Source organism: Paraglaciecola arctica (assembly GCF_018861065.1).
GTDB classification, from domain to species: Bacteria; Pseudomonadota; Gammaproteobacteria; order Enterobacterales; family Alteromonadaceae; genus Paraglaciecola; species Paraglaciecola arctica_B.
In genome coordinates this window covers 1-115343 of record NZ_JAHKQO010000016.1, presented here as the reverse complement: position 1 = coordinate 115343, position 115343 = coordinate 1, and the positions used below count along the sequence as shown (strand labels likewise).

106 protein-coding genes, 1 tRNA gene and 1 pseudogene (1 of these 108 running past the window's edge) are annotated in these 115343 nt (G+C 40.5%); 62 read left to right on the top strand and 46 right to left on the bottom strand.

Annotated elements, in window-relative coordinates:
• Positions 1-836 carry the 3' portion of a prephenate dehydratase gene (pheA, locus tag KO534_RS06525; protein WP_215928640.1) on the top strand. It extends 346 nt beyond the left edge of the window, so 836 of the gene's 1182 nt are visible here — the last part of the coding sequence; its start codon lies beyond the left edge, outside the window; its stop codon occupies positions 834-836.
• Between the two features lie 193 nt (positions 837-1029).
• Here the strand turns inward: pheA and tyrA are convergent, their stop codons facing one another.
• The 5 genes from tyrA to KO534_RS06500 all read right to left on the bottom strand — a co-directional run bounded on the left by tyrA (position 1030) and on the right by KO534_RS06500 (position 7013).
• Complete coding sequence (gene tyrA, locus KO534_RS06520; protein ID WP_215928638.1) at positions 1030-2172, bottom strand: bifunctional chorismate mutase/prephenate dehydrogenase; 1143 nt, start codon at positions 2170-2172, stop codon at positions 1030-1032.
• Between the two features lie 8 nt (positions 2173-2180).
• A complete protein-coding gene (locus KO534_RS06515; RefSeq protein ID WP_215928636.1) occupies positions 2181-3275 on the bottom strand; it encodes a 3-deoxy-7-phosphoheptulonate synthase in 1095 nt (364 codons plus the stop codon).
• A 610-nt stretch (positions 3276-3885) separates the two neighbouring features.
• A complete protein-coding gene (locus KO534_RS06510) occupies positions 3886-4449 on the bottom strand; it encodes a sugar O-acetyltransferase (RefSeq protein WP_215928634.1) in 564 nt (187 codons plus the stop codon).
• Between the two features lie 26 nt (positions 4450-4475).
• Complete coding sequence (gene rlmF, locus KO534_RS06505) at positions 4476-5387, bottom strand: 23S rRNA (adenine(1618)-N(6))-methyltransferase RlmF (protein ID WP_215928632.1); 912 nt, start codon at positions 5385-5387, stop codon at positions 4476-4478.
• A 9-nt stretch (positions 5388-5396) separates the two neighbouring features.
• A complete protein-coding gene (locus tag KO534_RS06500) occupies positions 5397-7013 on the bottom strand; it encodes an NAD(P)/FAD-dependent oxidoreductase (RefSeq protein ID WP_215928630.1) in 1617 nt (538 codons plus the stop codon).
• Positions 7014-7213: 200 nt separating this feature from the next.
• Between KO534_RS06500 and fdxA the strand changes: the two genes are divergently transcribed.
• Both fdxA and KO534_RS06490 read left to right on the top strand, forming a co-directional pair.
• Entirely contained in the window at positions 7214-7537 is a 324-nt protein-coding gene (fdxA, locus tag KO534_RS06495; protein WP_215928628.1) for a ferredoxin FdxA, read from the top strand.
• A gap of 109 nt (positions 7538-7646) precedes the next feature.
• On the top strand, positions 7647-8024 hold the full coding sequence (locus KO534_RS06490) for a VOC family protein (protein WP_215928626.1): 378 nt from the start codon (positions 7647-7649) through the stop codon (positions 8022-8024).
• Between the two features lie 56 nt (positions 8025-8080).
• Here the strand turns inward: KO534_RS06490 and KO534_RS06485 are convergent, their stop codons facing one another.
• Entirely contained in the window at positions 8081-8800 is a 720-nt protein-coding gene (locus tag KO534_RS06485; RefSeq protein ID WP_215928624.1) for a sterol desaturase family protein, read from the bottom strand.
• Between the two features lie 360 nt (positions 8801-9160).
• Between KO534_RS06485 and KO534_RS06480 the strand changes: the two genes are divergently transcribed.
• Positions 9161-10057: a DUF2279 domain-containing protein gene (locus tag KO534_RS06480; RefSeq protein WP_215928622.1), complete on the top strand. Its 897-nt coding sequence runs from the start codon at positions 9161-9163 to the stop codon at positions 10055-10057.
• A 135-nt stretch (positions 10058-10192) separates the two neighbouring features.
• On the opposite strand, the gene apbC is transcribed toward KO534_RS06480, so the two are convergent.
• Positions 10193-11248, bottom strand: a complete 1056-nt coding sequence (gene apbC, locus KO534_RS06475; protein WP_215928620.1) for an iron-sulfur cluster carrier protein ApbC — start codon at positions 11246-11248, stop codon at positions 10193-10195.
• Positions 11249-11537: 289 nt separating this feature from the next.
• Here apbC and KO534_RS06470 point away from each other — a divergent pair, with 289 nt between their 5' ends.
• The 9 genes from KO534_RS06470 to hydA all read left to right on the top strand — a co-directional run bounded on the left by KO534_RS06470 (position 11538) and on the right by hydA (position 24769).
• Positions 11538-12458, top strand: a complete 921-nt coding sequence (locus tag KO534_RS06470) for a LysR family transcriptional regulator (RefSeq protein WP_215928618.1) — start codon at positions 11538-11540, stop codon at positions 12456-12458.
• A gap of 354 nt (positions 12459-12812) precedes the next feature.
• Positions 12813-15143, top strand: a complete 2331-nt coding sequence (locus KO534_RS06465; protein ID WP_215928617.1) for a TonB-dependent receptor — start codon at positions 12813-12815, stop codon at positions 15141-15143.
• A 106-nt stretch (positions 15144-15249) separates the two neighbouring features.
• Positions 15250-16584, top strand: a complete 1335-nt coding sequence (locus KO534_RS06460) for an NAD(P)-dependent oxidoreductase (RefSeq protein WP_215928616.1) — start codon at positions 15250-15252, stop codon at positions 16582-16584.
• A 1-nt stretch (position 16585) separates the two neighbouring features.
• Positions 16586-17905, top strand: a complete 1320-nt coding sequence (gene preA / locus KO534_RS06455; protein ID WP_215928615.1) for an NAD-dependent dihydropyrimidine dehydrogenase subunit PreA — start codon at positions 16586-16588, stop codon at positions 17903-17905.
• On the top strand, positions 17898-19226 hold the full coding sequence (locus KO534_RS06450) for an aspartate aminotransferase family protein (RefSeq protein WP_215928614.1): 1329 nt from the start codon (positions 17898-17900) through the stop codon (positions 19224-19226). The genes preA and KO534_RS06450 overlap by 8 nt, the downstream gene beginning before the upstream one ends.
• Before the next feature lie 9 nt (positions 19227-19235).
• The gene (locus tag KO534_RS06445; RefSeq protein ID WP_215928613.1) at positions 19236-20729 is read left to right on the top strand and encodes a CoA-acylating methylmalonate-semialdehyde dehydrogenase; all 1494 of its coding nucleotides are present in this window, start codon (positions 19236-19238) and stop codon (positions 20727-20729) included.
• A gap of 29 nt (positions 20730-20758) precedes the next feature.
• Positions 20759-21640 (top strand): nitrilase-related carbon-nitrogen hydrolase, encoded by an 882-nt coding sequence (locus tag KO534_RS06440; protein ID WP_215928612.1) that lies wholly within the window; start codon positions 20759-20761, stop codon positions 21638-21640.
• A 215-nt stretch (positions 21641-21855) separates the two neighbouring features.
• The gene (locus tag KO534_RS06435; RefSeq protein WP_215928610.1) at positions 21856-23322 is read left to right on the top strand and encodes an NCS1 family nucleobase:cation symporter-1; all 1467 of its coding nucleotides are present in this window, start codon (positions 21856-21858) and stop codon (positions 23320-23322) included.
• A gap of 1 nt (position 23323) precedes the next feature.
• The gene (hydA, locus tag KO534_RS06430; protein ID WP_215928608.1) at positions 23324-24769 is read left to right on the top strand and encodes a dihydropyrimidinase; all 1446 of its coding nucleotides are present in this window, start codon (positions 23324-23326) and stop codon (positions 24767-24769) included.
• Positions 24770-24873: 104 nt separating this feature from the next.
• Here hydA and rplS read toward each other — a convergent pair whose 3' ends face one another.
• The 5 genes from rplS to KO534_RS06405 all read right to left on the bottom strand — a co-directional run bounded on the left by rplS (position 24874) and on the right by KO534_RS06405 (position 27451).
• The gene (gene rplS / locus KO534_RS06425) at positions 24874-25233 is read right to left on the bottom strand and encodes a 50S ribosomal protein L19 (protein ID WP_215928779.1); all 360 of its coding nucleotides are present in this window, start codon (positions 25231-25233) and stop codon (positions 24874-24876) included.
• Between the two features lie 19 nt (positions 25234-25252).
• Positions 25253-26044 (bottom strand): tRNA (guanosine(37)-N1)-methyltransferase TrmD, encoded by a 792-nt coding sequence (trmD, locus tag KO534_RS06420; protein WP_215928606.1) that lies wholly within the window; start codon positions 26042-26044, stop codon positions 25253-25255.
• Entirely contained in the window at positions 26044-26574 is a 531-nt protein-coding gene (rimM, locus tag KO534_RS06415) for a ribosome maturation factor RimM (RefSeq protein ID WP_215928604.1), read from the bottom strand. Before rimM ends, trmD begins: the two co-directional genes overlap by 1 nt.
• A 35-nt stretch (positions 26575-26609) precedes the next feature.
• On the bottom strand, positions 26610-26861 hold the full coding sequence (rpsP, locus tag KO534_RS06410) for a 30S ribosomal protein S16 (protein WP_215928597.1): 252 nt from the start codon (positions 26859-26861) through the stop codon (positions 26610-26612).
• Between the two features lie 227 nt (positions 26862-27088).
• Positions 27089-27451: a hypothetical protein gene (locus KO534_RS06405; protein ID WP_215928596.1), complete on the bottom strand. Its 363-nt coding sequence runs from the start codon at positions 27449-27451 to the stop codon at positions 27089-27091.
• A gap of 300 nt (positions 27452-27751) precedes the next feature.
• On the opposite strand from KO534_RS06405, the gene KO534_RS06400 reads away from it, so the two are divergent.
• The 3 genes from KO534_RS06400 to KO534_RS06390 all read left to right on the top strand — a co-directional run bounded on the left by KO534_RS06400 (position 27752) and on the right by KO534_RS06390 (position 30143).
• Entirely contained in the window at positions 27752-28204 is a 453-nt protein-coding gene (locus KO534_RS06400) for a hypothetical protein (RefSeq protein ID WP_215928595.1), read from the top strand.
• A gap of 11 nt (positions 28205-28215) precedes the next feature.
• On the top strand, positions 28216-28545 hold the full coding sequence (locus tag KO534_RS06395; protein WP_215928594.1) for a hypothetical protein: 330 nt from the start codon (positions 28216-28218) through the stop codon (positions 28543-28545).
• 377 nt (positions 28546-28922) lie between these two features.
• Entirely contained in the window at positions 28923-30143 is a 1221-nt protein-coding gene (locus tag KO534_RS06390) for an MFS transporter (protein ID WP_215928592.1), read from the top strand.
• 500 nt (positions 30144-30643) lie between these two features.
• Here KO534_RS06390 and KO534_RS06385 read toward each other — a convergent pair whose 3' ends face one another.
• The 8 genes from KO534_RS06385 to KO534_RS06350 form a co-directional block, all read right to left on the bottom strand.
• Complete coding sequence (locus tag KO534_RS06385) at positions 30644-32086, bottom strand: aldehyde dehydrogenase family protein (RefSeq protein WP_215928590.1); 1443 nt, start codon at positions 32084-32086, stop codon at positions 30644-30646.
• The gene (locus KO534_RS06380) at positions 32087-33112 is read right to left on the bottom strand and encodes an amidohydrolase family protein (RefSeq protein WP_215928588.1); all 1026 of its coding nucleotides are present in this window, start codon (positions 33110-33112) and stop codon (positions 32087-32089) included.
• Between the two features lie 100 nt (positions 33113-33212).
• The gene (locus KO534_RS06375) at positions 33213-33935 is read right to left on the bottom strand and encodes a sulfite exporter TauE/SafE family protein (RefSeq protein WP_215928586.1); all 723 of its coding nucleotides are present in this window, start codon (positions 33933-33935) and stop codon (positions 33213-33215) included.
• A 382-nt stretch (positions 33936-34317) separates the two neighbouring features.
• Positions 34318-35022, bottom strand: a complete 705-nt coding sequence (locus tag KO534_RS06370) for a 4-carboxy-4-hydroxy-2-oxoadipate aldolase/oxaloacetate decarboxylase (protein ID WP_215928584.1) — start codon at positions 35020-35022, stop codon at positions 34318-34320.
• A 9-nt stretch (positions 35023-35031) separates the two neighbouring features.
• Entirely contained in the window at positions 35032-36114 is a 1083-nt protein-coding gene (locus KO534_RS06365) for a 4-oxalomesaconate tautomerase (protein ID WP_354667910.1), read from the bottom strand.
• A 248-nt stretch (positions 36115-36362) separates the two neighbouring features.
• Positions 36363-38669: a TonB-dependent receptor gene (locus KO534_RS06360; protein WP_215928582.1), complete on the bottom strand. Its 2307-nt coding sequence runs from the start codon at positions 38667-38669 to the stop codon at positions 36363-36365.
• Positions 38670-39132: 463 nt separating this feature from the next.
• Positions 39133-40092 (bottom strand): LysR family transcriptional regulator, encoded by a 960-nt coding sequence (locus tag KO534_RS06355; RefSeq protein WP_215928580.1) that lies wholly within the window; start codon positions 40090-40092, stop codon positions 39133-39135.
• 300 nt (positions 40093-40392) lie between these two features.
• Positions 40393-41151, bottom strand: coding sequence for a glutathione S-transferase family protein (locus KO534_RS06350; protein ID WP_215928578.1), 759 nt, complete (start codon positions 41149-41151; stop codon positions 40393-40395).
• A gap of 448 nt (positions 41152-41599) precedes the next feature.
• Here KO534_RS06350 and KO534_RS06345 point away from each other — a divergent pair, with 448 nt between their 5' ends.
• On the top strand, positions 41600-42847 hold the full coding sequence (locus tag KO534_RS06345; RefSeq protein ID WP_215928576.1) for a LysR family transcriptional regulator: 1248 nt from the start codon (positions 41600-41602) through the stop codon (positions 42845-42847).
• A 38-nt stretch (positions 42848-42885) separates the two neighbouring features.
• Here KO534_RS06345 and KO534_RS06340 read toward each other — a convergent pair whose 3' ends face one another.
• A complete protein-coding gene (locus KO534_RS06340; RefSeq protein WP_215928574.1) occupies positions 42886-43551 on the bottom strand; it encodes a dienelactone hydrolase family protein in 666 nt (221 codons plus the stop codon).
• A gap of 157 nt (positions 43552-43708) precedes the next feature.
• On the opposite strand from KO534_RS06340, the gene ligA reads away from it, so the two are divergent.
• Genes ligA through nrtS form a run of 5 tightly spaced genes read left to right on the top strand, consistent with a single transcriptional unit; the run spans position 43709 to position 47020 of the window.
• Positions 43709-44104, top strand: a complete 396-nt coding sequence (gene ligA, locus KO534_RS06335; RefSeq protein ID WP_215928571.1) for a protocatechuate 4,5-dioxygenase subunit alpha — start codon at positions 43709-43711, stop codon at positions 44102-44104.
• Positions 44105-44941 (top strand): class III extradiol dioxygenase subunit beta, encoded by an 837-nt coding sequence (locus tag KO534_RS06330; RefSeq protein ID WP_215928568.1) that lies wholly within the window; start codon positions 44105-44107, stop codon positions 44939-44941.
• On the top strand, positions 44938-45849 hold the full coding sequence (locus KO534_RS06325) for an amidohydrolase family protein (protein ID WP_215928566.1): 912 nt from the start codon (positions 44938-44940) through the stop codon (positions 45847-45849). Before KO534_RS06330 ends, KO534_RS06325 begins: the two co-directional genes overlap by 4 nt.
• Positions 45846-46790, top strand: coding sequence for a Gfo/Idh/MocA family oxidoreductase (locus tag KO534_RS06320; protein WP_215928563.1), 945 nt, complete (start codon positions 45846-45848; stop codon positions 46788-46790). Before KO534_RS06325 ends, KO534_RS06320 begins: the two co-directional genes overlap by 4 nt.
• Entirely contained in the window at positions 46781-47020 is a 240-nt protein-coding gene (nrtS, locus tag KO534_RS23595) for a nitrate/nitrite transporter NrtS (RefSeq protein WP_215928561.1), read from the top strand. Before KO534_RS06320 ends, nrtS begins: the two co-directional genes overlap by 10 nt.
• Positions 47021-47157: 137 nt before the next feature.
• Here the strand turns inward: nrtS and KO534_RS06310 are convergent, their stop codons facing one another.
• Complete coding sequence (locus KO534_RS06310; RefSeq protein WP_215928559.1) at positions 47158-47934, bottom strand: coniferyl-alcohol dehydrogenase; 777 nt, start codon at positions 47932-47934, stop codon at positions 47158-47160.
• A 429-nt stretch (positions 47935-48363) separates the two neighbouring features.
• Between KO534_RS06310 and KO534_RS06305 the strand changes: the two genes are divergently transcribed.
• The 4 genes from KO534_RS06305 (at position 48364) to KO534_RS06290 (ending at position 52010) form a co-directional block, all read left to right on the top strand.
• Positions 48364-49125 (top strand): SDR family NAD(P)-dependent oxidoreductase, encoded by a 762-nt coding sequence (locus KO534_RS06305; RefSeq protein ID WP_215928558.1) that lies wholly within the window; start codon positions 48364-48366, stop codon positions 49123-49125.
• A gap of 515 nt (positions 49126-49640) precedes the next feature.
• Positions 49641-50078, top strand: a complete 438-nt coding sequence (locus KO534_RS06300; RefSeq protein WP_215928556.1) for a cupin domain-containing protein — start codon at positions 49641-49643, stop codon at positions 50076-50078.
• Between the two features lie 79 nt (positions 50079-50157).
• Positions 50158-50478 carry a 2Fe-2S iron-sulfur cluster-binding protein gene (locus KO534_RS06295; RefSeq protein WP_215928554.1) on the top strand — a complete coding sequence of 107 codons (321 nt, stop codon included), beginning with the start codon at positions 50158-50160 and terminating at the stop codon, positions 50476-50478.
• A 305-nt stretch (positions 50479-50783) separates the two neighbouring features.
• Positions 50784-52010, top strand: a complete 1227-nt coding sequence (locus KO534_RS06290) for an NAD(P)/FAD-dependent oxidoreductase (RefSeq protein WP_215928551.1) — start codon at positions 50784-50786, stop codon at positions 52008-52010.
• A 307-nt stretch (positions 52011-52317) separates the two neighbouring features.
• Here KO534_RS06290 and KO534_RS06285 read toward each other — a convergent pair whose 3' ends face one another.
• A complete protein-coding gene (locus KO534_RS06285; RefSeq protein WP_215928549.1) occupies positions 52318-52947 on the bottom strand; it encodes a tetratricopeptide repeat protein in 630 nt (209 codons plus the stop codon).
• 956 nt (positions 52948-53903) lie between these two features.
• Here KO534_RS06285 and KO534_RS06280 point away from each other — a divergent pair.
• Together KO534_RS06280 and KO534_RS06275 are read left to right on the top strand one after the other, a co-directional pair.
• Positions 53904-54404, top strand: coding sequence for a hypothetical protein (locus KO534_RS06280; protein ID WP_215928547.1), 501 nt, complete (start codon positions 53904-53906; stop codon positions 54402-54404).
• Between the two features lie 84 nt (positions 54405-54488).
• Positions 54489-54733: pseudogene (locus KO534_RS06275) on the top strand (transposase); the annotation flags it as partial.
• Between the two features lie 109 nt (positions 54734-54842).
• Here the strand turns inward: KO534_RS06275 and KO534_RS06270 are convergent.
• The 8 genes from KO534_RS06270 to rlmE form a co-directional block, all read right to left on the bottom strand.
• Positions 54843-55364 carry a hypothetical protein gene (locus KO534_RS06270; protein ID WP_215928545.1) on the bottom strand — a complete coding sequence of 174 codons (522 nt, stop codon included), beginning with the start codon at positions 55362-55364 and terminating at the stop codon, positions 54843-54845.
• A gap of 797 nt (positions 55365-56161) precedes the next feature.
• Positions 56162-56246, bottom strand: a tRNA-Leu gene (locus KO534_RS06265).
• A gap of 9 nt (positions 56247-56255) precedes the next feature.
• Entirely contained in the window at positions 56256-56651 is a 396-nt protein-coding gene (secG, locus tag KO534_RS06260) for a preprotein translocase subunit SecG (RefSeq protein WP_215928543.1), read from the bottom strand.
• Positions 56652-56660: 9 nt separating this feature from the next.
• Positions 56661-57407 carry a triose-phosphate isomerase gene (gene tpiA / locus KO534_RS06255; RefSeq protein ID WP_215928541.1) on the bottom strand — a complete coding sequence of 249 codons (747 nt, stop codon included), beginning with the start codon at positions 57405-57407 and terminating at the stop codon, positions 56661-56663.
• A 100-nt stretch (positions 57408-57507) separates the two neighbouring features.
• Entirely contained in the window at positions 57508-58848 is a 1341-nt protein-coding gene (glmM, locus tag KO534_RS06250) for a phosphoglucosamine mutase (RefSeq protein WP_215928539.1), read from the bottom strand.
• A gap of 75 nt (positions 58849-58923) precedes the next feature.
• Positions 58924-59763: a dihydropteroate synthase gene (gene folP, locus KO534_RS06245; protein ID WP_215928537.1), complete on the bottom strand. Its 840-nt coding sequence runs from the start codon at positions 59761-59763 to the stop codon at positions 58924-58926.
• Positions 59764-59858: 95 nt separating this feature from the next.
• The gene (ftsH, locus tag KO534_RS06240) at positions 59859-61805 is read right to left on the bottom strand and encodes an ATP-dependent zinc metalloprotease FtsH (RefSeq protein WP_289848758.1); all 1947 of its coding nucleotides are present in this window, start codon (positions 61803-61805) and stop codon (positions 59859-59861) included.
• 84 nt (positions 61806-61889) lie between these two features.
• Positions 61890-62519: a 23S rRNA (uridine(2552)-2'-O)-methyltransferase RlmE gene (gene rlmE, locus KO534_RS06235; RefSeq protein ID WP_215928532.1), complete on the bottom strand. Its 630-nt coding sequence runs from the start codon at positions 62517-62519 to the stop codon at positions 61890-61892.
• A 107-nt stretch (positions 62520-62626) separates the two neighbouring features.
• Between rlmE and yhbY the strand changes: the two genes are divergently transcribed.
• The 4 genes from yhbY (at position 62627) to KO534_RS06215 (ending at position 65824) form a co-directional block, all read left to right on the top strand.
• Entirely contained in the window at positions 62627-62923 is a 297-nt protein-coding gene (yhbY, locus tag KO534_RS06230) for a ribosome assembly RNA-binding protein YhbY (protein ID WP_215928529.1), read from the top strand.
• 107 nt (positions 62924-63030) lie between these two features.
• Complete coding sequence (locus tag KO534_RS06225; protein ID WP_215928527.1) at positions 63031-63828, top strand: SAM-dependent methyltransferase; 798 nt, start codon at positions 63031-63033, stop codon at positions 63826-63828.
• A gap of 15 nt (positions 63829-63843) precedes the next feature.
• Positions 63844-64050 (top strand): hypothetical protein, encoded by a 207-nt coding sequence (locus KO534_RS06220; RefSeq protein ID WP_215928525.1) that lies wholly within the window; start codon positions 63844-63846, stop codon positions 64048-64050.
• Between the two features lie 25 nt (positions 64051-64075).
• A complete protein-coding gene (locus KO534_RS06215; RefSeq protein WP_215928523.1) occupies positions 64076-65824 on the top strand; it encodes a tetratricopeptide repeat-containing diguanylate cyclase in 1749 nt (582 codons plus the stop codon).
• A 23-nt stretch (positions 65825-65847) separates the two neighbouring features.
• Here the strand turns inward: KO534_RS06215 and KO534_RS06210 are convergent, their stop codons facing one another.
• Both KO534_RS06210 and KO534_RS06205 read right to left on the bottom strand, forming a co-directional pair.
• The gene (locus KO534_RS06210) at positions 65848-66339 is read right to left on the bottom strand and encodes an FKBP-type peptidyl-prolyl cis-trans isomerase (RefSeq protein ID WP_215928521.1); all 492 of its coding nucleotides are present in this window, start codon (positions 66337-66339) and stop codon (positions 65848-65850) included.
• A 241-nt stretch (positions 66340-66580) separates the two neighbouring features.
• The gene (locus KO534_RS06205) at positions 66581-68968 is read right to left on the bottom strand and encodes a Lon protease family protein (protein WP_215928519.1); all 2388 of its coding nucleotides are present in this window, start codon (positions 68966-68968) and stop codon (positions 66581-66583) included.
• Positions 68969-69358: 390 nt separating this feature from the next.
• On the opposite strand from KO534_RS06205, the gene leuS reads away from it, so the two are divergent.
• From leuS to lipA, 14 genes are all read left to right on the top strand, one after another.
• Positions 69359-71962, top strand: a complete 2604-nt coding sequence (gene leuS, locus KO534_RS06200) for a leucine--tRNA ligase (protein ID WP_215928517.1) — start codon at positions 69359-69361, stop codon at positions 71960-71962.
• Positions 71963-72008: 46 nt separating this feature from the next.
• A complete protein-coding gene (gene lptE, locus KO534_RS06195; RefSeq protein WP_252731988.1) occupies positions 72009-72503 on the top strand; it encodes an LPS assembly lipoprotein LptE in 495 nt (164 codons plus the stop codon).
• Positions 72503-73540, top strand: coding sequence for a DNA polymerase III subunit delta (holA, locus tag KO534_RS06190; RefSeq protein ID WP_215928513.1), 1038 nt, complete (start codon positions 72503-72505; stop codon positions 73538-73540). Before lptE ends, holA begins: the two co-directional genes overlap by 1 nt.
• A 7-nt stretch (positions 73541-73547) precedes the next feature.
• Positions 73548-74219 carry a nicotinate-nucleotide adenylyltransferase gene (gene nadD / locus KO534_RS06185; protein ID WP_215928511.1) on the top strand — a complete coding sequence of 224 codons (672 nt, stop codon included), beginning with the start codon at positions 73548-73550 and terminating at the stop codon, positions 74217-74219.
• 47 nt (positions 74220-74266) lie between these two features.
• Positions 74267-74584, top strand: a complete 318-nt coding sequence (gene rsfS, locus KO534_RS06180; RefSeq protein ID WP_215928509.1) for a ribosome silencing factor — start codon at positions 74267-74269, stop codon at positions 74582-74584.
• A 4-nt stretch (positions 74585-74588) separates the two neighbouring features.
• Positions 74589-75059 carry a 23S rRNA (pseudouridine(1915)-N(3))-methyltransferase RlmH gene (rlmH, locus tag KO534_RS06175; RefSeq protein ID WP_215928507.1) on the top strand — a complete coding sequence of 157 codons (471 nt, stop codon included), beginning with the start codon at positions 74589-74591 and terminating at the stop codon, positions 75057-75059.
• A gap of 2 nt (positions 75060-75061) precedes the next feature.
• Entirely contained in the window at positions 75062-76990 is a 1929-nt protein-coding gene (gene mrdA, locus KO534_RS06170) for a penicillin-binding protein 2 (RefSeq protein WP_215928505.1), read from the top strand.
• Entirely contained in the window at positions 76990-78108 is a 1119-nt protein-coding gene (rodA, locus tag KO534_RS06165; RefSeq protein ID WP_215928503.1) for a rod shape-determining protein RodA, read from the top strand. The genes mrdA and rodA overlap by 1 nt, the downstream gene beginning before the upstream one ends.
• Positions 78109-78170: 62 nt before the next feature.
• Positions 78171-79169: a lytic murein transglycosylase B gene (mltB, locus tag KO534_RS06160; protein ID WP_215928501.1), complete on the top strand. Its 999-nt coding sequence runs from the start codon at positions 78171-78173 to the stop codon at positions 79167-79169.
• A gap of 7 nt (positions 79170-79176) precedes the next feature.
• Positions 79177-79983: a septal ring lytic transglycosylase RlpA family protein gene (locus KO534_RS06155; RefSeq protein WP_215928499.1), complete on the top strand. Its 807-nt coding sequence runs from the start codon at positions 79177-79179 to the stop codon at positions 79981-79983.
• Positions 79984-80202: 219 nt separating this feature from the next.
• Entirely contained in the window at positions 80203-81375 is a 1173-nt protein-coding gene (locus KO534_RS06150; protein WP_215928497.1) for a serine hydrolase, read from the top strand.
• Positions 81376-81408: 33 nt separating this feature from the next.
• Positions 81409-81672 carry a DUF493 family protein YbeD gene (ybeD, locus tag KO534_RS06145; protein ID WP_215928495.1) on the top strand — a complete coding sequence of 88 codons (264 nt, stop codon included), beginning with the start codon at positions 81409-81411 and terminating at the stop codon, positions 81670-81672.
• Between the two features lie 19 nt (positions 81673-81691).
• Positions 81692-82339, top strand: coding sequence for a lipoyl(octanoyl) transferase LipB (gene lipB, locus KO534_RS06140; RefSeq protein WP_215928493.1), 648 nt, complete (start codon positions 81692-81694; stop codon positions 82337-82339).
• On the top strand, positions 82332-83294 hold the full coding sequence (gene lipA, locus KO534_RS06135; protein WP_215928491.1) for a lipoyl synthase: 963 nt from the start codon (positions 82332-82334) through the stop codon (positions 83292-83294). Before lipB ends, lipA begins: the two co-directional genes overlap by 8 nt.
• A gap of 69 nt (positions 83295-83363) precedes the next feature.
• On the opposite strand, the gene KO534_RS06130 is transcribed toward lipA, so the two are convergent.
• Positions 83364-84809, bottom strand: a complete 1446-nt coding sequence (locus KO534_RS06130) for a phosphomannomutase CpsG (RefSeq protein ID WP_215928489.1) — start codon at positions 84807-84809, stop codon at positions 83364-83366.
• 35 nt (positions 84810-84844) lie between these two features.
• A complete protein-coding gene (locus tag KO534_RS06125) occupies positions 84845-86266 on the bottom strand; it encodes a mannose-1-phosphate guanylyltransferase/mannose-6-phosphate isomerase (protein ID WP_215928487.1) in 1422 nt (473 codons plus the stop codon).
• A 230-nt stretch (positions 86267-86496) separates the two neighbouring features.
• Here KO534_RS06125 and tcdA point away from each other — a divergent pair, with 230 nt between their 5' ends.
• Positions 86497-87300: a tRNA cyclic N6-threonylcarbamoyladenosine(37) synthase TcdA gene (gene tcdA / locus KO534_RS06120; protein WP_215928484.1), complete on the top strand. Its 804-nt coding sequence runs from the start codon at positions 86497-86499 to the stop codon at positions 87298-87300.
• Here the strand turns inward: tcdA and KO534_RS06115 are convergent.
• Entirely contained in the window at positions 87290-87934 is a 645-nt protein-coding gene (locus tag KO534_RS06115) for a hypothetical protein (RefSeq protein ID WP_215928482.1), read from the bottom strand. The genes tcdA and KO534_RS06115 overlap by 11 nt on opposite strands.
• Before the next feature lie 180 nt (positions 87935-88114).
• Here KO534_RS06115 and KO534_RS06110 point away from each other — a divergent pair, with 180 nt between their 5' ends.
• Positions 88115-88528, top strand: coding sequence for a hypothetical protein (locus tag KO534_RS06110; RefSeq protein ID WP_215928480.1), 414 nt, complete (start codon positions 88115-88117; stop codon positions 88526-88528).
• A gap of 14 nt (positions 88529-88542) precedes the next feature.
• Here KO534_RS06110 and KO534_RS06105 read toward each other — a convergent pair whose 3' ends face one another.
• The 6 genes from KO534_RS06105 to KO534_RS06080 form a co-directional block, all read right to left on the bottom strand.
• Entirely contained in the window at positions 88543-89043 is a 501-nt protein-coding gene (locus tag KO534_RS06105; protein WP_215928475.1) for a DUF2919 domain-containing protein, read from the bottom strand.
• Positions 89044-89087: 44 nt separating this feature from the next.
• Positions 89088-90881 carry a tetratricopeptide repeat-containing diguanylate cyclase gene (locus KO534_RS06100; RefSeq protein WP_252731987.1) on the bottom strand — a complete coding sequence of 598 codons (1794 nt, stop codon included), beginning with the start codon at positions 90879-90881 and terminating at the stop codon, positions 89088-89090.
• 100 nt (positions 90882-90981) lie between these two features.
• Complete coding sequence (locus KO534_RS06095) at positions 90982-91185, bottom strand: hypothetical protein (protein ID WP_215928473.1); 204 nt, start codon at positions 91183-91185, stop codon at positions 90982-90984.
• Between the two features lie 208 nt (positions 91186-91393).
• Entirely contained in the window at positions 91394-93100 is a 1707-nt protein-coding gene (ggt, locus tag KO534_RS06090) for a gamma-glutamyltransferase (RefSeq protein ID WP_215928471.1), read from the bottom strand.
• A gap of 19 nt (positions 93101-93119) precedes the next feature.
• A complete protein-coding gene (locus tag KO534_RS06085) occupies positions 93120-94493 on the bottom strand; it encodes a Na+/H+ antiporter NhaC family protein (protein WP_215928469.1) in 1374 nt (457 codons plus the stop codon).
• 64 nt (positions 94494-94557) lie between these two features.
• Positions 94558-95007 (bottom strand): Lrp/AsnC family transcriptional regulator, encoded by a 450-nt coding sequence (locus KO534_RS06080; protein ID WP_215928460.1) that lies wholly within the window; start codon positions 95005-95007, stop codon positions 94558-94560.
• Positions 95008-95144: 137 nt separating this feature from the next.
• Between KO534_RS06080 and cysK the strand changes: the two genes are divergently transcribed.
• Positions 95145-96149 (top strand): cysteine synthase A, encoded by a 1005-nt coding sequence (cysK, locus tag KO534_RS06075; protein WP_215928458.1) that lies wholly within the window; start codon positions 95145-95147, stop codon positions 96147-96149.
• A gap of 37 nt (positions 96150-96186) precedes the next feature.
• On the opposite strand, the gene KO534_RS06070 is transcribed toward cysK, so the two are convergent.
• Positions 96187-96723 (bottom strand): DUF6817 domain-containing protein, encoded by a 537-nt coding sequence (locus tag KO534_RS06070; RefSeq protein WP_215928455.1) that lies wholly within the window; start codon positions 96721-96723, stop codon positions 96187-96189.
• Between the two features lie 318 nt (positions 96724-97041).
• Between KO534_RS06070 and KO534_RS06065 the strand changes: the two genes are divergently transcribed.
• Complete coding sequence (locus KO534_RS06065) at positions 97042-98556, top strand: AMP-binding protein (RefSeq protein WP_215928452.1); 1515 nt, start codon at positions 97042-97044, stop codon at positions 98554-98556.
• Between the two features lie 8 nt (positions 98557-98564).
• Here KO534_RS06065 and KO534_RS06060 read toward each other — a convergent pair whose 3' ends face one another.
• A complete protein-coding gene (locus KO534_RS06060; RefSeq protein WP_215928450.1) occupies positions 98565-98909 on the bottom strand; it encodes a 5-carboxymethyl-2-hydroxymuconate Delta-isomerase in 345 nt (114 codons plus the stop codon).
• 29 nt (positions 98910-98938) lie between these two features.
• Between KO534_RS06060 and KO534_RS06055 the strand changes: the two genes are divergently transcribed.
• Complete coding sequence (locus KO534_RS06055) at positions 98939-99433, top strand: GNAT family N-acetyltransferase (protein WP_215928448.1); 495 nt, start codon at positions 98939-98941, stop codon at positions 99431-99433.
• Here KO534_RS06055 and KO534_RS06050 read toward each other — a convergent pair whose 3' ends face one another.
• Entirely contained in the window at positions 99434-99832 is a 399-nt protein-coding gene (locus tag KO534_RS06050) for a hypothetical protein (protein ID WP_252731986.1), read from the bottom strand.
• A gap of 292 nt (positions 99833-100124) precedes the next feature.
• Here KO534_RS06050 and asnS point away from each other — a divergent pair, with 292 nt between their 5' ends.
• Both asnS and KO534_RS06040 read left to right on the top strand, forming a co-directional pair.
• Complete coding sequence (gene asnS, locus KO534_RS06045; protein ID WP_215928446.1) at positions 100125-101522, top strand: asparagine--tRNA ligase; 1398 nt, start codon at positions 100125-100127, stop codon at positions 101520-101522.
• A 356-nt stretch (positions 101523-101878) separates the two neighbouring features.
• The gene (locus KO534_RS06040) at positions 101879-103000 is read left to right on the top strand and encodes a zinc-binding dehydrogenase (RefSeq protein WP_215928444.1); all 1122 of its coding nucleotides are present in this window, start codon (positions 101879-101881) and stop codon (positions 102998-103000) included.
• Between the two features lie 59 nt (positions 103001-103059).
• On the opposite strand, the gene KO534_RS06035 is transcribed toward KO534_RS06040, so the two are convergent.
• Entirely contained in the window at positions 103060-105132 is a 2073-nt protein-coding gene (locus KO534_RS06035; protein WP_215928442.1) for a M13 family metallopeptidase, read from the bottom strand.
• 249 nt (positions 105133-105381) lie between these two features.
• On the opposite strand from KO534_RS06035, the gene KO534_RS06030 reads away from it, so the two are divergent.
• The 9 genes from KO534_RS06030 to KO534_RS05990 all read left to right on the top strand — a co-directional run.
• Complete coding sequence (locus KO534_RS06030) at positions 105382-106782, top strand: pyridoxal phosphate-dependent decarboxylase family protein (protein WP_215928440.1); 1401 nt, start codon at positions 105382-105384, stop codon at positions 106780-106782.
• A 133-nt stretch (positions 106783-106915) separates the two neighbouring features.
• Entirely contained in the window at positions 106916-108061 is a 1146-nt protein-coding gene (locus KO534_RS06025; RefSeq protein WP_215928438.1) for a paraquat-inducible protein A, read from the top strand.
• Positions 108058-109740 (top strand): intermembrane transport protein PqiB, encoded by a 1683-nt coding sequence (pqiB, locus tag KO534_RS06020; RefSeq protein ID WP_215928436.1) that lies wholly within the window; start codon positions 108058-108060, stop codon positions 109738-109740. Before KO534_RS06025 ends, pqiB begins: the two co-directional genes overlap by 4 nt.
• Before the next feature lies 1 nt (position 109741).
• Positions 109742-110341, top strand: coding sequence for a PqiC family protein (locus KO534_RS06015; RefSeq protein WP_215928434.1), 600 nt, complete (start codon positions 109742-109744; stop codon positions 110339-110341).
• A gap of 9 nt (positions 110342-110350) precedes the next feature.
• The gene (locus KO534_RS06010; protein WP_215928431.1) at positions 110351-111439 is read left to right on the top strand and encodes a GGDEF domain-containing protein; all 1089 of its coding nucleotides are present in this window, start codon (positions 110351-110353) and stop codon (positions 111437-111439) included.
• Positions 111440-111497: 58 nt separating this feature from the next.
• A complete protein-coding gene (locus tag KO534_RS06005; protein WP_215928427.1) occupies positions 111498-113303 on the top strand; it encodes an ABCB family ABC transporter ATP-binding protein/permease in 1806 nt (601 codons plus the stop codon).
• The gene (locus KO534_RS06000) at positions 113296-113511 is read left to right on the top strand and encodes a DUF3820 family protein (protein ID WP_215928424.1); all 216 of its coding nucleotides are present in this window, start codon (positions 113296-113298) and stop codon (positions 113509-113511) included. Before KO534_RS06005 ends, KO534_RS06000 begins: the two co-directional genes overlap by 8 nt.
• Positions 113511-113885 carry a hypothetical protein gene (locus KO534_RS05995; protein ID WP_215928422.1) on the top strand — a complete coding sequence of 125 codons (375 nt, stop codon included), beginning with the start codon at positions 113511-113513 and terminating at the stop codon, positions 113883-113885. Before KO534_RS06000 ends, KO534_RS05995 begins: the two co-directional genes overlap by 1 nt.
• A 193-nt stretch (positions 113886-114078) precedes the next feature.
• Positions 114079-115343: ligand-binding sensor domain-containing protein (locus KO534_RS05990; protein ID WP_289848756.1), on the top strand; the 1265-nt coding region annotated here is incomplete at its 3' end.

The window sequence follows — 115343 nt, the reverse complement described above, 5'->3', positions numbered from 1 at the left end:
GTTATTTAGCTACGCAAAAGTATTTTTCACGGCGCCCAGGTGAATTACTTGAAATTGGTTGCCAGAGCTTTTTTGAAATAATTAAAAAAGTAGAAACTAACGAAGCAGACTACGCCGTACTTCCGATTGAAAACACCTCTTCAGGTAGCATCAATGAAGTTTACGACCAATTGCAACACACTCACCTTTCTATCATTGGTGAACTGACTTATCCTATCAAACATGCGTTGCTAGTGACTCAAGACACCGACGTTAGCAAAATAAAAACGCTTTATGCCCATCCTCAAGTATTCGCACAATGTAGTCACTTTCTAGCGGAGTTAGGAAATGTAGAGGTTAAACCTTGTGATAGTACTTCTGCTGCCATGTTAAAAGTGGCGGAATTAAACACAGATGATGTGGCAGCTATGGGTAGTGAAAGTGGTGGAAGTTTGTACGGGCTGCACGCTATTAAGTCAAATTTGGCCAATCAAAAAGAAAATCACAGTCGCTTTTTTGTTGTTGCTCGTAAACCTGTCAACGTACCACTTCAAGTACCCGCCAAAACAACTTTGGTCATGTCGACTGTGCAAAAACCCGGAGCCTTAGTAGAAGCACTGATGGTATTGCGTGACAATAAGATTAATATGACCAAACTAGAATCTAGGCCCATAACCGGTAACCCATGGGAAGAAATGTTTTATCTTGATGTAGAAGGTAACGTGCAAGATGGGCCTATGCAGCAAACGCTAGAAGAATTACAAGCCATGACCCGCTACTTTAAAGTATTAGGTTGTTATCCAAATGAAGAAATCAACCCAACAAAAGTTGCGGCGGTAAGCGCTTTAGCTGAGTAGTGACCTAAACTACTTTTTTGGGTAACATTTTTTGTTAAATAAAATTTTGTAAACACACAAAAAAAACGGGGCAATTAAAATGACCCCGTTTTTTCTATTTTCTATTTTCTATTTTCTATTTTCTATTTTCTATTTTCTATTTTCTATTTTCTATTTTCTATTTTTAGTGATTAAAGTCGTAACATTTCTGAACTCAACAATCTTCACTTAAAGATCGGTCGTCATCTGCTTTGAGTAGTAACTTTCTACTATCCACTAAACACTGCTTGGCATAATCGCCAAACCACGAACCAATATTTAGGAACTGCTTAACAAACTCACCTTTGTTGTTGCTTTCTACTAAGGCCAAAGCCTGATTAAATTTGGCACTAAACTCAGTTAATATCGCAACACTATCCTTGTTATCAAAAATGATATCAGCATATAACACCGGATCCTGTGCAAAGAGCCGACCTACCATTGCTAATTCTAAACGATAAATAGGTGAACTTAACGAAATTAACTGTTGTAAATCTGGGTTTTCGCCAGACAAATGGGAGCCAAAAACAAAACTACAAAAATGTCGCATAACCTGTATAAACACCATAGCGTCATCGTGCTCTTTGGCGGTAGTTTGCTGTAATATCCCACCCCAAATACGAATTTGCTGCAATAGCCATTCGTATTGTTCACCATCACGTCCATGACATACCACTACAACCTGTTTCACCATACTAGCGACATCTGGACCAAACATAGGGTGCAACCCTAAAACCGGCCCTTTATGAGCAGCCATCATAGCGGCTAAAGGTTTTTGTTTAGTACTAGTAATATCAACTAGAACGCAGTCTTGGGGTAAGTTAGTTAGCTTTGAAATAACACTTTCAGTCAACTTAATAGGCACGGCCACCAGCACTAAACCGGCATCTCTTAGAATAGAATCAGCATTTTCCCAATCGTCTTTCTCTAGCAGTTGCACTGGATAGCCGCTGCGTTTAAACATATCTACAAACACTCTGCCTAAGGCACCCGCACCACCTATCACCACTATTTTTTGGATGTTTGGATTAGTACATAAATAGTCAACATTTTGGGTATGATAAGACTCACGCATGATCCTACGCAGTAAATCTTCTACTAGAACCGGGGAAACATTCAGTTGTTCTGCCTCTTTTCTTCTCTTGGCAATCAACTCTGCTTCACGTTCAGGCACATAAATAGGCAAACCAACTTTACTTTTATATTTACCTACTCGGGCTGTCACCTTCGCCCGTTTCGCCAATAACTCAACTAACTGGTTATCAATATCATCTATTTGCTGCCGCAGTTGACTAAGTTCATTTGGGGATACGGGCATTACTTTTCCTAGTTTTCAGCGTTAATAAACTTATTTAACCGCATAGGTAACACGGTTATCAACTTATCTCGCATATGGTTAATTAAATCTTCTGTGGTTTGCCAATTAATGCAACCATCTGTAATAGACACGCCATATTCTAATTCACTAGGCGTTTTTCCTGAACTACTTTGATTACCATGATTTAAATGACTTTCTAACATGATCCCAATAACAGACTGGTTACCTTCGAGAATTTGGTTTACGACATTTTTGGCGACCAAAGGCTGTCTACGGAAGTCTTTGCTAGAATTTGCATGGCTACAGTCAATCACTAAACCAGCACTCAGTTTCGCATTTTCTAATTCAACTTCACAATCGGCAACACAAACCGAATCATAATTGGGCTGTTTACCGCCACGCAAAATAATATGTCCATCGGGATTACCTTGAGTAGTAATTACACTCACTTGCCCTTCACCATTGATGCCCATAAAACTATGACCAGATGCGGCTGATTGCAGTGCATTGATGGCAATACCTAAACTCCCGTCGGTGCCATTCTTAAAACCAACAGGCATAGATAAGCCGCTAGCCATTTCTCTGTGGGTTTGCGATTCAGAAGTTCTTGCACCAATCGCTGACCAGCTAAATAACTCTGCCAAATATTGTGGGCTAATAGGATCCAACGCTTCGGTAGCAACTGGCAATTCTAGCTCAGCTAACCAAATCAATAATTCTCTGGCTTTACGCAATCCGGTTTCAATATCAAAAGTATCGTTAATATGTGGATCATTAATCAAACCTTTCCAACCCACTGTGGTGCGAGGCTTTTCAAAATAAACTCGCATCACTATGTATAAGGTATCTTTACAGCTTTCATGCAACTCTTTTAATTTAAGAGCATATTCTTTGGCTGCATCAATATCATGGATGGAACAAGGACCACATATCAGCAAAAATCTGTGGTCTTTACGATGTAAAATATCACTAATGACTTGCCTAGAAGTTTGCACAACCTGCAAAACAGAATCACTCACTGGCAATTCAGATTTTAGGGCCTGGGGGGTGACTAATACTTTCTCAGAAGAAATATTAATATTGTTATTGCTGTCACGTAACATGATTTGACTCTTTTAAAATAAGCTGAAAATTGGCATCGGATCCATCAATTAAGAGACCTTTTGCGCCTAATTATTTAATAACACTCATAAGGTGTAACGATTAATTTACAACAAGAAATTTATTATTTTTAATTTTGGATTGACTTTTTACCAGCTATTAAAATTAACAACAAGTTTTAATTACTTTTATTGCAACAGTTGGTTAGTTTTAAGGCGATACATTGACAAAAGGCAGTAAGTTGCCGTTACAGAAAAGCCATGTGTGTATATACCTCAGAGAAAAAAATGTATGGAAATCGAGAAAAACGAGCTATTCCCCGGACATTTATTTTTGTTATCGATTTGAAATACAATCATTTGATTACCCTTTATATTCTGATTAACAAAAACGGAGAGTTGCTGGAAATTATCGCTGCTTTGACCGTGTCTCCAAGACGCCAGATAATTGGAGGCCAGCATCTGCTATCAAACAATTAACGTTAAGGGTTGGGAGCAAAAACTCGGCGACTGACAATATTATGTAGACTAAGATTACAAACTGCCAGCCCATCAAGCTGGTGCGCATTAGCAACAAATCCAACTCTCTAAACTTACCTAATCTGAGCTTAGGTTAATTTGATATCGTTTTGATTACTTGCGCCGGTACACCTGCAACGACTGTATTGGGCGCCACGTTTTTGTTTACTACCGCACCTGCAGCAATAACCGCATTGTCACCAATAGTTACACCGTCTAATATTTTAGCGCCCATACCTATCCAAACACTGTTTCCGATAGTAATGGAATTAGCTGTTTCTATGCCTTTGTTACGTCTGTGCGGATCTAGAGGATGAGTGGCGGTAGAAATCAATACACCAGGAGCTATCATAACATTGTCTCCGAAAGTGACTGGTGCAGCATCCAGTATGACTAAGCCGTGATTAGCGTAGAAGTTTTTCCCTGTTGAAATGTTATAACCGTAGTCGCAGTAAAAATTAGGCTCTATCCAAGCCCCTTCGCAATGACCGAATAGTGACTTGAGAATTTTTCGACTGCCCTTTCTATTGTCGATATCAAACTGATTAAACTGTTGGCAAAGTCTCTTAGCATTCGCTCTATCTTGTTGTAACGATTTATCGCTTGGAAAATACTCAAGCCCCTGCAACATTTTTTGTTTTTCGGTTAATTGACTCATTTTACTTCAACCCTTTTTTATTAACGTCAAAAGCGCCATGCCACAAAACGGCTAATTTTTTGTCCTTGCGCCATGTCCACAGTTTTCAGATCCCTAACCCCTTGCTCCCGCAAACTTTTATAAATCAGGGGTAAGTTATCTTTCTTTGAAACCAAGCTGCTAAACCAGGTAATTTGCTGTGCAAACTCCTGACTTTCGGCGATCATCCGCTGAATAAACCGCAATTCAACGCCTTCACACCAGAGTTCATTTGCTTGGCCTGCAAAGTTCAAGTTGGTTTTAGTTGGATTACGGTCAGGGTTTACGCCACGTTTAAACTTATTCTTCGCAAGGTTTTTTACTTTACGCTGCGAACCTGCATTAGCTTGCTCAGCCGATTGATGAAAAGGCGGGTTACACATACAAAAAGCAAAGTGTTCGTTTGCTTTGACAACACCAGCAAAAATCGATTGGGGCTGCTTTTGTCGTCTTACTTTAACATGATCCGTTAATACCTTATTGGCAGCAATAATCGTATTTGCGGATTTAATTGAAACTGGATCAATATCTGTTCCTACCATTTGCCAGCCATAGGATCTTGAGGCAATAATGGGATAAATAAGATTGGCACCAGTGCCTATATCTAGCCCTTTGGTTGTTTTACCATTTGGGATAACGACATTATTGTCTAGTGCCAACAGGTCAGCCAAATAATGTACATAGTCTGCTCTGCCCGGCACAGGCGGACATAAATATCCCTTAGGAATATCCCAAAACTCCACTTGATAATAATGTGCTAGTAACGCGGCGTTTAGAGTTTTCACTGCACTTGCATCGGCAAAATCTATGCTTAGGCCACCATCAGGCTTAGTTATCAAGTAAGGGCGTAAAGCAGGATAACTTTGCACCATTTGCGCCAGAGGGTAATTTTCTTTATGTAAATTTCTAGAATGTTTCAATGTCTAAAACTAATCTGTTGCTAGTTGGGCTAACATATCTACCGCTAGTGCTTCGGCTACTTTGATGCCATCGATACCAGCAGACCATATTCCACCAGCATAACCCGCGCCTTCTCCCGCAGGATATAAACCACGGGTATTAATACTATTTAGGTCTTTACCGCGCTTGATACAAATAGGTGAGGATGTACGGGTTTCAACTCCAGTTAACAACCCATCGACTTTAGCAAAACCCTTTATTTTTTTATTAAATGCCGGGATAGCTTCACGAATGGCTTCGGTTACATAGTCAGGCACAACTTTCGCTAGGTCTGTTAAATGAACGCCTGGGGTATAGGAAGGTTTAACGTCTCCTAACTGCTCACTGGATTTACCTTGTAAAAAATCACCAATCAACTGGGCCGGCGCATGATAATTTTCTCCGCCAACCTGATAAGCCCATTCTTCAAGCTGACGTTGTAAAGCAATGCCTGCCAGTGGGTGCTCTGGATAATCTTTTTCAGGAGTGATACCTACTACAATAGCGCTATTTGCATTACGTTCATGGCGTGAATATTGACTCATTCCATTAGTTACTACCCGCCCCTCTTCTGACGCGGCAGCCACCACTGTGCCTCCAGGACACATACAAAAGCTATAAACCGAACGACCGTTTTTACAGTGATGAACCAACTTATAATCTGCCGCACCTAAAATGGGGTGGCCTGCATTATCACCAAACCGGCATTCATCTATCATGGATTGTTCGTGCTCTATTCTAAAGCCCACCGAAAACGGCTTGGCTTCAACATAAACCCCTTGTTCGTGTAACATTTCAAATGTATCGCGTGCACTATGTCCTACTGCTAAAATAGCGTGTTCACAAGGTAAATATTCATCATTAGATAAGTGTAACCCTTTAAGTTGTCCGTCGAGGATATCAAGCTTATCAACGCGAGTACTAAAGCGAATTTCACCACCCAATTCAATAATTTGCGCACGCATTTTTTCAACCATATTCACCAATTTAAACGTGCCTATATGGGGTTTGCTCACATACAAAATTTCTTGTGGTGCGCCAGCCGCCACAAATTCATTTAGTACCTTACGGCCATAATGTTTGCGGTCTTTGATTTGACTATATAATTTGCCATCTGAAAACGTTCCTGCTCCGCCTTCCCCAAACTGTACGTTTGACTCAGTATCTAGCGGTTGCTTGCGCCAAAAGCCAAACACGTCTTTAGTGCGCTCTCGCACTGCTTTTCCGCGCTCTAACACTATGGGTTTAAAACCCATTTGCGCTAAAATTAGCGCGGCAAACAAGCCGCATGGTCCCAAACCTATTACTACAGGGCGAGTGTTGAGATTTTGCGGCGCCTGTGCCACAAATTTGTAGGTCATGTCGGGGGTTTCGCGTACATGTGGATCATTAACAAATTTAGTTAATAGTTCGGTTTGGTTAATCACTTCAACATCTAGCGAATAAATCAGCAAAATATCCGTTTTATTTCTGGCGTCGTAAGCACGTTTAAACACTTTAAACGACAACATCTCTTCTGAGGCAATATCCAACTTCTGCAAAATCGCAGCAGTGAGTGTCTGTTCATCGTGATTTAAAGGTAATTTTACTTCGTTTAAGCGCAACATAAGGTGTCCAGTGATAAAACATTAACAATTCGCAAAGGCTCGGCAAAGCCCGTCATTTTCTTAGGCTGCGCATTTTATGTCAGATAGAAAACATAACCTAGGTAAATTCACCATTGAATTGCAGATACAGTTCTTGTTTTTTACCTGAGCTACTTTATGATCGCCACAATGTAAAACCTAAACTGAAGATACCCACAACCATGACCTTTGTCGTTGCTGACAACTGCATTAAATGTAAATTCACCGACTGCGTGCCTGTTTGCCCAGTGGATGCATTTTATGAAGGAGAAAACTTTTTAGTTATTCATCCAGATATTTGCATCGATTGTGGGTTATGTGTACCTGAATGCCCTGCTGAAGCCATATTTCAAGACTCCCACTTGCCCGAGTCACAACAGCATTACCTACAACTCAACGCTGAACTCGCCGAAGTGTGGCCAAATATAACCGAATTAAAACCCGCCCCCGAAGACGCCAATGAATGGCTTGATGTACCCAATAAATTGCCGTTGCTTATTAAATAATCCTTAGCAGCATCGATTTAAAATAACTGAAAAAAAACCTTTACCTCAAGTTAACCTGAGGTTTTAAAGTGTTGTCACACCTAAAAACAACACTTTAAAAGGAACACCTATGCAAAACAGACTCGAACACATTAACCTCACTGTATCCAATACCAACAACACAGCGGCTATTTTGGGCGACATCTTTGATTGGCAAATCCGTTGGCAGGGTCCAGCAAAAGACAACGGCCATACTATTCATTTAGGAGGCAACGACACCTATCTCGCGCTGTATAGTCACAAGGACAAACATTATTCAACTAACGATCACAAAACCGTCACCAAACTCAACCATATCGGCATTGTGGTAGATGACTTAGCTAAGATAGAACAACGCGTGATTGCTAAAGGTTTTATTCCATACAATCACGCTGACTACGAGCCGGGCAAGCGTTTTTATTTTAATATTGAAGACAATGTTGAAATAGAAGTGGTGAGTTATATGTGATTAATAACAACATGGCAAAGGGATGCGCTGGCTTGGTAAATCTTACTGCAACTTTATTAAGGAGGTGATTTATCGGGCTTTGTCGTCTGTGCTTCAAACTCAGCAAAAGGTTGCCAATATAACGTCCCGAGAAAATAATCGAAAATAGGCAGAGTAATATTAAAATTAGCTTTAGCCATTTTATTACGTTTGTGATGAAGCACATGCAAGTGGCGCAAAGCCTTCCAGCCTGGGACTGCTAAAAACAGTTTTTGTGCCCAATGGCCTTGGGGAATGTGATAACTAAAGTGCATTGTTTCATAAAATAGATAGCCCGAAATTCCAGCTGCCCCATAAAGATACGCGGTATTCGCACTCACCAATTCGCTCAGAACATAGGCTCCAGGTAAAATTAACACTACGATAAAAACAAAAATTAAATACACTGGAAATAACACAACCCGCCAGTCGCGCACTGTTTTGTACTCCATAGCATGATCTAAGAAAAAGCTATGGTGATCACCGGTATGGCGGCTGTAAAAGAATTTTCCGTAACGCGTTCTTCGATGCCCTAACCAACGATGGGCATAATATTCCGCAAAATTCACCATTAACATCATCCCAGGAAAGACTACCCACTCTAACCAAGTTACCCCATGTAACTGCGAAAATGAGTAAATAATAACGCCAAGTCCAACCAACAACACAGTCAACATATGCAGCCAACCACTGTAACCAAGGGCTATACCATTTCGGTAATTATCACGAAACTTGGTCATGGCTTCTAAGTTCATCATTCCCATTTTGGGCCTCATTTATACGTGTTACATAGCCAGAACGTTACCCATAAGTAATAAAACCAGCCTGTCCATTATTTTTAGAAATTGTTTATGGCTCTACACATTTTACGCTTTTAAACCCTACGCATTGGCGAGTGTTCTAGGCGGTTTGGAATTATCCATGACAGTTTTTCCTCTAAAACCTTTGTATACAACTTACTTTTCCTTATACAAAAAAGTCGGATAGCAGTGACTTTGGTATTAATCTCTAGGTACAATTGTAAACTGTATGAGGGTTTCGGGCGATATCTTAGCTTACGTATCAAAAGTGACTACTGCCTCTTTTTTTCCACTCTCCTCCATAAAGGACTACTGCTCGTGAAAACATTTATCTTTCTATTTATTCATTTTATTTCGTGTTTTCAATATTCACAGGCACAAGAAACGCCAACTGATTTAGTTCTCCCTGACTACAGAAATTTAACAGAAGCGAGCACTGAAAATTGGCTAGAGATCGCAGGCATATTTGGGGGCATTACCTACTTAGGCGCTAAAGAATGGGAATGGGGAAGCTCAAGCTTTAAATTTAATGAGGAAGGCTGGTTTGGCATGGATACCGGCAGCGGCGGTGCAGATAAGTTAGGACATCTATATTCTTCTTATGTGATGGCTGAGTTTCTTACCCATAGTATGAATAAAAAAGGGTTTAGCGTTGAGTCTTCAGCGAAATATAGTGCCTATGTAAGTTGGGGGTTAATGTTATACGTTGAAATATTCGACGGTTATTCTGCAGATCATGGTTTTAGTTACGAAGACTTAGTCGCTAATTCAACCGGTATTGGCGTGTCGTATTTAAAAGCTAAATACCCAGACATATTGGGAGACACGCTAGATTTAAGAATCGAATATTCTCCATCAAAAGGTATGAAAGGCTTTCACCCTGTTACAGATTATTCAGGATTGAAATATTTGGCAGTAGCAAAATTGAGTGGTATTGATATATTCAAAAATACGCCACTTAAATACTTAGAACTTCAAGTGGGCTACTACAGTCGCGGTTTTAAAAAGGATGACCGACCATTTACTGACTATAAAACCACAGAGACATTTATTGGTATTAGTTTCAATTTATCTGAGCTTATTTTTAAGCCCTACCGTAAAAAGTTAGGTAATGTAGGTGAATATGCCAATACGCTTACGCAATATATTCAAGTACCAGAAATTTCAATTCGCGAAAATATTAAAAGCCGCTCGATACTTGTGAAAGAACCATAATGTTTACGACTTTACACAAAACCATAATCAAAAAATTGCCCGCTATCGCGATAGTTTTTTAACCCTTAACCTACCCACCAAAAAATTCGATTCAAAAACCATCAAAAGTAATGGCGCGAAGCGTGCTTTTATTTCTCAACTCACAGAAGACACCGCAATTTGCTGCGGCGCAATTTGTTGTTGACTGAGTTTAAATGACAACTTTCGAGCCAATTGCGAGTATATCCGCTGAATATCAGTGTTGGCTTGTTGATTAAACATAAAATGTTGCCCACTGTCGGCTAATTCACGAATTTGCATATCCAAAGGTAATTGCGCTAACAACTCTGTTTGGTATTTTTGTGCAATTCGCTGGCCACCATCAGCACCAAAAACGTGCTCTTTGTGACCACATTGAGAACAAAGGTGGTAACTCATGTTTTCAACTATGCCTAAAACGTCAATATTCACTTTATTAAACATGGCTATGCCTTTTATGGCATCCGCCAAGGCTAAGTCCTGAGGAGTAGTGACAATAACGGCGGCTGTTACTGGCATATTCTGCGCAAGTGTTAATTGAATATCCCCTGTTCCTGGCGGCATATCAACTATGAGGTAGTCTAATTCGTCCCAGATGGTTTCGTTATACAGTTGCTGAAACGCTTTGCTGGCCATGGGTCCTCGCCAAATGGTTGCTGAATCGTCGTCGACTAAATAACCGATGGACATGGTTTGCATGTCGTTGATTACAACTGGATACATTCGTTTATTATCAGGAGATCCTGGTTGCTCTCCTTTAGTGCCCAGTAAGGTAGGTAAAGAAGGGCCATATATGTCTGCATCTAAGATGCCCACTCTTGCCCCTTCGAGTTTTAATGCTGCAGCTAAATTAATCGCAGTGGTGGACTTACCTACACCACCTTTTCCAGACGCGACTGCTATCACGTTTTTCACTACTTTAGGATTTTGCCCTTTGATTGAAGGGATCTGATAACTCAGTTTAATTGTCACCTTATGGCTAGTGGCAAAACGTTCGAGATGAAGACTAAACTCTCCGTCCGCGCCCAGCAAACTATTACACACAAAAGGCAAACTCAGATTAACGGTTAGCTCATTGGTTGTTATGTAGCCGAGCGTATCTTGAATATTTGGGAAAAAATCGGGAAGAGTGTCTTGCAACAAAGAGGCAAGACTTGAATGTATATCTGACATAGTGACTCGTGTTTTAATAAAAATAAGGTTCTGTCGAACCAAGTATTGAGTGATATTAGCATTCCTTAACAAAGGTCACACTGAGTGATTATCTTTACCTTAGATGACGAACTCGCAAACTGGCGAGCAAACACTTTTTGACTACTTACTTTTCTACTCTAATTAACCCCATGAATATAACCAGCAATTACAGTTAGCATATTTTGCATTTCATAAAATGTTTGTTAAATTTAATTTTTATAAATCTTACTTAAGTATTTACTTAACTAATTACCGACCAAAACTCACTATGCCTAACAATAAGAAGCTTGTTTCACAACTCAGTAATTTCGATATTCGTCTGTTAAAAATCTTTAGATCCGTGGTTGAATGTGGTGGTTTTTCAGCAGCCGAAGTTGAACTTAATATCAGTCGTTCAGCCATCAGTATCAGTATGTCGGACCTTGAAGCTAGGTTGGGTTTACATCTATGTCAAAGAGGACGCGCCGGATTTTCGTTAACTGATGAAGGCACACAAGTATATCAGGCAAGTTTACAGCTTATGGCCTCGTTGGAAAATTTTCGAACTCAAGTTAACAGTATTCATGCAGAACTTACTGGCGAACTCAACATTGGCATTACAGATAATTTAGTCACCTTAGAACATATGTCGATTTCCAAGGCACTTAAAGCCTTAAAAACTAAAGGCCCTGAAATTGTCATTAATATTAGAATGATCCCTCCTAATGAAATTGAGCGATATGTTTTAGATGGCGCGCTACATGTGGGTGTGGTTCCTAATCTGCGACCATTACAAGGTTTAGAATACTCGAGTTTGTATGAAGAACAATACATGTTGTATTGCAACTATCAACATCCGCTTTTTAACATCGCTGACGAAGACCTTACGCCTAAACAAATATGTGAATATGAAGCTGTGGCACCGAGTTATGCGCAAACTGCACAAACTAGAAGCTATTATCAAAACTTGAATACTACTGCCACAGCAACGGATCGCGAAGGAGTGGCATTTTTAATTTTAACGGGCTGTTTTATTGGATACTTGCCTACTCACTATGCTAAACGCTGGGTAGTATCTGGAGAAATGCGTGCGTTGTATTTAGACGATTTCAATTTTAATACCGATTATCAAACTGTTTTGCGCAAAGGCTCTAAGCCTAATCAAGTAGTAGAAACCTTTTTACAAGAAATAAAACTCCCTTCCCAATAACATTGAACAACCGCAGAGAGCTACCGTTTGATGTAGCTCCCTAGAGACCTTCATGTTCAAAAATACACTGTCCCCTTCTAGGCCACATTAAAGTTAAGTAAATACTTATCTAAACATTAATTATATTAAATTTAATAACCTGACAAAACTGAAATACTAAACTCAGCCAAGTTCGTCCTGCTCACGAATAATAAGAGTTAACAGTTGGCTAACCACTCAATGTCTAACTTGGCATTACCTATTTATTTGATTACCTAGTCCCACAAATTTTCTGATAAATGCGGGCTAAAGTAAAAATCGACTAGGTGGCCGGTTTAAGGCGTAACAATTAATAACAATAGAAGGGAACATATAGTGAACACACATAATCTGTACAAATATAACCCCATTCTTACGGTTATTTCTTTGGCACTAACATTAACAGTGCCGCAAGTTGCAAGTGCCGCGGAAAAAGTCTGGGAAACCATTGAAGTTAGCGCTCAAAAGCGTAACGAAAATATAAGTGATGTAGGAATTGCCATTACCGCCTTCAGTGGGGAGCAATTAAAAGCACTAGGTTTAGAAAGCAGTACTGAGTTAATTGCCTTTACACCTGGCGTATCATTAGCCGGTGATATTGGTGGACAAAGAGCCATCTTTAATATTCGTGGTGTGGTACAAAATGACTATGCGGATTTAGCTGAAGCGCCAGTAGCGGTTTATGTAGATGGCGGATACTTAGCCAGTACTCAAGCACAAACTTTTGGCCTATTTGATATTCAACGAATAGAAATTTTGAAAGGTCCACAAGGCACCCTATTCGGAAGAAATGCAACAGGAGGTCTAGTCAACACCATCACAGCTAAACCCACCGAGGACTTTGAAGGTTATGCTGAACTTTCAGTCGCTACATTCGACCAATATCGATTTGAAGGTGCGGTGTCAGGAGCCTTATCAGAAGGTATTAGTGGTCGTTTGTCTGCTTATTCTAATATTCAAGGTGAAATTTTAGAAAACATATACGTAGACGGTGCCGCACCTGATACTCGTGCGGGATCTGTGGGTGGTGGGCAAGATGGCTATAACGACGACACACAGGCTTTACGCGCCCAATTAGATTTCGATTTAGGCACCGACGGCTCGTTGTTATTAAGCGCAAATTGGGCCGACACCACAAAAAGTGAAGGGCCTTATCAAGTCGTCAACACTACCGAAATCAAAGATGCTGATGGTAACGTAATTGACGTTATTTTTGCTGCTGATGACCCCTTAGGTTGTGATGCGATTCAACTTGGCGAATGTATCGACGGTAATTTTAACGGTGATCCCGTTCGCCCCGTTCAAGGTGGTGACTTTAACGGCAACATCGACCCCGATGGTTCTGGACCTAAGGTCAACAAAGACTTCGCCTTTGATGACCAAAATACTATCCAATCGCAAGGTTTTTCAGCCGCTATCGATTATAGCTTTGATAGTTTCGATATATTTTCTTTAAGTGATTACAAAAAGTTTGAGCGCACCGTTGGCTTGGACTCTGATCAAACTGCGTCCCCTGAATTGATATTTCAATCCAACAGTACAATCGACCAATTTAGTCAAGAAGTCAGATTGTCGGGAGAAGCTGATAACTTTAAATGGGTCACTGGATTTTACTATCTAAATGTAGAAACTGAATATAGCCAAGGTCTTGCAGCCTCGCCTACCGCATATTTCTTAGGTGGTGAAGAAAACAATACTGTGGTTGATTTAGATACTCAATCCTACTCACTATTTGCTCAGATCGACTACGAGTTACAAGATCAGTTGGTATTGGTAACAGGCTTGCGCTATACCAGAGAAGACAAACATTTTGTGGGTGATGTGTACCAAAACCCTAATACAAACGATAGAGTGATCGAGATTGATTTCAGCAGCACGTCATTAGAGCACGTAGATACAGATAATGACCAAAACCTGTGGTCGGCTAAAGTGCAACTGGAGTACTCGACAGACACAGATCTATATTATGTGGGAATCAATAGAGGGGTTAAAGCAGGTAGTTTTAATGCTCCTTTATTTGGTGGATTTAGTAGCTACAAACCAGAAGAATTAACCTCTTATGAAGCAGGTATGAAATTAAATTTAATGGATGAGTTTGCGTTATTTAACGCCAATATTTTCTATTATGACTATAGCGATTATCAGTCTTTTTCATGGGTAAACAATTCAGGTTTAGTAGAAAATCAGGACGCCACTTTCACAGGGTTAGAACTGGAACTATTCTTAACACCTAGTGAAGGGCTAGACCTGATTTTGAACACTTCTTATACCGATGCCACAGTAGAAAATCTTGAGGTGGCTTCAGGGATATTTGCTGATACGACACCAGCGTTTACCCCCGAATATCAAGCGTCAGCGATGGTTAGATACAATTGGGACTGGAACGAAAACAATATAGCAGCTCAGGTGAGTGCCAATTATCAAAGTGAAACCTTTCATAATGCACGGAACTTCACTGCTCATGAAATAGACTCTTACGTAGTTGCCAATGCTCGATTGACATGGACAGATGCCAAAGAGTTATGGTCGGCAACGGCCTACGTAGACAATATGTTTAACTCTGAACATGAAATTATTGGTTTTGACGTAACAGGATTTTACGGCACATCTCAAATTTCTTATGCAAAACCTAGAGTTTATGGAATAACAGTTAAACGTAATTTTTGATTAGCACTATTTAGCGCTAAATTGACATAAGTTATGAAACCGTTTCGTTAAAAAGTCCAATTTATACAAATAGTTAACGAAATGGTTTCAGTAAATGAGGTACAGCATGAGTACAACAGGAAAAGTTACTATCGATGATATTAATGCAGGTTTTGGCGACTTACATAAGCCCTATAATAAGTCACAAGCCTTGCTTGAAGCTTCGCGCTGCACATACTGTTTTGATGCGCCTTGCATAAAGGCATGCCCGACGGGAATAGACATTCCTACTTTTATTCACCAGATACGTACACAAAACGTTAAGGGCGCGGCTAAAACCATTTTGTCTGAAAATATCATGGGTGGTACCTGTGCAAGGGCCTGTCCTACTGAAGTGTTATGTGAGCGGGCCTGTGTCCGTCATCACGATCAAGGCAAACCTGTAGAAATTGGATTGTTGCAACGCTATGCGGTTGATCATCTTCTTGACTCTTCTGAAGAGCATCCATTTGTAAGAGCCACCGAAACAGGTAAAAACATAGCCGTGGTGGGCGCTGGCCCAGCGGGTTTATCTTGCGCGCACCGCGCGGCTTTGTTAGGTCATAAAGTCACGGTATTTGAGGCGAAACCAAAACCTGGTGGCTTAAATGAATATGGCCTAGCGGCTTATAAAATGGTCGATGACTTTGCTCAAAAAGAAGTGGACTTCTTACTTGGCATAGGTGGAATTGAAATAATCTATGAGCAATATCTTGGTCAAAACCTCAGTTTAGACACATTGCGCTCAAAGTACGATGCTGTGTTCCTAGGCATTGGATTAGGTCTATGTAATCAACTCGGATTAGAGAGTGAAAACCTCAGCGGTGTCTATGACGCCATAGATTTTATAGAACAACTGCGACAAACAAATGATAAATCGACCCTGTCAGTAGGTCAAAATGTAGTGGTCATCGGAGGCGGAAACACCGCTATTGACGCTGCTATTCAGGCTAAACGATTAGGCGCAAAAAACGTCACCTTAGCCTACCGTCGCGGTGAGGAGAATATGACAGCGACTGACTGGGAAATAGACTTGGCCCGCAAAAATGGTGTGGACGTACGTTTATGGCTATCACCCATAGAATTATCAGGTGACGCACATGTTAGTACCATCACATTTGAACAAACCACTATTGAAGCGGGACGTTTAAAAGGTACTGGCGAACACGAAAAGATCGAAACAGACATGGTTCTCAAGGCAGTAGGACAAAAATTAAATGCATCCGTGTTATCAGATATTGTGATTGAACGAGGCAAAATTAAAATTAACGACAAGTATCAAACCAGTATTCCAAGTGTTTATGCCGGTGGCGACTGTATCGATACAGGTGAAGATTTAACAGTGCAATCTGTAGAAGATGGCAAACGCGCCGCTCATGCAATGGGTCACACTTTGTTCGGCATTGACTTTAAGGAGGTCTAAGATGAGTAAATTAGCCTGTAATATCGCCGGGATAGACAGTATTAATCCTTTTTGGTTGGCATCGGCTCCCCCCACAGACAAATACATTAATGTGGTACGTGCTTTCGAAGCTGGCTGGGGTGGCGTAGTTTGGAAAACCTTAGGGATTGATCCACCGGTTATTAATATGTCGAGTCGCTATGGGGTCCATCATGATCGCTCTCGAAATGTCATTGGCATCAACAATATTGAATTAATTACCGATCGCCCATTAGAAACCAATTTACGTGAAATAGAACAAATCCGTAAAGAATGGCCAGACAGGGTGATTATCGGTTCAATGATGGCGCCACTAGATGAAAAAACCTGGAAAGAGCTGGCCATTAAGATTGCAAATTCAGGTGTTCATGGCATAGAGCTCAACTTAGGTTGCCCACACGGAATGTGTGAGCGCGGTATGGGATCTGCAATTGGTCAAGTGCCTGAACTAGTTGAACAAACCACTCGCTGGGTCAAAGAAGTGGTAGATATTCCAGTTTTTACCAAACTCACACCTAATATCACCGATATTCTAGTGGCGGCAGAAGCAGCGAAGCGAGGAGGAGCAGATGCGGTGTCACTTATCAATACCGTCAACTCCATCGCCACAGTCGACTTAGACTTAATGGCGCCAACCCCTACCGTAGATGGTAAGGGTACCCATGGCGGATACTGCGGTGCGGCGGTAAAACCTATCGCATTACATATGGTAGGCGAAATCGCTAGAAATCCCGATACTCATAATTTACAAATATCGGCAATAGGTGGAATTGAAACTTGGCGAGATGCCGCCGAATTTATTGCCTTAGGCGCCAGTGGAGTTCAGGTATGTACTGCAGCCATGTTGTATGGCTTTCGTATAGTCGATGACATGATAGCTGGATTAGAAAACTTTTTAGACGAAAAAGGTTATGCCTCTCTCGCGGCTTTTCAAGGTAAGGCCATACCCAATGTAGTTAATTGGAATGAACTCAACATCAACTTTGATACCAAAGCATTTATTAATAAAGACTCATGTATTGAATGTGGTCGCTGTCATATTGCCTGTGAAGATACTTCTCATCAAGCCATCACTATGCAAGAAAACGCCAGTGGTGGTCGGGACTTTGTTGTGGTGGATGACGAATGTGTAGGCTGTAATTTATGTAAACACGTATGTCCTGTACCCGAGTGCATTGAAATGCGTCCTGTCGATAATGGACTACCGGTATTGACTTGGCCAGAACACCCCAAAAACCCGCTACGAGTCGACATTGTGTCCACTGAAAACACCTTAGCAGAGACAGGAGAAAATCATGAATAACACCCATAATTTAACGCCTGAACAACTGCAAGCCAACTGGATGCCATTTACTTGCAATAGGCAATACAAGGCTGATCCTCGTTTAGTAGTGGGTGCAGATCGCATGCATTTTACTTTAGCTGACGGTCGAAAATTATTGGATGGTATAGCAGGTCTTTGGTGTTGCAACGCCGGCCATAACCGGCCACGTATAGTTGAAGCTATTCAAAAGCAAGTGGCCACTTTGGATTATTCACCGGCATTCCAAATGGGACACCCACTACAATTTGAGCTTGCTGAACGACTAACTCAAATGGTGCCAGGCAATCTAAATAAAGTCTTTTTTACCAATTCGGGTTCTGAATCATGTGAAACTGCATTAAAGATGGCGATTGCATACCATGCTGCGAGAGGTGAAGGTAATAGAACAAAGTTAATTGGCCGAGAGAAAGGTTATCACGGCGTTAATTTTGGCGGTTTGTCAGTGGGAGGAATGTCAGCAAACCGTAAAATGTTTGGCAACTTGTTAAACGGAGTTGCTCACTTACGCCACACACATGGCATAGAGGACAACCTATTTAGCAAGGGTCAACCTGAACATGGTGTGGAGTTGGCCGATGATTTAATTCGACTTTGCGAACTCCATGATCCCTCTACTATTGCTGCGGTTATTGTCGAACCCTTAGCGGGTTCTGCCGGTGTGTTGTTACCCCCTAAAGGGTATTTAGAAAAGCTTCGCCAAATATGCGATCAACATGGAATATTATTGATTTTTGACGAAGTAATCACTGGTTTTGGTCGTATGGGCGCCCCTTTTGCGGCTGAATATTTTGGCATTGAACCTGACATTATTTGCACTGCAAAAGGCTTAGCAAATGGTGTCATCCCTATGGGAGCGGTCATTGTTCAAGACAAAATTTATGACGCATTTATGCATGGCCCCAAAAATATGGTTGAATTTTTCCATGGTTACACTTTTTCAGGTAACCCTATGGCATGTGCAGCCGCAATGGCAACCTTAGATACCTACGAAGAAGAAGGGTTATTAACCCGAGGTGCAGAACTCAGTGATTATTGGCAAGACGCCGCACACTCGATAGCTGACTTACCTCTGGTCAAAGATATTCGAAACATTGGATTGATAGCAGGTATTGAGCTTCACCCTACTCCGGCTACACCGAGCAAGCGTGTTTTTAGCGCTTTCTTAAAAGCCTATGAAGCGGGGTTATTAATTCGCACAACGGGAGACACCATAGCGTTATCGCCCCCGTTGATCATAGAAAAGTCACAAATAGATTTCGCCTTTAGTACCTTGCGCGAAATTATACAATCACTGGATTAAAATAGAGTTATGCAACTGATACAACATATAATAAATGGCCAAACCACTTCAGGTGCAAGTAGCCAGACAACCGCTGTGTTTAACCCCGCATTAGGTCAACAAAGTGCTGAAGTCGTGACGGCTGTAGTTGAAGACGTCGAAACAGCTGTTGCAGCAGCCAAAGCGGCTTTTCCAGCTTGGTCTAAAATGCCTTCAAGTAAACGTGCCGATGTCATGTTCAATATGCGAACCTTACTGCAAGCCCGTAAAGATGAAGTCGCAGAAACCATATCCAAAGAACATGGTAAAACTCATGATGATGCCTTAGGAGAAGTCACACGGGCGTTAGAAGTGATTGAATTTGCTTGTGGGATTAGTGACAAATTAAAGGGCAATTTTAGCCGTGATGTAGCGGTGGGTATCGATGTGACTGACGAACGCCAAGCTTTAGGAGTAGTTGCGGGGATCACGCCTTTTAATTTCCCTGCTATGGTTCCGTTGTGGATGATCCCTATGGCTCTTGCGTGTGGTAATACCTTCATACTCAAACCATCAGAGAGAGATCCTTCTAGCGCTAATTTAATTCACCAATTATTTACTGAAGCGGGCTTACCAACTGGTGTATTAAACGTCGTGCATGGTGACAAAGTAGCGGTAGATGCACTGTTAGATCATAAAGACATCAAAGCTATCAGTTTTGTAGGCTCGACTCCTATCGCTGAATATATCTATCAGCGCGGCAGCGCCAGTGGCAAACGAGTTCAAGCTTTAGGCGGAGCCAAAAACCATATGGTAATTATGCCGGATGCTGATCTTGATCAAGCGGCCGATGCACTTATGGGGGCTGGCTTTGGATCCGCAGGTGAACGTTGTATGGCGATCAGTGTCGCCGTACCTATTGGCCAAGAAACGGCAGATAAGTTAGTCGCCAAACTACTTCCGAGAGTCAAGGCTTTAAAAGTAGGTCCATACAGTCAAGCGGGTAACGAGATGGGTCCGGTGATCTCTGCCGATGCCCAAAAACGCATTAAAAGTTTAATCGACCAAGGCGAAGCTGAAGGAGCCGATGTATTAGTTGATGGCCGAAACCTATCAGTAACAGGCTGTGAAGCCGGTTTTTGGGTAGGAGGCACCCTACTCGACAAAGTCACTAAAGATATGTCAGTGTACCAACAAGAGATTTTTGGACCGGTATTATCTATATTACGTGCTAATACCTATGCTGAAGCCACAGACTTAATTAACGCCCATGAATACGGAAATGGTACGGCGATATTTACCCGCGACGGAGACGCTGCCAGAGACTTCGCAGCTAACATTGAAGTGGGTATGGTTGGTATAAACGTACCTATTCCCGTTCCCGTTGCCTACCACAGCTTTGGTGGATGGAAACGTTCAGTCTTTGGAGCCCATGGGATTTATGGACCAGAAGCCGTTCACTTTTATACAAAATTAAAAACCGTCACTTCACGTTGGCCAACTGGAATACGTGCAGGTGCGGAGTTTACTTTCCCAACTAATTAATAAAAAAACTAACTATAGATGGAGTAATTATGTCTACAACACGTTCAACTTTACGAGGTGGCTTGATCCAAATGGGTTTAAAGTCGTCCACAGATAATGATCCTGAAACCATTCGCAAAGCCATGATAGAAGCACACTTACCTTTGATTGATGAGGCAGGTGCTGCTGGCGTGCAAGTATTATGCTTTCAAGAAGTGTTTACTCAACCTTATTTTTGCCCAAGTCAAGATACAAAATGGTACGAAAGTGCTGAAAGCATTCCAAATGGACCCACTGTTACTTTAATGCAGGAATACGCCAAAAAATATCAAATGGTCATTGTGGTTCCCATTTACGAAAAAGACGATGTAACTGGTGTTTATTACAACACTTGTGCGGTTATCGACGCAGATGGAAGCTATTTAGGTAAATATCGTAAAACACATATTCCACAAGTGGCCGGCTTTTGGGAGAAGTTTTTCTTTAAACCAGGCGCTTCAGATTGGCCAGTATTTGAAACTCAATATTGTAAGCTTGGGGTGTATATTTGTTATGACCGTCACTTCCCTGAAGGTTGGCGAGCATTGGCATTAAATGGAGCCGAATATATCGTTAATCCATCTGCCACTGTTGCTGGTTTATCAGAATACTTATGGAAGCTCGAACAGCCGGCTTCAGCTGCCGCTAACGGTTGTTGGATTGGTGCCATCAACCGTGTGGGTGTTGAAGAGCCTTGGAACATTGGTGAGTTTTATGGCCAAAGCTACTTTGTTAACCCAAGAGGTCAAATTGAAAAAGAAGCCAGCAGAGACCAAGATGAGCTGATCATCCATGATATGGATATGGATATGATTAAAGAAGTACGCAACAATTGGCAATTCTTCCGTGATCGTCGTCCAAGCACTTACTCAAAATTGACCGATGGCGAATAATAAGGCATCCCGTTAACTTTGTTTTGGTCACCTTTACAATTTAACGGTATTGTTACCCGCTACCCACAATGGCAGTATAAGTAGCGATGAAAAGTGGATGAGCGCTTGCTCATTCACTTGTTTTTTAAGGGAAATTTAGTTGTATTTTAAAGGTGGTGTGGTATTTAAAAATACCTAAGTATTTCATTACACATCATTTTATTACGGAGCATGTCATGGAAAATAATAATAATAGCGTGAAACCTACGCACTTTGATGCCGATCTGTGGAATCCAGACTTAGCGCCTACTACCGAGGCCACCCGTACTTGGAACTGGATACACTTTGCATCGTTGTGGGTAGCGATGGTGGTATGTGTCCCTACTTACATGTTAGCTGCAGGTTTAGTATCCGAAGGCATGACATGGTACCAAGCAATAATTACAGTACTACTGGGTAACGCGATAGTGTTAGTACCTATGCTGTTAATAGGCCATGCTGGCGCTAAATACGGTGTGCCCTTTCCCGTTCTACTGCGAAGTGCATTTGGTACCAAAGGTGCCAAAATTCCTGCCCTCGCTCGCGGATTAGTGGCTTGCGGCTGGTTTGGGATCCAAACTTGGGTTGGAGGCAGTGCTATTTACGTTATTTTAAATAGCCTGACAAATAATAGTTTTCAAGGTTCACCGCTGCCTTTTCTAGGCATAGATATTAGCCAAACCTTATGTTTTTTTGCTTTTTGGGCTTTGCATCTGGTGTTTATCCATTTTGGTACTGGCTCTATTCGCTGGCTCGAAAGTTATGCCGCCCCTTTTCTGATTGCCATGGGATTAGCGTTGTTATATTGGGCATACGATACCGCTGGCGGCTTTGGTGAAATGCTTTCCGCTCCTTCACAATTTGGGCCTGGTGCCGCCAAAGAAGGCTTATTTTTACCCACTTTTATCGCAGGTTTAACGGCAATGGTGGGCTTTTGGGCGACAATGGCGTTGAACATACCTGATTTCACTCGTTTCGCTAAATCACAAAAAGATCAAATGTTAGGTCAGGCCATAGGTTTACCAATCCCGATGGCACTATTTGCATTTATAGGCGTAGCTGTTACCTCTGCTACTGTGACTATTTACGGTGAGGCAATTTGGGATCCGGTAAAACTCGCTGGAAAAATGGGAGGAATGGGAATAATTGTCGCCTTAGGTACTCTAGCATTAGCTACCCTAACCACTAACTTGGCCGCAAACGTAGTGGCCCCAGCTTATGGTTTTTCCAATCTAAATCCGAGCAAAATAAACTTCAAAATGGGTGGCTATATTACTGCTGGCATCGGCGTAGCTATATTCCCTTGGAAGTTATTAGAAAGCGCTGGAGGTTATATATTTACTTGGTTGATAGGGTATTCGGCACTTCTCGGCCCTATTGCAGGCATTCTTATTGCTGATTATTTTATCTTACGTAAGTGCAAATTGAACATCGATGCGCTTTTTCAGCATAACGGAGAATATGGCGCGACCAATGGCTGGAATGTCGCAGGAATGGTATCTCTAGTAGTGGGGATTCTTCCTAACTTACCCGGATTTTTACACGCTGCCGGTATAGTAGAGTCTGTGCCTGAAATTTTTGATACTGTATATAATTATGCTTGGTTTGTAGGTTGTTTTGTTGCAGGCATACTTTATTTATTAATGGCAAAGAGAGGAAACTAACATGTCAATTCTTATCAAAGGTGGAACCGTTGTCACCGCCGATCTTAGCTACCGAGCCGATGTTTATTGCGCAGAGGGTAAAATTCAAGCAATAGGTGAAAACCTTGATGTGCCAGCTGGTTGCGAAGTAGTTGATGCCGGTGATTTACTAGTCATGCCTGGCGGAATAGACCCTCACACTCATATGCAACTTCCCTTTATGGGCACAGTTGCTAGTGAAGATTTTTTTACCGGTACCAGTGCGGGTGCAGCTGGCGGTACTACTTCTATCATTGATTTTGTTATCCCTAGCCCACAGCAACCGATTATGGACGCATATCATCAATGGATGGATTGGGCTGAAAAATCCGCCACTGACTACAGTTTTCATGTGGCCATTACTTGGTGGGATGACTCTGTATACAAAGACATGGGCACTTTAGTTCATGAACACGGTATTAATAGTTTTAAACATTTTATGGCCTACAAGAATGCCATCATGTGTGAAGACGAAACTCTGGTAAATAGTTTCTCTCGCTGCCTTGAATTGGGAGCAATGCCTACAGTACATGCTGAAAATGGCGATTTGGTGTTTCACTTACAGAAAAAAATCTTAGAAAGAGGCATTACAGGCCCTGAAGGCCATCCTCTCTCCCGTCCACCTGAGGTAGAAGGAGAAGCCGCCAACCGCGCTATTCGTATTGCTCAGGCCCTAGAAGTACCGCTTTATTGTGTACATGTGTCTTGTGAAGAATCATTACAAGCTATCACTAGAGCTCGTAACGAAGGTCAAAGAGTCTATGGCGAAGTTTTGGCCGGACATTTAGAAATTGATGAATCCGTGTATCAAAGTGAAAATTGGGAATACGCGGCGGCCCATGTCATGAGTCCTCCATTTCGCTCTAAAAAACATCAAGACGCCTTATGGAAAGGATTACAATCAGGTAACTTACAAACCACAGCTACGGACCATTGTTGCTTCTGCGCTGATCAAAAGGCCATGGGTAAAACAGATTTCAGTATGATCCCTAATGGAACAGCAGGCATAGAAGACAGGATGTCGGTGTTATGGGATTCAGGTGTCGCTTCTGGCAAGCTCACCCCTAACGAATTTGTGGGTGTCACTTCCACCAATGCCGCAAAAATCTTTAATATCTATCCCCGCAAAGGGTCAATCTCAGTGGGCGCAGATGCCGATATTGTACTCTGGGATCCTAATGGTACCCGCACTATTTCAGTGAAGACCCATCATCAAAATGTTGATTTTAATATTTTTGAAGGCCGCACTGTGCAAGGTGTTGCGGTACATACCTTAAGTCAGGGCAAATTGGTTTGGACTAATGGCGAATTACGCACTGTTAAAGGGGCGGGTAAAAACGTGAAACGCCCGGCTTACGGCAGCACTTTTGACGCAATACAAAAACACACTGCACTTAACCAACCTCAAGCGGTTAAACGTAGCGAATAATCTACCTTTGATTATTGTTTGTTATATTTTTAATATCCCGTAAAAGCAAAAACCCGCCAATTGGCGGGTTTTCTTATAAGTTAACGGTAACGCAAAAAATTAAATTAACCTAGCTTCTCTTTAATACGTGCAGAACGACCAGAGCGTTCACGCAAGTAGTAAAGTTTAGCGCGACGAACAGCACCACGACGTTTCACTTCAATAGAACTGATTGCCGGGCTGTGTGTTTGGAATATACGCTCAACACCTTCGCCGTTAGAAATCTTACGAACTGTAAAAGCAGAGTGTAGGCCACGGTTACGTTTAGCGATTACTACGCCTTCGTAGGCCTGAAGACGTTCTTTTTCGCCTTCTTTAACGCGTACTTGCACAACCACTGTGTCACCAGCACCGAATGCTGGAACGTCAGTTTTTAGCTGCGCTTCTTCAATTTTCTTGATGATATCTTGATTTACTTTACTCATCATATCCTCTCATTCTAGATTAACTGTCTTTTTGAGTTTTCTCATGCTGCGGCAAACTTTGTAGAAATAAATCTAACAACTTTTGCTGCTCCTCAGTCAGAGCTAGATCGTTTAATAATTCAGGGCGTCGTTGCCAGGTTCTACCTAACGACTGTTGTAACCGCCACTGCCTGATTTTGTCGTGATCACCACTTAACAACACCTTAGGAACCAGCTCACCGTTCAAGTTTTCTGGCCGAGTATAGTGCGGACAATCTAACAAGCCGTGACTAAAAGAGTCTTGCTCAGCAGATTGTGCATGCCCTAACACACCGGGTACAAATCTTGACACTGCATCCATTAAGATCATCGCAGGCAATTCGCCACCACTTAACACGTAATCACCAATCGACCATTCCTCGTCAACCTGTGTTTGTATTACCCGTTCATCGATACCTTCATACCGACCAGCAACTAGAATCAAACTTTCATTTTCAGAAAGCTGTTTCACTCCTGCTTGATCTAGCTTTTTCCCTTGGGGAGAAAGGTAAATCACTTTTGTTTTTGTTCCACCAGCTTGTTTAGCTGCCAGAATCGCGTCTGTTAATGGCTGAACCATCATCAGCATGCCAGGCCCACCACCGTATGGTCGGTCGTCGACGGTGCGATGTTTGTCGTGAGTAAAGTCTCTTGGATTAAAACACTCTACTTGTAACAATCCGCTTTTAACGGCTCGCCCTACTACGCCTTGTTGGGTAAACGTCTGGAACATTTCTGGAAACAGACTAACTACACCAAACCAACGATTTTGTCCCAGACTAGGTTCGTGCATTAAAATGCCGGATCCCAATCTACTGTGACTGTTTTCGCCTGCCGGTCTACTTGCTTAACCACTTGGTCGAGCAAATAAGGAACCATGCGTTCTTTTTGACCAAAAGCGTCATTGAGGTTGGCTTTGACTAACATCACGTCATTAGCGCCGGTTTCAAATAACTCTTTTATAACACCCAAGTTGTAACCTTTATCAGTTACCACTTGCATGCCGACTAACTCACGCCAATAAACATCGTTGTCAGCTAATTCAGGTAGCATCTCTGCTTTAATAGAAATCTCGAGATTTTTGATACTTTCAGCATCATCTCGGTTTTCTACCCCAACCAACTTAGCAACTAAACCTTTATTGTGGGTTCGCCACTGGTCTACGACGTACTCTTTGCCTTCTTGCACTTGACCCAAAAGCCAAGGAGTGTAGTCAAACACGCCGTTTAAATCATGGGTATAAGAGGTGATTTTGACCCAACCTTTAACACCGTAAGGTGCGCCGATTTTGCCAATCACTAATGTGTCAGACGTAAGACTCATTGTTTTAACCCTTTAAACTTTTTAAACTTCTGCAATTAAGCAGCAGTTTTTTGTGCATCTTTTACCAAGCGTGCAACACGGTCAGATAAGCCTGCGCCTACCCCAACCCAATGCTCAACACGACCTAAGTCTAAGCGTAAACGCTCTTCTTGGCCCTGTGCAGTTGGATTGAAAAAACCGATATTTTCAATGAAACGACCATCGCGTGAACGACGACTGTCTGCAACCACTACTTGATAAAATGGACGCTTTTTAGCGCCACCACGCTGTAAACGAATAGTAACCATATATGCCTCAAACTCGTTGTAGCGTTAACGTTAACTTAATTTACCTTTAATTCTGACAGTTTTTAGCCAGATAAAAGGCCGCCGTATTTTACGGATTTGCAGCAGTTATGCAAGTTTAATTAATAAAAGAACCGAGATAATTGATATGTGGATAATAGATGAATTCGATCAATGTGATTTTTTGAATGATTTATAGTAAATACAAAACCTTAACTTAGTTTTATTAGTTAGATTTTGGATAATGCTTCTTCATAGTTTTGCGCAGCTTGTACATTCCATTCAGGGGTTTTAATTGCTAGGCCATAAGCGGCTATAAGTGCGTGACCCTCGATTGTTTTTGGAATAATCACAATATTCGCTTTTTCAGTAAAGTTAGACTCCAAATTGGACATTAAAACGATTTCCTTTAAATCAGCTTCGCCCAAAGAGACTTCTTCGCTCAATCTAAAATCATAGATCACATTCTGCATACGCCTCATGTTATCAATGTATTCTTGATCTGCTGTTAAGCGAACCATGTCTAATCCGTCTACTACACCTGAAAATTTAACGTATACATGATCGTCTTCTATACTTACCGAAAAACTCATAGCAACCCCCAAACAACACATAACATTTATATTACAGATTTGTGACACCGTTACAAACAACAAACAGACCAGTTGGTCAGAATTTGCGCGCTGGTAACAAGTTTTTCTAATCATTCAAATTTTTTGCGACTTTATATAAAAGAGCACTCTACGAATTACTTTTTGAGTGATTACATTATAGGTTGAAATTTTACAGTGTTTTTGTTTCCAAAAGCACACTGATGGCAAATAATAATCCCCAAACAACAACCTATATGTTCTATGCTATACACCAGTTAACCTTATTTACGACTTAGCACCATGTTTCAAACAAGACTTCAAGGCAGCTGTATATTTTGTTTATTTATTCTATTTAGCGCCTGTAACGTTAAATGGGTCAGCGAATACGATGCACAAATAGATCAAGGTGTGACTCAATTACACCGTAAAACAGAAACGTTCTTAACGACCTTAGAGCAACAACAGATTCCAGAATGTTTATCAACTGAGCATGCATTATTTTATCAACAAAGTTTAGTGGATGTGCGAGCCCTAAAAATACGTGCCAAGGCTATTCCCAATAATGATATTACCTTGAAACAATTGGATTTATTTGAAGAAAACTTGTTGTTGCTTAATAAACTTCACCAAACTCAAGACAGTAGCAATAGTTGTATGCCTGGGGGAATGATTACCTTTAATCGTTCTAATTTTGAAAGTATTTTCACTGCGATCTTAAAATTTGAGCTCGCTAAAAAGCGCCAAGTTAAATAGCGAGAACGGATATGTCACTAGATCTAGAACAACTCAGCCAAGCAATGCTCACTGCCGCTAAAGGCCAAGTAGCCGAAAACTGGCCACAAATTAAAGATTATGCAGAACAAGAAGCTAAAAAACTGGCCGAAAACTTGGTATTAATTGAAAAGCTCAAGTTCACTCAACAAATTTCTGACGAACAAGCCAAATTAATGCACCAAATGCAACGTAACGCCACTCAAGCAGTGCTGTTATCAGTACAAGGCATGACTGAACTTATGGCAGAACAAGCACTCAATGCGGCCTTAGATGCGGTTAAAGAGACGGTGAATGCAGCGCTCAATTTTACTTTACTTTAAGAGCAATAAGTCTACCTAGGAACCATTCAATTGCTTCGGAAAGTTTCACAGGTTAAAGCTGTCAATATATCTATCGTAGAAAAACAAGAAAATCGTCCTTGCCAGCCCTCATACTTGTGACTCAGTCACTGCGTTGTTAATAATAAGATCGCTATTCAATTTATTGGACTAAATTGAAAATACCGGATTATAGGCAAAAACATCTACAGATCCCGCTAGAGTGATGAGGCTAAGCATATGATTGCTTATCGCTTCAACGAATTAAATTTAGGTTTAACAAATAGTGATTGGGACTCAATCTTTTTTCTACTAACCTTCTAACAAACCTCTGTAATATAACAAAATAATAACATTTATATAAACTATCGAGGTTCGTGGTGGAAGAATTTAAAAAAGGTTGGGGACCGTTATTAGCGGCAACTTTGGGTACCATGTGTGGCTTAATGACTGCGACAAACTACACTCAGGGATTTTTTGTAGGTGCAGTTACCGCTGAATTTGGCTGGAGTAGCCAGCAGTTTTTTCTAAGTTATACTGTTTTAATGTGTATGGGCCTTTTTTTCGGTCCGCTTATTGGTAGTTTAGCGGGCAAATATGGCATACGCCTACTTGGAATAATCGGGCTTGTAGGCCACGCAATCGGTTACGTCGTTATTTCTTTTAACGATGGTTCACTTGTTTTTTGGTATGCCAGTTTCGCATTGCTTTCATTTCTTGGTGCTGGCTCTCTTCCTATTGTATGGACAGCAATACTTAACGATTATTTTGTTAAGCACCGAGGAAAAGCCATTGGTATTACCATGACAGGGACAGGTATTGGTGCCTTGATATTGCCCCCTGTTGCTACTTTTTTAATTGAAAGTTATGGCTGGAGAACCGCATACCAAGCTATAGGCTTAGGGGCATTAGCCGTTTCCTTACCCTTAGTTATTGCATTGTTTAAACCCAAGCAGGCCTCGAAAGAGACACAGAATAATCAACCGGCAGCAATGAGCTGGGGTATAAGTAGAAGTGACGCTATAAAAACCAAACAATTTTGGATGTTAGGCACCGTTATCTTTTTGACTGCCCTGATTATAGTGGGCCTACTGTCTAATTTTAAAACCATTTTATTAGGCAAAGGCTTAGATAATTCCACTATAGCTTGGGTGGCGTCAGTACTTGGGCTAACTATTATGACGGGTCGTTTATTAGTAGGCGTACTGGTAGACAAATTTTGGGCGCCTGCGGTTGCCGCTGGAGTTTTCTTTTTACCCATCATCGCCATTTTACTGTTGATTAATATGCCTGGTTCTATTCTGGTCGCGGTATTAGTTGCGTTAACTTTAGGTTTGGCAGCAGGTGCAGAATTAGACTTATTAGCCTATTTAACCAGTAAGTATTTTGGGCCTAGGTATTACTCACGTGTATTTGGTTGTATATTTGCTTTCTTTGGCGTTGGTGCGGGTATTGCTCCCCCCATCTACGGCGGTGTTGGCCAAGCACAAGGTTACGACACCATTCTTACGGTTTCTATTGTAGCCTTGGTCTTATGTATTATTTTATTTCTACTAATGGGTAAATATCCAGAAAAAGAAAAACTGGGTAACAACGCTTAAACCTTAGTTGGATCTTCATCCGAAGCGGTTATGAATAATTCATAGCCGCTTTTTTATGTGCGACAAAGTACAAATTGATTTTGGAAATTAATACCACTTTGACACTGCAACAACGCCCTCAAATTACTCATTACACAAGAACTTTACTGCTATCTATGGAGAGCGACTACTTGGTTAGGACTGCTCAATCAAGAATCTTAAAATGCATTTAGAGTGGCGACTGAGTCATTTACCCTTAAATGAAGAAATATAGATTTCAGAAAAACCTTACGCAAAGCTGACTATGTGTGTATCTAAACTAAATCAATGATCTAAGGCTCAAGACTTTAACTAGTTAAAAAGTTAACGAGTTCTAGAGATATAGTAAGGTCTGCATCGACAGTTGATAACAGCACATGTAATTGCAGGTAGATGAAGTAAATGTGATAGATAAAATCAAGGAAGTAGATGTTGAAAGTACCCACTAAAAAACGTGACCAAAACGATTTGGCCACGACAAACTAAAAAGGAAACTTCTGTTGACCGGTTTGAATAGTTACCCATTTAAGCTCAGTAAATTCATTCATGGCAAATTGACCGCCTTCTCTGCCCATTCCGCTGTCTTTTACTCCACCAAAGGGGATCGTCGTTTCATCTCGAATAGTGGGGCCATTAATATGCACCATGCCACTTTCTAAATTTTCAACAAAATACAAAGTCTTTTGTAAGTCGTTAGTAAGAACCGCAGATGTTAAGCCATAACAACTGTTATTAGCTAATGCTAAAGCATGCTCTGCATCATTAGCTTTGATAACAGAAGCCACAGGACCAAAGCATTCAGTTGAAAACAGCGCCATATCTTCTGTTACATCAGCAACAACAGTAGGCCGATAAACATTGCCATTAAAGCTTCCCCCAACAGTGATTTTCGCTCCATCAGATACAGATTTTTCAACTTGATCTTGTATAAATGCAGGCTGCGTAGAGCGGATCAAAGGCCCAACTATCACTCCTGGCTCTCTAGGGTTACCAAACTTAATTCCTTGCACCTTACTAGTGAATTTAGCCACGAATTCGTCATAAATACCCGCTTCAACTATGACTCTAGAGCCTGTCATGCAAACTTGCCCTTGGTTCATAAAGTTACTAAATGCGGCAGCATTTACTGCATAGTCGATATCAGCATCATTTAACACTACAAGGGGATTTTTACCGCCCATTTCTAATGTAATAGGTTTGCCATATTTCGCGCAACTAACAGCAATACTACGACCTACTTTCGTAGAGCCAGTAAATGTAACCTTTTTCACTTTTGCATTTTTTATTAAGGTATCTTTTAAGTCAGCACCATGTGCTGGGGTAACATTTAAAACGCCTGGGGGTAACCCTGCCTCAGTAAAGATTTCGGCAATTTTTAAAGCTATAACTGGGGTCGCTTCCGATGGTTTTAAAACCACTGTATTCCCAGCAGCAATTGCCCAACCAATTTTTCTAATGCCTAATAATAATGGGAAATTAAAAGGTGAAATGGCTAACACCACACCTAAAGGGCGGCGAATCGAATAAGACTTCACACCTGGGTAATCAGACGCATAAGTCTCACCTGTCACTCTACGACACTCTCCTGCCATACTACGCAAAAATGCTGGAGTATGGGTCACCTCATAACCGGCCTTAAGCATAGTAGAGCCACCTTCATCAATGAGAATATCTTTTAGCTCAGCCGATCTTGCCGTCATAACCTCAGCGGCTTTAAGGAGGATCATTTCTCGGTACGATGGTAATGTATCTTTCCAACTTTTAAATGCCTGATCAGCTGAATCAACCGCCGCAACCGCATCCTCAGCACTAGCTAATTCTACGGTAGCAAATACCTCACCTGTTGCAGGGTTAATGCTCTTATCCGTTTTGCCTGACGAAGCAGCCTGATATTGCCCATTAATAAAAAGTTGATAATGGCTCATTTATTTCCCTCCCAACTTATCTTGTAGACGACTAAAGACATGTATTGCGTTGCCTGAAAAAATAGCCTGTTTTTGTTGGGGTGTTAATTTTTGATTATTTTCAACATAACGTTTTGTATCATCAAAATAATACCCTGTTTGTGGATCAATACCGCGAACAGCGCCAATCATTTCAGACGCAAATAAAATATTTTTGGTAGGAATAACATCTACTAATAAATCAATCCCAGGTTGATGATAAACGCATGTATCAAAAAAGACATTATTCATTAGCAATTCGTCCAAAGAAGGAAGCTTCATCATATCTGCCAAGCCTCTAAATCGCCCCCAATGAAATGGCACAGCACCACCTCCGTGTGGGATGATAAACTTGATAGTTGGGAAGTCTTGGCAAACAGATGAGGTCATTAACTGCATAAAAGCCGTGGTATCTGCACTCAAATAATATGACCCAGTGGCGTGAAATGCTGGATTACAACAGCCACTTACATGGATCATGGCCGGTACATCTAACTCAACCATTTTTTCATAGAATGGATACCAGTATTTATCACCCAAAGGTGGAGAATCCCAATGTCCACCGGAAGGGTCTAAATTTAGATTACACCCCACAAAACCAAACTCATTAATACAACGTTCTAACTCTTTAATACTGTTGTCTAAACTGCCATTAGGGATCTGGGGTAACTGACAAGCACCAATAAAGTTATCTGGATAAAGTTGAGTTAAGCGATAAATCAGCTCGTTACAATGTTCTGTCCAATATTTGCTGGTGTTGGCATTACCAATATGGTGCCCCATCCAACTGGCTCGTGGCGAAAAAATGGTGACGTCTGTGCCACGCTCTTGTTGTAATTTTAATTGCGCACCTTCAACACTGTGGCGTAATTCATCATCAGAAATTCTCAAATCACCTTTTTCATGTGAACAGTCAGCATTAGCGGCTAATTCTAGTTTTTGTTTATCTCTATACTCACCTAATTGCACTGGAGCTGTTGTATAGTGGCCATGACAATCGATAATCATAATCTACCTACTCTTGTATAATAGTAGGCCTAGCATATGAATTTACTCGTACCTTAACCAATGCAAATTATTTGCTTTTCCATAAGTAAAAGTTCTCAGTTCAATTTAATGCAACTACGGCCTTAAACAACAACCGTCCTGCAACTAAGGTAGTAATGATCTTAAATATATTGCGAAAAAGTTTATCTGAAATAGCAATAGAAGTGCGCTTTCCTAACCACGCTCCAATAAACCCCGCTGCAATAGCAGCACAAATATGCAACCAATAAATTTCATAAGAAAAACCATTTACCAGGTAACTGGTCAATTTAAGTAAACCCATAGAAAACAAACAAGCCGCTAGCGTGCCTGTGACTTGGGCTTTTATCAACTCAGTTCTTACCACCAAAGATTGTATTATGCCGCCTATTCCGAATAACGTCCCAATAAAGGAATGGACAGTACCAGCGAATAAAAACACGTTAGATTTAGGTAAAGGTAAGCTAATGTGAGGGGCCCAAGTAAAAAGCAGTATTAAACATCCAATCAATAAACAAATATAACCTTCACTTAAATTAACGAAAATTTGTCCACCCAAAAAAACCCCGATTACAGCTCCCCCAAAAAATGACTTAGCAATTTTCCAATCAATATGTTGCCAAAATAGCAATATACGCGCTAACAACGATGGAAGGGCAAAAGCGGGTAATAATTGAATAGTAATAGTGATAGGTAAAACAGCTGACATAAAAGCCAACATAATATACACACCACCAGTAGCAAAAGCGGCATTTATAAAGGCCGCGAGAAAACATCCCAATGTAATAACCAAAAGTTCAGTCATGAGTTTTCAGTAATGAATCTCAGATGCATCAATCATGTACGTTAAACTCATATTGCAATAGGGAGCATGTTGGGGGAATAGCAGAAACTTTGCCTAACCAGGAATGTTCACAATAATAAACACAATCAATTTTATACTTATCGCAAAGTGAAAAAAGCTCATCAGGACATCGACAAAAAGCATCTTCAATCCGACTATTGTATTTCCAAGGATCTTCAGAAATAAAAAATAATACTGTGTTTCCCTTAGATTGCAGCAATTTATATAACTTAAATTCTGGGTATTCGGTGCCTAATATAATGATCTTTTTTTTAGATTTACTCTTAAAACGAAACCTAGAGAAGAACTTAAACAATTGCTGCATTTTTAGCTATGATCGCAGTTATAGTGACTTCTGCCAATCAGATAACGACTCATAATAGGTTAACCCAGCTTCTTTAAGTCTTGGGCGCATGTCATATATGTCTAACCCCAATACGCCATCTGCCAACTTTTGACGTTTTTGTTCTTCATTGGACTCCCGTAATTTTGCATTTGCCACTACAGTTTCAGCAGCTTTTCTCGCCACTACACAGACGCCATCATCGTCTGCAACCACGGTATCGCCAGGATTAATTAATTGACCGGCACAAATAACAGGAACATTCACCGACCCCAAAGTATTTTTCACTGTTCCTTTGGCACAAATCTCACGAGACCACACAGGAAATTTCATAGCCTGTAAATCAACAATATCACGCACTCCAGCATCAATTATCAAACCTCTCACTCCCCTAGCCTGTGCAGACGTGGCTAACAGATCACCGAACATTCCATCGGTATTATCAGTTGTACAAGCCACTACCAATACATCGCCGGGCTGACACAGTTCCATAGCAACATGTAACATCCAGTTATCACCGGGCTGTGCCAATACAGTTACAGCATTTCCCGCAATACGAGCCCCCGGGTAAATGGGCCGCATATAAGGTTTCAATAATCCAATGCGCCCTTGAGATTCATGAACCGTTGAGACACCACTTTTACTAAGTTCATCGACCAAAGAAATATCAGTTCTTTGAATATTACGAATAGCAACTGGTTGCATAAAATTCTCCTATTGATTACTGTTATTTGGAACAAATAATGTTCCTTTACTTAGCAGGCGTGCTGTACGAATAACGCCAGCGCCTTTCACTTCAAGTTTGTCGCCATAGTCGTTAAAATCTAAATTAACAGCAAATTCACCACTTGGATGTTCAACTGAGATAGGTTGATTGGACGAAACATTCTGAGTCACGTATGTTTGCGCAACTGAGCCCTTACTAATACAGGCAGTAGCTATTGAAACAGCGCCTAGTACGCCGATCGCAGCGTGACAATGATGAGGTATAAACGTGCGGGTATTGATGATTCCCCCCTGTTTAGCCGGTGAAATAATGCACATTTTAGGGACCGCTTTATTCTTAGCATTGCTAATATTCATTTTGGGTGATATCGCTAATCGAATACGTTCCAACTTTTCTTTTAATGCTTCATTAGTATTTAAATCTTTAGGCCGTTCGTAACCACTGATACCAAGATCTTCAGCTCGAATTACAACAACAGGCATACCATTGTCAACACAAGTGACTGTAATCCCTTCTACTTGATCTTTTAAGTTCCCCGTTGGAAATAAGGAACCACAAACAGAACCCGCCACATCTAAATAGTTGCAGATTATCGGCGCCGAAGAACCTGATACACCGTCTATTTTTTGGTTGCCTTCGTAGTTTATTTCTCCATCAGGGGTGTCTAAAATCAATTCACAACGCTTATTAGTATTAAGCATATTCACGGCTACTCGTGTTTGTGGATGGGTGGCGGTTATTAACTGAGCTTCGATAGCAAAGGCGCCAACACCGGCTAACAGGTTGCCGCAATTAGGTGTGGTATCAACTCGGTTTTCACCCACCACGATTTGTACAAACAAAAAATCTATATCTGCATCGACTAACTTTGATTGAGAAACGATAGCGACTTTACTCGTAAGAGGATCGCCTCCGCCCAACCCGTCTATTTGTCTCGTGTCTCTACCAATAACATCCAGTAAAACTTGATTTCTAGATAGTTCTGTAGAGGGTAAATCAGAGGCCAAAAAGTAAACACCTTTAGAACTTCCCCCCCTTAGTTGCATAAAAGGGATTGCGGTTTGCTTCACGATAATCACCATTCTATTTATGGAAAGTTTAGATTTTAATTTCTGAACACTAATGTTGACCAATGCAAAACGGTTTCTTCGTCATGTAAAAGAGTTGTACTGTATTTTCTTATATAAAAAGACAAAGAAGTGAATCGTAGGAATCAAGCATTACTGTTAGCAAAAACACGTATACCAGCCAGTTATACTGACTGGTATTATAGAGTTGCCAGCCTAAGCCAAATTTGGCCAAGACCAAAAGTTATTGCCTAATATTGATATTTAAACTTGAGTTGAATTTCTCTTGGAGGCGCCATAGCCGCCAAAATATTTGGACCAGAAGGGACCCCCCATGCCATGATTTTTTCATCCGTTAGATTTTTGCCAATTAATGAAATAGTCATATCTTCATCTGGTGACACAAAACGCATACTGGCATTAAGTGTTGTATAAGACTCTTGCATTACCGCATCAACATAAGTGATATCAGTATATTGGTCTCCTGTGAAGGCGATATCAGTTCTGGCATTGAAATCCCATTCACCGATCATGTCATCACCATAATACTCGGCGAAAACAGCACCCTTATTTTCAGGCGCATAGATCAAAGGTTGTCCAGACAGATCACATACACCATCCGCATTTCGTAAACTTGCATCACAATCAGCACCTCCAATAAATTCATCATAAGACGCGTCAGTAATCGAGAAGTTACCGCCAAGCGTCCAATTGTCAGATGCATACCAAAACAGTTCTAATTCAAGACCTTCACTGGTGCTGTCTGCGGCATTATCAACGGAAAACTGCGCGACAGTGCCTTCTAATTGTGTAGCTAATTGCAAACCTTCAATATCCATACTGAACAATGCAAGGTTTAAATTAAGCGCGCCGTCTAACCAAGTGGATTTGATCCCAACCTCAATAGATTGGACTTCTTCCGCATCAAACTCCATATCAGCATCTTGAGATTCTACACGGTCGCTAAACCCACCCGTTTTATGACCTTGTGCAACAGTTGCGTATGCATTGAGGTCATCGCTTGCTTGCCATTGCAAAGTAACTGAGGGTGTAAACTTGCTTTCACTTCTTGATTCAACACGATTCACTTCATCTTCTTCATGTAGAGGTATATCTGTTTGGTATTCATTTAGATAACGTCTAAAGGCAAAATCTTTATCTTCAGTCGCCCAACGGCCACCTAGAATAGCGGTCCAATCTTCAGTAAATTTCCAACGGGCTTGACCAAATAAAGCGAGTGTTTGGGTATCCTGAGTCCAAGGTTCCTCCTCAGTTTGTTGAGGACCACCTAGTGCTGGTAAGTTGAAATGTGACGTTTGCCCTCGCTCTAAACTACTATCTTCGTAATAAGCACCAACAATATAATCAAAGCTGTCACTTTCCTCAGATGTATAACGAACTTCTTGACTTACACCGTCGTATTTTTCATGGCGATTGGCTCTAAACAAGTTAGCAAGTCCCATATCTAAACCATGGAAATTATGGTCATACTCGTAATTTTGAACAGCTGAGATTAAGGTTAATATGCCAGCTTCAAATTCATGTTCAATGTTAAGTGTTACATTAGTTGACTCTTGATCTCTTGAAGGACAAAAAGAACCAATATCATTGCCAGCCGTATCCAACGAAGGTCCACAATTATAATGTACAACCCAGTCCAATTTAGGTTCGGTAATAGTGCTACCATCAGCGCCAGAAGCGGTTGATATGTCCTGCCAAACAGAAAGAGGTGGTCCACCAAAGGCATTAATTTCAGCGGTATCAGAACCTAATTCGGTATACTCCATATACTCAAGCTTTAATCCAACCTGCGTGTTTTCTGAGGCTTGCCATAAAAACTTGGCTCTTACCCCAGTATCTTCTCGATCGGCTCCATCTGGGCCATCCATAGTGTTTATATAATATCCATCTTTATCTCGATACAGAAAGGCTAAACGGGCATCTACTGTGTCACTCAATGCGCCTGTGACATACCCAGAAACTTCTTTCGTTCCGCCTGTGGTGCTGAATGAACTAGCAGATAAATTAATACCATAACCAAAGTCACTATCTGGATTAGCCGTGCGCATTATCATGGCACCGGCTGCGGTGTTTTTACCAAACAAGGTTCCTTGCGGACCACGTAATACTTCAACTGCTTGAATATCCATAAATGGATGTAAATTGATTGCCGCCCTACTGATATATACGTCATCTACAAATCGGCCTACAGACTGCTCAATTGAGTGGGACGTGCCGCCACCGAGTCCTCTGACATATAGGTTCGGCAAAATTGCCGCGCTATTAATTTCAAAGTTAGGAATTAAAATAGAAAGGTCTTCCACATCACTGATGCCAATTTTTTCCATTTTTTGAGCGGTAACCGCTGCGACTGAAACAGGCACATCTTGAATACTGGCAGTCCGTTTAGTTGCTGAGACCTGGATAACCTCATATTCGTGGTCGTCAGCCACCTCTTGAGCTAGAGCTTGATTAATTCCCATCGTTAGCGCGGATACAATAAGGCATCCACTAAGGTTTTTTAGTTGTTTTTGTTTATTGATTTTTGTATTTATCATTATCTTCAACCTTCTATGTGTTTCGTGCGTGTGTTGTACACTTCTCCAAACCACAAATGGCAACGTCTATAATTGATATGCATATTTGTTTTGGATTAGCTTATAAGTTGAACAAAGATTAATTAGTTGGTTGAATAAAATGAAATTACTAGTTGTTGTCGACGCATGAATATTTTTTAACAATACATTTACTTAAAAGTAACCATAAAAAACTAAAAAGTAACATAAATACTAGCAAATAAATGTTCAGAAAAAACAGTTTAAAGCGCTGCACCTCAATTTATACAAGGCCTAAAAGCTTGAAGATGTAATTGGGATTAGAAAAATTTCCTGCTAACAATATTTGTTAGCAGGAAATTTAATTACGAATTTTCAAAACTTAAAACTATAACAATTAATTTAAAAACCATGAAAAAATAAAACACTTCCAAATTAGTTTATGAATTATTCATGTAGTTATTTTTTAATTATTGTTAGTTGAACCCAAAGTTGGAGATAACTCGGGGAGTTTTTCTAGTATGCGCTGCTCCCATAAAGGAAAGTCGCCATACTTTTGCCGTAGAAAATTGATAAAAATACGTACTTTCATAGGTACAAAAGACGAACGTCGGTAGTAGGCTGAAAGCTGGGCTCCCTGAATTCTATAGTTAGGAAGTACTGGCACCAAATTTCCTGACAACAATTCTTTTTCTATAAAAAAAGCGGGCATCATGGCCATATGTTGGCCTCTCATAACAGCAGCTCGAATCATCCATATTGTATTTGTTAATACATCTGGTTCGATAGGTATTGCTACAATTCGATTTCCTTGATGAAAGCGGATTAAACAATCTGGTGCAATATGACCATTGTGGGCAAACCTATGTGCAGTTAAATCTTCTGGTCGTTGAGGAGCGCCATTGTTTTTGATGTATTCTGGAGTCGCGACAATTAAGCGACGCAGCGGTAATATGTCCATATTTTCTAAGGTGCCACCTTCGCGGCCAGAAGTCTGTAAACAAACATCAAATCCCTCTTGCACTGGATCACAAAACCTATCGTGTTGTTGAAGTTCAACTTTCAAATCAGGATGTTCTTGTTGAAATTCGCATAAATCATTCGATAAATAAGCCGCAGTGAAAGACGATATACAGCTCACCCTAAAATTTCCAGTTAGCCCCCATTCAACCGAACTTACGGCCTCTTTAGCTTCTTCAAGCCCAGCCAGTAGATGTACAGAACGCTCATAAAAGTCAGCCCCCCCGTCGGTAATGGTTAAACGCCGAGTAGAACGCTGAATAAGTTGTAATTCAAGATGGTCCTCTAGTTGATTCACTCTTTTACTAATAACCGACTTCACTGCACCAGTTTGACGCGCAGCCTCGGCAAAGCTACCCACTTCAACCACTTTAACAAAAGCTCGAATACATTCTAATTCATTCATCGCTAACCCTAACTGTTCGTAATATGAGCACTTAAGGGTGTTAAAAGTCACTCATTAATTCTAAAAACAATTCAATATCATATACCCAGTTGACGAGCAACAAAAAACCCACAATAAAAACTCAATTTATTATCAAAAAAATAACAACAATAAAACAACATAATCATTGATGCGCTCTGAGATAAAGGGATGGAGACTAGTGGTAAGTTGAGCAATGTTTGTAAACTAAAAATAGTAGTTATAAAAATAATGGTTAAAAGACCACATAAAATCCTGTTTTTTATTTAAATAATTTAACATCTAAAAGCTTGGGCACCATTCCAAAACACCTTTCTTAAAGCTTTCTCTTTGTTGTAAACGCTTGGCCCACGCATCAACTGCGGGAAACTTTGAAAAGTCATAACCCGCTCCAGATAAAGTAAAGTGCAAGGGTAGCCAGGTAATATCTGCCAATGAGAATTGGTTTCCAATCATCCATTGGTTATTTTCCAAGATAGCATCAGCTTTTGCGAAAAATCCATCCAGAATTGTTTCCGCAACCTTGGCATCAACAGCAGAGAAACCTTCGCCACTAGATTTTTTATGAAAGCTTAACAACTCTTTATTTTTCTGGAGTTTTTCATAGGCTGCTTTTTGTTCATCTGATTGTTTCATTTTGCCCTGCATTTTATGAAAATAAATAAATGTTTTGATTCCCTTTACATGAATATCAACCGCTGATTTCATCCACCAATACATTTTGTCTAGCTCTTTTGTAGACGTAGGTTTCAAGGATGGTTCTGAAAAAGTTTCGTCTATGTAGTCAATAATGTCATCGGACTCAATGATCACTACACCATCATGCACAAGAGTAGGTACCACGCCATTAGGATTGATTCCAAAATACTCGGGAGTAATATGTTCCTTTTTAGGCAGGTCAAAATGATGACTTACCCAAGGAAGTTTCTTTTCTTCTAAAGTGATACGTACACGCATTGCGCAATTAGATAAACTTGCGTGAAAAAGATGCAAGCCTTTATAGTCAAGCACTGCCTTATTGGTTGGAGTGATAATTCCCATATAGTTACCTTTGACATATTTGAAAGCGAAATTTCAATTAAAATTGAATCGCAATAAGAATGAAGGCCTCACTATAATTAAACTCATCTTAATTGATAATATATGCCATTTAGTGCTAGCCGTTTCCATTTTGGAAACAAAAAACACTCAAGCTTGTAACAAACCACTAAAAAAAGACTAACGGAAATTATGAATTCACCTTATCTAAGCTTTGAACACCTTTAAATCACGGCGCTTTCCATAGAAATACAGCCTCCTCTTGCGGCCGTTACATTTAATTTTTATTCATAGTAAAACAGCCTAAAAAACACCCTAACACCATTAAAGTAAATAAATAATTAAGTTAGAGGAAAATCACTTTTCAACAATAGACAATAAATATTCATACCAAACCACCATAATTCATGTTAAAAGTCGACTTGAAATATTTACAAAATGGTTACAGCTGATGATTTCTATAGATCCAAACGGTATTCCTGAAATTAGTTTAAGACAATTAAGAGCTTTGGTTTTTGTCGGAAAATTAAAAAACGTCACTCGGGCTGCAGAGGAGCTGAACCGGTCACAAACAGCCGTGACAAAAGCCATTACAGATTTAGAATTAACAGTTGGAAGAAAACTATTTGATCGTACATCAACGGGCATGATCCCCACTACCTATGGAATAGCATTGGCGATGCGTGTGCAAAAAGCCATGGATGAGCTAAAACGTGCTGGAGAGTTATTCTTTGAGTATTCGCGCAGTAAAAAGTCGTTCGAAAACATACCTATTTTTTCTATGGATATTAGCTATAAACGTTTATCTGCATTTATTGCCTTGTACCAATTGCGCAATATTCCGAGGGCTGCTGAACAACTAAACATAACTAAAGCTGCCATTTATAGTTCTGTTAGACAAATGGAAGAATGGCTAGACATGGAGTTATTTGATAACGGACCTAATGGCGTATCCCCCGTGTCGTTTTGCCATGTTTTAGCGCAACACGTAAAGTTAGCTTTTGCTGAAATACGTCATGGCATAGAAGATATGGCAAACATAGACGGCATTACTTGTGGTAGCGTCAAGATTGGAACTTTGCCTTATACCCGCACATATCTGACCCCAAATGCTATTAACTTGTTATTAAAAGACTTTCCGCAGTTAGATGTCTCTACCTATGAAAGTACCTATTCGGCAATGGAGTCTTCGTTACGTAGTGGTGATATAGATTTTATTATTGGTGCGACTCGCGCTACAAAAACCAATATGGATATTCGCACAGAAATTCTATTTGACGACAAATTAGCCATTATTGCGCGAAAACAACACCCTCTTATCAACAAGGCTAAAGTGACCTTGAGTGAATTAAGTCAATACGGATGGGTACTGCCCGAGTTGAACACCCCTTCTGGGCAGTTGTTTATTGAAACAATGAAAAGTCATAACTGTGAAATGCCTAAACACGCTATTCACACCAGCTCTTTATCTATGGTCAGAGGGTTACTAATAAGCAGCAATAGAGTCGCTTTATTATCAGAACATCAGATATATTATGATAAAAACAGCGATCTATTAGACGTACTGCCAGTAGAAATGGAAGATACCTCTCGATCAATTGGTATAACGATGCGGCGCCACACAAAACCGTCTCCTGCGGCACAGTTATTTTTAGATAAGTTGCATCAAGTTGCTGATAATCTAATTAATCTAGAGTAATGCCTTATCGTTTATTTTCAGAATACATTGATAATTTTTCATTTAGTTACCGAGCTTCCTTGTATTAAGCTAAAAGCTCGTTGTTTAGCTAGTTCAGTGGCGTTTAAATCAAAAGATAATTTATGGTGATTGGCAAACCCGTGCGTTGCATTTTTATATATATAACATTCAGCATCAGGATTAGCCTGTTGCATTTGTCTAATCACGTCAATTGGTGTGTGCGTGTCGGATTCAACAAAGTGAAATTGAAAAGGACATTGGGGGGTCCTCGGTAAATAACTGGTTAATCTTGTCCCATAATAGGCGATACCTGATTGTAATTGGAGTTCGCTAGCAGCGAGATAAGCAATTCCCCCACCCCAACAGAAACCGATAATTGAAATATTGTCTTCTTCTAAAACATTCATCGCCCCTTGAATGTCACTTAAAATATGTTGTTCATCACATTGTTTGACTAATGCTAGGCCTTTTTCAGCTTGATCGTAAGCAATTACATTATCATCTGTTATACGGTCAAACAAAGCGGGTACAATACAAGAATAGCCTGCTGCAGCATATTGGTCTGCCAACTCACATAGCTGTTCAGTTAACCCAAAAATTTCTTGGACAATAATAATGGCGCCCTTAGCGACTCCTTTTGGCCTGCTAAAATAAGCAGATAATCTATGCCCATCGGTCGCAACGATTTTAGTTAAAGTTCTCATCTTGGCTCCTATTTAATTGACACTATTAAAACAACACTTAGGGGCGTCAGAAAGACCTTAGACCAAATTTCATCTCGTTTTAACCTTTTATAATTGGTGATTAGAAAGCATAATTTTCTACAATAGCGGCCAATAATTATTTACCAGAGGCAATGTTATGCGTGAAAACCGAGACTACAGCGATATCCCTGGCACCTATGTGTTTGATTCTCACCACAGTATGCTTGGCTATCCCTTAAACATGTTCTGCATGTCTCTCAATAAATCTGAAAACAGAGATAAATTTCGTGCCAATGAGTCCAGCTATTTAGACCAATATCCGGTGTCAGAAGAACAGCGAAAAGCGATATTGGAACGAGATTGGTTAGGTATGCTTCGTTTGGGAGGCAACATTTACTACACCTTCAAACTAGCTATTTTTGATGGTTTAACCATGCAAAAAGTAGGGGGCTTAATGTCAGGTGTTGAAGAAGAAGAGTTTAAAGCAATGATGATAGCTGGCGGCAGAAAACCTGAAGGCAATCGTTATAAATCAGAGTGGGAGAAAAAATAAATGGCTAAAATCACTTCAGGTGTGGGCACATCCCATGTACCAGCAATAGGTGCAGCAGTAGACAAAGGGTTAACCGAGCAAGATTATTGGAAACCTTTGTTTAATGGCTATGAAAAAGCCCGAGAGTGGATAGCAAAAGAAAAACCTGATGTATGTATTGTTGTGTATAACGATCATGCTTCGGCATTCTCACTAGAATTAATCCCTACCTTTGCGATTGGTGTTGCACCAGAATTTATGCCTGCCGACGAAGGCTATGGCCCACGTCAAGTCCCTCCCGTAAAAGGTCATCCTAAATTGGCTTGGCACCTTTGTGAAAGCCTAATTCTTAACGAATTTGATATCACTATTGCCAACAAAATGCCTGTTGATCATGGCCTTACGGTTCCTTTATCGATTATGTATAACCAACCCGAAGAATGGCCCTGTAAAGTAATCCCCTTAGCAGTTAACGTAATTCAGTATCCGCAACCTTTGGGTACTAGGTGTTTTGCATTAGGTCAAGCCATTCGCGAAGCCGTTGCATCATTCGATGAAGATTTAAAAGTTTGTATTCTTGGTACGGGCGGCATGTCACATCAACTACAAGGTGAACGTGCAGGCTTAGTCAATGAAGAATTTGATATTGCGTTTTTGAATGACCTAACAGCCGATCCAGAACGATTAATCAATATGCGTCATGCCGAATACTTACGAGAATCAGGCTCTGAAGGAGCTGAATTAGTGATGTGGCTTATCATGTTAGGGGCTCTAGAAGATCCTAAAGAAATTCATCGCACCTACCACGTACCCGCTTCAAATACAGGAGCAGGATTAATCGTTCTGGAAAGTAAATGAGCCAATTCACCACAGATAAAGACTGGTTAAACTGGTGTCCTAATCCAGTTAAACCTGATTTCAAATTACCAGCAGGTGCTATAGACGCACACTGCCATGTATTTGGTCCAGGTGCTCAATTTCCTTTTGCAAAAGAGCGTAAATACACGCCATGTGATGCATCTAGAAACCAGCTTTTTGCGCTTAGAGACTACTTAGGTTTCGAGCGCAACGTTATTGTGCAAGCGACTTGTCATGGCGCTGACAATAGCGCTTTACTCGATGCCTTAGTGCACAGTAATGGTAAAGCCAAAGGCATTGCCACTGTAAAACCTACTGTTACAGATGAAGAGTTACAAGCTATGGATTTTGCTGGGGTTAGAGGGGTTCGCTTTAACTTTGTAAAACGCCTTGTTGATGCCTTGCCATTTGATTCACTTGAGAAAATTGCAGAGCGTATTAAACCTTTAGGATGGCATATAGTTATCTATTTTGAAGCTCAAGATCTTGCTGAGTATTATGACTTCTTTACTTCACTTCCGGTCACTGTAGTGGTTGATCATATGGGCCGACCAGATGTATCAAAATCGGTCACGGGTAGTGAATTCGATTTATTTATTAAATTGCTAAATGACAACCCAAACTTTTGGTCTAAGGTAAGTTGCCCAGAACGCATATCTCTATCAGGGCCAGATAACTACACTGACGTTATTCCTTTTGCTCGCAGAGTGGTTGAAACATTTCCTGACCGTGTACTTTGGGGAACCGATTGGCCCCACCCTAATATGAAATCACACATGCCTGACGATGGAAAACTGGTTAATTTTATACCTAAGATTGCACCTACAACTGAGCTGCAACAAAAATTATTGGTTGATAATCCTCTTAACCTATATTGGCCTGAACTAAGTGTGAAAACCAAAAAATGAAAATTTGTGTAGCCGGTGAAGGTGCGTTTGGTACTAAACATATTGAAGCACTTTGCAATATAGAAAGTGTTGAGGTGAGTTGGTTAGTGGGTGGTGAACCTAATAATACCCAAGCTGTGGCAGAGAAGTTTAATATTGCCAATTGGAGCTGCGATTTATCTGACGCGTTAAATGATAACGATATAGCAGGAGTCGTTCTTGCAACGCCTACCCCAATTCATGCGGCCCAAGCGAAACAAGTCATGCTGGCTGGAAAACATGTCCTTGTAGAAATACCTATGGCTGACAATTTAGCTGACGCCCTAGAACTTGTCGCTATTCAAAAACAAACGGGTGTAATTGCAATGGCAGGACATGTCCGTCGTTTTAATCCTAGTCACCAGTGGATACACAACAAAATTCAGCAAGGTGAGTTGAAAATCCAGCAAATGGATGTTCAAACTTATTTTTATCGGCGCAGTAATACTAATGCTAAGGGTGAGCCCCGCAGTTGGACAGATCACTTGTTATGGCATCACGCCTGTCATTCAGTCGATTTGTTTCAATACCAAACTGGACAACAAGTATCTCAATGCTACGCCTTACAAGGGCCAATCCATGCCGAATTGGGTATAGCGATGGACATGAGTATCGGAATGAAAGTGCCAGATGGCGCTTTATGCACCTTATCTTTATCTTTCAATAATGACGGTCCATTTGGCACCTTCTTTCGCTATATATGCGACGAAGGGACTTTTACCGCTCGCTATGACGACCTATTTAATAGTACAGATAATCCAATCGATTTAAGTCAAGTAGCCATCTCTAGCAATGGTATAGAGCTGATAGATCGTGAATTTATCCAAGCTATTTCTTCAGGATGCGAACCAAACAGCAGCCTTCAACAATGCCTAGGCGCAATGGAAACACTACACAAATTAGAGCAATCTTTGTGCCCCTAAAACGTAAACCCAAATGGCTAGCGATTGTGTTTAGGCAGGATATTTTGATTAGAAGTACCAAAATAGCGTTAGTGGTAGGTACCGTTTTGGCGATGCTAAATCATGGTGATAAAATTATTGATCATCAATTGACACTAATTGATATCTATAAAATGCTGGTCACTTATTTAGTACCCTTTTGTGTATCCACTTACTCTTCTGTACAAAACGAATTAAGCCATTACAACTGAACAGCTGTTTAGATTTCAGTTAAACAGCTCATTGCTTAGCCAAACCTACGCGACTCGCACTAACAACTTAACGTATTCTCCTTTAAATAATTCAAAAAAAGGTACTCAACGCACCTTTTTATTAGTTTACTTTTTGCTTAAGCAAGATTGTGTATTTGTTCCATCACATGGGAAGACATACCGCCATCTACAGGAATATTAGCCCCCCGTATCCAAGCGCTATCATCCCTAAGTAAGAAAACAATAACTGGGGCAATATCTTCAGGTGTTCCTGCACGATCCATCACTTTCATATCTTCTTCCGCCCTATCACCTAATGTTTCAATGAAATCTTTTAAGATCGGTGTGTCGACTGGGCCTGGACTAACGCAATTCATTCTTATCCCGCGGTCGCGCCATTGCCAACGATTACGCATTGTCCACACTAATAGCGCTTCTTTACTGAAAAAATAACTACGGGGTCCTGCAACATCATGCTTATCACAAAACTCAGCGACATTATCAAAATTAATATTATCTAAGGTATCTTTTACCGCATCAACTGATTGCGGCCAACCAATCCCAGCCAACGACGCCACATTAACAATAGAAGCTCCATGATTCATTTTGCTAATCAAACCTTCAGTCAAATAACGCAATGCAACGAAGTTAACGGTCATCACCATATCTCGGTCTAATGTGGGTGGTAACCCTGCTATATTGCACAAGCCATCAATGCCATCAATTTGTGCAATCGCTTCGTCAATAGACTTTTGTTCAGTCAAATCAACTTGAATAAATTTATCGATATTTTCACTCGCGATGTTTCGATCTAGCCCAACAACTGTTGCTCCTTGTTGCTTTAGCAATTTTGCAGTATGAGCACCTATACCCGAAGCGACCCCAGTTACAACGATTGTTTTATTATTTAGCATATAAATCTCCAATGGATGCCAGCAAGAAATAAAGATAATCTGAATGTCTTACGTTATTAATTCGTTACCTAAATGTTAAAGACTATCTGCCAATCTAAAAACTATCTTGAGAAAATATCATTCAAAATAAAACAAATGTCATATTAACCTTGTGTCTTGTTCCGAATAAGCTTGAAAACGCAGAATTAAATAGGATTTAGGCCCTATAACAACCTTTACTGGCAGTCACTATAACGTATTTAATTCCCTACATTAGACGATAAATACGAACAATATGTTGTGATTAATACTAATTATCAATTTATTTGCGATCAAATATAGTGTCAACACAACATATTGTTCACAACTTAAAAACATTAAGTTGATTTGTAACCGCGGCACCGACACTGTCTTCACCAAGTGGTGCCCGCAAAAAATTAGGAATACAGAATGAGTCAAAGATTAACAGGCAAAGTTGCAGTAATAACAGGAGCAGCACAAGGAATTGGCGCAGCGTTTGCGAAAGGAATGGCTGCAGAAGGTGCAAAAGTTGTGATTGCTGCCCGCTCAGACAGCACCAAGGTAATAAATGAAATAATTGAATCCGGTGGTCAAGCCATTGGCTGTATCGTTGACGTGACCGATAACGCGTCACTACATGCTATGGTAGAAAAAACTGAACAGTTTTTTGGTCCAATAGATATTTTAGTTAACAATGCAGCTGTTTTTTCTCAACTTACCTTAAAACCGCTAACTCAAATTGACGAAGAAGAATGGGATCAAGTCATGAGAGTTAATGCTCGTGGTCCCTTTCAATGTGCCAAGGCTGTGATACCCAGTATGCGCAAAAATGGCGGTGGCAAAATAATCAACATATCGTCAGGCACGTTCTTAAGAGGTGCCCCGATGTTTTGCCACTACGTGACCTCCAAAGGTGCAGTTGTTGGCCTGACTCGCGCATTGGCATCTGAATTGGGCCAAGACAATATACATGTCAACTGTATTGTCGTGGGCTTGACCGAAAGTGAAGGCGTAAAAAACCACAAACAAATATTGGGCGCAGCCAAAGAAGGGACACTCGCAGCGCGGATAATTAAGCGTTCAATGCAGCCTGATGATCTGCTTGGCGCGGTCTATTTCCTGAGTAGCAAAGACAGTGATTTTATGACGGGGCAATGTATTAATATTGATGGTGGTGCACTTAACTACTAATTACCCAAGATGATTTTTAAGCTGTTTTTGTAAAATGTTCCATTTAATCTACCACGGGTTGTTAATCTAACAACCCTATTTTCCCACACCTCTTTTTTAATCATCTCACTTTCCCTATCACTTTTTAGTGAAGTAACCTGCAATTACGAGTGCTTGAATATTTATTGCCTATGCCTAGTCATATCGACAATCCTACTAATTCGTATTTTTTACTTGGTTCATAGCCTTCAATTTTTTATTACACGCAATGAAGATCCCCGTAATGCTGCGCACTTACTTTATTAGAAAGTCCGATAATTTAAATAACTAAAGAATTAGCCATTGTTCGTAAATCGCGTACTAACAAGCCTTTTTATCTTATGTTGTAGCTCATAAATGTTTCAATTATATTAATTCCATGTTTTAGATGTTTAAAATTTGTGATTGAAAATAGGTAGCAATCATGATTCAAGCTGAAACTAGACAAATAAGAAGCTGACTAATTACATAACAATAAAATGCCTGCGGAGGCTAATATGACTGAAGAAAACGAAAGAATTGATGCAGTAGTTCATAAATATGAAGACATTCCTATTCAAAAGTTTGGTGAAGGAATTGATCTTCGAAGAGTCGGTATGAGCACAGTCGCCCAAACTTGGGTTGAAATGAAACAAGGATTCACTTCCCCACTCCATCGCCATGAGGATGAACAAACTGTTGTGTTGATTAGTGGAAAATTGCGGGCCCGTAGTGGCCCTCAGGGAGAGGAAATTTACACTGAAATGGCACCAGGCGACGTACTTCTGGTACCCAGCAATGTGGTACATCAAGTTGAGGCACTTGTTGATTCAGTATTTTGTGAAGCATTTGGGCCCGGTCCAAATTTACAAAAAGGAATTCAAACTGTATTCATGCGCAAACAAAGAAGAGCAGAGGCTCAAGCAAAAGCGGCTGAAGATGCGTCAAAAGCATAACAAAATCAAACTTGGCAAACATTTCATTTGAAACACGGTTTGCCATACAAATTATTAATAATTATTTCGGAGACAATGAATGACCACTATAACTTATATTGAACATTCAGGTACAGAGCACAAAATTGATGTAGAAAATGGTAAGTCTGTCATGCAAGGAGCCGTTGAAAATATCATAGATGGCATTATTGGTGAGTGTGGTGGATGCTGTAGTTGTGCCACTTGTCATGTCATCGTTGATCAAGCTTGGTACGAAAAAACTGGCGGACCAAATGAAACCGAACTAGATATGTTGGATGCCGTGCCTGAACCTACGCCTACTAGTCGTTTAAGTTGCCAAATTAAAGTAACCGATGCGCTAGAAGGTTTAATTGTTCAATTACCAGAGGAACAATTCTAATAAGCGCAATATCCTTAAATACTGCCATATGAATTAGTCATATCTTTACCTGGACTAACTTCCCATAAAAGATCAGTTCTCAGAGCTGGTCTTTTTATTAAGAATTAACAATTTATTTAATTTTATCAGATACTTGCAATAGATGCATTGAATGCAATATGCGTCAAATCATGCTCATTTAAGATCTAACATGTCCCTTAAAATACCAGTCAATTGTAATTCATAGAGAGACAATTCTTTTTCAATCTATATCAGTAAATCCTCCTGATAAAATATACTTACATAAAAATAAACGGTGTCATCACATGTCAAAAACCTGCATAGTCATTGGTGCCAGTCACGCGGCTGGACAACTTGTTACCAGTCTTCGTCAAGAAGGCTGGCAGGGTAGAATTCTGGTTATTGGAGATGAATCTGAATTACCCTACCACAGACCACCTTTATCCAAGTCCTTTTTAGCTGGCGAAAAAACAGCCGAAGAAATACTCATTCGCCCCCAAGCCACTTATGAAAAAGCAGATGTTGAGTTTTTACTAAATAAACGTGTCACTAAAATTGAGCGTGATATTAAGGCAATCACCTTAGACGATGGCCAACAGTTGTTTTATGACAAGCTGGCTTTATGCACGGGGGCTAGAGTAAGAGTAGCGCCCATTCCCGGTGCTGAGTTATCAGGGGTCTGTTACCTGCGTACCCTAGCTGATGTTGAAAAAATTAAAGGCCATGTTACTAATGGTGGTAATGCCGTAATAGTAGGTGGTGGATACATAGGCCTAGAAACAGCAGCCGCTCTCAATAAACAAGGTATGAAAGTCACAGTACTAGAGATGGCATCTCGAATATTAGAACGTGTCACCTGCTCGCAAATATCTGATTTTTATACGCGAATTCATCAAGAAGAAGGCGTCGATATAAAAACCACAATACAAGTTAGTGAATTAGTCGGGTCTACAAAAGTAGAGTCTGTAACTTGTGCTAATGGTACCAAGATACCAGCAGATTTAGTGGTAATTGGTATTGGTATCATCCCTAATACCGAGTTGGCGCAAGAAGCTGGGCTTGAGGTCGATAACGGCATAGTGACAGATCAATATGCCCAAACAAACGATCCTAATATTGTGGCATGTGGAGATTGTGCTAATCACCCTAATGAATTATATAATCGCAGAATTAGATTAGAATCAGTACCCAATGCTACAGACCAAGCAAAATCAGCGGCTGCGTCAATATGTGGTAAACCAAAAGCATACAGTGCATTACCTTGGTTTTGGTCAGATCAATACGATGTAAAATTACAAATTGTTGGCTTAAACCAAGGTTACGATCAAATTGTTGTTCGCGGTGATATTAACCATAGCCGCAGCTTTGCAATATTCTATTTGAAAGAAGAGGTCATTATTTCAGTAGATTGTATCAACCGCCCTAAAGAATTTGTTTTCTCTAAAAAATTAGTCGCGAATAAAAGCTCAATATCCGCTAAACGACTAGCTGACGAGTCTATACAGGTAAAACACTTATTAGAAATCGAATAGCCAATTCAACGCGATATTACGAACTTGTTTGTCAATATCGCGTTGAATATTATCGTGTATGGAAAACCAACTTAATCTTCTTATGCCAAACTAAATGGTTACCTATTCTCAATAATATGACTGCACTTAAGGCCCATCACTTACATTAGTATGAACACTGCGCTGAATTTCACTTCACTTTAAGAGCAAAACAGCTACCTAGGAACCATTATCTAGCCTACAAAAATATCAAAGACTAACGCTTTCTGTAGGCACCTTTAATTGACAACTACCCTTTTATTGCCGAGATTATACACGGACATTTTGTTCATTCATCTCTAGGCAATATAATCATAGGCACTGCTACACTATTGCTCGCGATTAACTCACAATTAATATTGCAGGCCTGATTTTCAGCTACGTATAAAACTTGTTTAAAACTTAATCCTGCAGAAATAGTGATCCTTTCAACTTCCTCATCAAAACGTTGCTCTACGGTTGGTTTGTGCGATTTGACTTGTTCCCTTGCAGTAATCACTTTAAGGTCGTTAGATGATGCAACTTCACTCAACAAAAGTGCATACTTTTCAGCTGCACCTTGAACTTTAAGGCGAGTGGCTTTTTTATACCATAACAGTGCTTTTTCAGTATCTTGCTCCAAAAATATGCCTCTATGATAAAAGTAAGCTTTTTGATAAACAGCAGCCGGTTCATTGGCTTTTACGGCTTTATTTAAGTGCCTTAATCCTACTTTCACATTTTTATCTGTTGCCATGCCTAATAAATACATAGTAGACAAAGCATGATGAGCCAACGAAGAACCTTCTCGGGCAAATTTCTTAAAAAACTGCAACTCACTCGCACAATCAGAATTGCAGTAGCGCATAGTATCATCGTTAGAAGCCATGGCGTTTGCCGAAATCACCCAGCAAAACATAAGGGAAAGCGTTAATCTCATATTTATTCTTTACACAATTGAAGTGAATTTAAGACTAGCATTTACAAATGACCACTACAATTCAAGCTATTTAACTTGCACGGCCTCGCAGTTGATGAGCTATGTTAACTGACTCTCCTTGGACTACTAAAGGGTACTCAGGTTCGAGCTTCTTTAAAGCTTCAGATATATCATTACATGATTTAAGTCTCTAATTTCAATATTAACGTCTAAAGGTCTACTTTGGATGTCATGATTCCCAGTAGCGCCCTCTAACACTTTAGAGTTTAGTAAAGTACCCAGTTCATTAAGTTTCTTCCACGCCCGCCCCTTCTTCGTTGCGATGAGTAGCCATGTCCCCATCGCAAAGCAGTAGGTCAATTTCAATATTTTCATCTTTTATTGTATCTAGAAGATGAGTCCAAAATTTATTTTCCAACGATTCTGACTCAAAAGTTAGCCTGGAAGATTTATTACTGTGTCAACTTCCGATTTCGGTTGAAAATGCAAGTCATCTACCACTGCTATTTTTAGAGGCTTTTTTCAAAATTTATTGCCTAGGATTACATATAATAAATTACACCCACAAAAAAAGGTCTTGGTATTACCCAAGACCTTTTTTAAAATTGGTGCGCCTAGGCATACAAAGCTCGAACTTTTTTGACGTACTTATTGAGTGGGAACAAGCTTTGAAAAAATTTAAGTAGGTTGCTTGCGAGAGTTCGCGACATCTTATTCCTTGAAAGCAAAATGAAAGACTTAAAAGCGCTGGTGATGAAACTTTTCAACGCTACAAACTTGCCGCTAAAACCATGAATACATTTTCATTTTTCTGTTTAAGCATGGTCATAATTAAAAATGTCCAAGCTATACTTATCATTCATTTGTGACTATGTTGGTAAATCATTTTCTTCTGTGTCTATTGGAGTTATGATTGATTTGGTCAAGTAGGACACAAACGTTTTAAGGGAATTAGTTTGGTAGGTAAATCTCATACAGAAAAAACCTCAGCAGCTGGGACAATCGTAGGGTTTGATTTTCAGTACTATTTCTTTCTTTACAAGCTACTGAATTTGAAAAAGGATGAGTCCATTGGGTTTGATGACACAGTTCTTGGTCTTACGCTTGAATACTCTTGCTCAGCACCTGTTGTTGGTGTGATATTTTATGCTGGCAATGATTTAGGTAAACATTCGCCTGAAAAGATTGCGGCTTACATGAAAACTGAATTTGAAAAGAATGGCGTATTAGCCAAAGTGTTTATCAAAGAAAATCGCGAACATGGCTCAAGCAGTTCATTTCTGGTAAGAGGAGGAAGAAAAGTCATGAATCCAGTTGACCCACTATCAGCCATCAAAAACATCGAAGATTTTGTTGCCAATATCAAACTGGTTTTCTTTGCTGACAAACTGATAACGTCATCTGAATTAGAAAAATGGATTAAATCTGATGTTGCATATATTCCTAAAATTAACTAAGAGTATTGCTTGAAAATCAAATGGCTCTGACCCCATCGATTATTGGTTGAAAATCAAATGGCCCTGACCCCATCGATTATGTAAATTAATCAAATTAGTTTACTTGATATCTCTTATTACCATTGTGTTTCCCGTTGTGTTCGCCATTCTTTTTGTGCGGTGAAGATAAATTTACCGGCCAAAGTTACGAACATCGTAAAGGGTGGATAGAAGAGCGATTGTTGTTTTTAGGAACTGTGTATTCTATCGATATTTGCGCCTATGCCGTCATGAGTAATCATACCCATGTGGTGCTGTGTGTTGACAAAGACTTGGCTGAAAGCTGGTCATTTGCCAAAATATTTAACATCACAAGGCTTCTGTTATCGACGACATTAGCTTACATGAGGTTATGCAGACATAGCGCCGTCGATAATTAACTTCGATAAAGTAACTAAATTAAGATTGTTTCTTAAATCGACGTAGTGCTAAACCCATAATACCCAATGCGAAGATTGAAATGGTTGATGGACCAGAGACCTCCCGGGCAAGCCAACGACCGTTTTCCAACGTGAAGTTTGTGTCAATAACAGTTCTAGCGCTAATAAGAAGCGTATCACCTGTACTAGACCTAAAACACGCCGAGTTTCCCTGCTGCAGACAGTTGCTCGAGGCAAGGCCTCTGATGCGATCTATCGACTTGCCGTCGGCTGAGAATATCATTGAGAGTCCATTCACCAAATCCGTCAAATCCCAAGTAATCCCGAACAAATCTGGACTCGTGAAGTCAAAACTTATGACACTTGCGAATGAAAATGGCGACAGACCTAACGCTACAGATTCTTCTATTTCGAATGACCCTCCCCAATTATTATTGCCGCCACATGTTGGATCGTCACAAACAAAATCATAAATGATCCCTGCATTAGCAAAACTGCTAACAAATAATATGCAACCAGCTAACCCCATTTTTATATACATAATTAATTCCTAGTTTTAATAATTTTCCATAACAGCTAATACCAAGTCATCTGATAAAGTAACCTAATCATTCGTAAATAATCAGTCGATACCAGTGCCAAAGACCGGAAAACATAATCTTTGGCTGCGTTATATTAGTAAGCGTTTAATAGCTACAAAAACGACAATGAGTTGAAATTTTTTTATCATATGGGGAAGAAATACTAAAATAGATGATCTTATCGCCACTCCTCACGGACAATTACACAGACACCCAAAGTAAGTAGCCAGAAAAATAGGCTCTACTAGTTCCCGCTATGGAGACTCCGCCACGGCTTTACCCGCCTCTAAAGTTTCAGCACAAAAACGCTTATTTTAGGAGCAAAGGGCATGGATGCCATTTGAGCGAAAGCTGGATGGACACATTTGTAGCGACCCTAAAATAAACCGTTTTGTGCGGTTAAGGACTTTTGTACCGACCGACATTTTGGATTACTTTTTTTTTGCTGTTGACCAAACATTTGATAGATAAATTTAGAACGCATTTCAATGCGACCCGAAGAGTGAAATACATGGACGTATTTAATAGTAGAGTAACAGGCTCGAAGGGACTGGAGTCAAAAGCGATCAATGACGATGGCGCGAAGCGTGTCTAAGCTTTTAGCTTTTAGCTTTTAGCTTTTAGCTTTTAGCTTTTAGCTTTTAGCTTTTAGCTTTTAGCTTTTAGCTTTTAGCTTTTAGCTTTTAGCTTTACAAAATATTAAACCAGAGGTTTAACAAAAAAAGGTCTTGGTATAACCCAAGACCTTTTTTAAAATTGGTGCGGATGGGGAGACTCGAACTCCCACGGCCTAAGCCACAGCCCCCTCAAGGCTGCGTGTCTACCAATTCCACCACATCCGCGTATAAGTTTTAATTAGGAACGTCTTCTTCTTTAGGCGCTTCAGTAACTGGAACATCCAAATCTGAAGTTGCTTCTTGTAGTGTCTGTTCTGTTACCGGTACATCTGATTCTACAACCTGCTCAGTCACTGGCACTTCAATATTTTGCCAATCGTCTTCTGCTTTTTCTTTGTCTGCAGTTTGGTTACCCAAAATCAAACTAATAATAAAAAACAAAGTAGCAAGAATCGCCGTGGTTCGCGTCAAAAAGTTTCCTGAACCTGTAGAACCAAATACAGTATTTGAGCCACCGCTACCAAAAGATGCGCCCATCCCAGCACCTTTACCTTGCTGGATTAGAACAAATCCAATCAACATAACTGCGACAATCAAATAAACAATAACTAATATTTCGTAAAAAACCATGTGCTGCCTCTACTGATTTGCCGCTTGGCAAATACTTAAAAAATCTTCTGGATTCAAACTGGCACCGCCAATCAAACCACCGTCTACATCTGCTTGAGAGAACAACTCTTGAGCATTATTACCTTTAACACTACCGCCATACAGAATCACTATATTGGCCGCAATGTTGTCATCTTGTTTCGCTAGATGCGCGCGAATAAAAGCATGCACCTCTTGCGCTTGCGCTGGGCTAGCTGTTTTACCTGTGCCTATCGCCCAAATTGGCTCGTAAGCTAATACAACATTAGAAAATTGACTTACGCCAACTCTATCTAATACTGCATCTAATTGTGCGGCGATATAATCGAATAACGTGCCATCTTCTCGCACACTTTCTGGCTCACCTACACATAAAATAGGGGTTAACTCGGCTTTTAAAACCTGTTCAACTTTACTGGCGACTAATTCATCGGATTCAAAGTTATCTGCACGACGTTCAGAATGCCCAAGTATTACATACTCACAATCAAATTCTTTAAGCATCGATACTGAAACTTCACCAGTATGGGCACCTGAGTCAAATTGACTGATATTTTGCGAGCCCAATTTCACTGAGCTGTTAAAAAGTGAGAAATAAGGAAAAGGAGGACAAATTACTACATCCATATTTTCCAAATTAGCAGCACTGAGTTGCTTTTGCATTTGCTCAACCAGAGCTTTGTCACCATTCATTTTCCAATTTCCGGCAACTAACTGTCTACGACTTTTTGCTTGCACTTTCTGCTCCTTGTCGCACCAATAAAAAAGCGCGCGAGATATTAACTAACCCTATGACAATATACAAGTAGCTATACCTAATATTGCCTTGTAAACCTTATTAATCGGTTACTTTACGCACAGCTTCCGCAATATACTCTGCCCATCGACTAGAATCTTGTGCGTCATTCGCTTCAACCATCACCCTAATAAGGGGTTCTGTTCCACTTTTGCGCAATAAAACTCGGCCTCTGTCATCTAACGCTTTTTCTGCATCCACAACCGCTTGTTTAACCTCAGCACTTTCAAGTGGCTTAGTGCCTTCAGTAAATCTAACGTTGATAAGCGTCTGCGGGTATTTAGTCATTCCACGGCTCAATTCGTTTAGAGTCATATCCGCATTTAACATCGCAGCCAACACTTGTAAGCCTGCCACAATACCGTCGCCCGTAGAGGCGGCAGCCAAATTTAATACATGCCCAGAGCTTTCCCCTCCGATTGACCAGCCTTTTTTCTTGAGTAGCTCCATAACATGGCGATCTCCTACTTTACTGCGCAAAAACGGCACGCCTAAGGTACCTAGGGCAACTTCCAAACCCAAGTTGCTCATAACAGTACCCACTACTCCACCGTTTAGCCGACCACTTTTAAGCGCGTCCCTCGCAATAATATACACAATTTGGTCACCATCAATTACGTTACCTTTGTTATCAACTAACATTAAACGGTCGCCATCACCATCCAGCGCAAAGCCCAAGTCGGCGCTATTTTCGAGAACACTCTCAGTTACGGCTTTCATAGAGGTTGCGCCCACTTTACGATTGATATTTAATCCATCAGGCTCAGTTCCAATCTCAATCACTTCGGCGCCTAATTCACTGAGTACGTTGGGTGCGATGTGGTAGGTTGCGCCATGGGCACAGTCGACAACAATTTTTAACCCTTTTAAGGACAGTGCAGAGGGAAAATTACCTTTACAAAATTCGATGTAACGACCAGCAGCATCACCAATACGCACCGCTTTACCTAGTTTATCTGAAGCAACACATTCCATGGGTTTATCCATTTGTTCTTCAATGGCGATCTCAATGGCGTCGTCTAACTTCATGCCGTCTGCGGAGAAAAATTTGATGCCGTTATCGTAGTAAGGATTGTGCGAAGCACTAATCACTATGCCGGCTTCAGAGCGAAATGTTTTAGTAAGATAAGCAATAGCTGGGGTTGGCATGGGACCAAGCAAACCGATATTAATACCTGCTGCAGACAAACCCGCTTCTAATGCAGATTCCAACATATAGCCTGAAATACGGGTGTCTTTACCTATTAGAACCTTGTTTGTTCCCTGCCCCGCCAAAACTTTACCTGCGGCCCATCCTAGTTTCATCACAAATTCGGGGTTAATTAAGGTTTCACCCACCTTTCCGCGAATACCATCTGTTCCAAAATATTTTCTATCGCTCATTATTCTTCCTGTAATACTGGACTAATCATGGTTTTACCCACTTTTGCTTTAATACTATCTTTACCAAGACATTTTCTAGTAGACACTTGTAGCACTAAAAGTATTGATCATATTCACTACTTTAACAGCATCTACTGTCTCTTTAACATCATGTACTCTAATTATTTGCGCCCCTTTTTGTGCTGCGATTGTAGCTACAGCTACATTTCCGGCAAGGCGCTGTGTTACATCCCTTTGTAATAAATTTCCAAGCATAGATTTACGAGACATACCTGCTAAAACGGGCACATTTAATTTATGAAATTCTTCTAACTCCGCCAACATTTGGAAATTATGTTGCAGCGATTTACCAAAGCCAAAACCTGGATCAACTATGATTTGTTCAATTGGCATACCGGCTTGTAAACAAATAGAGATTCTCTGCTTTAGAAAAGTTTTCACCTCGTTTACCACGTCATCGTACTGTGGGTTTTGCTGCATGACTCTTGGTTGTCCTTGCATATGCATTAAACATACTGGGACTTTGGCTGCGATAGCGGCTTCTAGTGCGCCATTTTCTTGCAGTGCACGCACATCATTAATTAAACGTGCTCCGGCCTGTATTGCTTCAGTCATCACCCGAGCTTTGCTTGTGTCTATCGAAATTATGGTGTCAAAACGTTGAGATATTGCCTCAATCACAGGGATAACACGATCTAACTCTTGTTGCACAGACACATCTTGAGCACCGGGTCGGGTAGATTCTCCACCTATATCAATAATGTCAGCACCTTCGTCTAACATTAAAGCTGCATGGGTTAGTCCATTTTCGAGCAAATTAAATGTTCCTCCGTCGGAAAATGAATCCGGCGTCACATTTAATATCCCCATTACTTTAGGTGTAGATAATTCTAAAAACTTATCTTTAAACTGCATAAGTACTCGATAATTTATTCTTGTGTTCAACAAGCCATAATAAAAAAACGCCTTGTTGAACAATCAACAAAGCGTTTTAATCACAAGCAATTAGTCTAGCTGGTTGCGTCGCCAGGCTTTCCTACATTAGGTTTGACTGGCTTGTCATCTTTTTTATCATCTGTAATAGGCGCGCCACCCGAAGGTTTTCCGCCATCATCTTTGTGATCACGTTCCCAATCAGCTGGGGGTCTTGGTTCAACTCTTGCCATTAAATCGTCAATTTGTTTGGCATCAATAGTTTCGTATTTCATTAAACAATCTTTCATTGCTTCCAACACATCGCGGTTTTCAGTCAGGATTTTTTCAGCTCTTTCATAGTTGCGGTCGATGATAGATTTGATTTCCGCATCTATCGCTCGAGCTGTATCGTCAGACATATTCTTAGACTTAGACATACTGCGACCTAGAAACACTTCACCTTCTTCTTCAGCGTATAACATTGGGCCCATTTTCGAGGATAGTCCCCACTGGGTAACCATTTTACGAGCAATTTCGGTGGCGCGTTCGATATCGTTAGATGCGCCAGTAGTGACACCTTCTTCACCTAAGGTCATGTTTTCGGCAATTCGCCCACCAAACAAACTAGAGATCATGCTTTCTAGATGTTGTTTACTGTGGCTATATCTGTCTTGCTCTGGCAGGTACATAGTGACACCCAACGCTCTGCCGCGAGGGATAATCGATACTTTGTATACAGGATCATGCTCTGGCACCAAACGACCAACAATGGCATGACCGGCTTCATGATAAGCAGTATTGGTTTTTTCTTCTTCAGACATCACCATGCCTTTACGCTCAGAGCCCATCATGATTTTATCTTTGGCTTTATCAAACTCTTCCATCGAGACAACTTTTCTACCAGAACGGGCAGCAAATAAAGCGGCTTCGTTGACCAAGTTGGCCAAATCGGCTCCTGAGAACCCTGGCGTACCTCGGGCAATCAAACTCGCTTCAACGTTGTCGCCTAATGGTACTTTGCGCATATGTACTTTTATTATTTGTTCACGTCCACGAATATCGGGCAGACCAACAGTTACTTGGCGGTCAAAACGACCGGGGCGTAATAATGCCGGGTCTAGCACATCTGGACGGTTAGTCGCAGCAATAACAATGATGCCTTCATTACCTTCAAAACCATCCATTTCTACTAACATTTGGTTTAGAGTTTGTTCTCTTTCATCATGGCCACCACCTACTCCAGCACCACGTTGACGGCCTACGGCATCAATTTCATCGATAAAGATAATACAAGGAGCAGACTTTTTAGCTTGGTCAAACATATCGCGTACTCGAGATGCACCGACACCAACAAACATTTCTACGAAATCAGAGCCTGAAATGGTAAAGAAAGGTACTTTCGCTTCACCAGCAATCGCTTTGGCTAGCAAAGTTTTACCCGTTCCCGGAGGACCTACCATTAAAATACCAGTAGGGATCCTGCCACCTAATTTTTGGAATTTACTTGGGTCACGAAGAAAATCGACTAACTCAGACACATCTTCTTTCGCTTCATCACAACCTGCCACATCGGCAAAAGTGGTTTTGATTTGGTCTTCACCTAACAGGCGCGCTTTGCTTTTACCAAAAGACATGGCACCTTTTCCGCCACCCCCTTGCATTTGACGCATGAAAAATATCCACACACCAATCAGTAATAACATTGGAAACCAAGAAATAAAGATAGACGTTAACAGAGACGACTCTTCAGGCTCTTTACCAAAAACCGCTACGTTGTTTTCAATAAGCTCGTCCATCAATGCAAGGTCAGTGTAGGGAATGATAGTTGTGAATGCTTCACCATTGCGCTTCACACCGTTTATTTGCCCGGTGTTTCTATCGATTGTGGCACTACTCACTACACCATTACTGACATCACGCAAAAACATCGTGTAATCAGTATTAGATGCTTTAGATTCATTTCCTGAAAAATTTTGGAAAACCGACATCAATACGACAGCGATAACCAGCCATAAGATTAAATTTTTTGCCATGTCGCTCAAGTTTTTAAACCTCTGTTGTTGCTAGAATCTATATGACTCTATGAATTGCGTCTTGCGCCCTATTACTTAGTGACGTTGAGACTACTATAATTTGTAACCGGTCGCCACCAGATAAACCTCTCTGGAACGCGCTCGGGATGATTCAGGCTTTCGAGTTTTGACTGTTTTAAAAGTTCTTTGCAATTCTTTCATAAAAGGCTCAAATCCTTCACCCATGAATACTTTGATTACAAAACTGCCATTTTTTTTCAAAACTTGGTGGCACATGTCTAATGCCAACTCGCTCAAATACATTGATTTAGCTTGGTCTATGGCGTCGTTTCCACTCATATTAGGCGCCATATCAGACATGACTACGTCTACGTTTTTACCACCTATTTTGTTCAATAATTCGTTTAAAACATTTTCTTCACGAAAATCACCTTGCAGAAATGACACCCCAATCAAAGGATCCATAGCTAAAATGTCACAAGCTATGACTAAACCGTCATCGCCTACCACTTTTGCCGCATATTGTGACCACCCTCCCGGAGCCGCCCCTAAGTCAACTACTGTCATGGCGGGTTTAATTAAACCGTCTTTTTGTTGAATTTCTTCAATCTTAAATCCGGCCCTAGACCTTAGACCTTGTTTTTGTGCTTTTTGCACAAATTTGTCGTCAAAATGTTCTTTCAACCAGCGCTGACTACTGACAGATTGTTTATTTTTGCTCATCGACCTGAAAAAAACACTGTATTCAAATTAGGAATAAATGGGAGATGGCGCTAGAATAGCGCTTTTCAACCATTCATCATTAATATATTTGTAAGAAAAACTAATCAATGACATTATCAAACAAGCAAAAACAACACCTTAAGGGCTTAGCCCATTCTATTAAGCCAGTAGTCCAGTTGGGCAACAACGGTCTGACCGAAGGCGTGTTGGCAGAAATAGACGGTGCAATTAATCACCACGAATTAATCAAAGTAAAAGTTCCAACTGATGATAAGGAAGAGAAAGCCCTTATCATTGACGCAATTGTTAGAGAAACGGGTGCATTCAAATTGCAAACAATTGGCCATGTAGTGGTGCTGTATAAGCAAAGTGAAGATAAAAAGATCGAGCTTCCTAAAAAATAAAGACTCGATTGAAAGAAACATAACTTAGGTATTTTGTGATTACCGGTTAATTGTTCATAAGTTTTATGTCTTTTTATTGATAAAAATAATAACAGTAAGTGAACACAATGAAAGAAGTCGAAAAAGTGGGCAGTATCGTTATTGTCGGTACTGGCATGACACTTGGTGCACATATTACCCCTATTTGTAGAAGCCATATTGAACAAGCCGATGTGGTATTTACCAGCGCCCATCCTATGATGGAAAAATGGATTCAGACCATGAACTCTGATGTCCGCACGCTGCAAAAATTATACGCGGAAGGCAAAGACCGCCGCATTACCTATCGTGAAATGGTTGATGTTATGATGGCCGAAGTCAGAGCAGGCAAAAAGGTAGTGGGCGCTTTTTATGGTCATCCTGGTGTATTTGCTTGGTCGCCTCATAAAGTAATCGAACAAGCCAGAGAGGAAGGCTACGCAGCACACATGGAAGCTGGCGTATCCGCCGAAGATTGTTTGTATGCCGACCTTGGAATCGATCCTGGTAAAGTCGGCAGTCAAAATTTCGAAGCTAGCCAATTTATGTTTTACCAGCGTAACATCGACCCCTCAGCTTACTTAATCTTATGGCAGGTAGCCATTGCAGGTGACAAATCCATTAAACGCTTTAGTACCGGTAAGGCCTATCGGCAATTATTAGTTGAAATGCTAAATGAATATTACCCACTGGAGCATAAAGTCGCTTTATACGAATGCCCTACCCTAGCATTAGAGCCTCCAAGAATAGATTGGATAGCGCTCAAAGACTTTGCAGAAGCAGATATTTCATTAATTACCACTATGGTTTTGCCTCCGAGTAAAAAAATGCTTAAAAACCAGCAAATTTTAGATAGACTATCGGCGCTCGATAAAAAATTTCAATAACAGTAAGGGATCACCATGACAGCAATACAAATATTAGAAAAATTAGGGGCAGACGCTTCCTTTAATCCTAATAATCTAACGGACTTAAACAAATCAGAGATTATTCAGCTTTCTGAGACAAGTGAACATTTCAATGCAGCGCTTCACCACTCTCCTGCCGAAGAAGATGATGAATCTGAAGATAAAGAACAAGAGGCTGAAGATGATAAATCTGCAAGTTAAATTGTAAATTGAGACTTTGATTGCCTTGAAAGAAAAAGCCAACTTAGTGCTAAAAAAAGCCTTAGTTGTCTTTTTTTGTTTCTGTACCTTTGCTGTTTGCGCACAAGAAAATGCAACGTCTGTACTAAACCACGCAGATAAAATTCGCAGTTCTGACCCAGAAAGACTAAGAAGCATATTAAAAACAATTACACCCAATACCTTGAGTAAGTCAGACAGAGAGTTGTTTGAATACCTTTCAGCGTACAGTTTATCTATGTCGGGTAAACTTACAGATGCTATTTTGTTATTTGAAAAATTAGAAAAAAACGCAGATTTAAATATACGACATAGATCTATTGCGTCACTTATTACAATGTACGCTGGTGTTGGAAAATGGACTGAGGGCTTAGAAAAATTAGTAAATATAAAAGCAAACTTTGAGAAAGTACAGTCACAAGAAACTCGTGAAAATTTACTTTCTACCTTTATTGTTTTTTACAATCATTTAGGTGAGTACAAGTTGGCTCAAAGTTTTGCGAATGATCTCCTAGCAATCACCCAAAATCAAAGAAACAAATGTTTTGCTATGGCGGAGTCACTCTATTCAAAATTGCAGTCTGGACAAAGCCTAACGCAATCAAATTTCGATAGCGCAATTGAAGATTGCAAAGATGCAAACGAAAAGATTTTGGAGACGGGAATCATCTCTTTTCTAGCAGAATATTTTATTAAAAACCGACAGTATTCAGAGGCAATCGAGCTTTTAGAAAATAACATTGCGGATGTTGAAGCGACTAAATATGCACCTATGCTAGCAGCCTATTATGAGTTGCTAGCACAAAGTTATCTTGAATACGGTGATTATGAAAATGCAGAATATAATGCCAACATTATTCTTGAAACTAAAGATCAGCATCAATACCAGCAATCTATTACGACCGCTTTTAAGGTACTAGCAGCCACATCTGAAAAACAGGGAAGTTATGAAAAGGCTTACTACTTTTATAAAGAATACACAGAAGCGCTCAATGTTCAGCTTGATGATAAACTGGCTAAGAACTTAGCTATTCAAAAAGCTGAATTTGATGCAGCTGAAAAGAATGCGCAAATCGCGCTACTTGATAAAGAGAACATGCTTTTAAAGACCCAAGCACTGTTAGATAGCGAGTCCGCCCAAAACAAACGCTTAGCGTTAGCGTTATTGACTATGGTGTTAGTCATGTTTGTTTTATGGACCTATAAAAATCGCCGTAACTATTTGCGAATGCAACACTATGCGCAAACAGATGAACTCACTGGCGTTGCAAACCGCCACTATTTCACACAGCAGGCCAATACCGCTATCAAATACTGCAAACGAACAGATCAACCGGTTAGTTTTATCATATTTGACTTAGATTACTTTAAACGTATCAACGATAGTTTTGGCCATCAAGTTGGTGATACAGCTTTAAAAACCGCAGTCAACGCCGCCAAGCTGGCGTGCCGTAAAAACGATATAGTTGGACGTTTAGGTGGAGAAGAATTTGGTATTTTATTACCGGGTTGTGCTAGCCATTTGGCATCATTTATAGCCGAAAAGTGCCGTAAAGCAATCGAACAAGCCGATTATTCATCTTCTGGACATGAGTTAGAAGTAACCGCTAGTTTTGGTATCGCTGATTCTAGCAATAGCGAATACAATTTCGAAAAACTATTCGCAGGTGCTGATTTTGCCCTATATCAGTCTAAAGATATGGGTCGTAACCGGGTGGTGCAATATCAAAAAGAACCGGCTAGTTTTCATATTTAATATTGCAGGCTAAAGCGTTATTTTTAGTGGTGATGTCCACCCGCGCCATGAGCATGTCCGTGTTCAATCTCTTCTTCAGTCGCAGCCCGTACATCTTCTACTTGAAATTCAAACTGCAAGGTTTTCCCAGCTAAAGGGTGATTGGTATCGACTGTAACCATAAACTTGCCCGCCTTAATTATGGTCACTTCACGTTGCCCTTGTTCAGTATTTACCACAGCCGTCATACCCGCTTTCCATTTCGGCTTCTTTTCGGCACTCATTAAATGTTTCACTGAAATTCGTTGTTCACTATCGGCTTGAATTTCACCAAAAGTTTCAGCTGCTTCTAACTCTGCTTCGAGAACATCCCCTTTTGACATCGACTCTAAAGACTTTTCGATACCTGGCATCATATTGTTATAGCCATGCAAATAGGCAACGGCTTGAGCGTCAAAATTAGATTCTAACTCTTTTCCATCTAAATCTTTGATTCGATAGTGAAATTGTACAACTGTACCTTTTGAAATTTTCATAATATGGTCTTGTAAAATTAAAAATTGAAAGCAAGATCATAACAGAATATCGCTTCGCGTTAGCAAATTTAAACCATAGACGGCAAGATGAGTAGATTAAATTTGCCGTCTTAGTACTATCTAATATCAAAGTTTAAGGTTCTTAATCCATTTCACTGTTAGACAAACAAAGCGTTGCTTTGGCGATACAACTATTAATCAATCTAAAGCGGCAATTTAGAACCCTAGTCGGTTAATCAACTTAATCATCATCAGCGCCAGCCACAATGTTGGCGATGTTCAGCAAACTAGAAACTGCCATATAGTTAATCGATGTTTTTGGATAACGGCCTTTCGTATTATGCACACCCGCTTCCTTATCCATTAACAACGTTAGGGCATCATCAACAGTTTCAACTACACAAATATGGAATTTCTGAGCTTTTACCGCCGCTAATACTTCTTTATCAAGCATAAGATTTACTTGGTTTGACTTGGGAATAATCACCCCTTGTGTGCCAGTCAAACCACGATGTTGGCAAAGCTTAAAGAACCCCTCAATTTTTTCATTTACGCCGCCAACAGACTGCACTTGCCCATATTGGTTAATTGAACCGGTGATCGCTAAATCCTGACGTACAGGAATCTTAGTTAGCGCAGATATAAGCGCGACTAATTCAGCTAATGACGCACTGTCTCCGTCAATGTGTCCATAAGACTGTTCAATAGCAATATTGGCTGACAAGGTTAACGGAAATAACTGCGCATATTTATGGCCCAAGTACCCTGTTAACAACATGACTCCTTTTGAATGACTGGGCTGCCCCAGTTCAACCTCGCGTTCAATATCCACTACACCATTAGCACCAGCGTAAACGGTTGAAGTAATACGTGCGGGGGTACCAAACATACTATCGCCAATTTCCAATACAGTTAGACCGTTGACTTTACCTACGTCTAGACCTTGCGTTGCGATCAATATTTGGCCTTGTTTAATATCGTCTAAAACAGCTTCACTTACGCGACCGGTTCGGTGAGTTTTTGCGGCCAAAGCCGACTCAATATGGGTGACATCAAGCTCTTGGGTTTGTTGCTGTCGACAAAAATATTCAGACTCATGAAGTAACTCAAGTACATCTGAAAAACGTGCAGATAAACGCTGTTGATGTTCTGCAAGCCGCAAACTGTATTCTACAAGGCGGTACATAGCTTTTGCCGAGATACTTTGTAAACCCAGTTCTTGAACTTGAATGCGTACGCGTCCGACAAAATCAAACAACGTTTTTTTGTCTAGTGGAATTTCGTGGTCAAAATCCACTAATACTCTAAACAATTCATAAAATTCATCGTCGTAATCTTGCAAGGTGTAGTAAAGATCTCGCGACCCTAACAAAATAACTTTAACGTCAATAGGTATTTGCTGTGGATTGAGAGTAATAGAATTAACCATTCCTACATCGTGCTGTGGTAAGTCCATTTTTAATGAACCAAACTTAAGCACTAGCTTAAGTGTTTCCCAGGCATAGGGTTGCTCTATTAATTTGTCTACGTCTAGCAGTAAATACCCACCATTCGCTTTATGCATTGCGCCTGGACGGATCATCCGATAATTGGTAAATACCGAACCTTGAATATTGGTATATTCGACTCTTCCAAACAAATTTTGATGGGTAGGATTAGCTTCGTAAATCACTGGAGACCCACTGTTTAACTCGTGGGAGACAATAACATTAGGTAAATATTGTTCCTCTAAAATGGAACGTTTATCGTATTCGTCATGTTTATCGTCTTTTTTATCATCCGCTAATATTTCCACTACAGTTTCCACTAAGTGGGGCTTAAGCTGTCGCAAAAATTTCAAAATGGCCAAGTCAGAAGAATACTTATGTTCTAAATCTTTTAGCAAAGGTTTGATCCCCTGCTCTGCCGTTTCTTTCTTTAATGTCCTGAGCTTTTCAGCTGTCGCTCGTTTCCATTTTGGCAATTCAATTAAGGCTTCGCTTAATTTATCTTCAAGCTCATCAATCAATTGGTAATAGTGTTGCCTTTGCTCGTCGGAAACGTTGGAAAATTCAGCGTCTGAAACGGTTTTACCATTGATAATCGGCGAAAAAGAAATAGTACCGGCGTCTTCACACAAGGCGATACTATGTTGCAACGCTTGTTGCTCAACATCATCAATAGCCTTGTCGTAACCTTGGTCGAATTCACGAGTGATAGCGGCCTTTTTACGCTGGTATCCTGGGTTATCAAATGCTGCCGGAAAAGTGTCTAACAACTCATCAACAAGATTTTCCATTTCTTTGACCAGTTTTTTACTTTCCCCTGCTGCCAACTTTAAAGAATAAGGCTCGCGCTCATCTTCAAAGTTGTTGATATAACACCAATCATCAGGGGTAACGGTTTTACTCACATATTTATCAATAAATTCATGAACTAAAGTAAAACGTCCAGTGGCTTGTTCACCCATCACATAGAGGTTATAACCACGCGCTTCTATGCCCAATCCAAAAGACAATGCGTCACGCGCCCTATCCTGTCCAATAAAAGTGGAATTCAACGCCTGCTCATCTTTTAGTGCTTGATTAATCAAACGCCGGCTAGGTTTTGCAGTCAATTGCTGCAGGTGTAAGGCATATTTGCTTTGCATGTTAAAAGACTTAATTACAACAAATTAGGAATATATCAATTAGTGAAACCTGTATTCATCAGGCTGTCAAACAGATACGAAAAGAATCCAATATAATCTGGATATGTGACTACTTTTAGTACAATTACGACTGAGTTCTCGATTCTGTACACTTAAGCCGTTCAACTATGCCGTTCATCCACGTCTTTCAAATACGCCGTTCACCGCCTAAATATTGTTCATTTAAAAATAAATGACTCAATACATAAAAAAAATTCTGAATAAGCTGGATTTATCACGCATTTACTATTGTTTGCATGGGATACGCTAAGGTATTCTAACAAGCTAAATTTTATCTCATAGTTTAAGGTTGTTTTGACCTTATCCCACTAGTCACGGAAATCTTTGTTAATGGCCGAAAAACAGTATCAACCTCAAGAAATAGAAAAAGAGGTTCAAGCCTATTGGGAAACCCAACAAACGTTTAAAGCGCAAGAAGACCCAAGTAAAGAAAAATTTTATTGTCTTTCTATGTTTCCCTACCCTAGTGGTCGTTTACACATGGGTCACGTTCGTAATTACACCATTGGAGATGTAATTAGCCGCTATCAACGGATGTTAGGTAAAAACGTACTTCAACCTATGGGGTGGGACGCGTTTGGCCTTCCAGCTGAAAATGCTGCTATTAACAATAATACGGCACCGGCTAAGTGGACCTACTCAAATATTGAGTATATGAAAACCCAATTAAAAACCTTGGGATTTGGTTACGACTGGGATCGCGAAATCGCCACTTGTAAAAAAGAATATTATCGCTGGGAACAATGGTTTTTTACGCGTTTGTTCGAGAAAGGGTTAGTGTACAAGAAAAATGCGACCGTCAATTGGGATCCAGTGGACCACACTGTGCTTGCCAACGAGCAAGTAATTGATGGCCGTGGATGGCGGTCTGGCGCATTAGTTGAGCAAAAAGAAATTCCTCAGTGGTTTGTAAAAATCACCGAGTATGCAGAAGAATTGGTCAACGATTTAGAGCAGTTAGAAGAATGGCCAGAGCAAGTTCGTGCCATGCAAAAAAATTGGATTGGTCGTTCAGAAGGCGTTGAAATAACCTTCGAACTAGAAGCCACGGTTGCTGAACAAAATAATTTTGAGGTGTACACCACACGCCCAGACACTTTAATGGGTGTAACTTATGTAGCAGTAGCCGCGCAACATCCCATAGCCTTAGAAGCAGCTAAATCAAACAATGATTTAGCTGCATTTATCGAAGAATGTAAAACCACCAAAGTAGCCGAAGCTGACATGGCCACCATGGAGAAAAAGGGCTGTGCAACGGGTTATTACGCAGTTCACCCACTAACCGGTGACAAAGTTCCAGTTTGGGTAGCTAACTTTGTGCTTATGGGATACGGATCAGGCGCAGTGATGGCGGTACCGGGTCATGACCAACGTGATTGGGAGTTTGCCACTAAATATGGCCTTGAAATCAAACAAGTGATTAAAGGTGATGAGCAAAACACTATCGAGTGTGACCTCTCACAAGCGGCCTTCACTGAAAAGGGCATACTTATAAATTCAGGTGAGTTTGATGGTCTGAATTCAGCTCAGGCGTTTGAAAAAATTGCCGAATCACTCAGTGATCAAGGTAAGGGTAACAAGAAAATCAATTACCGCTTGCGTGACTGGGGTGTATCGCGACAACGTTATTGGGGCAGCCCAATCCCAATGTTAAATTTAGAAAATGGTGATTCGGTTCCCGTACCTAGTGACCAATTACCTGTAGAGTTGCCAGAAGACGTACAGATGAACGGCGTTATTTCTCCCATCAAGGCCGATCCTGAATGGGCAAAAACCGAATTTGAAGGGCAACCAGCATTACGGGAAACCGATACCTTTGATACCTTTATGGAGTCATCTTGGTATTACGCACGTTATTGTAGTGCTCAAAATGAGCAAGCTATGCTAGATCCACAGCAAGCTAACTATTGGTTACCTGTAGATCAATACGTGGGCGGTATTGAGCATGCTATTTTACATTTGTTGTACTCACGCTTTTTCCACAAATTGATGCGTGATGAAGGTTTAGTCCAATCTGACGAACCCTACAAGCGTTTATTGTGTCAAGGAATGGTGTTAGCCGATTCATTTTACCGTGAAGACGAAGCAGGGAAAAAAGTCTGGTATTCCCCTGCTGATGTAGTCAGTGAAAAGGATGATAAAGGTCGGATTATCAAATCGGTATTAAGATCAGACGGACAAGATGTTATTCATCACGGCATGATCAAAATGTCAAAGTCCAAAAACAATGGCATCGACCCACAACAAGTTATTGATTTATACGGTGCAGACACCATTCGTGTGTTTACCATGTTTGCCGCTCCTCCAGAACAAACGTTGGAATGGATAGACTCTGGAGTTGAAGGTGCCCATAGGTTTGTAAAACGCCTTTGGACGCTAGTACAAGAGCATATCGAAGCTGGTGAAACAGTTGCCGTGGATAAAGCCAATTTATCTGGCCAGCAAAAAACACTTAGACGTTTAATTCACAAAACCATAGAAAAAGTCAGTGATGATATTGGTCGTCGTCAGACCTTTAACACCGCTGTTGCTGCCACAATGGAATTGCTTAATCACTTACAAAAAGCAGATAAAACATCTGAACAAGATTTAGCGGTTATGCGCGAAGGTATAAATGCAATGGTATTGCTACTTGCGCCTATCGCTCCGCACATTTGTCATGTGATGTGGAAAGACTTAGGTCATTCTAATGAAGTTGAAACCGCTCCTTGGCCTGTGGCTGAAGCTGACGCTATGGTTGAAGATGAAAAACTGGTTGTTGTACAAGTAAACGGCAAAGTCAGAGCTAAAATAACAGTTGCAGCAGACGCTACAAATGAACAAGTCGAAAGCTTAGGCTTAGCTGAACAAAATGTGCAGCAACATATAGACGGCAAAACTATCCGCAAAGTTATTTATATACCGGGTAAATTACTCAACATAGTGGCAAATTAAGGTGTTCAAAACCTTAGGCTTAAAAATCTGCGTCCTTGCTATTGTAATGTCAATAGCAGGATGTGGGTTTAAGTTACGTGGCGACTATGGTCTTCCGGTTGGAATCGAACAACTGCAATTATTGGCCATTCAGAAAAACACGCCTCTTTATCGCGTGTTATGGAAACAACTTCAAGGTTATAAAATCGATGTTTTGGATAACACAGCCAGTGTTGGTCAACTCGAATCAGAAATAGATGCGATTGTTTATTTAACCTCAGACAAACTTGAAAGGCGTTTGTTGTCGTTATTTTCGACGGGCCAAGTTGCGGAATATGAATTGGTGTACACCATAAAATATCAAATCCAATTTCCCGCTCAAGATCCTCAAGAAATGGAGTTCGATGTCACCAGAGAATATCAAGACGACCCTGATGCTGTATTAGCAAAGTCACGTGAATTGGACTTAATCCAAAACGAAATGCGTCAAGAAGCCGCCAATCGTATCATTCGTCAAATAGCCAGTTCTCATAGTAGCTGGCGACAAACAAAAGGTGACTAATGCAGGTTTATCCAAACCGATTTAGTGTTGACGCGTCTGCGCAACTGAAACCCTTTTATCTAATTTTTGGTGATGAACCTCAACAGAAACTTGAATGTATAGAAATCATTAGAGTTGCTGCGCTTGCCCAAGGTTTTGATGAACGCCAATCTTTAGTAGTTGACCAGCAATTTAGCTGGGATACGCTAATTGAAGCCACACAAACCTTATCCTTGTTCTCAAATAAACAGCTCATCGAGCTTGAGTTACCCACCGGAAAACCTGGAGCGGAAGGAAGTAAAGTTTTAGCTGCCATCGCACAAAACGTTAACCCCGATGTATTGATAGTGATACACGGAGGCAAGATTGGCAAAGATGTTCAAAACACAAAATGGTTTAAAGCGGTGGATAAACAAGGGATTTATGTACCTTGTTACCCATTGGAGGGCAATGCCCTGTATCAATGGTTAAATAACCAAATGCGACAAGCAGGCATGCAGCCATCACAACAAATTTCTCAATTGTTAGTCGACTATTGTGAAGGTAACTTACTTGCTGCCAAGCAAGAGATTCAAAAATTGATATTGCTCTATCCACAAGGTAACCCAAGCTTAGAGCAAGTTGAAGAAGCGGTAGTCGATCAATCTAGGTTTACTGTGTTTCATTTAATCGACGTATTGCTCGCAGGAGAAGCGCAAAAGGCGATCAAAATGCTTTATCGTTTGGAAAGCGAAGGCGTAGAACCTAATATTATCGTGTGGGCATTAACTCGCGAGTGGCAAACTCTGCAATCTTTATTATTCGAGCGCCAACAGGGTAAAACAATCAATTGGAATCAACATCGTATTTGGAAAAATAGGCAACCTTTTTATCACTCAGCATTACAGCGGTTATCCTTAGAGCATATGCAGGCGTTACAACAAAAACTCACTGAGTTTGATATTGCAATTAAACAATCTCAGGTAGTTCGTCCTTATGTGGAGCTGTGCCATTTATGTTTATTATTTATCCCATGCTCGTTGCATAACTTGCCTCTAGATTATGGCTCTTTAGACTAGTGTGTTCATGAAACTTACTCCTCCTTTAGGTATTTTTGGCGGTACATTTGACCCCATTCACAATGGGCATATATTTCCTGTAATAGAGGCTGCAGAAAAGACCAATATTACAAAGATTGCCTTAATGCCGTGTTATATTCCCAGTCATAAAGATCCTGCCACAGCTAGTAGCGAAGACAGGCTCAAGATGGTGAAATTAATTTGCGGCCAGTATCCTCTTTTTTATGCTGACTCGAGAGATATTAATCGTGGCAAACCCACATTTAGCGTCGACTCCTTAACAGAAATACGCCAATCGATGCCCACAACTCCACTGTGTTTCTTCATAGGCACAGATTCGTTGCAAAACTTGTTTACTTGGCACAACTGGGAAAAACTATTTTCGCTCTGTCATTTTGTTGTATGTAGTCGCGACGGAGAAACCTTAAACGCTATAAATACCTATTCAGACGCGCTACAAACACTGTTAAAAAAGAGACAAGTAACCGATCCGATTGCGTTGCATAATAGTCTCGCTGGATATATTTACCTTGCCAATACCCAAACTTTAACAGTGTCATCCACTGAAATAAGAAAACAAATCTTTAATAATCAATCAGTTGAAAAACTTTTACCCTCTAAAATATTAGATTACATTCAGCGCCATAAGCTCTATCAGCCACATACTGATTTCTGTTAAACTATGTCAAACTCATACTGTGTAAATTTCAACCAAAAGGAAAACCTTTGGATCACCAACAATTAAAAGCGTTTGTAATAGAAAAAGTCGAAGACTTAAAAGGCCGCGACATAATCGATATTGATGTCGCTGAAAAATCCTCAGTTACCGAAACTATGGTAATTTGCTCAGGTAACTCTAAACGTCATGTTATTTCGATTGCCGAAAATGTGGTAGTTGAAGCCAAACAAGCTGGTAGTGCACCTTTGAGTATTGAAGGCCGAGAAACTGGCGATTGGGTATTAGTGGACCTAGGTGATGTGGTTTTGCATGTAATGCAAGACGAAGCTCGAGATTTCTATCAGTTGGAAAAACTCTGGGCCTAAGTCTGTGCGTATACAAATGATTGCAGTGGGCATGAAAATGCCTAAATGGATTGAACAAGGTTTTTCAGAATATTGCAGACGTTTTCCTGCTGATATGCCTTTGCAACTAACCGAAATCGCCGCAGGGAAACGAGGCAAAAATGCTGATATTAAACGTATTTTGCAAAAAGAAGGTGAGTTGACTCTTGCTGCTATTCCAAGGGGCAATAGAGTCGTCACTTTAGAAGTAACCGGTGCACCTTGGGACACTCCTAAACTCGCCAAGACCATGGAAAGCTGGCAAATGGACGGTAGAGATGTCAGCTTATTAATTGGCGGGCCAGAAGGATTGGCTCCCGAGTGCATAAAAATTGCGGAACAAAAGTGGTCATTGTCGAGCCTTACCCTACCTCACCCCTTGGTACGCATCATTGTTGCAGAAAGTCTGTATCGGGCTTGGTCAATTAATAACAATCACCCCTATCATAGAGAATAAACTTGCCTAATCCGCGTATCCTCATCAAAGACCATTCAGCGGAAGCCAACCTTTTTGCAAGGCGCACCTTTATTGGCCTCTTAGTGGTTTTTGTGATGGTCGCCATGGTATTGACAAATTTGTATTATTTGCAAGTCAGTCGCTTTGAAGATTATCAAACTCGGGCAAACGGAAACCGTATAAAAGTTCTACCCGTCGCGCCAAACCGCGGATTAATCTACGACAGAAATGGCATTTTATTGGCCGAAAACCGCCCGGTATTCAGTTTACAAATTATCCCAGAAGAAATTGATGATCTAGATATCACTATCCAAGAACTCAGTGATTTATTAGAAATCGATGACGAGGATGTCAGTGACTTTTATAAAGATTTAAAAGGGAATAGACGTTTCAAACCGGTTAATTTAGTCAACCGCCTAACGCCTAAAGAAGTCGCGCTATTTTCAGCAAAACAGCATAATTACCCAGGCGTATCCGTCGAAGCTAGGTTAGCGCGATACTACCCCTATGGAAGCGCCCTTACCCATGTATTAGGTTATGTAGCGAAAATAAATAAAAAAGACCTACAGAAACTCAGTGAAGCGGGATTTGAAGCCAACTATGCGGCCACCTACGACATCGGCAAACGTGGCATAGAAAAATATCATGAAGAAATGCTTCACGGCGAAGTGGGTTTTCAAGAAGTGGAGGTCAATAATCAAGGTAGAATTATTCGCACTTTGAACTTCAGCCCTCCAACACCTGGTCAAGACATCGTTTTAAACATTGATATGAATTTGCAATTGGAAGCCGAAAAAGCCTTTGATGGCAAAAAAGGCACAGTCGTTGCCATCGATCCCAAAGATGGAGGCGTGTTAGCTTTATATAGTAGTCCAAGCTACGACCCTAACCTTTTTGTACATGGCATCAGTAGTAAAAATTATAAAAAATTACTCACCACTGACCGACCACTATTTAATCGTGCTACCCAAGGGCAATATCCCCCAGCTTCAACCGTTAAACCGTTATTGGCATTAGCGGGACTCGAAGAAAAAGTCATTACACCAGAGAGTCGTATTTACGACGCAGGTAAATACCAGTTAAAAAATGTTGAGCGAATATGGCGAGACCATAACCCTTGGGGGCATGGCTGGGTGGATGTAACTAAAGCGATTGAAGTATCCTGTGATATCTACTTCTATGATATGGCGTATAAATTGGGCATAGATCGCATCAGTGAAAGTATGAACGAATTTGGCTTTGGTGATTACACGGGTATTGATTTACATGAAGAAGCGGATGGTATCATGCCCAGTAGAGGCATAGTCAAAGCCTTATTTAATCGCCCTTGGTACATAGGTGATACCATCAACATAGGAATTGGGCAAAGCTATTGGACGGCGACACCGGTTCAACTTACCCAGGCGATAGTGACTTTAGTTAATAAAGGCAAACGTATTATCCCACAGATTATCCGCGGTAATATGCAAAACGATGAAGTCATATTACAAGGAATAAGAGAAAGGCGCCCCATTGCGATGAAAGACGAACACAACTGGGATGTCGTATTAGATGCAATGTACGGAACAGTTAATCGAAAAGGCTCGGCGCGCAAAGCATTTAGAGGTGCTCATTACATATCAGCAGGAAAAACAGGTACAGCGCAATTAGTTACTATCGCACAAGACGAAAAATATGATGCCGAAAAACTCTCTAAGAAAAACCGCGATAACGCAATGTATGTGGGGTACGCTCCCTATGACGCCCCTCAGATTGCGGTCACAGTTGTGTTAGAAAATGCAGGCCACGGCGGCGCTGAAGCGGCCCCGATTGCGCGTAAAATGATGGATAATTTTTTCAGAGACCAAACATTTCCAGAACATCAAGTAATCGAGCATCTAGGGCAAGAATCAGAAAACGCAGAGACAACAGAAGCCGAGGTGCAACCTTGATGCTTAGGACCAAACTGGCACCAAACAACCGTTCATTTTGGGATAGAATACATTGTGATGTATTACTATTATTAGGACTTTTAGTGCTGATGGTGGTAGGACTGGTCACTATTTATTCTGCTGGCGGCCAAGACTTAGGGCTAATTCAAAGGCAACTAACACGCCTTGCGGTGGCTTTAGGTGTGATGTTGATTGTGGCTCAAATTCCGACCATGACCTATCAAAAATTATCGGTTTATTTTTACGTCATTGGTGTCGGCATGTTAATTGCCGTATTGGTCATTGGGGTGTCTAGTAAAGGGGCTCAGCGTTGGTTAGATCTAGGGGTATTTCGCTTTCAACCATCTGAAATAATGAAATTAGCGGTACCTATGATGGTCGCTTGGTATATCAGCCGCTTTAATTTGCCGCCCAAAACTTGGCATATACTAGTGGGCTTTGTTTTAGTAGGCATTCCAACTCTATTAATTGCTCGTCAACCAGATTTAGGCACCTCGCTGTTAATCGCAAGTTCTGGCGTATTCGCCTTGTTTTTAGCAGGTATGAGTTGGCGCTTTATCTCTTTTGTTGCGATTGCTACCTCTGCTTTTACACCTATTATGTGGATCTTTTTGATGAAGGATTATCAAAAACAAAGAGTCTTAACCTTTCTCAATCCAGAATCTGATCCCCTTGGCTCGGGTTATCATATTATTCAATCTCAAATAGCCATTGGTTCTGGTGGAGCCCAAGGAAAAGGCTGGTTGCAAGGCACACAATCACAACTAGAATTTTTACCAGAACGCCATACTGATTTCATTTTTGCTGTGTTCAGCGAGGAATTTGGTTTTTGGGGTGTCGTTGCACTATTAGCAATTTATGCCTTTATTGTGATTCGAGGCATGTTAATAGCAGTTAAGGCCCAAGATGCATTTAGCAAGATCTTAGCGGGTAGTATCACCCTGACATTTTTTGTTTATGTTTTTGTTAATATGGGCATGGTTTCTGGTATTTTACCCGTGGTTGGAGTGCCTTTACCTTTGGTGAGTTACGGCGGTACGTCTATGGTCACCCTGTTAGCTGGTTTTGGTATTTTGATGGCCATTAGTACTCAAAAAAGAATTATGTCGCGAGAATAATCAGGGTTCGAAGTCCCTACGCATTTAAGTTAAGTAAAAGACTTAACCTATAAGGAGAAACCATGCATTTGTTTAGATCTGTTTTGTTATTAAGCCTTTTCCTCACGGGTTATGGTGTGCATGCAACACCATCGGAATTACAACAGCAATTCGTTGATTTAATGGTCGAAAAACATCAATTTAGTCGCGATACAATTGAGTCGACTTTAGCCAAGGCCAATAAAAATGAAACGATTCTCAAGTCCATTGCAAAACCTTGGGAGGCTAAACCTTGGCATAAATATTATCCTATATTTCTAACTGAGAAACGTTTAACAAAAGGTCTAGAGTTTTGGGAAACCCATCAAGCAACCTTAGCTCGCGCTGAGCAGGAAAGCGGCGTACCAGCAGAAATTATTGTCGCTATCATTGGTGTTGAAACTTTCTATGGAACCTATATTGGCAAATACTCTGTTCTCGATGCTCTGGTTACTTTAGGGTTCCATTACCCGCCTCGGTCTAAATTTTTTCGTAGCGAACTAGAACAGTTATTTTTGCTTGCAAAAGAAGAGAATTTTGAAATCACCGAGCTTAAGGGGTCCTATGCTGGGGCTATGGGATGGGGTCAATTTATCTCTTCGAGTTATCGTCACTATGCGGTAGATTTTGATGGAGACGGGGTAAGGGATCTATTAAACAATCCTGATGACGCCATAGGTAGCGTCGCAAACTATTTCAAGAAGCATCGTTGGCAAGCCAACTCTGATATCGCATTTAAAGCACAAGTGAGTGGAAGCCAACATTCCAAGTTGTTATCAAAGTCTTTGAAGTACACTCATAAATGGTCGCAAATTCAAGCGGCAGGCGTCTCAGTAGCAGAGACTCATTTAAACAAAGATGAAAGTGTTAAATTATTCGAGTTTGAACAACCCAACAGCAAAGAGTATTGGGTTGGGTTACCTAACTTTTATGTCATTACCCGTTATAACCACAGTCCATTATATGCCATGGCAGTATTTCAATTTAGCCAACAACTTAAAGAAGGCTTCAACCCAGCAACCATAGCTAGAATCGACGATTAATTTAGCCATGAGAACACTTCGTCATCGTTTAGGTTTCGTGTTATTAATGATCGCTGTTTTTGGATGCGCCCCAAAAGGGCGTTATTATCAACACCAAGATTCCGCTCCCAAGGTCATCCCCAAAAAAGTAACAAGTTTGGATGCCGTGGCTAAATACGAGTCATACGCAAAAGCTAACATGCGTCCGTATACCGTTAGAGGGATTAGATATCAGCCACTGACTACAGGAAAAGGATTCAGCGATAAAGGTGGCGCCAGTTGGTATGGCCAAAAATTCCACGGCCACCTCACCTCCAATGGTGAAACCTACGATATGTACCAGATGTCAGCCGCTCACAAAACCCTACCCTTACCTTCTTATGTAAGAGTCACCAACTTAAAAAATGGTAAACAAGTAGTAGTTAGAGTTAACGACAGAGGACCGTTTCACAGAGGACGAGTAATAGATGTATCCTATGCCGCTGCGCTGAAACTCGACATGTTAAAGACAGGTGTAGCACAAGTGAAAATCGACGTTATTCACGTTGACCAAGAAGGCAACATCACTGTAGGTCGCAATCCCATTATTAAAAAACAGTCAAATAACGATCAACAACTCTTTATTCAGGTTGCCGCCTTACAGAACAAAGACCGTGTAGAAAAATTAGCCGCAACCTTAACAACTTTGTACGAGCGTCCGTACCAAACGAAATTTGAAAAAGGTATTTACAAATTGCATCTCGGGCCAATATCAAATGAGCTTGAAGCTGATACATTGCTCAACATACTTAAAAGCAATGACTATCCTGGCGCCTATAAAATTTACTTAGATTGAAGCCACTGCATAGATAAACTTAAACTTTTTGTATAAATTTAAGTCTCACATCCTTGAAGCTGACAAAAATTTCCATATTAATTAGGATTAATCAGTTGTTGGGCAGCAATTTAACACTCGAAGTGCTATATTGCTGGGCAAAATTTAAGGTCAAAACTATGTCTCAAAAGGTGCTGTTTTGACATCTATTCTTATAACATTTTCAAAAACGGTAGTTTAATGCTTAAACCAAAAACGTATTTCGGCTCTCTCATAAACAGCTTAGTCCTGTGTGTATGCACTTTTTCAGTTTCTGCTGCTGTGGTAATCCCACCTGCGCCAAGTGTCGCTGCCAAAGGTTTTATACTAATGGATTACCAAACCGGTAATGTTATTGCAGAACAAAACGCTGACATTCAAATTCCCCCTGCAAGCTTAACTAAAATGATGACAAGCTATGTAATAGGAATAGAGCTAGCCAACGGCAATATCAAAGAAACAGATATGGTGACTATTTCTGAGAACGCTTGGGCTAAAAACTTTCCTGATTCTTCAAAAATGTTTATTGAAGTAGGCAAAAAAATCTCAGTTGCCGACCTTAATCGCGGCATCATAGTGCAATCGGGTAACGATGCCTGCGTAGCAATGGCAGAACATATAGCAGGCAGTGAAGAAGCCTTTGCCAGCATGATGAATATGCATGCAACCAAACTCGGCATGACTCAGACCTATTTTGTTAATAGCCATGGTTTACATGACGCTCAGCACTACACCACGCCACGAGATATGGCTATTTTGTCAGCGGCGCTGATACGTGATGTTCCGCAAGAATACGCCATCTATGCAGAGAAAGAATTTACTTTCAATGATATTAAACAATACAACCGCAATGGCCTATTGTGGGATAAAAGCCTAAATGTTGACGGTATCAAAACTGGTCACACTTCAGATGCTGGCTATAGCTTGATAACCTCAGCTTATCAAGGTGACATGCGTTTGATTTCAGTTGTGATGGGTACAGACAGCGAGAGAGCCCGTAAGGTTGAAAACAAAAAGCTACTTAAATACGGCTTCCGTTTTTATGAAACAATCACCCCATATAAAGCAGGTGATAGTTTCGTGTCTCATCGTATATTTATGGGTGACAAAGAAACAGTGGACCTTGGTATTTTACAAGATACCCCAATTAATATCCCTCGAGGCCAAAGCAAAAATTTGAAAGCTAACTTTAAGTTAGATAAAAACCTTCAAGCCCCTATTTCTAAAGGTGAAGTCGTCGGAAAATTGTATTTGCAAATTGAAGGTGAAGATGTCGCCGAATACCCATTAGTTGCATTACAAGAAGTAAAAGAAGGTGGATTTATCGACCGCATGGTTGATTTTGTCAAATTACAGCTTGGCATCGATAGTTAATAAATCACCCTTTTATGAGTTTTCGAGAAAAATATGGACACTAAATTTGATGAACTGCTGGACTTCCCGTGCCAGCAAACCTTTAAAGTAATGGGGCTTGCCCATGAAAGGTTACCTGAAGACGTTATTTCTTGCTTGCAAGTCCATGCACCAGGAGACTATTCACCTAAGGTAAAACCCAGTTCAAAAGGAACGTACCACTCAATATCACTCAGTGTAACTGTGACTAGCAAAGAACATATGGAAACCCTTTATGTTGAGCTTGCAAAGTTAGAGTTAGTTAAAGTGGTACTGTAGACAATATTTGCCGTCAATTATGCCAGCTGAATTAATTATTAGACAATTAGGCCGTCAGCCCTACTTGCCTATTTGGCAAGGGATGCAAGATTTCACCAATAACAGAGATATCAACACTGCCGACGAAATTTGGCTAGTGGAACATCCAGCGGTTTTCACCCAAGGACAAGCGGGTAAGGAAGAACACTTACTTATGCCCGGCGATATTCCAGTGGTCAAAGTTGATAGAGGTGGCCAAGTCACCTACCATGGACCCGGACAACAGATGATGTATGTATTACTGAATCTAAAACGCAACAAACTAGGCGTAAGGGACTTAGTAACTGTGCTTGAAGAGTGTGTGGTTAACACTCTTAAAGAGTACTCAATAAGTGCTTATCCTAAAGCAGATGCCCCTGGAGTCTATGTTGACGGTAAGAAAATCTGCTCTATTGGCTTAAGAATACGTAAAGGTTGCTCCTTTCATGGACTGGCCTTAAACGTCAATATGGACCTAAGCCCATTTAAACGGATAAATCCATGTGGTTATGCGGGTCTGGAAATGGTAGATTGCGCACAATTTAACGGCCCTGATTCTATAGATGTAGCAGGCAGTAAACTGATTGAAAACTTATGTGCCTTATTAGGCATAATGAAAACAGAATATAAAGAAGGCTTAAATGACTAACGCACGCCCTCAAGCCGGAGTGAAACTTCGGGATGACGAAAAAGTTAAACATATTCCAATTACCATAGTGCCGACTGAAAAAGCAGAAATGTTACGTAAACCTTCGTGGATCAAGATAAAACTGCCACGTAATACTGACAAAATTGATCATATCAAAAATACTTTGCGTAAAAATAACTTACATTCTGTTTGTGAAGAAGCCAGTTGCCCTAACTTAGCCGAATGTTTTAATCATGGCACCGCGACCTTTATGATTTTGGGTGATATCTGCACCCGTCGTTGTCCTTTTTGTGATGTTGCTCATGGCAAACCGCTACCACCAAGTGCCGAAGAGCCAGTCAAGTTAGCTAAAACCATAGCTGAGATGAAATTAAAGTATGTAGTGATTACATCAGTGGACCGCGATGATTTGCGTGATGGTGGCGCTCAGCACTTTGTAGACTGCATAACAGCTATTCGCGAACATAGTCCGGCCACCAAAATTGAGGTGTTAGTTCCCGATTTCAGAGGACGCATGGACAGGGCCCTAGAAATACTCAAAAAAGGCCCACCAGACGTATTTAATCACAACCTTGAAACCATTCCACGTTTGTACCGAGAATGCCGCCCAGGTGCGAATTACCAATGGTCCTTAGATTTGTTGAAAAAATTCAAACAGCAACATCCGGATATTCCCACTAAATCAGGCTTAATGATGGGTATGGGTGAAGATAAACACGAAATAGCAGAAGTATTGAAAGATTTACGCAGCCACGACGTTGAAATGTTAACCCTAGGCCAGTATTTACAACCCAGTAAACATCACTTTCCATTAAAACGTTATGTACATCCTGACGAATTTAATGAACTCGATAACGTTGCTAAAGAATTAGGATTTAGTCATGCTGCTTGTGGCCCTATGGTGCGCTCCAGTTATCATGCTGATAAACAAGCTGCTGGTGAAGAAGTGAAATAACCTCTAGCTCTCAATAAATAAACTAAGGCCCAGCATTTCGCTGGGCCTTTTTTATTCTAAACCGAACCTTTATTTCAACAACGCTAATAGCTCTGTTGTTTTTTCTTCCATTAAAGCAATGTCACCTCTAGATTCTACGTTTAAACGAACCACAGGCTCTGTGTTTGATTTGCGTAGGTTGAAACGCCAGTTTCCAAACTCTAAGCCAATTCCGTCGGTGTAATCTACTAATGTCGCGGAAGACTGGTACTTTTCTAATACCGATTTAATAGCCACATCGGGATCGGCCAATGTTCGATTAATTTCACCTGATGAAGGAAAGGCTTCAATACGTTCTTTGACTAACTGTGACAATGCTTTTTGTGTGGTGCATAACAACTCTGCCACCAATAGCCATGGGATCATACCTGAATCACAATAAGCAAAATCTCGGAAGTAATGGTGAGCACTCATTTCACCACCATATATCGCGTCATCAGCGCGCATTCGTTCTTTGATAAAAGCATGCCCGGTTTTGCTTTTTATGGGTACACCACCTGCTGATAAAACGATATCCTCGGTATTCCAATAGACTCTTGGATCATAAATGATTTTTGAACCTGGCTTTTTGTCTAAGAAGGCTTTGGCCAAAAGACCAACAATATAATAGCCTTCGACAAACTCTCCTTTTTCATCAAATAAAAAACAACGATCGAAATCACCGTCCCAAGCAATGCCCATATTGGCGTTATTTTCGATAACCGCATTAGCAGTATCTGCCCTACTTTCTGGTAGCAATGGGTTGGGAATTCCATTTGGAAAAGAGCCATCGGGCTGATGGTGTACTTTTATAAACTCAATAGGCACACTGGCGGCCTCTAAGGCACTTTGAATAGCATCTAATGCATCACCTGCCGCACCATTGCCTGCATTAACCACTAATTTTAACGGGGTGATATTGTCGATGTCGATGTAAGACAACATGTGAGAAACATATGCCTGCATATTATTTAGCTGCTTATATCGACCAGAATCCTGAAGTTTATTGGTTTTAACAGACGCCTCACCTTGTAAAAAAGCTTGTTCACTCACTAAACCTTCTGAATAAAACTCTAGCCTAGCTTGTACATCTTCTGTCGTATAGGTTTGCGCTAAATCACGAATTGCAAATAATCCGGTATCACCGCTTACTGGTTGAGCGTCAGTTTTGACTAACTTCAATCCATTATAATCGATAGGATTATGGCTGGCTGTGACTTCAATTCCACCATCAACACTAAGATGTTTAGTGGCAAAATAGATCTCTTCAGTGCCTGTCATACCTAAATCGGTTACCGTTGCCCCTCCGTCAATCAAACCCGCAGATAAGGCTAACTTGAGTGGTTCTGAGGTTAATCTTACATCCCCCCCCACTACCACCGTTTTAGCTTGCATATATTGTGCAAAAGCACGCCCAATACGATAGGCAATAGACTCATCAAGTTGTTCGATTAATTTACCGCGTATGTCATACGCCTTAAAACAAGTAATTTTCATAAATTCTCTTAGGTATCAGTCATTGTTAGGGGCGTTTATTTCGCTTCAACACGTCCGTAGCGGTCAGAAAAACGCACGATATCATCTTCACCTAAATACGTACCAGATTGAACTTCTATCAGCTCAAGTGGTATACGGCCTGGGTTTTCTAACGCATGCACCACACCAATAGGAATGTAAGTAGATTGATTCTCCGACAACAACAATGTCTGCTCGCCATTAGTGACTTTTGCTGTACCTGACACCACTATCCAGTGTTCGGCTCTATGGTGATGCATCTGCACAGAAAGTTTCTCGCCAGGTTTAACCGTAATGCGTTTTACTTGGAAACGTTCGCCATTATCAATTGAGTCATAACTCCCCCAAGGTCTGAACACTTCTCGATGAAATTCCCACTCAGGTCGATGTTCTGCTTTAAGTTGATTGACTACATTTTTGATATCTTGCACTTTATCTTTATGTGCCACCAAAACGGCATCTTTAGTTTCAACCACTACAACATCATCTAAACCCACAACTGAAATCAATCGTTGTTCAGAATTAATATAGCTGTTACTGACTCCGTCAAGAATTGCGTCACCAATAACTACGTTATTATTGATATCTTTTTGTTTAGCGGTTTCCCATAACGAAGACCAACTGCCTACGTCACTCCAACCGGCATCAAGTGGAACCACACAAGCCGAGTCGGTTTTTTCCATGACTGCATAATCGATAGAATCATCAGGGCAAGTACCAAAAACATCGGCATCGACTCTAACAAACTCTAAATCAGTGGACTCGGACGCGATGGCCTTTTTACAAATGTCCAGCATCTCTGGCGCGTACTTTTCAAGCTCTTGCAGATAACGACTGGCTTTAAACATAAACATGCCGCTATTCCAATAATATTCGCCCGAATCTACATATTGTTGCGCCGTGGCTAAATCAGGTTTTTCGACAAAACTTGCTACATCAAACCCCACGTCTACACAAGTAACCTGTTCACCACGTTTAATGTATCCGTATCCGGTATGCGCTGAGTCTGGGACTATGCCGAAAGTCACCAATTTGCCTTGTTTGGCTAATACTTCAGCATGAGAAATGGCTTTGTGAAATTCCGGAGTATTATTGATCAAATGGTCGGCGGCTAAAATTAGTAGAATGGGATCTTCGCCATTCAATGAAGCGTGCAATGCTGCTAAAGCAATTGCCGGCGCGGTATTACGCCCCATAGGTTCGAGTAAAATACCGCCGTGTTGTATGTCTTGTTGTCGAAGTTGTTCTGCAACTAAAAATCGATGGGCATCATTACATATCACTATAGGTTGCTCTGAATCGCTGCCCTCTAACCTTGCAATAGTGTCTTGCAACATAGTCATGTCGCTTGTCAAACTCAAAAACTGCTTAGGTAAGGCCGCTCTTGATTTAGGCCATAAACGACTTCCACTTCCACCAGCTAAAACAACAGGTTTCATTTCACATTCCTTTTTGATTATTTTTATTTCTTAAAACAACGTTGTTGTTAGTGTATAGCTCTAAATAGTATTAAAGCTTGGCGGCATATTCAATCACCAACAGCAAACAAGACGACTTTATTCGCTATTGATTTATCTTCCCTAGAAAACTTACCAGACTCCATTGGAGTTATCTACCGCTCCCCTGATATAATCCCTCTCTAAATGAAATGTATTAGAAATGTGAGTTTATGGATCAGCAGCAAGTATCTGAGCAACGTTTTGGCGGCACCCAACGTCTATATGGTTTATCAGGTACCGATATATTAAGGCAATCGCACGTCTGCGTAGTTGGCATTGGCGGAGTCGGTTCATGGGTCGCTGAAGCTTTAGCAAGGACAGCCCTAGGGCGTATCACTTTAATTGATTTAGATGACATTTGTATCACCAATACCAACAGACAAATCCACGCACTTCAAGAGACAGTAGGTGAAGCAAAAGTCGACGCTATGGCTAAACGAATTTTGCAAATTAATCCCACCTGCCAAGTATCGATTGTTGAAGACTTTGTCACCCCCGACAATGTAGCAGAATTAATCCCGCATTCCTTTGATTACGTTGTAGACGCTACCGATAGCATCAAAGCAAAAGCCGCTATGGTAGCCCATTGCAAACGCAATAAAATACCAATCATTACCATAGGTGGTGCTGGCGGACAGATCGACCCAACACAAGTAACAGTCACAGATTTAAGCAAAACCATCCAAGATCCACTGGCAAAAAAATTGCGTTCTGAATTACGTAGATTTTATCACTTTAGTACTAATCCCAAACGTCGTTTTGGCATTGATTGTGTATTTTCAACTGAGCAACTTCGTTACCCACAGGCTGACGGCAGTGTGTGCATGAACAAAACACTCACAGATGGTAGTGTTAAGCTAGATTGCAATAATGGTTTTGGAGCGGCGGTGGCAGTTACCGCTACATTTGGATTTGTTGCCTCAGCAAGAGTCATAGATAAGTTAATCAGTAAACACAATAGTATTAGTCAGTAGCGACAGGTTTTGATTTACATTTTTTGAAATCCAAAAACAGGGCTATAGCCAACCATATACCCACGGCTATGGCTAAAAACCAAGTATTTTCTGCAACTTGCATGACTTGCTCGCTTAATACTGAGGTGCCCCAAATTAACAGTAAGTAGTAAGGCAAGTTAAGCACCCCTGCCCAAAGTATCACTTTGGGAGACTGCTGGTTAGCCCCTTGAGTAAACATAAAAAATGCCAGTGAATTAATATGGATCATCGCTACTAACAAATTTTTCAACACTACTTTGGGATGTTTAGTTTTCACCTCACCAAAGGATTTTCCTAGAAAGTAGTTAACACCTGAGCCTAACGTAGCAGCAATAACCATGGCCAAGGTTAAAAAAAGTATATCCTGTGGCTGAGGTTTAGATAATACTACCAGTACCACTGCAAAAAATTGTCCAGGAAAATAAAATCCAACGTAGACAATAGACTCTAATAAAATAATCAATAATATGAGTAGATAAAATCCCCCCTTAAAATTTGACTCTACGCTCTGCAGTAATTCTAAGCCTGAAGGTATCAGTTCATAACTGACTAATGCAGATATCACGGATAGAGCAATGAGCGCGCTTAAGGGTAATACAAACGAGTATTTCAAAAACAATCACACCTTTTTTTGATTAGTCACTCTTTATACGACAATAATAGCCGAGGGATCATCAATGAAACTCGGCTAATAGTAGATCAGGGGCCAGCATAGCTAAATTATATTTCTAATCGACAAACTCGCTAATAAACAACACAATAGTCTTACAAAAAAGTACAGTGAGACAAAAAAATGCAGATGACATCGGCAGAATTGACAGAATTAATGATAGATAGCGCACAAAATGCGGTTACCACTACCGAAGAAGAGTTTAACATCACCTTAGATGGCTCTGATGAAAGTATCGATCTCGTAGATGACGTTATATTAAGCTGGTTGGGGCGCTATAAAGCTCAAGCCTTAGAGGCCAATGCAGTGTTCACCATTTGTAATATCTACGGAGCTTACGTAGGTGAAATTTTTCGCGAAAAAATCGGTGGTAATTGGACTTATGACGAATCCGACCCTGACGCTCCTTACGTTGTACTGAACTATGCTGGCAGCACCTATGCATTTGCCGGAATTTGTTATCAAAGGCTGGTAAACGATAGTCAAATTAGTGTCAGAAGCTATTACGACCAAGCAATAGCCAACAATCTACAGTAACTTACCTATTGTGCTTAAATCACAGTTTTGGCTGTTGACGTTTCAGGTAAATTATCTTTCCAGTCCGTCAACATCATCTGTGTATGTTTGTCTCGAAGTAGAAAATAAAAAAACAGTACATCCAACATCAAGGTTACCGCTATGACCCACGAAAATTGCCAATGGTGAGCCACAGCAAGAGTAACATGTAAACCTAAGTCGGCTAGGACTGAAAAAATTAATAATGGTTTGATGGATGAAAACAACCAACATCGATCTGCTTTCCAAATTTTTTCCCTAAACCCCAAAAGCAATAAGGTTAAGAAAGACGGAACAGCGATAGCTAGACTGATATAAAGGTAGTGTTTATTTGAGTAAAACAATGCTAACAACTGCTCACCATTTTCTCGCACAGAAACTGAACCTATTAACACCAGTAGGCTTCGGCATAAAAAACCAATACAAATATACAGTGAGACAGCTGGTTTTATTCTACCAGCTTCATCGTAATATTTTAGGGGGAGTAAAATCTTCATTGCTTTGGGTTGATATACTTTGGGAGATTACAGATTAAAATAACTTATGACTTGCGTAGCACACTACGAATTTCAGCTAGTACTTCGTCGCCATCAGCTAAACTGGTTACCGAAGTATAAACATGCATATTCGTATCGACAGCGACTTTTTCGCCATTGTCATCTTTAATTGTTATATCAGTTAAAGCATTTTGTACTCTTGAAAATAGTTCTTCTGCAATAATATTTTCTAGGTTGACTAAACAAACAATAAATTGATCAGTTCCTACACGGCCAACAATATCCTTTTCCCTGGTTACCTGCCTTAAACAATCGGCAACTTGTTTTAATGCCTGCTCTCCAGCCTTATAACCATGTTCAGCATTCATAGCAGTCAAATTAACCACATCTATTAGAGCCAAAGCATTAACATTATCACCTACAGGTGCGCTTACCTTCTTAACCTTTGACATTACTGAATGTTCATTTGAGAATCCAGTAAGTGGATCAGTGGCTAACTTACGCAGATAACTCCTACCTAAAGTAAAATAGATTAACGCTATCAAGGCTAAAATACTGAATAACACAAACAATATAATCTGCAAACGCTGTTCTTGTGCCTTAGCTAAATTTGATTCCAAACCACTAATTTCATTGTGTAGATTCGCTACACCAAGCACACGAGCAGATGTTTGTTGATTTTTAATTTTCTCTAGAGCGATAGCTGAATAGTTATCAAAACTAAGGGTTGCCGCTTCAACGTCTCCTAAAAACAAATGTGCCTTAACTAAAAAAGCGGTGTAATAAATATGTTTAGATAATCTAGCTGGCATCGCTAAATTAACATCATTTTGTTTTTGTAAGAATTCCCTAACGCACGCTTTGTCCTCATCATGTAAACACAGAGCAGCCACATACCACTGATGTAATCTTTCCATTGTCTTATCGGAAATTTGTTCGAGGAACACCCCCCAAGTTCGCAAACTCTTGCGCAATGCTTCAAAATCGTTAGTACGATATGCTTGGCGACTTTGCGCGAAGTGATACCAACTATTGGTTAAGGGTGTGTTCACTGTTAAATTGCGTCTACCCAATTCCTCTATCATTAAGTTAGCGTTTTCATAATCGCCACTACCTGTATAAGCGGTGATTAAACTAATCAAGGGAGCAAGTTGATTCTTCTCTTCGTAGACGTTTAACCCGATTTCATATGCTTTTGCATATTGCTCCGCAGCGAGTGCCCGTTGTCCAATAGAGCTGTACAGCAATCCAATATTATTATGAATATGTGCTAAGGACGCTAAATCAGAGCCATCAGAATACGACTCAAGCAGCGCAAACAAACGTCCTAATTTGATACCTATATCTTGTTTTTGACCACAAACAGTAATAAGACCAAGTTGTGAGCTCAAATGAATATCGTTAAATTTACCTTTGGCCATTTGTTCCGACTGACGGTAGTAATCACATTTTCCAGTTTTTTCCTGAACATCAAAAATATAACCTAACTGATAATGAATACTGGCATAACTTTGTGAATGTTGATTAATATTGGGATCTATCAATAAATCTTGAAGCTTTTTTTGGGCTTCATCATACTTGCCAACACATATTAACCACTGCGCTTTGTGGACTTTTAACTTAATGAGTTGTTCAGGTAAAACGCGGGAACTTTTAATATATTGCTCAACCAACGGCATGTATTCATCATCGGGACAATTATAGGTAGAAACCTGAATATCTAGAATAAAGTCGTCTACTTTGTCAGCTAACACACTTTGTGAATAGACAGCAAAAAATAAGCCTACAAACGAGGCTTTTAAAATAAATGAGAAAGGGAATCTTTGCATATACTTCATAATCGGTAACCTTAATTGTTACCACAGTGTTTTTCCAGTTCTATTCATTGTTAAAACAACAAAAATGCGATTATTAAAGCAGATACTCGATTCAACTTCCCTAACGCGGTAGTGAGTTACTCGCTAAGGTTGGCTCTTTTATTCGACAGTCATCTACTAATTTTTCTAAATCACACTGCAATTTAATTGTGTCAGATTTAACAGCGTTGGTAGCAACAGATGAATTTTTTGAATATGCAATTTGGCCAAATTCGCAACAGGATAAAATAATGAAAACAATCCAAAATAGCTTCTTGTTAGACATGCCCTACTCCATTTGATAGATACAAATAAATGTGTACTTTATCTCTCTAGAGCAAATCCAAGGCCAAGATTTATTATCAATACTTTCAATATCTTACGGACAAATTGCATATCCAAGTTTACCAAAAGCGCCAAATAGTAAGAAATTTAACTAAATTTTGCGTAGTTACAAAACTTCGTTATTCATTAACTGATTAGCGCTGATACGGCTAAAAGACTATCGATTTTCCGCGGCCATTAGCTTCTGAAGCAGCGGATAATTTACCGTCTTTATTCAATACAACGTGCATATCACCAAAACGACGATTACTCATGATATATCCCATTTTTTCTAGCTCACTGATCACTTCAGGGGCTAATCCATCATGATAACGAATCACATCTTTTGGCAATAATTGATGATGAAATCTGGGTTGATTTACTATATCTGTTGCATCCATAGAAAACTCTAGGGCATTTAAAATAGATAAATATACTGAACTTATAATAGTGGTACCGCCTGGTGAACCTGTTACCAGCACCACTTTACCATCTTGAAGTACCATACTTGGCGTCATAGAAGACAACATACGTTTCTTAGGCTGTATTTCGTTAGCTTTGCCACCCACAGCCCCAAACACGTTGGCTACACCAGGTTTAGAACTAAAATCGTCCATTTCATCGTTCAATAAAAATCCAGCTCCTTCAACCACCACACTGCTGCCGTATCCCAGATTAATAGTGGTAGTGTTCGAAACTGCGTTGCCCCACTTATCCATCACTGAGAAATGAGTGGTTTCTTCACTTTCTTTTAATCCGGGTTTAATTAATTCAGTTTCTGATATCTTATCTCGCATAACTGACTGACTTCGCATCGTTAAATAGTCATCAGCAATTAAGTTAGTCACTGGCACGTCGATAAAATCCGGATCGCCTAGGTATTCAGCTCGGTCAGCAAACACCCGTTTACCAATTTCCGACAACAAATGTAAATAAGCGGCAGAATTATGAGCCAGTTTTTGTTGATCACGAGTCAATAGGTCGTACATTTTTAACCATTGAATAATAGCAACACCACCAGAACTCGGCGGTGGTGAGGTAAGCAATTGATATTCACGCCATTTAGCCTTTAAAGGCTGGCGAGTCTTAGCTTCATAAGACAACAGATCTTTTTCCGTCACTAATCCTTTTTCTTTACGCATAAAATCACTGATTATTTTTGCAGTTTCACCTTTATAGAAACCATCTCGTCCTTGATCTCGAATGCGCTTTAAGGTTTCTGCCAATTCTGCTTGTTTAAATACTTGGTTGGCTTTTGCAGATTCAAAATAATCTTTGAAATTTAATTCAAAACCACGCTTTTCCAATCGAGCTATATGTCTTTCAATGGAACTCGCGAGTTTAGGGTGCACCTCAAAGCCTTCCTCAGCCAAAGTGACCGCGGGTTGCAAGAGCTCTTTCCAGGGTAAACTGCCATGTTTTTCATGAGCTAACCACATACCAGCCACTGTCCCTGGCACACCAGAAGACAAAATGCCGATTACTGATTGATAGGGGATAACCTCGCCGTTTTCATCCAAATACATATCTCTGTGTGCAGATAAAGGAGCCTGCTCTCTATAATCGATAAAGTCAGTTTTTTGGTCCTTATAGACCAGCATAAAACCGCCACCGCCTATATTACCGGCTTCAGGTAGGGTAACGGCTAATACAAATTGTGCCGCGATGGCAGCATCGACCGCATTACCACCTTTTTGTAAAATGTCTCGAGCAACGTCTGCACTGTAGCTGTCAGGCATAGCGACAGCTGCTTGGTTAACAGTTACAGGCGCTGTTGCTTGAGTGGGTAGTTCCTTTTGTGAACATGCCAAAAGGCACAGACTCGTTAACGAGAGTAGCAGCAGGCCCGACAATTTCTTTGGTGTTATCTTTGCCATCAATTATTTTCCTTCAAACTTAAATCATTACTAAACTAGCGATAAAATATCCAACAAAGGCTAAGGCTCCGCCGAATAACGCATAGGGCATTTGTGTACGTACATGTGTCAATAAATCGCAACCTGACGCGATGGATGACACAGCTGTAGTGTCAGAAATTGGTGAACAGTGATCACCAAATACTCCTCCCCCCAAAATAGCAGCGATCACTAACGAAGGCGGTAACCCTAGGGTTTGGATTAGCGGCACCCCAATTGGAATAAGTATGGCGAACGTCCCCCACGAGGTGCCTGTACTAAAAGACATCATGGCACCAGCTAAAAACAACACAGGCACAATTAAACTCACTGGCAAATAATCCCCTACCATCCCAGCTACAAAGACGCCAGTACCGAGGTCTTTTAAACTGGCTCCAAGTGTGAGTGAAAACAAAACGATAGTCACTAAAGGTAAAATTTCTCCCATACCTTTAAAACCCGTATCGACTAATTCTTTATGAGAAGATTGTTTAGCACTTAACATCAAAATATAGGCGACAAAACATGCAAACAAAGTGGCGTAAAGCACCGACTTACTGCCATTTCCATTAGCCAAGTCACCGTCTCCAGTCCACAACATAAAACCTACCATGGAAAAAATCATACTTGCCAAAGGCACCAACATAAACCGCGCTTTCGTCGCTGGAACTGCTACTTGTTCTCCTTCCATAGTCGCCAGTTCTTTCTCCGCCGCTTTCATAGGGCCATGAACTTTATCTGCCAGTATTGTATAAAGGACTATCACAAGAGCAATAATTGCATAAAAATTAAGTGGGATTGTGCCCCATAAAACAGACACCGCGCTTTGTTCAAATTCATAATTACTTAACAAGGCCAAAATAAACGCACCCCAGCCATTGAGCAAAATAAGAATACAAATGGGGGCACTGGTACTATCGATAACATAAGCCAACCTTGCACGGCTCATTTTAAATTTATCAAACAATCCTCGGGCTAAAATACCTGATGCCAATACACTTAGATTCGATTCGATAAATACCACTATGCCTGTAAACATAGTCAGCAAGCCCACTTGCTTTTTGCTCTTTGCCACCCCTTTATTGATCAACATTTCTACTGTCGCTGTTACTCCGCCTGAATAACGCATAAAAGCTAACAATGCCCCAATTAAAAGGCTAAAAAGTAGAATCCTACTGTTACCTTCCGAAACCACAATTTCGACCACCCGCTCTATTGAGCCAATAGTACCGGTAAATAAGACTTCTGTTTTATTTTGATAGGCGAGCAACCACTCAGCTGACAGAATCGCAGCTATAAGCGCCAATATCACTTCTTTGCGCCAAAACACGATAATGATGGCAATAACGGGGGGGAGTATGGAATACCAATGCATAAACAAACCTTATTTTGATGACACGTTTTTTATTGAAATGAATCTGCAGGACTATTGCTCAGTCTTAAACAGGCAGTGCGGTAGTATATTTAATTTGCTCCATAGCAAAACTCGATGTTACGTCAGACAAATCAATTCCGTCTACCAGTCTCTTATAAAATACATCAAAGGCTTGCATGTCTGCTACTACTACTTTGAGCATATAGTCATATTCACCACTCATTCGATAGAATTCAACTATTTGTTCAATGTTTGTCGCGTGTTCCGCAAACTTCTTTAGCCAAGTAGAATCATGCTTAGAGGCTTTCACTTGTACAAAAACCGTCATACCTAAACCAATTTTTTCCGGATTTAGTAAGGCTACCCGTCGATCAATAACACCGATTTTTTCCAAAGACTGAATTCTGCGCCAACAAGGAGTGGTGCTTAACCCTATCTGCTCTGCAATATCTGCCACCGACTGAGTAGCGTCTTTTTGCAACAACCTTAGTATTTCACAATCTAATCTGTCCATAATTATTAATATCACCTAGCAAGGCATAAATAGAATAATTTTCTAACATATCAAATTTTTAAAGAATTATATGCAATTTTATTCCAAGTTTGCCATGGCAAACTATTGTGCAAACCAATTACTCAGAGTATTAACCTATGAACGCACACACAAACGTCTTATCAGAGAATATTACTGCAATTGAGAGCAACAACTCAGCGGCAATTATTTCTCCTAGGATATATGATGACATCACTCAAACCATAGGTAATACCCCCTTAGTGCGCCTGAATCGTTTGGCTGAAAAATACTCTTTGCAGGCGAACATTCTCGCCAAAATGGAATATTTTAACCCTGCGGGTTCAATTAAAGATCGCCCAGCAATGGCAATGATCGATGCACTGATTCAATCTAAAGACTTCAATGAGAAAACCGAAATTATCGAACCTACATCTGGAAACAATGGTGTAGCTTGCGCTTGGATTTGTGCGATGAAAGGTATTAAGTTGACCATAGTGATCCCTGAGCATATGTCTATTGAACGCCAGAAATTGATCAAACATTACGGCGCGCACCTAGTGACCACAGCCAAAGAATTAGGCACAAAAGGCGCCATAGACAAGGCTCGAGCAATGGTTCAAGACAACCCTAACGCTGTCATGTTAGATCAATTTGCGAATCAGGCTAATCCGACTATGCATTTTAATAGCACCGCACAAGAAATATGGCGAGATACTGCAGGCCAGGTTGATATTTTAGTGGCTGGTGTGGGAACAGGAGGTACCATCACCGGTATCGCTAAAGCTCTAAAAATACGCAACCCAAATATTCAAATCATTGCCGTTGAACCGGCTTCATGCCCGGTCTTAAGTCAAGGTTCAAAAGGTGTTCACAAAATACAAGGTTTAAGTTCGGGTCATGTTCCAGATGTTTTAAACGTAGATATTCTAGATGAAATTATTACTGTCACTGACCAAGATTCAATTCAATATGCACAAATGTTGGCGCAAGTTGAAGGATTACCAGTTGGAATTTCTTCAGGCGCCGCCGCTTGGGCAGCCATTAAGGTCGCACAAAGACAGCAAAATTCAGGAAAAAACATCGTTACTATTTTTGCAGATAACGCTGAACGCTATTTTAGTACTGAATTGTTTTTGGACTAACCTTATTGGTTTATACCCAAAGTAAATGTCGATAGATTTAAAAACACGCGGCAAAAACATGTTGAATTTTTCGTTTAGCACTGGGGCTTAAAAAGTCTTGCATGCGACTGAAAAGATCGACTAGTTCGCAACCATGTTCAGTGACAAAATCGGGATTGTTTAACGCTATTTCAGTTTCGTTGGCTGCGCTAAGTTCGCATAGTTGTTGTATTAGTTCATCTGATACAACAACTTTTTGATTAGTTATTCGATCGTAATAAACAGGACGCGCGATGTTTCCGAACTGCTTAAAAAAAGCATCCCTATCGCAGGCGAAGTAGTGGTAGACGATCTGTTCCGCTGCTTCGCCAATGACAGCTGCAACTTCATCTCTTTGGGTTAGATCAAAGACGTTGTGTGAAAATGCTAAGGTGCCATAGGCGGCGTGATACAAAGCAGCATTTTGCAAAATTTCTGATGCGTTCCACTCTTTCAACAAACACCGAGTACCTTCCAAATGTGCTATAAGTGAACCATCGACATGCTCAAATTCCCCAGCACCCAATTCTATCAAACGTCTAAATTTCTCATCCATAGCAACTCAATTTATCAAACTAGCTAACCAAGACTAATCGTATACTTGCTTATATAAGAGGTAAGCGCAATAGTTGCACCTACCTAAGGTATTGCAAATCCATTCATTGGAACTATTGGTATTTTAAGAATCGAGTATGTTAGGCTAATTTGCATATTAATTATTGTTAATCATTCGAGAATCTTTCAAGCATCAAGGTATTAGTCATTAGCATTTTTTAGATTCGTTCTTTTTAGGCCGACATTTTGGGGCGATGTTATGAGGCTATGTAATCAAACAACTGTCAATTTTTGAGGTGCAGAAAAGAGGTGCAGAAAAATGAACGGAAATTTGTATTTAGATGGCAACCCAACACCTAGAGCCGAATTTGAAATCAGATCAAAAAAGCTAGCCAACTTATTACAGGTTAAGGGGATTGAGGCAAATGATACCGTAGCGATTTTAATGCGCAACGACGTTAAATACTTAGAGGTTATTCAAGCCTGTCGATATCTAGGTTGTTACTTCGTCCCTCTGAACTGGCATTCGGTAACCACAGAAATTGAACATATAATCCAAGACTCACACGCCAAAGTATTGGTCGCCCACAAAGACCTAATAAAGCAACTTGAAAAATACAAGTTACCCGAAGTATTGTTGGCATTTTTCCCCACACCCAAGGAAGTGATAGACAACTATCCTATAGATTTACAGCAACCAAGCTGTACTGCAGACTTAGCCTTAGATATTGAGTTGTCATTGCAAACAACCCTGCCAATCGATTCTACTCCCAAACCTTTTAGAGGTATGTTTGCTTATACTTCTGGTAGTACTGGCAGACCAAAAGGCATAAAACGTAAAATAGATGATAGTGATACGGATAAATATGCAATCTATCAGGGGTTAGCTAAGTCCCTAATGCAATTAAGTTCCAGCGATAAGTTTTTTGTCGCGGCTCCTCTATACCATAGTGCTCCAAATACATTAAGTATCTGTTCCTTAGCGGCGTCTGAGGTAGCGCTTTTTATTGCAACCAAATTTGACCCAGAAGCTTTTTTATCCACTATCGACAAAAATAAAATCACCCATATTTATATTGTACCGACTATGATGATCAGGTTATTAAAGTTACCGCAAAACATCCGTGTAAAATATGACCTCAGCTCTCTAAAATTTGCGATATCTACGGGTTCTGCATGTCCAAGCGTCGTCAAGCTAGCGATGATTAACTGGTTTGGGCCAATATTTTATGAGTCCTACGGCGCCAGTGAAATTGGCTTTATGACTTTAATTTCCTCGGCTGAAGCGTTAAACAAGCCCGGCTCAGTTGGCAAGGTAGTACCTGGTGGTGACATCAAAATATTAAACGAATCTAAGCAGCAATTAGAGCAGTTACAATCAGGATTAATTTACGTACACCTGCCTATGTTTGGTGAGTTCGAATATACCAATTATGATGGCGAAAGTAGCGCCTACAAATATGAAAATTACGTGTCGGTCGGCGATATCGGATATTTAGATAACGAAAACTATTTGTTTATCAATGACCGTCAAAAGGACATGATCATCTCAGGCGGCGCCAATATTTTTCCGCTTGAAATAGAGTCTGTTCTCGTTCAGATGGATGAAATACTCGACTGTGCTATTTTTGGCATGCCAGATCCTGAATACGGTGAAAAAGTAGTCGCTGCAGTTCAATGCCATCCCACAACCAATATCACTTTAACGCAAATTCATGACTTTTTAGAAGGTAAGTTAGCGCGTTTTAAATACCCTAAAACACTTGAGATTCATAAGAAACTACCGCGGGAAGACAGCGGTAAAATTTTCAAGCAAAAATTGCGAAAAAGCTAAATCTTAGCTCACTCGATAACGAGTTTTTTATAACTCACTTTCTCAATGTCTGCTACTTCAACAGATAGGGTAATAGGTGACGTAAAATGGGTTTTGAGGTTTTCTGCCACTAAATAACTTAACTCTTTTTTCTGCTGATGATTTCTACCATGCAGAATTTTTAGTGTCAGGTGAACAAACGGCATATCTGATAAACCCGTTTGATAGTGCGCATATTCTATCGCCCTAATTTTAATAGATGACTCTTCAAAAAGCCCAGATGAAAATACGTAGCCGTGAACAGCAGTCATTAACTCATCGACGGAAATAGTCTGCTGTAGATTTTTAGAATATTCAATAATACAGTGAGGCATTGTAAATCCTAGTTTGGGTGGGGGCATTAATGAAAATAAGAGCTTATCATTTTGGTGAAGAACATCAAATATGGCAGCTTTTCTACCAAACGATTCATAAGGTCAATGCTGCTAATTATTCTCAAAAACAAATAGATGCATGGGCCCCAAACGATTTTGACCAACAGTTTTGGCAGGAAAAGCTCGCGGCGCTCGGTACATTTGTTTGTGTAAATTCCAGCGAGTTTCGAGGCAATAGCGATAAAAAGGACAGCACCATATTTGGCTACAGCGATTTGCAAAGTGACGGCTATATCGATCATTTTTTTTGCCACCATCAACATCAAGGTAAAGGTATCGGCAATGCTTTGATGGTGCATATTCACAGATTAGCTATAAACCGCGGAATAACTGAGCTTTCAGCTGATGTCAGTATCACGGCTTTGGACTTTTTCAAAAAATACGGATTTAAAATAGTGAAGAGTCAGAATGTGTTAATCAGAGGTCAAATATTGGGTAACTATAAAATGCGAAAATCCTTGTGATCATGAAGAGGCCGTATATTCAAAATATAAAATAATAAGACTCGCAACAGCGGTAAATAACAACACATAGCCATTGATACCGTAATGGTCACTGTCACGACGATTGCGACGACGCTTCATAATTAATACTGTCACACTGATAATTAAACACAGCGATAACAAAGCAGCTAAATACATAGTAAGCGTTTTAGACCAACCCTGACGTCCTTCTATACCCCAAAAAGCCTGCACTCCAGAGACAAAGTCTGGACGGGCATCATGAAAAACCAATAGCGCTCCAATAAACACAAACCAACCCAAAACGTTAAGAAAGACCATAGTTTGGAAAAACTTGTCTTTTTCTCTAGGAAACTTTCTTCTGTTTCGATTTGGTTTTACTGATTGCGTTAAATTTTTCATATGCTTAATAATACTAGCTTTATTGTCGATTTTTCTTGAGTCTAAGCGCTACCTGAGTAAGATTACACACCTTAAGAGATTAGCCAAGTAAACTGTATGTAGAAATACAGTCAATTTGTGTTGTTTTCGGCTGTATTCATAGTTTCAAGAGTATTTTTTGTCTCCATACGTGGCTTCCAGCAAAATTCAGTAAATTAGATTTTATCGATTGTACTTTTGTTTGCGCTTTGAAAAACAGTTTACACATTAAAATGATGACGGGAATTAAATCCCCAAAATTGGAGAGAAATAGATGGCGCACGCCCCGGTGGCAGACATTTTTGCCGGTAAATATTCAGTTGGTGACCAAGTGACAATTAAAGGGTGGGTAAGAACTCGCCGTGATTCAAAAGCAGGTTTATCTTTTATAGCCGTGCACGATGGTAGTTGTTTTGATCCTATTCAGGTAATTGCGCTTAGCAGCATTGAAAATTATAGCGATATCCAAAAACTCACTACTAGTTGCTCCCTTGTGGTGACTGGCTCGTTGAAAGAATCTCAAGGTCAAGGGCAATCCTTAGAAATAGAAGCTGAGACTGTTGAGATTATTGGCTGGGTAGAAAACCCAGACACATTTCCGATGGCGCCTAAACGCCACAGTATGGAATACCTACGCGAACATGCACATTTACGCGCACGTACCAACGTTGGCGGAGCAGTGACTCGTGTTCGTAACTGTTTATCTCAAGCGATTCATCGCTTTTTCTATGAACAAGGTTATTGCTGGGTAAGTACCCCAATATTAACCGCTAGCGATACCGAAGGCGCTGGTGAAATGTTCAGAGTGTCCACTTTAGATATGCTTAATATCCCCAAGACTGAATCGGGTGACGTGGATTACAGCCAAGACTTTTTTGGTAAAGAAACATTTTTAACTGTATCAGGTCAGTTAAACGGTGAAACTTATGCAACAGCCATGTCGAAGATTTATACTTTTGGCCCTACGTTCAGAGCTGAAAACTCCAACACAAGCCGCCATTTAGCTGAGTTTTGGATGATCGAGCCTGAAGTCGCTTTTGCTGATTTAGCGGATATTGCACAGCTTTCCGAAGACTTACTTAAATATGTTTTCAAGGCTGTTTTGGCTGAGCGTCCAGACGATATGGCGTTTTTTGCTCAGCGCATTAATAAAGACGCAATTTCGCGTTTAGAAAAAGTGATCGCTCAAGATTTTGTGCGTATGGACTACACTGACGCCATCGAAATATTACAAAACTGTGGTAAAAAGTTTGAGTTCCCTGTGAGCTGGGGCGTGGACTTGTCCTCTGAGCATGAACGTTATTTAGCCGAAGAACACGTTGGTGCCCCCATCATTATGCAAAATTACCCCAAAGACATTAAAGCGTTTTACATGCGTATTAATGACGACGGCAAAACGGTAGCGGCTATGGATGTATTAGCGCCAGGTATAGGTGAGATAATTGGTGGTTCACAACGTGAAGAACGCCTTGACGTATTTGATCGTCGTTTAGCTGAAATGAACCTTAGCCAAGAAGACTACAGCTGGTATCGTGATTTGCGTAAATACGGCACAGTACCCCACTCTGGGTTTGGTCTTGGGTTTGAACGTTTAGTTGCTTATGTCACAGGCATGCAGAATGTCCGCGATGTGATTGCATTCCCAAGAACACCGGGTAACGCAAATTATTAAACATTTGCAGTAGACAATTATTGCAAGTCGCTTTGTGAGTACTTCACAACAAAAAATCCCAGTTAGGTAGCTAACTGGGATTTTTTTAGTTTTCAAATTCTGATGTAGTACGATGATTTAGACCTCTTCATCTTGGCTAGTAGCAACCTGCTATAAACATACATATGAATTATCACGATATGTTCACTAATAAAATGTTGCAGCATATTGGTTTCGGTTAATGTTAATCCCATGTTAGAAGTTTGAAACATTAGGCATAAGGCACCTTTACAAATCGACCTGAGCAAACAACTTTGTTATCAACCTAAACCAGCAAAGTTGTAGATAATTTTTACCTTAGTGGAGAGTCAATAACAGTGAACAAATCAAAGCAACTTTTTACCCAAATTACTTCAGAAGGTCAGCTGGAAGTATCTCTAAAAGAACTCGACGTACCCGCACCTAAACCCCATGAAGTAATAGTACGTATTGAAGCGGCACCTATAAACCCATCTGACATGTGGCCTATGTTTGGCCCTGCTGATTTAACTGAAGCCAAATACGATGCCGACAAAAAACTCATGACGGCTCCTATTCATAAAGGTATGTTACCTCGAATAAAGTCGCGTTTAGATCAAGTGTTACCTATTGGCAATGAGGGCGCTGGTACAGTAGTGGCAACTGGCGACCACCCTGCAGCAAAAGCTTTGATGGGCAAAACAGTAGGGGTTTTATCGGGTGCTGTGTATAGCGAATTTTGCTGCGTACCAATGCAAGCTTGCATAGTACACAACGAAAACACCACGGCTAAAGAAGCGGCATCATCGTTTGTCAACCCATTAACGGCTTTAGGCATGGTCGAGACTATGCGAATGGAAGGTCATACAGGATTAGTTCATACCGCTGCAGCCTCAGCTTTAGGTCAAATGCTCAACAAAATTTGTCTAGCTGAAAACGTGCCTTTAGTGAATATAGTGCGTAATCAACAACAAACAGATATTTTGACCGAAATAGGTGCTAAGTATATTTGCGATTCATCTAGTCCTACTTTTAGAGTCGACTTATACAAAGCGATTGCAGCAACAGGCGCTACACTTGCTTTTGATGCGATTGGTGGTGGTGAGCTAGTAAGCGATATCTTAACCGCGATGGAAGCAGTAGGCAGCAAAGACGCTGTGGGCTTTAATACCTATGGTTCTGAAGCCAACAAACAAGTTTACATTTACGGTGGATTAGACTTTTCTCCTACCGTACTAAACCGAGCCTATGGTATGACATGGGGCATAGGTGGTTGGCTGTTAATGCGTTTCTTAGGTAAATTACAGCCTGAGCAAGTTGCGCAATTACATAAAAAAGTAGCCGATGAAATTAACACTACTTTTGCTTCTAACTTCACACAAGAGCTCAGTCTTGAAGAAGTTATGCAACCGCAGACTGTGCTTAAATACAATGCCAAAAAGACCGGTGAAAAATACCTAGTTAACCCAACTAAGGCGTAATTCACTCAGCAAATAAAAACGGGCGCCTAGTGCGCCCGTTTTTATTGAATTGAAATCAATTACCAAATTCGCACTCGGTCTTCTGGGGCCAAATACAAGGCATCTTCAGGTTTTACATCAAAGGCCTCGTACCAAGCATCGTGATTACGCGGTGCCAATGCACGATAACGACCCGGTGCATGTGTGCCACCTTTTAACTGAGATAACATACTTTGTTCGGTCCGCTTCTCACGCCATACTTGTGCCCACGCTAAGAAAAAACGTTGATCGCCAGTAACACCATCAATAACTGGCGCGTCTTTACCATTTAGACTCAACTTGTATGCATGGTACGCCATGGCTAATCCCCCCACATCTCCGATATTTTCGCCCAAACTATTTCTACCGTTAACAAAGTTTCCTGCAATTGGTTCATAGGCACTATATTGTGCAGCAAGGGCATCAGCTTTAGTTTCAAACGCAGCTCGGTCTCCATCAGTCCACCAATTTTGTTGAATGCCATTAGCGTCAGACTTAGAGCCTTGGTCATCAAAACCATGCCCCATTTCATGTCCAATTACCGCACCAATTCCGCCATAATTAACTGCGGGGTCGGCATTTGGGTCAAAAAACGGAGGCTGTAATATCGCAGCTGGGAAAACAATTTCATTAAACGAGCTATTGTAATACGCATTCACTCGTTGCGGTGCCATAGCCCAGCGATTTCGATCAGTTTTTTGTAACTCTTTAGCAACACTGTCTGCACGGAAAAACTCTCGCATTCGTAACACGTTGCCTACTAAATCGTCCGCTTTAATTTCTAAACCAGTGAAATCCTGCCAAACATCTGGATAACCAATTTTGGGTACGAATGCGCGCAGTTTTGCTTGTGCATTTTCTTTAGTTTGCTCTCCCATCCAATCCAAAGCTTCGATACGTTCACCTAAAGCTTTACGAAGGTTTTCCACTAAATCAGCCATTTGCGATTTTGAACTCGCTGGGAAATGTTTCTCTACATAGGTTTGACCTATTGCAAAACCTAAGGTTTGCGTGCCCGACATAGCGGCAATTGCCCTTTTCCAGCGAGGACGAGGTTGTTGTTGCCCATTAAGAGTTTTGCCAACAAAGTCGAAGTTTGCATTAAAAATATCATCACTCAAAAACGACGCATGATTGGAAATAGTATGGAACGTTAAATAGTTTTTCCATACATCTAAAGGTTGTTCCTTTATGACTCTTATTACTTCCTTAATAGGTTGAGGTTGCGAGACATTAAGGTGAGGTACTTTATATTGAGTTTGGGCGAGAAAGGTATCCCAATCGAATCCGTTGTAGGTATCTGTCAGATATTCTCGCTGTATTTGATTAAGTGATAAATCTCTATCACGTCGCTTCTCTCGAGGCCATTGCACTGCAGCAATTTTAGTTTCAAGTTCAAGAATCTGTTGCGCTTTTCTCGCTGTATCGGCGCTACCTGTAAATTCTAACATTTGTTCAATGTGGGCTAAATACGCTTTGCGAATTTCAACAAAACGCTCTGAATCCTCTAAATAGTATGAACGATCCGGTAAACCTAACCCCGCCACGCCAACCGACATTTGGTATTGATCAGGATCTAAACGGTTCAACCCCATTCTTGCTACGATTGGAGTTATCGAGCCATCTAACCAAGCACGACCAAAGGCTGCGGTTAAGGCACGTTTATTACCTATGTTACTGATTTTTTCTAGTATGTGAGAGATAGGCTTGAGGCCTTTAGCGTTCGCCGCTTCAAAATCCATATAAGCAGAATAAAAATCTGCAATCATTTGCTGTTCAGAATTCAAGTCACTGCCGCCAGTGATTTCCTCTATTAATTCTTTGATTTGCGTTTCACTGCGCTCAGCTAGCTTATCAAATGCCCCATAACGCGTTTTGTCACTTGGCATCTCAAAATTATCGTACCAGGTACCTCCAGCGTATTTAAAGAAGTCGTCGCCAGGTTTAATAGATTCGTCTCTTGCGTCTAACTCAACTCCGAAACTACCCAATTCAGCGGTATCCTTCTGCACGTCTGCAACGGCTGCATGAGTTTGTTGTTGCTCTCCCTGCTTACTGCACGCACTTAGTAAAAAAATTGATGCTATTGCAGTACTTATAATAGTTTTTTTCATTCTTATTCCATCTGTTGTTAAACGTTTTTTGACATATTGATAACGGTGATAACCTAAATTAGGTTCAGTGAAAAGTAAATAAACCACAAACCAAACCATTAAAACGTAAAGGTAATTATCTAGGCCTTTCAATTTATTCTTAGTTTCTAATCTCAACTTTTAATTCTGTATAGCTCAAAGTCACGCAATCTGTGGCTGTCACAGCGACTTATTTAGCATAATAATGAAGCTTTAAAATAAGGAGATACAATGACTTCACTTCAACTCGCATTATTTCAACAACAAAAAAGTAAAGCTCTACTCACTCAAGCTCAGCAGGCGGCGTTTTCCTATATAGATACGATATCAGAGCAGCGGGTTTTTCCTAACTCATCTGAGATAGAAAAGCTCGGCATTTTTGATGAGTCATTACCTAACAAAACAAGCGATCCCGCCTTAGTTATGGACTTACTTAAAACTATAGGCTCTCCCAATACAGTCGCGCAAACAGGAGGGCGTTATTTTGGATTTGTAAATGGCAATGCCCTACCCGTTACTTTAGCCGCCAAATGGTTGTCTGACATATGGGATCAAAATGCTGCTTTGGATGTGATGTCGCCCATCGCATCTAAATTGGAGAGTATTTGTGAGACCTGGCTACAACAGTTATTCGACCTACCTGAAAATACCGTAGCGGGCTTTGTCAGTGGTACTTCGATTGCGACACTGTCTGGTCTTGCTGCTGCACGATTTAGGCAATTGCAAAAACTAGGCTGGGATGTGAATCAACAAGGGTTATTTGCTGCGCCTAAGATTCGTTTAGTTCTAGGCAAACAAACTCATGGTACGGTAGCAAAAGCCATTAGTTTATTAGGTTTTGGACAACGCTCTATTGAATGGGTGGACTGTGACACACAGGGCAGAATGTTAGTTGAAAAAATCCCCCAGTTGGATAACAGTTGTATTTTAGTGTTACAAGCTGGCAATGTGAATTCGGGGGCATTTGATAATTTCACTGAAATCTGCGAATTGGCGAAAAAAGCCCGAGCTTGGGTGCATATTGATGGTGCATTTGGCTTATGGGCCAAAGCAACAAATACATTTTCCAAACAAACAAAAGGTATGCAGCTCGGGGATTCTTGGTCTGTTGATGCCCACAAAACACTCAACACACCTTATGATTGCGGTATTGTATTGTGTAAAGATTCTGAAGCTCTAACCAACGCCCTACATCAGCAAGGAAGTTATATTCAGTTTAGTGAAAAAAGAGATGGTTTATTGTACACCCCAGAAATGTCGAAACGGGCAAGAGCTGTCGAGCTGTGGGCCGCAATGAAATATCTAGGTCGAAGTGGTATTTCAGAATTAGTAGAACAACTGCATATTCACGCAAATCTGTTTGCTAGTTTATTAGCTGAAAACGAGTTTCAGGTATTAAATGATGTAGTCTTTAACCAAGTGATTTTAAGATATAAAACTGAGCAACTAACCCAACAAATCTTAACCTTAGTACAACAATCGGGAGAGTGTTGGTGCGGTGGTTCAATTTGGCAAGAACAACGGGTAATACGAATCAGTGTGTGTTCTTGGGCAACCACGGAGCAAGATGTAAGGCGTTCAGTCAAAACATTTGTTGCCGCGAGAAATCAAGTACTAGGAAAACAAAGTTGATACCCAAACCATCTGTGTATTTGAGGTGGTATGGGATAATTACTGAATTTTTAGCTAAATTGATGTTTAATAACTCGTCAGTTATTTATGACACCAACAACTTGATCAACCGTAAATTAACACTAAGTCCATAATGTCGAAGCCAACAATAATTATGTGCCATGAATGTCACTATAAAGTTAAGTTGCCTGAGTTGTCTCATAAGCAAGCAGCGATGTGCCCTCGATGTGGATTACAGTTAACCGTTTACCATCACAATGCGTCGCAGAAAATTATTGCCCTGGCTGCCACTTCCCTTATTTTTCTGTTTGCTTCCTTGCCCTTTGAATTTTTATCTTTTAGCAGCAGTGGCCAGTCTCAGTCTATTGATATTATTAGTAGTTTTTGGATTTTAGTTGAAAAAAACTATGGACTACTAGCATTAGTAGAGGCAATTGCGGTGTTAATACTTCCCGCTTTTGTTTTGATAAGTTTGTTGTATTTATTGGTCCCCCTGAGCCTAGGTTTTCGGCCTAAAAATGCCAAATGGTTGTTAGCACTTTTATTTAGATTGCTCCCTTGGACCATGGCTGAAATATTCATGATTGGAGTGTTAGTCAGCTTAATCAAAATCATGTCAATGGCTGACATTGGAATAGGTTTGTCTTTCTATGCATACCTGCTGTTTACCCTCTTTATGACGATTACCCTGTTATATGTAGATAAATATCAACTTCAACAATTACTGATCAACAATATTGTTGAAGAACATACACCAATTGACCGCAACCACAGTATTCAAACAACATGGGCTTTGTTATTCACTTCTATTTTGCTTTACGTCCCAGCCAATATATTACCTATAATGCATACCAATGTGCTAGGTACAGATGAGCCCAATACCATTCTCGGAGGCGTTATCATTCTTTGGAAAATGGGGTCATACCCTATCGCGATTATTATTTTTATCGCCAGTGTGTGTATCCCGGCGGCAAAAATAATTATATTGTGTTGGTTAAATTATTCAGTGCAAACCAAACAGCAACATGCTCTGCGTGAAAGAATATTTTGGTACAGATTCACCGAATTTGTGGGGCGCTGGTCGATGATAGATGTTTTTGTAGTGGCGGTATTGGTCAGCTTGATTCAACTAGGCAACATTATGAATATATTGCCAGGCCACGCCGCTCTGGCGTTTTGTGGTGTAGTAATCTGTACCATGCTAGCGGCGATGTCGTTTGACTCAAGACTTATTTGGTATAAGACACAAAAATTACAAGGAAACGAGAAACCAATATGAGCCAGGAACAGTCGCCCTCTACTTTACCTGAAGAAGCCATAGTGAAACCGGTTAGAACAGTTTCAAAGATTTGGCTAGTACCAATAGTAGCCTTGTTTATAGGCCTGTGGATGATTTATTACCAATGGAGCAATCAAGGGCAACTGATCACCATTCAGTTTAAAACCGCTACGGGTCTAGAGGCGGGAAAGACCAAAATTAAGACCCGTGACGTAGATATTGGCTTGGTCAGAAATATAGAGCTTTCTGAAGATTTAAGCGGAGTGTTAGTCACGGTCAGGATGGATAAAAAAGTGAGTCCCATTCTGCATGCTGATAATCAGTTTTGGATTGTTTCACCTCGCGTTTCCCTCAGTGGTATCTCTGGACTCGGCACTATTTTATCTGGTCCATATATTAATATGGCCCCTGGTATTAACCAAGAAATGAGTGATGAATTTGTGGCGCTTGACGCGCCACCTGTCACTCCTGCGGGCACCCCTGGATTACACGTTACCTTAAACAGCGAAAGTGAATTCGCATATAAAAAAGGCGATCCGGTCGTATATAAAGGTATAAAAGTGGGTGAGTTTGAAGACATCCATTTTAATTTCGAGGAACGGATTGTGTATTACAATACTTTCATTGAAGCCCCCTATCATAAGCTGATTACTTCTAACACTAAGTTTTGGGATATCAGTGGCGTGCAAATGGAATTGGGGGCCAGTGGAGTCAAAGTTAGTACCGGTAGTTTAGAAACCTTACTTACCAATGGTGTGACTTTTGGTATTCCTGAAGGCATGCCTGTAGGTGAACAAATCGAGGAACGCAGTTTTTTTGATATTCACCCCAATTACGCTTCAGCTTCAGAGGAACGTTTTAAATTCAATGCTCAATACGTAATCCTCGTTAAAGACACGATCCGTGGACTTCAGGTAGGGGCCCCTGTGGAGTACAGGGGCGTAATTGTTGGCAAAGTTTTGTCTATTAATTCACTAGAAAACACCCAAGAAGACCTCCTAAAACAAGGTTATGACATCCCTGTCGTTATCAGTATTCAACCTGGTCGAATACAACAACCAGACAATGCCGAGGGTATCGCTTTTATTCGCAAACAAACCAGCCTGTGGATTGAACAGGGGTTTCGAGCCACTCTAAAAACAGGCAACCTTTTGACAGGTGCGTTGTTCGTAGACTTACAGCATTATCCAGACGCTCCGCATTTTGTAGCTCAACAACACAATGGGTATGAAGTGATACCGACCATAACTGGAGAGTTTTCAGAAATCACCTCAAAAGTGACCGCGATATTAGACAACATCAATGAAATCAAATTAAAAGACTTGTCCGACAATGCCAATACAATGCTGTCGCAAATCTCTCAAACAGCACAATCACTGCAAACTACTGCGAACGCTGTGGAGAGCTTGCTATCGTCAGTGCAACAAGATCAAATAAGCAGCACTTTAGCTGAAACGTTAGCAAACATTTCTAACTTAACCCGTGATTATTCGGCTGACTCAGACACGTACAAAGAGCTCAACCACACTATGCGGTCACTACAAGGCATCATCCAAGAGTTACAACCATTGTTGATGCAGCTAAATAGCAAACCTAACAGTTTGATTTTTACTAATGGTGATGGAACAAGGTTAATTCCTAAGGCTAAGCAAACCAACAAAAATGAGGCAACAAAATAAAATGAAAGCAATCACTATTTGTTTATGTATGTTGTTACTCAGTTGCACCTCTGAGCCACTCAATGTGCGCTACTACTTATTGCATACTCCCGTAAATAAAGTGCTTCCCCAAAGCGATACGACAAAACCGGTAGCCGTTTTACAATCGTTAAAAGTTGCAGACTATTTACGGCAATCAAGTTTAGTATTACAAGTCGATGACCATGAACTCCATTTCTCTCGCCAAGACGTGTGGGCTGAGAAATTACAGTCCGCTTTTTATAACGCATTGCTGCAAGACCTAAATAACAAAGGTCAGCGTAATTATCTTGCCTCATCTGCGCCAGAGGCGACGGTTGCCAACACTGTAATTAAGGTTCAATTAAATCATTTTCATGCTACCGACACCTCAAAGGTCGTCAGTTCTGGGCGTTATTGGCTAACGGCTAATAACGCCATTAAAGATAGCAATAAAACGCTTGTCACATCAGCGCATTCATTCTATTTTGAATCAGACTTAACACAGGACGGTTATTCACATGGAGTCGAACAACTCCGTAAGTTAATTGGCAAATTAGCGAATCAAATTGAAAAGGATATTGCGGCTTTGGTGAATAGTTAAATGGGATTTATGGATTTTAAAAGGTTTATTCAGAATCATTTAAATACTGGCGTGGTGCAAAGCAACAATCCAGAAACAAATCAACAAATTTTTATCGCCAATTTATTTAGTTTTATTGGTTACACTGTCACCTTTCTAATGGGTGTAAGTGCTTGTATAAGACATGATTGGTTGCTCGGTTCGGTCCTACTCATTGCTTGCGCCGCTTTTTTTACTTCACACCTAATCCTACGTTCAAAACGATTTGAAAACCCTTATAAAGTATCCGCCAATTTAGTTACCTCTTCGCTCATGATACTTATGCTGTATCTCGTATTTACCGGTGGGGTCAACGGCACTGGACCGCTATGGATTTACATTGTGCCACCTGTAGCGTTATTTTTTGGGGGAATGCGTAAAGGTACTCGAAACCTTGGTATCTTTGTTTTAGTGATCAGTGCTTTGATGTTTTATCCTAATAACGAATGGCTGGGCACTGTTTACACTTTTGAATTTAAGTCTAGATTAATTTACTCATTTTTGACTGTTTCATGTCTGTTTGCGCTTTACGAATATGTCAGGAAAAACTCTTTTCAGCGCATCAAAGAAATGAGTCAAAAATTCGAAAAACAAGCCATGTGCGACCCTCTATCAGGTCTATTAAATCGCCGTGGAATGCGGGAAAAGCTCCAAAATGAGTTTGACCGAAGCCAGCGTTACAAAAACGATTTAACCTTAATGATGTGTGATATTGACCACTTCAAGGTGGTGAACGACAAATATGGTCACGACAAAGGTGATGAAGTGATAAAAAGTTTAGGCCTTAATTTACAAGCTGGATTGCGTAAACAGGACTCACTTGCAAGATGGGGAGGCGAAGAGTACTTATTTTTATTGCCAGAAACCAATGGTGAACATGCAATGCAATTGGCAGAAAAGTTACGCAAAAAAGTAGCTGATACACAATTCAAACAAAATGATAAACTTTTCAGAGTAACCATTAGCATTGGCATACATCAAATTGCGACCACTGATACCATCAACCAAGCCATCACTAAAGCAGATACCAACCTATACAAAGCCAAAGAGCAAGGCCGCAACCGCTGCATCATTGATTAAGCGATGTATTTAACAAAGGCTTATTCGAACATTAATTCTAAGGTAAAACATTCACTCCATGCGTAGCAACCGTAACCCTATCGATGCAGACACGCCAATCAACTGGCGCATATTTTCCCAGTTGTGGCCTTACTTAACTGAATTCAAGGTCAGAGTTGGCCTCGCCCTGTTATGCTTAGTAGCCGCTAAAACCGCAAGTATTTATTTACCCTTTATTCTCAAATATACCGTTGATGAGCTAAATGATACCTCGTCGACAAATGGCATTTTATTAGTCCCTTTTGGCTTAATTGCAGCCTACGGTTTATTGCGCCTAGCTAATGTTTTGTTTGGCGAGATCAGAGATACACTTTTTGGCAGGGTAACCGAACGTGCCATGCGCCGCTTAGGAATTCAAGTGTTTCGACACTTACACAATTTAGACTTAGAGTTTCACCTAAATAGGCAAACAGGAGGACTATCCAGAGACATAGAACGGGGCACCAGTGGCATCAGTTTTCTAATGCGTTTTTTAGTGTTTAACATTGTCCCCACTTTGTTCGAAATTGCCGTTGTTATTGGTGTATTGTTCTACAACTATGGTGTCAGTTTTGCGCTGATAATACTAGTGTCAGTAATTTGTTACGTAAGCTTTTCGGTTAAAGCAACAGACTGGCGTACCAAGTATGTTCGCGAAGTTAACCAAGCAGACTCCAGCAGCAATTCACGAGCAATCGACAGTTTACTCAACTACGAAACAGTTAAATATTTTAATAATGAAAACTATGAAGCAAATAGATATGACTCTGACCTAGCTGATTGGGAAACCGCTAGGCGTAAAAACCGTTTATCCTTGTTTGCATTAAATGGTGGTCAAGCGTCAATTATCGCCATTGCGATGACTAGTATGATGGCATTGGCAGCCTACAATGTCGCCCAAGGAAACATGACTATTGGTGACTTTGTATTGATCAATGCGTTTACCATGCAAATCTTCATGCCTTTGAACTTTTTGGGGTTTGTATACCGAGAGATTCGTGGCTCATTAGCCAATATAGAGAATCTGTTCAACCTCTTAAATAAACGTCCCAAAGTGACTATTGATGAAAATGCTAACGATTTAATTGTTAGCCAAGGAAAGATTACTTTTGAGCATATACAATTTAGTTACCGCCCCGACCGCACTATTTTAGAGGATGTCAGTTTTGAAATTCTACCTGGCCAAAAAGTCGCGGTAGTAGGTGAAAGTGGCTCAGGCAAGTCAACTTTAGTAAAACTCTTATTCAGATTTTACGATGCAAATAAAGGTAAGATTAGTATCGACGGCCAAGACATTAGTACTGTCAATCAACACTCTTTACGTAAAACCATTGGAATTGTCCCCCAAGATACTGTGTTATTTAATGACACTATTTTAGAAAATGTACGTTATGGCCGCCCAGATGCCACTAACGAAGAAGTACAACAGGCGATCGATTTAGCCCATCTTCGTGGTTTTATTAGCTCTCTACCCCAAGGTGAAAAAACCACAGTTGGCGAACGAGGACTTAAACTCTCGGGGGGTGAAAAACAACGAGTTGCCATTGCACGAACCATATTAAAACGCCCACCTATCATGGTTTTTGACGAAGCCACTTCGTCTCTGGACAGCCAATCAGAGCAAGCCATATTAGCTGCGATAAAAGAGATATCACAAGGCCATACAAGTTTGGTGATAGCCCACCGTTTATCAACTATCGTAGATGCAGATAAGATTGTAGTCATGGCTCAAGGCAAGATCCTCGAACAAGGTAATCATCAGCAATTATTACAAATAAACGGCGCCTATAAAAAATTGTGGGACACTCAGCAAAACAACCAACACAGCGAGACTAACCTTGGATAATCAAGCGTTACTAGATGCCATAAACCAAACTATGCCCTTTGGAAAATATGCAGGAAGGAAACTGCTCAACTTACCCGAACCTTACCTAGTTTGGTTTAACAACAAAGGGTTTCCCGAGGGGAAACTAGGGCAACAATTGGCGTTAATACATGAAGTGAAAGTCAATGGCCTTGAATCTATGTTGGCTCCCCTGTTACGAGATGATTAATGCCTAGTCTTAACAAAACAAGACGTTTGAGAAACAACAATCAAACAGTCCAGCAACAACATATTGACCAACAAATCCTGTCTTTACATAAAGCCATGGGTGAGAAACTTTTAGCAAATCATCACTATATTTCACAAGTAGTGAATACCATACAAGTTCGCTACGAATCTGGAAAAATGCGCCATGGCGCTTACCTATTTTGGTCAAGTTTATTGGAATATGTTGAGCACCCCACTTTATTTATGACTACCCTACTCGAAAATTCACCTACTGTTACCAAATACCGCCGACAAACACCTTTAGTTGGCATTCTTACTGAAGAAGAGCGTCAAGAAGTGATTAACCGGCAAATAGGTTCGCTATCTATTTATTAGCTACCAACTATTACAAATGAGGTGATAAGCCTCTTCGGTATTAATTAAATGACAACATACTTTTGAAGCAATATCTAAAATCAAAACAAAGATACACTATAAATTGGATATGCCTTTGTTTTAAAACTTAATTATATTTATACTAGCGGCGCAAAATCTCCGGATAAATTGTAACCTAACGGAATCCAAACTTTTGACAAGAAATATTCAGTACCTTGGTTTAGTGTTGCTACTCGTGATTTGTTCCCACTCATTAGTTTACGCTGCAGGCGCATCGGTTCGCTTTGAACATCTATCGATTGAAAATGGACTTCCCCAAAGTAGTGCAAAAGCAATATTACAAGACAGGTTAGGGTTTCTATGGGTTGGAACTGAAGAAGGACTGGCGCGTTACGACGGATATGAGTTTAAGGTTTTCAAAAAGGATTTAGAGAATTCCCAATCTCTCTCCAATAATTATATAACCGTTATTTATGAAGATTTACAAGGCTATATATGGGTTGGAACGCGGGGCGGTGGTCTCAACCGATTTGATCCTGCGACCGAACAGTTTACCCATTTCGTACATAAAGCATCAGAACCCACTAGCCTAAGTAATGATACCATCCACGCGATAACACAAGATAGACAAGGAAACATTTGGGTTGGAACCGATAACGGCGGCCTAAATCGCTTTGATCCTTTAACCGACCAGTTTACCCAATATCGTCATCAGGCAACCAATGCCAATAGTTTAAGTCATGATTCAGTGAGTGTCATAACTGAAGATCAACAGGGTAACCTTTGGATAGGAACCTGGTCCGGTGGCCTTAATCTTTTTCATCCTGAAACTGAACAATTTACACATTTTCGCCATCAAGCAATAAATCCGGATAGTTTAAGTAATAATGCCGTCAGTGCTATTGTCGAAGACAAACGGGGTAACCTTTGGCTTGGCACTAAAGGTGGTGGCCTGAATTATTTTAATCTACGCACCCAGAAATTCACTCACTTTCGCCATGAAAGCAACAACCCCAACAGTTTGAGTCATGATGAAATCGATGAAATTGTTCAGGACAAAAACGGCAACCTATGGCTAGGAACGCTTGGTGGCGGTCTTAATCATTTAGACATAAAGAGTAAACAATTTACTCATCATCGTCATCAAACAACAAACCTCAATAGTTTGAGTAATGATTTAGTTCGAGCCATTATTTATGATCAACAAGGAAATCTTTGGGTAGGAACGGATGGGGGTGGTCTTAGTCGCTTAAATTCTCTTACCGAGCAATTTACCCATTACCGCCATTACGATAAAGTCCCGCAGAGTTTAAGTAATAATATTGTTCGAGCCATTATGCAAGACCAGCAAGGCATATTGTGGGTCGGTACATGGGGAGGAGGCCTCAATCGCTTTAATTCAACGACCAAACAATTTGCGCACTACAAACATGACAAGAACAGCCCCATCAGTTTGAG

Excerpts from the sequence above, each read along its gene's own strand:
- tyrA (WP_215928638.1), bottom strand. The coding sequence starts at position 2,172 with ATGCCCGTATCCCCAAATGAACTTAGTCAACTGCGGCAGCAAATAGAT.
- KO534_RS06515 (WP_215928636.1), bottom strand. The coding sequence starts at position 3,275 with ATGTTACGTGACAGCAATAACAATATTAATATTTCTTCTGAGAAAGTA.
- KO534_RS06510 (WP_215928634.1), bottom strand. The coding sequence starts at position 4,449 with ATGAGTCAATTAACCGAAAAACAAAAAATGTTGCAGGGGCTTGAGTAT.
- KO534_RS06500 (WP_215928630.1), bottom strand. The coding sequence starts at position 7,013 with ATGTTGCGCTTAAACGAAGTAAAATTACCTTTAAATCACGATGAACAG.
- fdxA (WP_215928628.1), top strand. The coding sequence starts at position 7,214 with ATGACCTTTGTCGTTGCTGACAACTGCATTAAATGTAAATTCACCGAC.
- KO534_RS06490 (WP_215928626.1), top strand. The coding sequence starts at position 7,647 with ATGCAAAACAGACTCGAACACATTAACCTCACTGTATCCAATACCAAC.
- KO534_RS06485 (WP_215928624.1), bottom strand. The coding sequence starts at position 8,800 with ATGATGAACTTAGAAGCCATGACCAAGTTTCGTGATAATTACCGAAAT.
- apbC (WP_215928620.1), bottom strand. The coding sequence starts at position 11,248 with ATGTCAGATATACATTCAAGTCTTGCCTCTTTGTTGCAAGACACTCTT.
- KO534_RS06470 (WP_215928618.1), top strand. The coding sequence starts at position 11,538 with ATGCCTAACAATAAGAAGCTTGTTTCACAACTCAGTAATTTCGATATT.
- KO534_RS06460 (WP_215928616.1), top strand. The coding sequence starts at position 15,250 with ATGAGTACAACAGGAAAAGTTACTATCGATGATATTAATGCAGGTTTT.
- preA (WP_215928615.1), top strand. The coding sequence starts at position 16,586 with ATGAGTAAATTAGCCTGTAATATCGCCGGGATAGACAGTATTAATCCT.
- KO534_RS06450 (WP_215928614.1), top strand. The coding sequence starts at position 17,898 with ATGAATAACACCCATAATTTAACGCCTGAACAACTGCAAGCCAACTGG.
- KO534_RS06445 (WP_215928613.1), top strand. The coding sequence starts at position 19,236 with ATGCAACTGATACAACATATAATAAATGGCCAAACCACTTCAGGTGCA.
- KO534_RS06440 (WP_215928612.1), top strand. The coding sequence starts at position 20,759 with ATGTCTACAACACGTTCAACTTTACGAGGTGGCTTGATCCAAATGGGT.
- KO534_RS06435 (WP_215928610.1), top strand. The coding sequence starts at position 21,856 with ATGGAAAATAATAATAATAGCGTGAAACCTACGCACTTTGATGCCGAT.
- hydA (WP_215928608.1), top strand. The coding sequence starts at position 23,324 with ATGTCAATTCTTATCAAAGGTGGAACCGTTGTCACCGCCGATCTTAGC.
- rplS (WP_215928779.1), bottom strand. The coding sequence starts at position 25,233 with ATGAGTAAAGTAAATCAAGATATCATCAAGAAAATTGAAGAAGCGCAG.
- trmD (WP_215928606.1), bottom strand. The coding sequence starts at position 26,044 with ATGCACGAACCTAGTCTGGGACAAAATCGTTGGTTTGGTGTAGTTAGT.
- rimM (WP_215928604.1), bottom strand. The coding sequence starts at position 26,574 with ATGAGTCTTACGTCTGACACATTAGTGATTGGCAAAATCGGCGCACCT.
- rpsP (WP_215928597.1), bottom strand. The coding sequence starts at position 26,861 with ATGGTTACTATTCGTTTACAGCGTGGTGGCGCTAAAAAGCGTCCATTT.
- KO534_RS06405 (WP_215928596.1), bottom strand. The coding sequence starts at position 27,451 with ATGAGTTTTTCGGTAAGTATAGAAGACGATCATGTATACGTTAAATTT.
- KO534_RS06400 (WP_215928595.1), top strand. The coding sequence starts at position 27,752 with ATGTTTCAAACAAGACTTCAAGGCAGCTGTATATTTTGTTTATTTATT.
- KO534_RS06395 (WP_215928594.1), top strand. The coding sequence starts at position 28,216 with ATGTCACTAGATCTAGAACAACTCAGCCAAGCAATGCTCACTGCCGCT.
- KO534_RS06385 (WP_215928590.1), bottom strand. The coding sequence starts at position 32,086 with ATGAGCCATTATCAACTTTTTATTAATGGGCAATATCAGGCTGCTTCG.
- KO534_RS06380 (WP_215928588.1), bottom strand. The coding sequence starts at position 33,112 with ATGATTATCGATTGTCATGGCCACTATACAACAGCTCCAGTGCAATTA.
- KO534_RS06375 (WP_215928586.1), bottom strand. The coding sequence starts at position 33,935 with ATGACTGAACTTTTGGTTATTACATTGGGATGTTTTCTCGCGGCCTTT.
- KO534_RS06370 (WP_215928584.1), bottom strand. The coding sequence starts at position 35,022 with ATGCAACCAGTTGCTATTCGTAATATTCAAAGAACTGATATTTCTTTG.
- KO534_RS06360 (WP_215928582.1), bottom strand. The coding sequence starts at position 38,669 with ATGATAAATACAAAAATCAATAAACAAAAACAACTAAAAAACCTTAGT.
- KO534_RS06355 (WP_215928580.1), bottom strand. The coding sequence starts at position 40,092 with ATGAATGAATTAGAATGTATTCGAGCTTTTGTTAAAGTGGTTGAAGTG.
- KO534_RS06350 (WP_215928578.1), bottom strand. The coding sequence starts at position 41,151 with ATGGGAATTATCACTCCAACCAATAAGGCAGTGCTTGACTATAAAGGC.
- KO534_RS06345 (WP_215928576.1), top strand. The coding sequence starts at position 41,600 with ATGATTTCTATAGATCCAAACGGTATTCCTGAAATTAGTTTAAGACAA.
- KO534_RS06340 (WP_215928574.1), bottom strand. The coding sequence starts at position 43,551 with ATGAGAACTTTAACTAAAATCGTTGCGACCGATGGGCATAGATTATCT.
- ligA (WP_215928571.1), top strand. The coding sequence starts at position 43,709 with ATGCGTGAAAACCGAGACTACAGCGATATCCCTGGCACCTATGTGTTT.
- KO534_RS06330 (WP_215928568.1), top strand. The coding sequence starts at position 44,105 with ATGGCTAAAATCACTTCAGGTGTGGGCACATCCCATGTACCAGCAATA.
- KO534_RS06325 (WP_215928566.1), top strand. The coding sequence starts at position 44,938 with ATGAGCCAATTCACCACAGATAAAGACTGGTTAAACTGGTGTCCTAAT.
- KO534_RS06320 (WP_215928563.1), top strand. The coding sequence starts at position 45,846 with ATGAAAATTTGTGTAGCCGGTGAAGGTGCGTTTGGTACTAAACATATT.
- KO534_RS06310 (WP_215928559.1), bottom strand. The coding sequence starts at position 47,934 with ATGCTAAATAATAAAACAATCGTTGTAACTGGGGTCGCTTCGGGTATA.
- KO534_RS06305 (WP_215928558.1), top strand. The coding sequence starts at position 48,364 with ATGAGTCAAAGATTAACAGGCAAAGTTGCAGTAATAACAGGAGCAGCA.
- KO534_RS06300 (WP_215928556.1), top strand. The coding sequence starts at position 49,641 with ATGACTGAAGAAAACGAAAGAATTGATGCAGTAGTTCATAAATATGAA.
- KO534_RS06295 (WP_215928554.1), top strand. The coding sequence starts at position 50,158 with ATGACCACTATAACTTATATTGAACATTCAGGTACAGAGCACAAAATT.
- KO534_RS06290 (WP_215928551.1), top strand. The coding sequence starts at position 50,784 with ATGTCAAAAACCTGCATAGTCATTGGTGCCAGTCACGCGGCTGGACAA.
- KO534_RS06285 (WP_215928549.1), bottom strand. The coding sequence starts at position 52,947 with ATGAGATTAACGCTTTCCCTTATGTTTTGCTGGGTGATTTCGGCAAAC.
- KO534_RS06270 (WP_215928545.1), bottom strand. The coding sequence starts at position 55,364 with ATGTATATAAAAATGGGGTTAGCTGGTTGCATATTATTTGTTAGCAGT.
- secG (WP_215928543.1), bottom strand. The coding sequence starts at position 56,651 with ATGGTTTTTTACGAAATATTAGTTATTGTTTATTTGATTGTCGCAGTT.
- glmM (WP_215928539.1), bottom strand. The coding sequence starts at position 58,848 with ATGAGCGATAGAAAATATTTTGGAACAGATGGTATTCGCGGAAAGGTG.
- folP (WP_215928537.1), bottom strand. The coding sequence starts at position 59,763 with ATGCAGTTTAAAGATAAGTTTTTAGAATTATCTACACCTAAAGTAATG.
- rlmE (WP_215928532.1), bottom strand. The coding sequence starts at position 62,519 with ATGAGCAAAAATAAACAATCTGTCAGTAGTCAGCGCTGGTTGAAAGAA.
- yhbY (WP_215928529.1), top strand. The coding sequence starts at position 62,627 with ATGACATTATCAAACAAGCAAAAACAACACCTTAAGGGCTTAGCCCAT.
- KO534_RS06225 (WP_215928527.1), top strand. The coding sequence starts at position 63,031 with ATGAAAGAAGTCGAAAAAGTGGGCAGTATCGTTATTGTCGGTACTGGC.
- KO534_RS06220 (WP_215928525.1), top strand. The coding sequence starts at position 63,844 with ATGACAGCAATACAAATATTAGAAAAATTAGGGGCAGACGCTTCCTTT.
- KO534_RS06210 (WP_215928521.1), bottom strand. The coding sequence starts at position 66,339 with ATGAAAATTTCAAAAGGTACAGTTGTACAATTTCACTATCGAATCAAA.
- KO534_RS06205 (WP_215928519.1), bottom strand. The coding sequence starts at position 68,968 with ATGCAAAGCAAATATGCCTTACACCTGCAGCAATTGACTGCAAAACCT.
- leuS (WP_215928517.1), top strand. The coding sequence starts at position 69,359 with ATGGCCGAAAAACAGTATCAACCTCAAGAAATAGAAAAAGAGGTTCAA.
- lptE (WP_252731988.1), top strand. The coding sequence starts at position 72,009 with ATGTCAATAGCAGGATGTGGGTTTAAGTTACGTGGCGACTATGGTCTT.
- holA (WP_215928513.1), top strand. The coding sequence starts at position 72,503 with ATGCAGGTTTATCCAAACCGATTTAGTGTTGACGCGTCTGCGCAACTG.
- nadD (WP_215928511.1), top strand. The coding sequence starts at position 73,548 with ATGAAACTTACTCCTCCTTTAGGTATTTTTGGCGGTACATTTGACCCC.
- rodA (WP_215928503.1), top strand. The coding sequence starts at position 76,990 with ATGCTTAGGACCAAACTGGCACCAAACAACCGTTCATTTTGGGATAGA.
- mltB (WP_215928501.1), top strand. The coding sequence starts at position 78,171 with ATGCATTTGTTTAGATCTGTTTTGTTATTAAGCCTTTTCCTCACGGGT.
- KO534_RS06155 (WP_215928499.1), top strand. The coding sequence starts at position 79,177 with ATGAGAACACTTCGTCATCGTTTAGGTTTCGTGTTATTAATGATCGCT.
- KO534_RS06150 (WP_215928497.1), top strand. The coding sequence starts at position 80,203 with ATGCTTAAACCAAAAACGTATTTCGGCTCTCTCATAAACAGCTTAGTC.
- ybeD (WP_215928495.1), top strand. The coding sequence starts at position 81,409 with ATGGACACTAAATTTGATGAACTGCTGGACTTCCCGTGCCAGCAAACC.
- lipB (WP_215928493.1), top strand. The coding sequence starts at position 81,692 with ATGCCAGCTGAATTAATTATTAGACAATTAGGCCGTCAGCCCTACTTG.
- lipA (WP_215928491.1), top strand. The coding sequence starts at position 82,332 with ATGACTAACGCACGCCCTCAAGCCGGAGTGAAACTTCGGGATGACGAA.
- KO534_RS06130 (WP_215928489.1), bottom strand. The coding sequence starts at position 84,809 with ATGAAAATTACTTGTTTTAAGGCGTATGACATACGCGGTAAATTAATC.
- KO534_RS06125 (WP_215928487.1), bottom strand. The coding sequence starts at position 86,266 with ATGAAACCTGTTGTTTTAGCTGGTGGAAGTGGAAGTCGTTTATGGCCT.
- tcdA (WP_215928484.1), top strand. The coding sequence starts at position 86,497 with ATGGATCAGCAGCAAGTATCTGAGCAACGTTTTGGCGGCACCCAACGT.
- KO534_RS06110 (WP_215928480.1), top strand. The coding sequence starts at position 88,115 with ATGCAGATGACATCGGCAGAATTGACAGAATTAATGATAGATAGCGCA.
- KO534_RS06105 (WP_215928475.1), bottom strand. The coding sequence starts at position 89,043 with ATGAAGATTTTACTCCCCCTAAAATATTACGATGAAGCTGGTAGAATA.
- KO534_RS06100 (WP_252731987.1), bottom strand. The coding sequence starts at position 90,881 with ATGAAGTATATGCAAAGATTCCCTTTCTCATTTATTTTAAAAGCCTCG.
- KO534_RS06095 (WP_215928473.1), bottom strand. The coding sequence starts at position 91,185 with ATGTCTAACAAGAAGCTATTTTGGATTGTTTTCATTATTTTATCCTGT.
- ggt (WP_215928471.1), bottom strand. The coding sequence starts at position 93,100 with ATGGCAAAGATAACACCAAAGAAATTGTCGGGCCTGCTGCTACTCTCG.
- KO534_RS06085 (WP_215928469.1), bottom strand. The coding sequence starts at position 94,493 with ATGCATTGGTATTCCATACTCCCCCCCGTTATTGCCATCATTATCGTG.
- KO534_RS06080 (WP_215928460.1), bottom strand. The coding sequence starts at position 95,007 with ATGGACAGATTAGATTGTGAAATACTAAGGTTGTTGCAAAAAGACGCT.
- cysK (WP_215928458.1), top strand. The coding sequence starts at position 95,145 with ATGAACGCACACACAAACGTCTTATCAGAGAATATTACTGCAATTGAG.
- KO534_RS06070 (WP_215928455.1), bottom strand. The coding sequence starts at position 96,723 with ATGGATGAGAAATTTAGACGTTTGATAGAATTGGGTGCTGGGGAATTT.
- KO534_RS06065 (WP_215928452.1), top strand. The coding sequence starts at position 97,042 with ATGAACGGAAATTTGTATTTAGATGGCAACCCAACACCTAGAGCCGAA.
- KO534_RS06060 (WP_215928450.1), bottom strand. The coding sequence starts at position 98,909 with ATGCCTCACTGTATTATTGAATATTCTAAAAATCTACAGCAGACTATT.
- KO534_RS06055 (WP_215928448.1), top strand. The coding sequence starts at position 98,939 with ATGAAAATAAGAGCTTATCATTTTGGTGAAGAACATCAAATATGGCAG.
- KO534_RS06050 (WP_252731986.1), bottom strand. The coding sequence starts at position 99,832 with ATGAAAAATTTAACGCAATCAGTAAAACCAAATCGAAACAGAAGAAAG.
- asnS (WP_215928446.1), top strand. The coding sequence starts at position 100,125 with ATGGCGCACGCCCCGGTGGCAGACATTTTTGCCGGTAAATATTCAGTT.
- KO534_RS06035 (WP_215928442.1), bottom strand. The coding sequence starts at position 105,132 with ATGAAAAAAACTATTATAAGTACTGCAATAGCATCAATTTTTTTACTA.
- KO534_RS06030 (WP_215928440.1), top strand. The coding sequence starts at position 105,382 with ATGACTTCACTTCAACTCGCATTATTTCAACAACAAAAAAGTAAAGCT.
- KO534_RS06025 (WP_215928438.1), top strand. The coding sequence starts at position 106,916 with ATGTCGAAGCCAACAATAATTATGTGCCATGAATGTCACTATAAAGTT.
- pqiB (WP_215928436.1), top strand. The coding sequence starts at position 108,058 with ATGAGCCAGGAACAGTCGCCCTCTACTTTACCTGAAGAAGCCATAGTG.
- KO534_RS06015 (WP_215928434.1), top strand. The coding sequence starts at position 109,742 with ATGAAAGCAATCACTATTTGTTTATGTATGTTGTTACTCAGTTGCACC.
- KO534_RS06010 (WP_215928431.1), top strand. The coding sequence starts at position 110,351 with ATGGATTTTAAAAGGTTTATTCAGAATCATTTAAATACTGGCGTGGTG.
- KO534_RS06005 (WP_215928427.1), top strand. The coding sequence starts at position 111,498 with ATGCGTAGCAACCGTAACCCTATCGATGCAGACACGCCAATCAACTGG.
- KO534_RS05995 (WP_215928422.1), top strand. The coding sequence starts at position 113,511 with ATGCCTAGTCTTAACAAAACAAGACGTTTGAGAAACAACAATCAAACA.